The sequence below is a fragment of the Mucilaginibacter sp. genome, assembly GCF_028288205.1.
Taxonomy (GTDB): domain Bacteria; phylum Bacteroidota; class Bacteroidia; order Sphingobacteriales; family Sphingobacteriaceae; genus Mucilaginibacter.
In genome coordinates this window covers 1-80,927 of the sequence record NZ_JAQBOD010000006.1, presented here as the reverse complement: position 1 = coordinate 80,927, position 80,927 = coordinate 1, and the positions used below count along the sequence as shown (strand labels likewise).

Annotated in this window: 52 protein-coding genes and 1 pseudogene; 45 read left to right on the top strand and 8 right to left on the bottom strand. The window is 39.3% G+C overall.

What is annotated here, in order from left to right; all coding sequences use genetic code 11:
- The 7 genes from uxuA to JWR23_RS01040 all read left to right on the top strand — a co-directional run.
- Positions 1-558 (top strand): mannonate dehydratase (uxuA, locus tag JWR23_RS01070; protein ID WP_299511834.1); only part of this gene is annotated, 558 nt, incomplete at its 5' end.
- 55 nt (positions 559-613) lie between these two features.
- Positions 614-1,681 (top strand): substrate-binding domain-containing protein, encoded by a 1,068-nt coding sequence (locus JWR23_RS01065; RefSeq protein WP_299511832.1) that lies wholly within the window; start codon positions 614-616, stop codon positions 1,679-1,681.
- A 669-nt stretch (positions 1,682-2,350) separates the two neighbouring features.
- A complete protein-coding gene (locus JWR23_RS01060) occupies positions 2,351-3,694 on the top strand; it encodes a sugar MFS transporter (protein ID WP_299511830.1) in 1,344 nt (447 codons plus the stop codon).
- Between the two features lie 46 nt (positions 3,695-3,740).
- Entirely contained in the window at positions 3,741-5,288 is a 1,548-nt protein-coding gene (locus JWR23_RS01055; protein WP_299511828.1) for a beta-N-acetylhexosaminidase, read from the top strand.
- Positions 5,289-5,483: 195 nt separating this feature from the next.
- Positions 5,484-8,651 carry a TonB-dependent receptor gene (locus tag JWR23_RS01050; protein WP_299511826.1) on the top strand — a complete coding sequence of 1,056 codons (3,168 nt, stop codon included), beginning with the start codon at positions 5,484-5,486 and terminating at the stop codon, positions 8,649-8,651.
- A gap of 19 nt (positions 8,652-8,670) precedes the next feature.
- Complete coding sequence (locus tag JWR23_RS01045; RefSeq protein ID WP_299511824.1) at positions 8,671-10,245, top strand: RagB/SusD family nutrient uptake outer membrane protein; 1,575 nt, start codon at positions 8,671-8,673, stop codon at positions 10,243-10,245.
- A gap of 252 nt (positions 10,246-10,497) precedes the next feature.
- On the top strand, positions 10,498-11,145 hold the full coding sequence (locus JWR23_RS01040; RefSeq protein WP_299511822.1) for a carbohydrate-binding family 9-like protein: 648 nt from the start codon (positions 10,498-10,500) through the stop codon (positions 11,143-11,145).
- Between the two features lie 101 nt (positions 11,146-11,246).
- Here JWR23_RS01040 and JWR23_RS01035 read toward each other — a convergent pair whose 3' ends face one another.
- Positions 11,247-11,738 carry an SRPBCC domain-containing protein gene (locus JWR23_RS01035; protein ID WP_299511820.1) on the bottom strand — a complete coding sequence of 164 codons (492 nt, stop codon included), beginning with the start codon at positions 11,736-11,738 and terminating at the stop codon, positions 11,247-11,249.
- 121 nt (positions 11,739-11,859) lie between these two features.
- Between JWR23_RS01035 and JWR23_RS01030 the strand changes: the two are divergent.
- From JWR23_RS01030 to JWR23_RS00945, 18 genes and pseudogenes are all read left to right on the top strand, one after another.
- Positions 11,860-12,051, top strand: a pseudogene (locus JWR23_RS01030) (helix-turn-helix domain-containing protein); the annotation flags it as partial.
- 208 nt (positions 12,052-12,259) lie between these two features.
- Positions 12,260-13,912 (top strand): DUF6377 domain-containing protein, encoded by a 1,653-nt coding sequence (locus JWR23_RS01025; protein ID WP_299511818.1) that lies wholly within the window; start codon positions 12,260-12,262, stop codon positions 13,910-13,912.
- A 600-nt stretch (positions 13,913-14,512) separates the two neighbouring features.
- Entirely contained in the window at positions 14,513-17,503 is a 2,991-nt protein-coding gene (locus tag JWR23_RS01020) for a TonB-dependent receptor (RefSeq protein WP_299511816.1), read from the top strand.
- Positions 17,504-17,534: 31 nt separating this feature from the next.
- Positions 17,535-19,154 (top strand): RagB/SusD family nutrient uptake outer membrane protein, encoded by a 1,620-nt coding sequence (locus JWR23_RS01015; RefSeq protein ID WP_299511814.1) that lies wholly within the window; start codon positions 17,535-17,537, stop codon positions 19,152-19,154.
- A 17-nt stretch (positions 19,155-19,171) separates the two neighbouring features.
- The gene (locus JWR23_RS01010) at positions 19,172-20,236 is read left to right on the top strand and encodes a SusE domain-containing protein (RefSeq protein WP_299511812.1); all 1,065 of its coding nucleotides are present in this window, start codon (positions 19,172-19,174) and stop codon (positions 20,234-20,236) included.
- A gap of 152 nt (positions 20,237-20,388) precedes the next feature.
- Complete coding sequence (locus JWR23_RS01005) at positions 20,389-22,845, top strand: TIM-barrel domain-containing protein (protein WP_299511809.1); 2,457 nt, start codon at positions 20,389-20,391, stop codon at positions 22,843-22,845.
- 7 nt (positions 22,846-22,852) lie between these two features.
- Complete coding sequence (locus JWR23_RS01000; protein ID WP_299511806.1) at positions 22,853-24,706, top strand: glycoside hydrolase family 13 protein; 1,854 nt, start codon at positions 22,853-22,855, stop codon at positions 24,704-24,706.
- Between the two features lie 10 nt (positions 24,707-24,716).
- The gene (locus tag JWR23_RS00995; RefSeq protein WP_299511803.1) at positions 24,717-26,627 is read left to right on the top strand and encodes an alpha-amylase family glycosyl hydrolase; all 1,911 of its coding nucleotides are present in this window, start codon (positions 24,717-24,719) and stop codon (positions 26,625-26,627) included.
- 341 nt (positions 26,628-26,968) lie between these two features.
- Positions 26,969-29,815: a hypothetical protein gene (locus JWR23_RS00990; protein ID WP_299511801.1), complete on the top strand. Its 2,847-nt coding sequence runs from the start codon at positions 26,969-26,971 to the stop codon at positions 29,813-29,815.
- A gap of 41 nt (positions 29,816-29,856) precedes the next feature.
- On the top strand, positions 29,857-30,744 hold the full coding sequence (locus JWR23_RS00985; RefSeq protein WP_299511799.1) for an AraC family transcriptional regulator: 888 nt from the start codon (positions 29,857-29,859) through the stop codon (positions 30,742-30,744).
- Positions 30,745-30,968: 224 nt separating this feature from the next.
- Complete coding sequence (locus tag JWR23_RS00980; protein ID WP_299511796.1) at positions 30,969-32,765, top strand: acyl-CoA dehydrogenase family protein; 1,797 nt, start codon at positions 30,969-30,971, stop codon at positions 32,763-32,765.
- Positions 32,766-32,781: 16 nt separating this feature from the next.
- Positions 32,782-33,267 (top strand): thioesterase family protein, encoded by a 486-nt coding sequence (locus JWR23_RS00975; protein WP_299511794.1) that lies wholly within the window; start codon positions 32,782-32,784, stop codon positions 33,265-33,267.
- 111 nt (positions 33,268-33,378) lie between these two features.
- Positions 33,379-35,760 carry a 3-hydroxyacyl-CoA dehydrogenase/enoyl-CoA hydratase family protein gene (locus tag JWR23_RS00970; protein ID WP_299511792.1) on the top strand — a complete coding sequence of 794 codons (2,382 nt, stop codon included), beginning with the start codon at positions 33,379-33,381 and terminating at the stop codon, positions 35,758-35,760.
- 27 nt (positions 35,761-35,787) lie between these two features.
- Entirely contained in the window at positions 35,788-36,966 is a 1,179-nt protein-coding gene (locus tag JWR23_RS00965; protein ID WP_299511789.1) for an acetyl-CoA C-acyltransferase, read from the top strand.
- A gap of 86 nt (positions 36,967-37,052) precedes the next feature.
- Complete coding sequence (locus JWR23_RS00960; protein ID WP_299511787.1) at positions 37,053-38,861, top strand: long-chain fatty acid--CoA ligase; 1,809 nt, start codon at positions 37,053-37,055, stop codon at positions 38,859-38,861.
- Positions 38,862-39,005: 144 nt separating this feature from the next.
- Entirely contained in the window at positions 39,006-39,917 is a 912-nt protein-coding gene (locus tag JWR23_RS00955) for an SDR family oxidoreductase (RefSeq protein ID WP_299511785.1), read from the top strand.
- A gap of 187 nt (positions 39,918-40,104) precedes the next feature.
- A complete protein-coding gene (locus JWR23_RS00950; RefSeq protein ID WP_299511783.1) occupies positions 40,105-40,947 on the top strand; it encodes a c-type cytochrome in 843 nt (280 codons plus the stop codon).
- A 37-nt stretch (positions 40,948-40,984) separates the two neighbouring features.
- On the top strand, positions 40,985-41,440 hold the full coding sequence (locus tag JWR23_RS00945) for a DsrE family protein (protein ID WP_299511781.1): 456 nt from the start codon (positions 40,985-40,987) through the stop codon (positions 41,438-41,440).
- A gap of 54 nt (positions 41,441-41,494) precedes the next feature.
- Here the strand turns inward: JWR23_RS00945 and JWR23_RS00940 are convergent, their stop codons facing one another.
- Complete coding sequence (locus JWR23_RS00940; protein ID WP_299511779.1) at positions 41,495-43,045, bottom strand: MFS transporter; 1,551 nt, start codon at positions 43,043-43,045, stop codon at positions 41,495-41,497.
- 134 nt (positions 43,046-43,179) lie between these two features.
- Between JWR23_RS00940 and JWR23_RS00935 the strand changes: the two genes are divergently transcribed.
- Positions 43,180-44,052, top strand: a complete 873-nt coding sequence (locus JWR23_RS00935) for a DUF1080 domain-containing protein (protein WP_299511777.1) — start codon at positions 43,180-43,182, stop codon at positions 44,050-44,052.
- 16 nt (positions 44,053-44,068) lie between these two features.
- Positions 44,069-44,428 carry a cupin domain-containing protein gene (locus tag JWR23_RS00930; RefSeq protein ID WP_299511775.1) on the top strand — a complete coding sequence of 120 codons (360 nt, stop codon included), beginning with the start codon at positions 44,069-44,071 and terminating at the stop codon, positions 44,426-44,428.
- Here JWR23_RS00930 and JWR23_RS00925 read toward each other — a convergent pair.
- Positions 44,425-44,745, bottom strand: a complete 321-nt coding sequence (locus tag JWR23_RS00925; protein ID WP_299511773.1) for a phosphoribosylpyrophosphate synthetase — start codon at positions 44,743-44,745, stop codon at positions 44,425-44,427. The genes JWR23_RS00930 and JWR23_RS00925 overlap by 4 nt on opposite strands.
- A gap of 264 nt (positions 44,746-45,009) precedes the next feature.
- Between JWR23_RS00925 and fucP the strand changes: the two genes are divergently transcribed.
- The 10 genes from fucP to JWR23_RS00875 all read left to right on the top strand — a co-directional run bounded on the left by fucP (position 45,010) and on the right by JWR23_RS00875 (position 63,325).
- On the top strand, positions 45,010-46,260 hold the full coding sequence (gene fucP / locus JWR23_RS00920) for an L-fucose:H+ symporter permease (protein ID WP_299511771.1): 1,251 nt from the start codon (positions 45,010-45,012) through the stop codon (positions 46,258-46,260).
- An 85-nt stretch (positions 46,261-46,345) separates the two neighbouring features.
- Positions 46,346-47,221 (top strand): YitT family protein, encoded by an 876-nt coding sequence (locus tag JWR23_RS00915; protein ID WP_299511768.1) that lies wholly within the window; start codon positions 46,346-46,348, stop codon positions 47,219-47,221.
- 1,019 nt (positions 47,222-48,240) lie between these two features.
- Positions 48,241-48,837, top strand: coding sequence for a sigma-70 family RNA polymerase sigma factor (locus tag JWR23_RS00910; RefSeq protein WP_299511765.1), 597 nt, complete (start codon positions 48,241-48,243; stop codon positions 48,835-48,837).
- Positions 48,838-48,971: 134 nt separating this feature from the next.
- The gene (locus JWR23_RS00905) at positions 48,972-50,144 is read left to right on the top strand and encodes a FecR family protein (RefSeq protein WP_299511762.1); all 1,173 of its coding nucleotides are present in this window, start codon (positions 48,972-48,974) and stop codon (positions 50,142-50,144) included.
- Between the two features lie 249 nt (positions 50,145-50,393).
- Positions 50,394-52,634: a GH92 family glycosyl hydrolase gene (locus JWR23_RS00900; protein ID WP_299511760.1), complete on the top strand. Its 2,241-nt coding sequence runs from the start codon at positions 50,394-50,396 to the stop codon at positions 52,632-52,634.
- Between the two features lie 39 nt (positions 52,635-52,673).
- Positions 52,674-54,941 (top strand): GH92 family glycosyl hydrolase, encoded by a 2,268-nt coding sequence (locus JWR23_RS00895; protein WP_299511758.1) that lies wholly within the window; start codon positions 52,674-52,676, stop codon positions 54,939-54,941.
- 9 nt (positions 54,942-54,950) lie between these two features.
- Positions 54,951-57,875 (top strand): glycoside hydrolase family 2 protein, encoded by a 2,925-nt coding sequence (locus tag JWR23_RS00890; protein ID WP_299511756.1) that lies wholly within the window; start codon positions 54,951-54,953, stop codon positions 57,873-57,875.
- Between the two features lie 148 nt (positions 57,876-58,023).
- Positions 58,024-59,313 (top strand): alpha/beta fold hydrolase, encoded by a 1,290-nt coding sequence (locus tag JWR23_RS00885; protein WP_299511754.1) that lies wholly within the window; start codon positions 58,024-58,026, stop codon positions 59,311-59,313.
- A gap of 11 nt (positions 59,314-59,324) precedes the next feature.
- On the top strand, positions 59,325-60,767 hold the full coding sequence (locus JWR23_RS00880) for a GDSL-type esterase/lipase family protein (RefSeq protein ID WP_299511752.1): 1,443 nt from the start codon (positions 59,325-59,327) through the stop codon (positions 60,765-60,767).
- A 35-nt stretch (positions 60,768-60,802) separates the two neighbouring features.
- Complete coding sequence (locus JWR23_RS00875; protein ID WP_299511750.1) at positions 60,803-63,325, top strand: glycoside hydrolase family 95 protein; 2,523 nt, start codon at positions 60,803-60,805, stop codon at positions 63,323-63,325.
- Between the two features lie 100 nt (positions 63,326-63,425).
- On the opposite strand, the gene JWR23_RS00870 is transcribed toward JWR23_RS00875, so the two are convergent.
- From JWR23_RS00870 to JWR23_RS00860, 3 genes are all read right to left on the bottom strand, one after another.
- The gene (locus JWR23_RS00870; protein WP_299511748.1) at positions 63,426-66,038 is read right to left on the bottom strand and encodes a hypothetical protein; all 2,613 of its coding nucleotides are present in this window, start codon (positions 66,036-66,038) and stop codon (positions 63,426-63,428) included.
- Between the two features lies 1 nt (position 66,039).
- The gene (locus tag JWR23_RS00865) at positions 66,040-68,181 is read right to left on the bottom strand and encodes a hypothetical protein (RefSeq protein ID WP_299511746.1); all 2,142 of its coding nucleotides are present in this window, start codon (positions 68,179-68,181) and stop codon (positions 66,040-66,042) included.
- A 79-nt stretch (positions 68,182-68,260) separates the two neighbouring features.
- A complete protein-coding gene (locus JWR23_RS00860) occupies positions 68,261-69,496 on the bottom strand; it encodes a hypothetical protein (protein ID WP_299511744.1) in 1,236 nt (411 codons plus the stop codon).
- 656 nt (positions 69,497-70,152) lie between these two features.
- Here JWR23_RS00860 and JWR23_RS00855 point away from each other — a divergent pair.
- From JWR23_RS00855 to uxaC, 8 genes are all read left to right on the top strand, one after another.
- On the top strand, positions 70,153-70,554 hold the full coding sequence (locus JWR23_RS00855) for a c-type cytochrome (RefSeq protein ID WP_299511742.1): 402 nt from the start codon (positions 70,153-70,155) through the stop codon (positions 70,552-70,554).
- Between the two features lie 168 nt (positions 70,555-70,722).
- Positions 70,723-71,514 carry a ThuA domain-containing protein gene (locus JWR23_RS00850; RefSeq protein WP_299511740.1) on the top strand — a complete coding sequence of 264 codons (792 nt, stop codon included), beginning with the start codon at positions 70,723-70,725 and terminating at the stop codon, positions 71,512-71,514.
- A gap of 55 nt (positions 71,515-71,569) precedes the next feature.
- Complete coding sequence (locus JWR23_RS00845) at positions 71,570-73,828, top strand: c-type cytochrome (protein ID WP_299511738.1); 2,259 nt, start codon at positions 71,570-71,572, stop codon at positions 73,826-73,828.
- A 180-nt stretch (positions 73,829-74,008) separates the two neighbouring features.
- The gene (locus JWR23_RS00840) at positions 74,009-75,040 is read left to right on the top strand and encodes a class I fructose-bisphosphate aldolase (protein ID WP_299511736.1); all 1,032 of its coding nucleotides are present in this window, start codon (positions 74,009-74,011) and stop codon (positions 75,038-75,040) included.
- A 23-nt stretch (positions 75,041-75,063) separates the two neighbouring features.
- Positions 75,064-75,834, top strand: coding sequence for an HAD-IIB family hydrolase (locus tag JWR23_RS00835; RefSeq protein WP_299511734.1), 771 nt, complete (start codon positions 75,064-75,066; stop codon positions 75,832-75,834).
- Positions 75,835-75,991: 157 nt separating this feature from the next.
- Positions 75,992-76,207: a hypothetical protein gene (locus JWR23_RS00830; protein ID WP_299511732.1), complete on the top strand. Its 216-nt coding sequence runs from the start codon at positions 75,992-75,994 to the stop codon at positions 76,205-76,207.
- 18 nt (positions 76,208-76,225) lie between these two features.
- On the top strand, positions 76,226-77,245 hold the full coding sequence (locus JWR23_RS00825; protein ID WP_299511731.1) for a hypothetical protein: 1,020 nt from the start codon (positions 76,226-76,228) through the stop codon (positions 77,243-77,245).
- A 75-nt stretch (positions 77,246-77,320) separates the two neighbouring features.
- A complete protein-coding gene (uxaC, locus tag JWR23_RS00820; protein ID WP_299511729.1) occupies positions 77,321-78,727 on the top strand; it encodes a glucuronate isomerase in 1,407 nt (468 codons plus the stop codon).
- 349 nt (positions 78,728-79,076) lie between these two features.
- On the opposite strand, the gene JWR23_RS00815 is transcribed toward uxaC, so the two are convergent.
- Both JWR23_RS00815 and JWR23_RS00810 read right to left on the bottom strand, forming a co-directional pair.
- Complete coding sequence (locus JWR23_RS00815) at positions 79,077-79,526, bottom strand: YhcH/YjgK/YiaL family protein (protein ID WP_299511727.1); 450 nt, start codon at positions 79,524-79,526, stop codon at positions 79,077-79,079.
- Positions 79,527-79,617: 91 nt separating this feature from the next.
- Positions 79,618-80,643 (bottom strand): sugar kinase, encoded by a 1,026-nt coding sequence (locus JWR23_RS00810; protein WP_299511725.1) that lies wholly within the window; start codon positions 80,641-80,643, stop codon positions 79,618-79,620.
- Between the last annotated feature and the right edge of the window lie 284 nt (positions 80,644-80,927).

Genomic DNA, 80,927 nt, shown 5'->3' with positions numbered 1-80,927 from the left:
ATAGATGAAGCAATGTTAAGATGGCATTTAATAGATTTTATACAAGAAGTAATACAGGTGGCCGACGAGTGTGGGGTTAAACTGGTTATTCACCCGGATGATCAACCTTACAGCATATTAGGCTTGCCCAGGGTTGTAAGTACAGCTGCTGACCTGGAACGTTTGTTTACAGTAATTCCATCCCTAAACAACGGCTTATGTTTTTGCACCGGATCTTTTGGTGTAAGACCAGACAATGATTTGCCCAAAATGGTGAGCCAGTTTGCTGACCGCATAAATTTTATACATTTAAGAAGCACCAAAAGAAATGAATTTGGTGATTTTTATGAGGACAATCACCTGGAAGGTGATGTAGATATGTATGCTGTTATCAGTGAAATTTTTAAAGCAATGCAACAAAGGGAAATAAACATTCCGATGCGGCCGGATCATGGTCATCAAATGCTGGATGACCTTAACAAGAAAACAAACCCCGGTTACTCGGCAATTGGGCGTTTACGCGGCTTGGCAGAACTTAGGGGTTTAGAAGTGGGTATTATGAGGTCTGCTAATATTTAAGTTTATGCTAATTTCTGGTTTTAACATTGTTACATAAAATTTCAGGTAAGAATAAATGAAAAAGGACAACGATATAGAATTATCAGGCGTAAAAGAAATAGCCAGAAGAGCAAATGTTTCAATTGCTACTGTTGACAGGGTTATTCATAACAGGTCGGGTGTTTCTAAAAAAACAAAAGATAATATCCTGGCTATAATTCAAGAACTGGATTATAAACCTAATATTCTGGCCAGAAGACTTGCTTCAAAAAAAATATTGCATTTTGCTGTTTTGATACCGGCAATTTCGCAGGAAACCGAATTTTGGCAAGCACCGCTAAACGGTATTGAACAAGCTGAATCAGAATTAAAACAATACGGAATTATTATAGAAAAATATTTTTTTGACCAGAATGATAGAAGCTCATTTGTAGATCAGGCAAGTAAAATACTAAAAAATAAGGTTGATGGAATTCTGGTGGCGCCTTCTTTTATTGAAGAATCATTAGAATTTACCAAATCATGCCAGGAGCTTAAAATCCCTTATGTTTTTATTAACTCTGATATTCCCAATCAAGACAGCCTTTGTTACATTGGTCCTGATTTATTTCACAGTGGTTATTTAAGTGCACATCTGGCTAATTATACAGTCGAGAAAAACGGAAAAATACTAATTATTAATATTTCTAAAGAAATAGACAATTATCACCACCTTTTAAGAAAAGAAGAAGGTTTCAGAGCTTACTTTCATGATAATAATAGCAGTAATGGAATTATAAAAGCAGATATCAGGCAAACTGATTATAATTCAGTAGCAGCCGAGCTTAATGAGGTATTAATGGTTCATCCGGATGTTAAAGCTATTTTTGTGACTAATTCCAGGGTGTTTTCAGTAGCTCAATTTTTAGAAGGCTCTTCTATGAATAACATTTTATTGATTGGTTATGATTTTTTAAAGGAAAATATTCAGTATCTGCAAAATGGAAATATTGATTTTCTTATATGCCAAAAGCCACAGGAGCAGGGTTATAAAGGAATAATGGCACTTTACCAAAATTTGGTATTAAATGTCGCTGTTGATAAAACATATTATATGCCAATAGATATTATCACTAAAGAGAATCATAAATTTTATAGGAATTAAATAAACTATACTATTGAAATAGATATACTAACCAAATAATTTCTAATATATCATAGTGTAATTCAAATTCTCTGCTGGGTTTTTTGAAAATCAATTCTAAAATAAAAATATGCTCATAATTTTATTTTAGTACCTCTATAGGCTATTAATTGCGAAATTCTGTTCTTTTTATCGTTATTATGTTTATTCCAGCCCTTTTGTCCGATGATTTTATTGTAAATAAAGTATAAACTAATTTTTATATCAAATAGATAAGAAATTAGTTTACCTATAAAAAACAAAATAGTTTTTTTAAAAAAAAAGATGGTTTTTTATAGTAATTACCTATTTTTTTTAGTTGAATTTGTTTATTTATAACGTTTCTATAAAAAAATTGCTATTATTTTAATAAAAATTTCAAAAAGATATGAAATATTGAAAAAAATATGAGATTTATTTTGGTTTTTAGAAAATTACCCTTACCTTAGGGTACGTAAACGGAAGTTATTTTAATATCAATAAGATATACTTCAAAAAAATATAATATAAGGTGGATAATATTGCATTTAACACAAACGAAAATTTAGTTCAGTTCAATAAATTGAGCGTATTGGGAAATGCTTTTTTTTTAACCTAATTACGGGTACGTACACGTAATTAGATAAATTGTTTGATTTAAGTAATATTTAAATGGCTATAAGAATAAAAAAAGAAACTGCATTAGAAGTTAGCTCTTTAACTGAAAGAGAGACTTTTATTTCGATGCTTATTATAGGCATGCTATTTTTCATATTCGGATTTGTTACCTGGGTAAATTCTATATTAATTCCTTATTTCAAGATAGCCTGCGAATTATCAAATTTTCAATCCTACCTGGTAGCTTTTGCATTTTATATTTCCTATTTTATCATGTCGGTTCCGTCTTCTTTTTTACTTAAAACAGTTGGTTTTAAAAAAGGGATAATGCTTGGCCTTTGGGTAATGGCTATAGGAGCTTTTATTTTTATACCCGCGGCTCTGAGCAGAACATATGGGGCCTTTTTGCTGGGACTTTTTACCATTGGAACAGGACTGGCCGTCTTACAATCAGCCGCTAATCCGTATGTCACTATTCTTGGTTCAAAAGATAAAGCGGCTAAACGCATTAGTATAATGGGTATATGCAACAAAGCGGCGGGCATATTGGCGCCTTTATTATTTGCCAGTATGGTTCTTAAAGTTACAGATAGCGATCTGTTTAAGCAGTTGCCATTAATGGATGTTATACATAAAAATGCGGCCCTTAATGAGTTAATCAGAAGAGTAATTGTTCCTTATGCCTTTGTAGGAGTGGTATTGTTTGCCTTTGGTGTTTTTATACGATATTCTCCGCTGCCTGAAATTGATACAGAGAGTGAAAGCTCTGCGCTTGCTAATGCTAATTCAGGCAAAACAAATATATTTCAGTTTCCTCATCTTATACTCGGTGCATTTGCTATTTTTTTACACGTAGGTACGCAGGTTGTAGCAATTGACACAATTATAGGATATGCAGACTCGATGCATATCCCATTAATGGAAGCTAAAGTTTTTCCATCTTATACTTTATTTGCAACCATCAGTGGTTATATAATAGGCATTGCTACTATTCCTAAATATATCAGTCAGGTGAATGCCCTGAGATGCTGTACTATACTGGGTATCATATTCACCTTGCTCATTATTTTTGCACACGGCCAAATCAGCTTGCTGGGCCACGTTACAGATATATCTATATGGTTTGTAGTGTTATTGGGTTTAGCAAATTCAATGGTATGGGCTGGTATATGGCCATTAGCGCTAAGTGACTTGGGGCGTTTTACCAAGTTGGGGGCCTCAATAATGGTTATGGGGTTGTGTGGCAGTGCTATACTGCCGCTTTTATATGGACATTTTGCAGATTTATTTAACGTTAGAAAGGCATATTGGGTACTATTTCCATGCTATATGTACCTGGTATTTTATGCTTTTTATGGTTTTAAATTAAGGAACTGGGCTATAGACGGATCACAATAATGTTGCAAGGTATAATCACTAATATTTTATGTTAAATTTTAAATCAATGAAAAAACTGTTATCAACTTTACTAATGCTAATTGCATTAAACACGGCATTTGCCCAATCTAACAACCCTGATGGAAACAGATTTCCGGTAAGGGGTTTTCACCTGGACTTAAGAAACCAGGTAATGACGATGGATGCCCTTAAAAAATTTGCAGTAAAATTAAAGGAATCAGGTATGAATACCCTTGTTATGGAATGGGAAGGCACCTATCCCTATGAAAAACACCCCATGATACCCAATAGGTATGCCTATACTAAAGCAGAGGTAGTATCATTTATAAAATACTGTAACGACTTAGGTATCGATGTTATTCCGTTACAACAGAGCTTTGGGCATGTTGAGTATATTTTACGTAATGAAAGATATAAAGAGATCCGCGAGGATCAAAAAGACTTTTCGCAGGTATGCCCTCTTGAAACTAAGGGAGATAGCGCCTTATTTACTGATTTATATAAAGAATTAGGTACAACGCACACCTCAAAATATATCCATATAGGGGGTGATGAAACCTATTTGCTTGGTCATGACGAAAAATGCAGGCTTAAAGCCGAAAAGGAAGGGAAATCAAAATTGTATATTGACTATATTAGAATGCTGTGTAATATTGTTATTAAATTAGGGAAACGCCCTGTTCTTTGGGCCGATATAGCATTGAAATATCCTGAAGCGATTAAAACATTGCCTAAAGGGACTGTATTTGTTGATTGGAATTATGGCTGGGACATGAGCCGGTTTGGAGACCATCAAAAACTAATGGAAAGTGGCTACGAAATTTGGGGCTCGCCCGCCGTAAGGTCAAGCCCTGATAACTACAATTTAACCACTTGGGAAAAACACTTTAAAAATATCAGGGACTTTATTCCGGTATCAGAAAAATTGGGCTATAAAGGTATGATCATGACCTCGTGGTCAACCTCCGGCATTTATTCTACAGTGTTTGAATCGTCAACTGATATTGCTGATCTGTATCCTATCCGTCATGTGTATCCTCTTTCAGGCTTTAACATCTTGTTTGATGCCTATAAGGAGGGATTAAATTCTAAGCAACCATTAAACATAGATGATTTTATACAGAAATACTGCAAAGAGCATTTTGGTTTTAACAAAGCGCAATCAAAATCTTTTTGGACTGCACTAACGATGACGCCTTATGAGATTAAACAAGGTGAAGTAGCTTCTCCAACCCCTATGAGTGTACAGCAATTGTTAGACAGTAACCACGTTGCGGTAAAAACACTTTATTCACTTAAGCCGGTAAAAGATCTGGAAGAATATGAACATTTTAAATTAATGGCTGATATCCGTGATTATTACCTGCAATACCAGGTCATCGAGAAGCAACTTAACGATTCTGCTTTTAAAGTTGCAGCAACTCCGGTAGTTATTGAAAAACTAAAAACATTATTAGCAGCTTCAAAAGGGCTAAATGATAGGTTCAGCCTGTTAAATAAAGGCTATTTAAATCCGGCAGATATTGAATATGAAAATGAAGTAAGGAATATCAAAATAATTAATTTATACAACCGCTTATCCAGAAAAAAGTAGCGGAGTAATTGAGAAAGAATAATAAACCCCTAATTAAAATTAAAAAACTATGGCGTAATTCAAAAAAAACAAACATTAATGGAAACAAGAGGAAGATGCTTCCAACATCTTCCTCACCAGGTTTCCAACCTTTTAATCAGGCGATTAAGGACGCCTGTATAATCACAGAATGCTCACTTTATTAACCCCAAAGCTATGAAAAAACAACGAAATCATAGTATACCATCATTTATTGATGTTACCGGCACATTGAAACTAAAGCAATGTTGCGTTTTGGCGCTTGCCTTGTTAAGCAGTTTCCATTTAATGGCAAACAACAGAATAAATACCAGTTCAATTTTAAGAAATACCGCAATAGAAAATGCGGCAAATGTAAACAAGCACCCGAATGATCCACTTTATACGCTAGATAATAAATCCGCTATCCAAAATATTACTGTCAAGGGAAAGGTAGTGGACGAAAAAGGTGAAAGCCTGCCTGGTGCAAATGTTGTTATTGAAGGCACAAATAAAGGTATTGCAACCGACATTAATGGCGAATACCAACTAAGTGTGCCGGAGGGCAGCACGCTTGTATTTACTTTTGTTGGATATGCTACGCAAAAAATAGTTGTTACCAATCAAACCAGGGTTGATGTAACCATGCAACCCGACCAGGTTGGCAAAAAGCTAAATGAAATAGTTATAGTTGGATACGGAACGCAAAAACGTTCGGATATTACAGGTTCTGTAACTTCTGTACCTAAAGAAAGATTGTCAGAATTACCCGTTACTAATGTAATGCAAGCTATTGAAGGAACAACTGCAGGATTAAATATAGCCGAAAATTCATCTACTCCGGGAAGCTCACCAAAAGTTCAGGTTAGAGGTGCTAATTCTATTAATGCCAGTACATCGCCATTAATTGTAGTTGACGGCGTGCCTTTTAGTAATCTTGGAGGTTCAATGAATGATATTAACCCTAATGACATCGCTTCAATTGAAGTTTTGAAAGACGCCTCGGCCGTAGCCATTTATGGTACCAGGGGCTCAAGTGGTGTAATTCTGATCACAACCAAACGAGGTAAAACAGGTAAACCAACTATCAGGTACAGTGCTTTTGGTGGCCCCGAGTTTCAACACCAAACCCTTACCCCTTTAAACGGACAGCAGTATGTACAAAAATATGTGGATTATAGTCAGCAAATGAACCTGATTCCAAATAATCCGCCTGTGCCTAATTTAAATGAAATTTCAAACTATAAATCCGGAAAAACAACAAATTGGCTTAATGAAATATCGCAGCAGGGATTTATTCAGGATCATAATTTAAGCATCTCTGGCGGAACAGATAACATCAAATATTTTATTTCTGGAGAATATCAGAATGAGAAAGGCGTATTAAAAGGTTACCAGCATCATCGTGCCGCTATCCGGTCAAATTTTGATGCCAATATTACTGATTGGCTTACCGTTGGTACCTCATTGTTTTTTGCCAAAAATAATAATGACGGCGGAACTGCCAATTATAGTCTCGCAATGCAGCAGAGTCCTTACGGACAAGTATATGACGCGAAGGGGAATTATACAATTTATCCGATGTTTCCGGAAACCTTGTATACCAATCCTTTACTGGGCTTGAATACCAATGTGGTTAACCGGTATAATGACCTGAATGGAACATTTTATCTTGAGGTTAAACCGAAATTTATTAATGGTTTAAAATTCAGGGTAAACGCTAATTATACTAACCTTCCAACAATGAATGATACTTACAGTGGCCTTAGTGCCGGAAATACTGTTGGAGGTACTGCAATGATAAACAATACAGGAACAGATAGCTGGTTGGTTGAAAACATTCTTTCGTATAATAAGGACTGGAAAAAGCATCATTTGGATATTACAACATTGTACAGCGCCCAGGAAAAAATATATACTTCATCTACTATTACCGGCAGCACATTTGTGAATGATAATCTATCTTTCAACAATATGGGATCTGCAGGGGTGGTTACCGGCGCTTCTTTTTACAGTCGTGATGCTTTACTTTCACAAATGGGCCGTATCAACTATTCATATGACAGCAAATATCTGTTTACCGCTACCGCAAGGCGCGATGGTTATTCGGCCTTTGGTTCGGCAACCAGTAAATATGGCTTTTTTCCTTCAGTTGCATTAGGATGGAACATATCCAATGAGAATTTCTTAAAAAAAGTAGATCAAATTGATAATATAAAACTACGTCTATCCTACGGAACAAGTGGTAACCAGGCGGTAGGTGCCTATCAAACCATTACTACTCAGGGCATAACTAAATATATTTATAACGGAACACCCACAACCGGGTTAGTATCAAGTGCCTTAAACGTTAACGGTGTACTTGGAAATGTTGACCTAAACTGGGAAAGCACTACAGGGTTAAATTTAGGTCTTGATTATTCCTTATTTAAAAGCCGTATCAGTGGAAGCATTGAAGTTTATTCAACTAAAACTAAAAACTTGTTGTTAAACAGGTTGCTGCCTGCAATTGGCGGCTATCCAAGTTTACTTGATAATTTAGGAAGTATAGCCAATAAGGGTATAGAAGCCACTTTGACCACGGTTAATGTCAAGAGCAATAATTTTACATGGTCAACCAATTTTAACTTTGCTGCAAATCGTAATAAAATCATTTCACTTTATGGAGATAACAAGGACGACCTTGTTAACAAGTGGTTTATTGGTAAACCTCTGGGCGCTATATATGATTATAAATTGGCAGGCGTTTGGCAGGTAGGTCAGGATGCGTCAAAAATTGATCCCGGAGCAAAACCTGGTGATCTGAAATTTGTAGATGAAAACGGCGACGGAAAAATAACATCTGCGGATAAAGTTTACCAGGGCAGCAGTTTGCCTAAATGGACCGGTGGGATGATTAATAACTTTGGGTATAAAAATTATCACTTAAGTATATTTGTTCAAACATCACAAGGATCAATTATCAACAATCCCACTTTAGATCTTCAAAATTATGGTGGGCGTGTAAATATTCCGGTTCAATTAGATAATTATTGGACCGCGGCAAACCAAAGCAACACCCGTCCTTCATTAAGTTATATCAATCCACGGTTGTATGCTTACCCGGTACCTCAAAATTTTACCAGGTTGAAAGATATCACCTTTAGTTATACTTTGCCGCAAGCAATGGCCGACAAGTTAAAGCTTGGAAGTTTAACTGCTTATATCAGCGGACGTAACATTTACACATTTACCAAATGGATTGGTCTTGATCCTGAATTAAGTGTAAATGCCAATCAATCTGGCTCGGCCAACGCTAATTTAAGTTACGGACTATATCCATTAGTAGCATCTTATGTTTTAGGTGTAAATATTAGTTTACGCTAAACCTTTAAATTATAAAACAATGAAAAAGCTTAATATTTTATTAATCGTTATATTGACTTCACTCGGTTTAGCATCTTGTAAAAAGAGTTTTCTGAATGAAAAGTCAGACTCGGCTTATACGCCGACAGTTACACTTAAAGATTCGCTTGGGTTGGATGCCGCAATTGCCGGCCTCCAGGAATCCGTGCGCGAACAGTATACCATGCAATCAACCCAATCCTTATTGTGTATTTTTCAGGTTGGAACCGATGTATGTATAGATGGCAACGGTAATGGTGAAGAATACCCTTATCATAATTATGTTACACTGAATTCGCAGGATCCGGCGGCATTATATTATTGGACCTGGGCATACAGGGTAATTACCAATGCTAATCAGATTATTAAAGGAGCATCTGATAGTTCAACACCACTTAGCACTGTTGGCCGTAATTCATTTTTAGCACAGGCCAAATTTTTCAGGGCCTACGCCTATAATTTCCTGGTTACATTATGGGGAAGCGTTCCGTTGGTATCTCAACCCATAACAGCAGCAAAAACAGACTTTGTAAGGGCTCCTGTAGATACTTTGAATAACTTTATTAATAATGACCTTGTGTTTGCCGGTACTTATCTACCCAATATTGACGCTGTTAAATTGCCGGGGCGAATTAGCGTTGAAGCCGCGCAACAATTACTTGGTGAGGTTTACCTGCGTGAAGGAAAGCCGGACCTTGCCCAAGTTCAACTTTTAAAAGTAATTAACAGTGGTAAATTCTCTATCACAACAGCAAGATACGGAGTTAAAGCAAGCTTACCAGGAGATCCATTTTCGGATATGTTTATTTATGGTAACCAACGCCGAAGAGAAGGCAACAAAGAAGCCATTTGGGTTGAAGAACAGCAATATAATGTTCCGGGAGGATCTTCAAGTTTTGACCAACACAGGCGGGTTTGGGTGCCATCCTCTTACCAGCTTAGCGGAATACTTATTTGCGATTCGCTTGGTGGCCGTGGCCTGGGCCGGTTACGCCTAAGCCCATGGCTTATTAATGGCTTATATACAGGTAATGATATGCGAAATTCGCCATATAGCCTTCGTCGTAATTTTTATTATAACGATCCAACCAACCCTAAATTTGGTCAAAAAGTTATCCCAACCCCTGCTGATACCTTATTTCGTATTGTTCCATACACTACCAAATGGAATTTCTTTATTCCAAGTGACATAAATGGCACCGGCGATTATAAAGATTTAATAATGATGCGTTTGGGCGAAACATATCTTTTACTTGCCGAGGCACAATTTAAACTTGGCCAGCTTGGTCAGGCAGCAACAAGCATCAATGTTTTACGCAGTAGGGCACAAGCTTCTTTGGTAACGGCATCAGACATCACGATGGATTTTATTTTGGATGAACGTGCCAGAGAATTAATTGGTGAAGAAAACCGCAGAATGACTTTGGTAAGAACCGGTACATTGCTGGAGCGTGTTAAAAGATTAAATATTAAAGAAAACACAACTATTCAGCCATATAATACGCTATTACCGATCCCTCAAACAGAAATCAATCTAAATAAAGATGCAGTTCTAACACAAAATACAGGGTATTAATTTTTTATTCGGGAGATAAGTGCCGGCTGGTTTAAGCATGGCACTTATCTCCCGAATTAATATAATGAATATATACAGGTAAAAAGCTACAACATGGAAACTATTAAACTATAACAAGCTATTTACTTATTTAAAAACCCGATCGTTGCATCGGCTATATTCCTTTACTTAATTTCTAAAAATTAAAGTGCTTTATTGGTTATTCAATAATTCAATTTCAAAAGGGGAAATAAACTCTCTACATCATATTTAATGAAAACTATACATATACCATTAATAAATTCGGTAAACCCAAACATTATTATTGAAAACGTATCCCAATTAATGGACTCATTGCCATCGCATCAAATTGATAATGATCCGTGGACCAAACTTAAAATTAATTGTCAAACAAGCTTTTCTATTGCTCATTGTGGCGATGCCATTTTTCTAAAATTTTATGTTAATGAGGATGTTATTAAAACCAATATGCATAAAACAAACGATCCGGTATATAAAGATAACTGCGTTGAATTTTTTGTTTCTTTCGGTTTTGAAAACGAATACTATAATATAGAGGCCAATTGCTTTGGTATTTGCCTTATGGGATATGGGTTAGACAGGACGAATAGAAAGCTTCTGCCTGAAAATATAATTGACAAAATTAAAAGAACTATATTAATTAAATCGGCCGATGAATTAGCTACTACAAATTTTGAGTGGCAAATAACATTGGCTATACCAATTGAAGTATTTACATATACCAATTTAAGCTCGTTTGATAAAAAGCAGGGCCGAGGCAATTTTTTTAAATGTGGCGATGATTTACCCGAGCCACATTTCTTTACCTGGAATATTATTCAAAGTCAGAATCCGGATTTTCATTTGCCTGAATTTTTTGGTGAGTTGCAGTTTGGTTGATATAATTGGTAAACCTTTAACAAAAACACTTACAAATTAATGTAAGTGTTTTTTTGTTAATCGCCCATATGGATCGTTTGGGGTTAATATGTTTACAATAATTAATTACCGTCAGACAGAAATTTCTCTTCGTCTGCAGTTCTTGGAGTGCCAGCCCCATTGGGCAGCCCTTTACCTGTACTGATCAAGTTGCGCAAACTATCCTGTATATAATTGCTCCATGCGTTTCTGCAAATGTCGTAACATTCATATTCGGGAACTAAACCATGGTGAGTAAAACGGATCTGCGTTTTATGGTCCTTTTCAGAAATCTCAAAACTAATTTTTGTACCTATCCATTCGCTTTTATCTTTCGTGAACTTAAAATAGTTATCCATAACAAACCAAACGACTTTTTTGTCAGGAATAACTTCTATTAATTTCATTTTGCAGTTATGGACGTCTTCGAAATGATACGTAAACTCATCATTGAGTTTGTCTGTACTGCCTTCAATTTCTTCTGACCACCATCCACGAACATTATTGATGGCATCGAATACCGCTTTCGGAGTTTGGTCCACCAGCAGCGTAGTGGTAAAGCCTGATGTAGTCATTTTGTTGATGATTTTGGTTATTGATTTATATTTAATATAAAATTACTATCTTATTTTGATAGTTGTTGGGTGTGAAATAGACATTTTAGTGGGTTGATTTGGACAAAGTAAGTATACTCCCGTAGAATATTTGCAGCGTGTAAAAGTGGAAGTTGCAAAAAGAACTTTAGAAAAGGGCAGGAAAAGTATTTTTGAGGTAATGAATGAAGTGGGCTATTCGGATGATAAAGCGTTCAAAGAAGTTTTTAAAAAAATAACAGGCGTGTCTCCGTTGGATTACAGAGCGAAGTTTAAGGAGGTTGTTTTGAGTTAGCGTTAGTTATGGATTTATCAGTCGCATGTAAAGTAATACATATTAATTTATAGTTGGTAGACAATATTTTAACTTGTATTTTTCAAATTTTAATATGTAGTTTTATTATGTTTACTGATAGCCTTGTAAAACATCATTGTTTTTTTTGGGATAAATCAGAAAATAAACCTTACCGTAATTGCTATTACGGATAATTAAATTAGTATAAATGATATACAACTATTGCTTTAGCCCCAAGCTAATTAGATACCTGTTAATTTTATTTTTTATATCTATTGCATACGCTGCTTTTTCAGACTCAAAAACAAATGATCTGTTTGACGATTTAAAACTTGAACTAAATAAAAAGAAAGTTTACGATCATCAAAAAGAGGTGCGTATTCAAAATCTTAAACACACACTTACCAACATACCGCTTTATAATTTTAAGGACCAGTTTAATTTATGCAGCAAGCTGTATGACGAGTATAAGTCATATCAGTATGATTCGGCCTATGTATATTCCGCCAAACTGCAGGAACTGAGCCTCGCAATGCATGATAAACCAAAAGAAGACTTTAGTAAAATACAAATCGGCTTCATACTGCTGTCATCAGGTATGTTTAAAGAAACATTTGACAGCATGCACGGAATCAACGTGCGTAATTTGAACGATAGTATTAAAATGGAATATTTCTCCATTCTTACACGCGCGTATTACGATTTGGCGAGCTATGATAATGACCGGCATTATGCGGTAAATTATAAGGAGCAGGCAAATAAATATATTGATTCGGCTATTGCGCTAAGCAGGCCCGGATCATATGATAATGTGTATTTAATTGGTTTTAAAAAATTCAGGAACGGTAATTATGACGCAGCCATTGTTGATTTTAACAATCTTTTAAATCAGCACAAACTTACTGCGCATCAATATGCAATTGTAACTTCAACTCTGGCCAATGTTTACCTTAATACTCCGCAAAAAGATAAATGTATCGAGTTATTGATAAAAGCTACCATCAGCGACATTAAATCATCTACCAAAGAAACGGTTGCGCTTTTTTGGCTTGCCGAACTATTATATAAAGAAGGTGATATTAAAAATGCTTATACAGCCCTGCAAAATGCGCTTGCCGATGCTGATTTTTATGGCGCAAGACAGAGAAAAGTTCAAATAGGTACATTATTGCCTATAGTGGCATCAGAGAAATTAGCGTTTATAGAAAGGGAAGAAAACCGATTTATTATTTTTTTAAGCCTAATAACATTACTCGCTATATTGGTTATAGTGACATTAGTTATACTTTTTAAACAACTAAGGAAGTTAAAAGCCAAAGAAAAGATAATTGATGATAAGAATATCCAACTGGAAAAAATTAACGAAAAATTACTGGAAGGAACAAAAATAAAAGAAGATTACATTGGCTATTTCTTCAATGTTATATCCGGCTATATTTTGCAATTAGAACGTATAAAAAGATCTGTTGACACCAAACTGGCTATCAAAAAATATGATGACATCCAGATAATGGCCGATAAGATCAATATTAAAAAGGAGCGTGATACCTTGTTTTATACTTTTGATCATGTATTTATAAAGATATTCCCCAATTTTATTGAAGAATTTAATTCCCTGTTTAATAAGGATGACCAAATATGGCCCAAAGAGCATGAGGTTCTAACCACAGATCTGCGGATATTTGCTTTAATGCGTATGGGCATTAGCGATAATGAGACTGTAGCCAATATATTAGAGTATTCTGAAAAAACAATTTACGTATATAAAATGCGTATCAAGGCCAGGGCGCTGGTTCACGGCGATAGTTTTGATCATCGTATTATGGCTATTAAAGCTGTTGATATTACCGGCAAACCTTAATTCTATTCTTATTTGTGAATTTTCGCCAATATTGGGTAGCTTTTCTTATGCTAAAAACGATATGATTCGTTAAATAAAGTAAAATTTAAATTAAATTTTTTCCAAAAGATATTTTTTCAAATAGCTTATTATTAGTATTTTAAAAAAAATAAAGGGCATTTTTTTATAAATTTTTTGTAAATAAATAGGTTGCCGAAGATATCCCACCTTATTTTGTATTGTCATAAAAAATTATCAAGCGCAATAGGCCATGATATAATTGTGACACCATAAACCAAGTATAAAAAATTTCCTGGGGCATAAATTAAAATGATTTTATGACACCGCCTGTTAATGCAGCATTATGGTGCAATACACGCGGATTAAGATTTAAATAGTTTTTGTCGCCAGAAAAAAAATAAACTAATACAAAATTAACTGATTATGATAAAACAACACTACTCCACTTAAGGCGAAGAGTTTATAACAATGGCTTGATTGTTTACCAATTGCATTCCGCCATTCTGTTTAAATTATAAACCAGCAACAGCTTACCAACTAAAAATAAATTAAATGAGAAAAATATATATAAAACAGTATTTGCTATTATGTGCATTTTTAATGCTAACATCGATTGCATTTGCGCAAACAGCGATTATTTCAGGTACAGTGATTGATGAAAACAATCAGCCGCTTCCTGGAGCATCCGTAGTAGTAAAAGGAAGCCAAAACGGTATAGCTACAGATGTAAATGGAAATTACAAGTTATCAGTAACTAATGGTTCTGTTACTATTGTAGCAAGCTTTATAGGCTACCAGCCAATTGAAAGAACGTTAACTGTTACAGGTAATGTTACTTCGGATTTTAAATTAGCTCCTGACGCGAAAAGCCTTGGCGAAGTAGTGGTAATTGGTTATGGTACGGCAAAAAAATCAGACCTTACCGGTGCAATAGCTACAGTTACTGCCAAAGATTTTAACCAGGGCGCGGTTACTACGCCCGAGCAATTGATTCAGGGTAAAGTAGCAGGTGTATCTATCATTTCAAACAGTGGGGCTCCTGGTTCAGGCAGCACAATCCGTATCAGAGGCGGCGCATCAGTAAATGGCAGCAATAACCCATTGATAGTTATTGATGGTGTTCCACTGGATAACCCCCGTAATACTGATGGTACTTCGAGAATTTCGGGTGTTGCTGATCCGTTAAGTTTGATTAACCCAAATGATATAGAATCGTTTAATATATTGAAAGATGCATCAGCCGCTGCTATTTATGGTAACAGGGCATCAAACGGAGTTATATTGATCACCACTAAAAAAGGCAGGGCAGGAAAACCTGTAATAAACTTTAGTACACAATTTTCGGTAGCAACTTTACCTAAGGAGGCCCCGGTACTAAGCCCGGATCAGTTTCGCACGTATGTAAGGGCGAACGACACTACTTCAAGCAAAAAATACATCAGCTTATTAGGAAGTGCAAATACCGACTGGCAAAAACAGATATATCAAACATCATACAGTACAGATAATAATTTAAGCTTATCAGGTACTACAGCTAAAGATAAGTTACCTTACCGGGTTTCTGTTGGATATACAGACCAGAATGGTATATTAAAAACAAGTTCATTAGAACGTTATACAGGTGCCATAAACTTAAGTCCAAGCTTATTTACCGATCATTTAAAAATCAATTTTAACTTTAAAGGCGCGCAGGTAAAACAACGTTTTGCTAAAGAAACCGCCATAGGCAACGCGGTTAGTTTTAACCCTACGTTACCTGTTTACTCCGGGAATAACAATTATGGTGGTTACACGCAAATATTAGATGCTACTAATACGCCAAGCGGCCTTAAATCACTGGCGCCATTAAACCCGCTTGGTTTATTAGAACAGGACAATAACAGGAGCACGGTTTACAGGGCTATAATTAGTTTAGCTATCGACTACAAACTTCATTTCTTTCCAGACCTGCATGCAAATGTGAATGTATCATATGATGCATCAAAAGGTTCAGGTTCTGACGTAATTCCGGCTGATGCGGCTTCAAATATAGATGTGCTGCAAAACGGAAAATACTATAACGGTAATTACAGCCAGTATAACCAAACCAACGGTAACAAACTTTTTGAAGGATTTTTGAGCTACTCCAAAGATATACATGCTATAAAAAGTCATGTTGATGTAGTTGCGGGTTATTCGTTCCAGGATATTAAAGCAACAACCTATAATTTCCTTTCTTATTTTTCTGATGGAACTGTGAAAGCAAGTTCGGCATTTAACTATCCGTATAGTATACAGGAAAGCCAGCTTACTTCCGGGTATGCAAGGTTAAATTATGTATATGATGAAAAATATTTATTAACCGGCACAATCAGGAGTGATGTTTCTACACGTTTTGCCCCCGGTATCAGAACCGGAAATTTCCCATCGGTTGCTTTTGCATGGCGAATTAACAGGGAAGATTTTCTTAAAGACAATCAAACCCTGTCAAACCTTAAACTGCGTTTGGAATACGGCGTTACCGGTAACCAGGACGGAATTGGCAATTATGATTACTTATCGCCTTACAGCTTAAGTAATACTACAGCACAATACCAGTTTGGTAGTAACTATTATCAAATGTACCGCCCGGCTGCTTATTATTATGGCAGAACCTGGGAACAAACATCCACAGCAAATGTGGCTTTTGACTATGGTTTCCTGAATGATCGTATAACAGGTAGCTTGGATTACTACTACAGAAAAACTAAGAATTTACTTGCCACCATTGGTCAGCCGGCCGGAAGCAATTTTGGTAACCAAATTACAGGTAACGTAGGTAATATGGTTGACCAGGGCTTAGAGTTTAGTATTAATGCCCGTATTATTGATACTAAAGATATATCATGGAGCGCAAACCTGAATGCGACTTATGATAAAAACAAGATCACCAATTTAACATTGGTAACAACCCCTGATTTTCCCGGATTGCAGGTAGGCGGTATATCAGGTGGTACAGGCCAAACTATTCAAATTGACCAGGTAGGCTATCCGAAAAATTCTTTTTATGTGTACCAGCAAGTATATGCTGCAAACGGGCAACCACTTGATGCCGTATTTGTTGACAAGAATAAAGATGGTTTATTGAATAACAAAGATCTGTACATCAATCATAGTCCTGATCCAAAAGAATACTTTGGTTTCAGCTCTGATTTTAGGTATAAGCTGTGGAGCATAGGTTTTGTTACCCGCGCCAGTCTTGGAAACTATGTATATAATAATGTAGCTTCAAATACAGGTATACAGCGTAATATTACTAATCCGCTCGGTTTTATTAACAATGGGTCATCAGATGTTCTTAAAAGTGGTTTAACAGGTAATGGCAGTAATGACCTGTTATCAGACTATTACATACAAAATGCCTCATTCTTCAGAATGGATAATGCGCATATAGGATATAATTTTGGAAAAATATTCAAAAATACCGGCGATCTGAGGATAAGTGCAAATGTTCAAAACGTATTTGTTATTACCCAATACAAAGGCGTTGATCCTGAACTTAGTAACGGTATTGATAATAATCTTTACCCAAGGCCCAGAACTTATGTATTGGGTGTAAATCTTAGCTTATAAACTTTTGCTTAATTGCTTAAAAAGAAATAAAATGAAAAGAAATTTAATCATAATATTATTAGGTACTGGCTTATTAGGGGTCAGCTTAATGTCCTGTAATAAGAATAAAATTATCACACCAAATGACGCGGTAACTTCAGCCCAGGTATATAGCACGGCAGCAGGTTATAAACAAGCTTTGGCTAAAGTATATGGCAGCTTTGCGCTTACCGGCAACACCGGCCCTTCAGGCAGCGGTGACGTACAGGGAATAGATGAGGGTACTTCTGATTTTTTCCGTCTGTTCTGGTGCGCGCAGGAATTACCTACTGATGAAGCGGTTATTGCATGGGGCGACCCTGGCGTACCCGATTTTCATGTAATGAATTGGTCATCGTCAAACCCTATTTTAACTGGGTTGTATTACAGAAGTTTATACCAAATTACTTTATGTAATGATTTTATCAGGCAGGCATCAGATGCTAATTTAAGCAGTCATGGCATATCAGGCGCTGATGTTACAAATATCCATTATTATGTGGCCGAAGCGCGTTTTTTACGCGCTTATCAATACTGGGTTTTGATGGATCTGTTTGGTAACCCGCCTTTTGTTACTGATGCAACTGTGGTGGGTTCTACAATACCTGCACAAACCACACGTGCCGTACTTTTTACTTATGTTGAAAGTGAATTGAAAACTATTGGCGGTTCATTGGCTGCACCGCTTACAAATGAATATGGCCGCGCCGACCAGGCTGCTGCATGGGCACTGTTGGCACGTTTGTACTTAAACGCAGGTGTATATACCGGAACACCCAGGTATACAGATGCTATAACGTACGCTCAAAAAGTAATAGCTGCAGGTTATACATTAATACCAAAATATGATAACCTGATGCTGGCAGATAATAATGTAGGTAACACTGAAGCCATTATGACCATTAATTATGATGGTGCAAAAACACAGGGATATGGAGGTACAACATTTTTAAAGAATGCTCAATTAGGTGGCAGCATGCCAACACCATTATATGGAACTAATCAGAAATGGGCGGGTATAAGAGTAACAAAAAATATAGTTAACCTTTTTCCGGCTCCGCAGGATACCTCATTAACCTATTTTCCAAACAATAAAAATATAGACACCCGTGCTGAGTTTTGGACACGCGGCCAAAGTTTGGATATAAATGATGTTACCTCATTTACTGATGGCTACGCGGTTAATAAATTCAGAAATGTTACTGCCACCGGTGCTACCGGAACAGACTTGACTTACTCTGACATAGACATGCCATTATTCCGTTTATCCGAAATGTATCTTATATACGCTGAAGCCGTACTACGCGGCGGTACAGGGGGCGATAATGTGACAGCTTTAAATTATATTAACAAAATTCGCACCCGGGCATACGGAAGTATTGCCGGTAATATAACATCAGCACAATTAACCACCAGCTTTATCCTGGATGAAAGAGCCCGCGAATTGTATTGGGAAGGTTTAAGGCGTACTGACCTGATTCGTTATGACCAATTTACCACCGCTACTTATGTGTGGCCATTTAAAGGTGGTGTAAAAGCAGGCACAGGGGTAGCTTCGTATCGTAACCTTTATCCAATACCTGATCAGGATAGAGCAGTTAACCCAAATCTTAAACAAAACACAGGATATTAATTATAAACGAAATTATAATGAAAAAATCTTTAGTAAAATTTTTAGCTTTTGGCAGTATAGTGCTGGTCTCATTAGCTTCCTGTAAAAAAAGTGACACCCTTGTAGTAACAAATGGCGGTACAGCCGGTACATTAAGTACTTCGGTAACAACTATGGTTTTGGATAAAGCTAAGCTCAATGATACAACCAAAGTGATCTCCTTTAACTTTACCAACGCCAATTATGGTTACACCAGCGCTACAACCAATACGCTGCAAATTGACCTGGCAAGCGATAACTGGGCAAAGCCACAATCAGTTACCATAAGTAATAAGCTGCTTTCGCAAGGTTTTTCAACAATGGATTTTAATTCCCTGTTGTTAAAACTTGGTTTAACTGCTGGTGCGTCTTCACAAGTATCAGCACGTATTGCATATTCGGTTGGTACCAGTGTGAAACCCGTTTATTCAAATGTGGTAACCCTTACATTAACTCCGTTTAATTTAACTTCATTTCTTTATGTACCGGGTGCTTACCAGGGATGGAACCCTGCAACTGCAGATAGCATATTATCAGCTACAAGCAATGGTATTTATACAGGTATTATTAATTTCACCGCCGGTAATCTTGGTTTTAAAATTACTCCGGCTAAAACCTGGACAAACTCTTACGGGGCAAACGGTGCAACTGTAGTTTATAATGGTGGTAGTGATATTACTGCTCCGGCTGCAGGGTTAACCTGGGTAACGTTAAATTTAAATACTAATACAATCACTTTTGCACCGGTTGCTTACTATTATAGCATAATTGGCGATGCTACACCAGGTGGTTGGGGAAGTGACACCGATATGAAATATGATAACGGCAACCAGTTTTGGACAATAACATCGCCATTTACTGCCGCTGCTGGTCAGGCATTTAAAGTTAGAAGAAATCATGACTGGGGAACCAGCTATGGCACAATCGCTACACCTAATGGGGTTGATCTGACATCGTCCAACGGTGGCAATATTTCGGTTACAGTTGCCGGTACTTATAAATTTAACTTTAGTGTTAATGCTACAGATGGAACCAAGGCAACTTACACCATGATTAAACAATAAAATATATATTAACTGATCTCATCCTATACTGGTCCGCTGTTAGCAGCGGACCAGTATTTAACTGATTGCAGCATTTTTTTAACTGTGTTTTGCAATGATAATATGTTATGCCATAACGGATAATGATCAATTATCCATTAAATATATAAATAATGAAGCTTAAATATCGCCACCTGGCTACCGTATTATTATTACTAACAATACACTTTTCAATATCTGCCCAAAATAACCCGGTGAAAAGCCCCGGCAATGTTAAAAATGTAACAATTGAAGACCAACAACTAAACATAGTTACAGATAACGCTTTTGCACAGGTTACCGTTTACAGTGCTAATGTGATCCGTATCAGATTAAACAAGCAACAGCTTGCTGCCGATTTTTCATACGCGGTAATTTCCCGTCCGCAAAAAACTAAAGTTAAAATATCACAGGATACACACCAGATTAGCATCATAACAGATTCGTTAAAAGCTATTATCAGCAAAACACCCTTCGCGGTTAGTTTTTATACAGCAGATGGTAAGGTTATTAATGAAGATGAAACCGGTCTGAATACTTCATGGGTGAACGAATCGGTGACAACTTATAAAAAAATGCAGGAAGGCGAACGCTTTATAGGTTTAGGTGAAAAAACCGGGAACCTTGATCGCCACGGAAGCGGGTATACTAACATAAATACAGATGTATATGGATATTCTGCAGAGCAAGATCCTATTTATTCAACCATACCATTTTATATCGGGATACATCATGATTTAAACTATGGTATTTTTTTGGACAACACCTATCAAAGCGATTTTAATTTTGGCGCAAGCAATAACCGTTTCTCATCATTTGGCGCACGTGGCGGCGAAATGAATTATTATTTTATTTACCATAAACATGTTGCCGATATAATTACATCATACACCGCTTTAACAGGCCGTATGAAAATGCCGCCGCTATGGAGCCTGGGTTATCAGCAAAATCGTTACAGCTATTATCCTGAAACGGAGGTTTACCGTATTGCGCAAACTTTGCGCGAGAAAAAACTACCCGCTGATGGTATTACTTTAGATATTCATTACATGGATAAATACAAAGTATTTACGTGGGATAAAAACCGTTTTCCTGATCCTAAAAAAATGACAGATAAACTAAAAGATATGGGCTTTAAGGTTACGCTGATAGTTGATCCGGGTGTGAAGGTTGAAAAAGGCTACGGTACTTATGAGCGCGGATTAAAAGAAGATATTTTTGCCAAATACCCCGATAGCACTAATTATACCGGCGAAGTATGGCCCGGCTGGTGCTATTTTCCTGATTTTACCAATCCTAAAGGACGTACCTGGTGGGGAAACGAAATTAAGAAGTATGGTGATGACGGCATTAGCGGGATATGGAATGACATGAACGAAATTTCTACCTGGGGACAGAAAATGCCTGATAATATCATATTTGATTATGAGGGTCGCAAGGCTTCGCATTTACAGGCCCGCAATGTATACGCTTTGCAAATGGCGCGCGCAAGCTATGAGGGAGCCCGCGCGGCATTCGGCAAGCGTCCGTTTGTGTTAACACGATCAGGTTATGCCGGTTTCCAACGCTATTCTGCTATGTGGACAGGGGATAACCGCGCCGAAGATAGCCATATGCTGGCAGGCGTGCGTTTATTAAATAGCCTGGGCCTTAGTGGTATACCTTTTACAGGGATGGATATAGGTGGTTTTACCGGTAATGGTTCAACATCATTATTTGCACGTTGGATACAGATAGGTGCGTTTAACCCTTATTTCCGTAATCACACCGGGGTTAATACCAAAGCAGCAGAGCCATGGACATTTGGCGAAGAAGTGCTGGAAATTTCAAGGAATTACATTAACCTGCGCTACAAGCTGTTACCATACCTGTACAGCACTTTTTATGAGGCCACGCAGAATGGGCACCCGGTAATGCGTTCATTGGCTATTGATTATACACACGACAATGATATTTACGATACACAGTTCCAAAATCAATATCTTTTTGGGCACGCGTTTTTAGTAATGCCGTTTGAAGGGTCTGCAACTTTCGGTAAGGTTTATTTTCCGGCAGGTAAATGGTATGACCTTTATACCGGAGAGGTACAAAATGGTAATCAACAAAAAGTATTGCAGTTAAGTACACATAAGCTGCCTGTTTATGTAAAAGAGAGCAGTATTATCCCGATGCAGTCATTGGTGCAAACTACAGCGCAACAACCCACTGATACACTTATTATAAACATTTACCAGGGAACTCAAAACAACAGTTTTACCTATTATGAAGATGATGGCGAAAGTTTTGCTAATGAAACCGGTGCTTATTATAAACGCCTTATCAGTTATAATGCTGCCAAAAAAACAATCACTTTTGATAAGGCCGATGGTTCGTTAAAGTCTAAGTTCCATAACATTAAATTGATCTTTCATGGATTTGAAGGGCCGTTAAAACTTAACGGAAAACTGGTTAGCTTTAATGACGATTTTGTATCTATGTTAACACCACTTACAAAATTTGATCCGCAAGGCAATGCTAACCCGGTTGAAGGCGAAAAGGTTAAGAGTATGATTATCAAAAATACAAGCGATTTATTTTCAATAAGTTATTAATAGCACAATGAAATTAAGATTAGTAATTACAAGTGGTTTAATTCTAATCACAAGAAGTATTTGGGCTCAAATACCTGCTTTAGAGCGGGTAGAGCCTGCTTCATGGTGGGTTGGGATGAAAAACCCAAAAGTACAGCTTATTGTTCATGGCAATAATATTGCAAGCAGCACAGTAAGTCTTACTTATACAGGAGTTAAACTAACTGCCGTACATAAAGTAGAAAACAACAATTATTTGTTTCTTGACCTGGATATCACTGCATCTGCAAAACCCGGTCAATTTAAAATACTATTTAAAAAGCCGGCAGGGCAGGTGCTGAGTTTTAATTACAAACTAAATCAGCGTGACCGTTCACCTAACCGTACGCAGGGTGTAACCAATAAGGACCTGATTTACCTGATCATGCCGGATCGTTTCTCGAACGGTGACCCCGCAAACGATTCAAAAACGGGTATGCGGGAAATGAAGGTAAATCGCGACTCTATGTATGCCCGGCATGGCGGCGATATACAGGGTATTATTAACCATTTAGGCTATTTAAAAGATCTGGGTGTAACAGCCGTATGGCTTACCCCCGAAATTGAAAACGATGAGCCACGGGCCTCTTATCATGGTTACTCAGTTACCGATCATTACAAGATCGACCCTCGTTATGGTACCAATGAGCTTTATAAAACATTTGTTGAGAAATGTCATGCTTTGGGCCTTAAAGTGGTTAAGGACCTGGTGCATAACCATGTTGGCACCGAACATTGGTTCATAAAGGATATGCCCATGAAAAGCTGGGTGCATCAATGGCCAAAATACACGCAATCAAATTTCAGGGATGCTGCCGTAATGGACCCGCATGCCTCGCCAATGGATAAAAAGATTATGCTTGATGGCTGGTTTGACCATCACATGGCCGATTTGAATGAAAACAACCCTTATGTACAAAATTATTTAACCCAAAACCATATCTGGTGGATAGAATATGCCGGGGTTGATGGCTTTCGTTTAGATACTTATCCTTACAATGATGCGGCCTATATGGCTGATTGGGCAAGGAAAGTAAAAGCAGAATATCCTCACTTTTCCATTTTTGGCGAAACGTTAGTGTGGTCAGTTGCTAACCAGGCTTATTTTACACAGGGTAATACGGTAAACCGGGGCTTTGATACACAATTACCCGGCGTTACAGATTCGCAAATAAAAGATGCTATTGCCGAAGCATTGAATGGCAAAGATGGCTGGACCGATGGTGTTCATCGGCTCTATTCCGTACTGGCGCAGGATTTTATGTACCAGGACCCAACCAGGAATGTGGTTTTTTTGGACAATCATGACATGAGCCGTTTCTACTCGATAGTAAAAGAAGATTTTACCAAATTCAAATCAGGTATGGCGCTGTTATTAACTATGCGTGGTATCCCGCAAATGTATTATGGGGATGAAATATTAATGAAGAATTTATCCAATCCTGATGGTTTGGTGCGGCTTGATTTTCCCGGCGGATGGTCTGATGATAAAGAAAACAAATTTACCGCCAAGGGCAGAAGCGACAAGGAAAATGAGGCTTTTGATTATATCCGAACGTTGGCTAACTATCGTAAAAACACAACTGCCCTGCAAACGGGTAAGTTAATGCAGTATATACCTCAAGATGGTGTTTATGTATATTTTAGGTATGATACTGAAAAAACAGTTATGATAATTTACAATGGTAATGATAAGCCTGCAAACCTCCATACCGATAGATTTAGTGAACGTATGGCCGGATTTAATACCGCCATCAACGTTATAACCAATGAGCATATATCAGATATTAAAGAGTTCATCATTCCTGCAAAAGCAACTTTTGTTTTCGAACTAAAAAAATAAAATAGCTTTTATGAATATTAATAACGCACGGATAGCATTTTTTTTGGTTGCAATTTTCGGGGTGATGGGTATGGGTTGCAGCAAAAAAAATCCGGCTATTACTCCTGTTAGTTCAACCACTACTACCATAATAGCTAACAGCAAAGCATTGCCAACAGGCGCCATTGATGGGGTGACTTTTATTAACGCTGGTACTTCGGTTATTTTTAATATTTACGCTCCGGGCAAAAAATCAATTGCTGTTATTGGCGATTTTAATAACTGGGTTGGTACTGCTATGAATGAAACGCCCGACGGCAACCGTTGGTGGATACAGATAGACAATATCGACCCAAATAAAGAATATGCCTATCAGTATTTGGTTGATGGTACGTTAAAAGTTGCAGATCCGTATACCGAGAAAGTATTAGATCCATCAAACGATAGTTATATACCTGCCAGTGTATACCCTAATTTAAAAGCATATCCTGCCGGGCAAACCGGCATTGTAAGTATTTTCCAGGCAAACCAGCCAGCCTATAGCTGGAAAGTAACCTCATTTACCCGGCCGGCACAAAAAAACCTGGTGATATATGAATTATTTGTGCGCGATTTTGTAGCAACCCACAGCTATCAAACATTAACAGATACCTTAAGCTATTTGGCAAACCTGGGTGTAAATGCAATTGAATTAATGCCTGTAAATGAATTTGAAGGCAATTCATCATGGGGATATAATACAAACTTTGGTTTCGCGCTTGATAAATATTACGGAACTAAAAATGCTTATAAAGCATTTATTGATGCTTGCCACGCAAAAGGTATTGCCGTTATACAGGATATTGTGTTGGAAGATCAGTTTGGTTCTTCGCCAATGGTACAGTTATATGCAACCTCAACGGGCTCGCCATCAGCCAATAACCCCTGGTTTTCTACCACAATTACGCACCCTGATGGAGTGGGTTATCAGCTTAATCATCAAAATGCCGCTACACAGTATTACGCCAAAAATGTAATGAAGTATTGGATGCAGGAATATCATATTGATGGTTTTAGGTTTGATCAATCTAAAGGCTACACACAAAATGTTACAACTACTGAAGCTGCCTGGGCTAACTATGATGCAAGCAGGGTAGCCCTTTGGGAAAATTATAACAATTACATGAAAAGCATTGATCCGGGCTTTTATGTGATTTTAGAACATTTTGCTGATAATAGTGAACAAAAGATACTGGCAGATCAGGGGATGATGATGTGGACAAATTTAAGCTCTCCCGCTGATCAGGCTACTATGGGTTATCCAACCGGTCCGGTGTGGGATCTTTCCGGGTTGTTTTATGATGGTTATGGATTTACCACGCCTTATAACCTGGTAGCTTATTTTGAAAGCCATGACGAAGAACGCAGTATGTTTAAAAATGAAACCTATGGCAATATTTCTGGCAACTATAGTACTAAAGATATCCCAACAGCATTAAAGCGCGAGGAGATGTTAGCTGCCTTTTTATTTTCATCTCCCGGTCCTAAAATGCTGTGGCAGTTTGAAGAATTAGGGTATGATATCAGCATAAATCAAAATGGCAGGCTGGGCGAGAAGCCAATTTTATGGAACTATAATTCTGACATAAACAGGAGGCACCTGTATAGTATCTACGCTAAGCTGATTAAAATGAAGATTAATAATGTTGTATTTGCTACAACAAACTTTAAGTATAACCTTACCGGCGCGGTTAAAACCGTGCAACTGCTTGATAACGCTGTAAATGTTGAAATTGCAGGTAATTTTGATGTAGTAAACCAAACAGCCAATATAAATTTTCCATCCACAGGTACATGGTATGATAATATGACGGGTGCAAGCATTAATGTAACTTCTCTGCCCTATACAATGACACTTAGCCCCGGCGAATACCATGTTTACAGCTCTAAACTATTAAATTAAATTTAAGCGTTTAGTGATTAAATTCGATATAGAAATCGGTTCCCCTGTGAAGTAAGTAAATGCAGCAATAAACCTATACCCGTTAAATGTTATTACTGTACTGTACCATGTACACGTTGATACACCCTGGTACACCAAAAATTGCAATGAACTAAAAATCAACATATTAAATAGTTGCCAAATAAACTAACTATTAAATTAACGTGTTTACCGATTTAAAATTAAGCAGCAAGCTCCTGTTTAATATGGTTACCATTTAAATGGTAAATATATTGCAGGATGGTCACATTATTTAGAGGATTTTCAGTAGATTTAATACGTTAAATCTTATTCATTGGATTATGTTACGACGTTTACAGAACCGGGTCAACATTTACTTCCAACCCATTTTTTTATTGCTGCTTATCGGGTTTCTGGTTACAGGCAGTATGATACAGAAAGATAATTACCTTATCACCACCAAATACACTCCTTCAGGCCTCATTGACTGGGAAATCAATATGAATAATGCCCGGAGAGATTCCATTTTGAAGGAATGGCAGGAGAGTTTTAAAAAAAATCAGATTTATACCAGTAATGCTAATTATCCAAAAACAGTAACAGGTATTGAGACAGTTATTTTGCGTAACAATGCTGATTATGGTTTTATCGTGTTTTATGTTGGGCTCCTGCTCATTTTAATTACACGGATAGGTAGTCAAAGGGCTAATCCCCGTAAAATTGTCATCCCTCAGCGTATGGTTTTTGCTCTGGTGGTTTTGACTTTACTGACAGGGCTGATGGATGTTTTCATAAATATAGGGACCGGCCGCGCGCTGCTGCATTTCCGGCTTAAAGAACCATTGCCCGATGCATGGACCATTGGCATCTTTGCATGGATAAAGTATCTGCTGCTAACCATCCTTATTGTTAAGCTATTAATTGAGGCCTTTAAGCTTGACAAACCCCGGTTTTGGCTCGAATTCGTATCCAGATGGCTGGGGCAATTACGCTTCTATGCATGGCGGTTCCGTATTGTGCTACTTACTCTTTTGGTCTTTTTCCTGGGGCTTTTTAGTAACCAGGTGCAGGATCTGTTGCTTTCAATCAATACATCGCGCATGGCCAGCTTTTATTTCTTGTTATCAACTACCCTGGTAGCCCTGATGTGCTGGCATTTACCAAAACCAATTGATAATGCACGTGATATTACCTACAGGAGTTTTTTCATGGGGCCAGTGGACTTTAAGAGAGTCCGCGTGTCAGTAAGCCGCAGGCCCTCAGGAAAAGTGGGTATCGGGCGGTTACTGGGAGCTGCCGGGTTTCTTATACCCGCTACAGGTATCCTGCAAACGATGAATTCTTACCATATTGATTATCGGCTAAATGGTATATATCCAATAGTTATCCTGGTGGCAATGCTGTCGTTTTATGCAATTGTATTGCAGTATCGCTGGATTGACCGCCTTTATAAAAGCGGTGGCCGGGTAATTAAATGGCGCTACTTGCTAAGTATGGCTATCTTGCTGTTCCCTTTGATAATCTGGGGATGGGGTTATGGCAAACAGAACCGCGAACCTTATTTTCTTGCTTATTTATCACTCGACCTGGTCTTTTTATCGGCGATATTTATGATCACCGCCACCTTGCGTACCAGCGTACCGGCTATTGCCAAATGGCATGTAGCACCCTGGATTACTTTTAGTGGGCTGGCCGCTTTCATTTTTTTTGTCTCATGCAATTTTCCCTCTTTTTTAAATGATGTTACCCGTTATAACCGTTTTTATACTACACCGGTGGTATTATGCGCTATGGCAGGTTATTTACTGTTTTTCTCGTTTTTGCTCTTTACCGGCAAAAAAATCGGGATCGGCCTGATTACTATCTTGCTCTTGTTTACCCTTTACCGATCAGTAAATACAATTACACCTTATCATGAAACTTATATTCAAAAGCAAAAGAATTACCATAAATCACTGGATTCTTTAGACAATTATACAGAACAATGGTTAAACAGTCGTAAGCAGGAAATTAAAACCTTTATTCTCCTGCATCCAAATCAGCCTTATCCTGTGTTTTTTGTAAATGCTTACGGCGGTGGCATCCGGGCCACAGTTTGGGCTACTATGGTTATAGGTACATTGGATAGTTTGTTAAAGAGCGGGCATAAAGACGATGCCAATGCAGCCGATTTTCAGCATTATGTTTTTTCTTATTCAGGGGCATCCGGCGGTACCGTCGGTTTATCATTACTTTGCGGCGCCCGTTATCAATATAGGCAAAACACAAGTAATGATACAGTTTTTTACCCGGTAAGTTCGCTCTCCATTTATCGGAATGATTATTTTACCTCTACTATGGTTGGATTGCTGGGAAGAGATATGCTGGCGTCTTCACTGGGAATAGCACCCTGGCCAGACAGGGCAAGATTAATGGAACAGGACTGGGAAAGACATACCAATGGCCATCACATAAATCTTGGGGTTACCATGGGTGAACTTTGTAAGGGTAACTACTACGAGGTGCCATTGCTTTTTGCCAATATTTTTGATGTGGATAGTGGAAAAAAGGGTATAGTAGCGCCGGTATTACTTGACAGCCTTGATTTTCCGGCAACTATTATGTTGGAACAGGAAATTAAAGACCCGGGCGACCTGCGCCTGAGCACGGCGGCCTTTCTAAGTGCCAGGTTCCCTTACATAAGCCCCACGGCTAAGTTAAACGGACAGCATCACTTTACTGATGGAGGTACCTGGGACAATTCGGGTGCAGAAACTTCACTTCAAGTGTTGAACGTGTTTGAAAGGGTACGCAAAAAGTTGATAAAGCAAGATCCCATATTTAATCATATCCAGCCTCAATTCCTATCGCTTCCTAATTCTGTACTGGCGACAGACCCAATTGGTAAGCCGGGTAATTTATTTGAGCCCCTGGCGCCACCTGCCGGGATATTGAACAGCAGAATAGGCTATATGAAAAAAGCCGATGGCTGGAACTATTCTCTTTCCCGAATAAATCATTATGGCTTTTATCAATTCAGGCCCACAGCCGAGAATTTACCTAATACCCGTATATGGCCGGTATTACCGCTTGGCTGGCAGATGTCGGAGTATGCAATGACCAAGATGCGGATCAGTGTATTAAGAGATAGCTCGGCAATTGACAAGGTATTGGCACGTTTTGGAATGGTAAGAAAAAAGAAGAATTAGTAATTTTGATAATGAGCAATTAAACTAAATATTTCCAACAAATGAGTAAAAGAATTGCACAACTAAGCTTATCAAAGTTTGCTGACCTGTATGCGGATAAACTGATTGGCCCTGATTTTTTTATAACTAACGAAAAACAACTATTGGGGTTGAGCGAATACCCCTATCGTTCTGATGGCTACATCATTGGTATTTGTACAAGGGGGAAAGCAGAAGTAGAGGTAAACCTGCAGGTTTACCAGGCCAGGGCAGGTGCTATGCTTTTGGCAACGCCCTTTCATATTTTAAGGATTTATAACAGTAGTGATGATTTTTTATGCAGATTTATTGTTTTTTCTAAGGCTTTTTTAACGGAGAATAATGTTAACAGCCATTTCCTGGAGTCATTTAGCTATTTCAAGAGCGAGTCCCTCCCGGTTATTTATCCTGATCATCAGGACGCGAAGATGCTGCTTGAGGTCTATCTGTTAATACAGCAAAAATTAGAACGCGAAGAGCATCCGTATCGCCAGGAAATATCCCGAAGTATTTTAACTACGTTGCTTTATGAAGTAGAATTTATTTACGAAAAACAACATGTAATTTTAAAGAGTAAGCAGAACCGTAAACAGGAATTAAATTTACTTTTTCAGAACCTGATTTTTCGTCATTATAAAGAACACAGGAATGTCCAATTTTATGCCGATGCACTTTTTGTGTCGTCTAAACATTTAACAGAAACCATTAAAGAAGTAACCGGCAGAACATCTGGTGAATGGATAGAAGATGCTGTAATTTTGGAGGCGAAAGTATTATTAAGAAACCACGAGATCAGTATCGCACAGGTAGCCGAAAATATTCATTTCCCTGATCAATCTTCATTTGGGAAATATTTTAAAAAACATACAGGTCTGTCGCCCTCTGATTACCGGATGATATCTACCCATTAAAATTCTTAGTTAAATGTTGATTGGGTTAACCTTAATCAACAAGCCCCGCTTCTTTCCGACTTTTTGACTAATATCCCCGCATTGCAGGCCTTTTATTCATCTAAAAAGGATTCTAATTTTACTTCATATCAATATAAAAACTAAAAAAGACTATTACCGGGCTTTATAGTATAAAATATAGTTCGGCGAATTAAAAATCTTATTAATTATCAGCGCTTATAGTTATGAATGATATTGAATCTGTAAAAGCCATAAAGGGAGGAGAGTTCCTGATAAGGGAAACCCCGGCAGATAGTATTTTTATTCCGGAAGAATGGAATGAAGAGCAATTAATGATTGCCGAAACCTGTACAAACTTTCTTGCCCAGAATGTAATACCCAATTTAAACCGTATTGATGAACAGGAAAAGGGTTTAATGCCTCATTTAATAGAACAGGCCGGGGCCCTGGGCTTACTAAGCATATCCATCCCTGAAGTGTATGGTGGTTTCGGAAAAGATTTTAAAACATCTATGCTGGTTACCGAAAAATTAGGCGCAGGCAATTCGTTTTCTGTTGCGTTCTCGGCACACTCCGGAATAGGTATTTTGCCTATACTATATTATGGTAATGAGGCACAAAAACAAAAATATATTCCAAAACTGGCCAGTGGGGAATGGAAAGGTGCTTATTGTCTTACTGAACCGGGTGCAGGTTCTGACGCCAACTCCGGTAAAGCGCGGGCCCGCCTTTCAGAAGATGGTAAATATTACCTCATCACCGGCCAGAAGATGTGGATAACCAATGCCGGCTTTGCCGATATATTTACCGTGTTCGCCAAAATTGATAATGATGAAAATCTAAGTGCCTTTATAGTAGAAAAAGGCTTTGAAGGTATTTCTCTGAATCCTGAAGAACACAAAATGGGCATTAAAGGAAGTTCAACCCGGCAGGTATTTTTCAATGATTGTAAGGTTCCGGTAGAAAATCTGCTTTCCGACCGTCAGAATGGATTTAAAATAGCTGTGAATATATTAAATATTGGCCGGATAAAATTAGGCGGGGCAACTGTTGGCGCAGCTAAGCAAATTATTACATCTGCTGTACATTATGCAAATGAACGGGAGCAATTTGGGCGGCCTATTTCAAAGTATGGCGCTATTCGTTATAAACTGGCACAGCAGGTCATACTCACTTATGCTTCAGAATCTGCAATTTACCGTGCCAGCCAGAATATGGAAGAAGCTACGGAGATGTTTATGGCATCGGGGCTTGATGAAACAAAAGCCAAGCTTAAAGGAACGGAGCAGTTTGCTATAGAGGCGGCAATTATTAAAGTGCATGCTTCCGAAATGCTCGATTATGTTGCCGATGAAGGCGTTCAGATTTATGGCGGCATGGGTTATAGTGCAGAAGGACCAATGGATAGAGCTTATCGGGACTCCAGGATCAACCGGATTTTTGAAGGTACCAACGAAATTAACCGGATGCTAATGGTTGATATGATGTTGAAACGTGCCCTAAAAGGTGAACTTGACCTGATGGGGCCCGCCCAAAAAGTTGCCGGCGAGTTGACAAGCATCCCTGACTTTGGAGCAGCTGAAGAGGAAAGTTTGTTTTCAAAAGAGAAAAAATATATTGCCAATTTTAAAAAAGCAACATTAATGGTAGCAGGCGCAGCTGTTCAAAAACTGATGACGCAATTGGGTAAAGAGCAGGAAGTACTGATGTGTTTGGCTGATATGCTGATAGAACTTTATGTGAGCGAATCATTACAGCTGCGTGTTGAGAAACTGGTAGGTTTAAAAGGTGAAGATGCCTGCAAGGAACAGATAGATATGATGCGGGTGTATATAAATGATGCCGCCGAGCATATTGCCAAATCAGGAAGAGAAGCGCTGAATTCATTTACTGATGGTGATGAAAGGAAAATGATGATGATAGGACTAAAGCGCTATACTAAAACCGAAGATATTAATACCACACAAGCACGAAGAAATATTGCTGCGAAGATGATCACTGAAAATAAATATTGTTTTTAAGCTATCCTTTAAAATTATGAGCCTAACTGAAGCTGTCAAAAATTCGGGTAATAATTCAAATGATCATGCCATGAATGTTTTTTATGAAGGGCAGGTATTATGGTCGCAAATAGATTCAAACCAGCATATGAGGCACTCTGCATATGCCGACTTTGCAGCGCAGGCAAGGTTAACCATGCTTGAAAGTATCGGTTTAAAACTATCTACTCTTTATAAGTTTAAAATCGGCCCGGTATTATTCAGGGAAGAACTAATTTATCTGCGTGAAATAGGCATGAATGAACATATCAGGATAACATGCGAACTCACAAAATCACGCCCTGATGGTTCGCGCTGGTCTATCAGGCATGAACTATTCCGGAGTGATGGCGTTAAAGCTTCTGTAATTACAGCAGATGGTGCATGGATTGATACTACAAAACGCAAACTTGCTATTTTACCCGCAGAGTTGAGCCAATTGTTCATGAAGGCACCTAAAAGTAATGATTACACTGAGGAATAAATAATGCCTGATTAGATTAATTAAATTGATAATACTGTAGAAATGAGTAAATTACTTAATAATTATATCCTAAGGCAAATTTCAAACTCTTCAATATAATATGTGTGTTTTATGGATGCCAAAAGAATTATAAAAAAAGTAGCAGTATTGGGTTCAGGTGTGATGGGTAGCCGTATTGCCTGTCATTTTGCAAACATCGGCGTACAGGTATTACTACTTGATATAGTGCCTGAAAATGCACCCCCAGAGGATCAGAAAGCCAGGAATAAAATAGTTAACGATGCCCTCGACTTCGCTTTGAAATCAAACCCCTCACCTATTTATTTAAAGTCTTTCGCCAGGCGAATAGTAACCGGGAACTTTGAAGATGATATGCCAAAAATTGTAGAATGCGATTGGGTGATAGAAGTGGTGATTGAGCGTTTGGATATCAAGCAAAAAGTATTTGAAAAAGTAGAAAAATATAGAAAGCCGGGAACCCTGATCACTTCCAATACTTCAGGCATTCCCATACATTTAATGACCGAAGGCCGCAGTGAAGATTTTAAGCACCACTTTTGCGGTACCCATTTTTTTAACCCGCCGCGATACTTGAAGTTGTTAGAAATTATTCCGACCAGGGATACATTAACCGGAGTTGTGGATTTTTTAATGGAGTATGGCGAGAAGTATTTGGGTAAAACTACGGTGCTGGCCAAAGACACACCTGCATTTATAGGCAACCGTATAGGCGTTTTCAGCATCATGACTGTACTGCATTATGTTGACAAAACCGGTATGACGATAGATGAGGTGGACAAACTTACGGGCCCTGTTATTGGCCATCCCAAATCGGCAACATTCCGCACCAATGATGTAGTTGGATTAGATACGATGGTGCATGTTGCAAACGGACTAAGCAAAAACGTGCCGGATGATGAAGCAAAAGAACTATTCAGGATACCTGATTTTGTCAACAACATGCTTAAAAACAATTGGTTGGGAAGTAAAACAGGGCAGGGTTTTTATAAAAAGGAAAAGGTTGACGGCACTAATCAGTTTTATGCACTGGATCTTAAAACTCTGGAATATAAACCCTCGCAAAAGGTAAAGTTTGCCTCGTTAGAAACTACCAAAACGGTTGATAGCTTGAAGGATAGGCTTAAAATTTTGTTTGCTGCAAAGGATAAAGCCGGAGATTTTTATCGCACTACCTTTTACCAGCTTTTTGCATATTCCAGTAACCGTATCCCCGAAATATCAAACGAATTCTATAAAATAGATGCTGCCATGAATGCAGGTTTTGGCTGGGAGATGGGCCCTTTTGAAAAATGGGACGCATTGGGTGTAGATAATACGTTAAAAGAAATGGAAACTGCAGGCAATAAACCCGCGCAATGGGTGTATGATATGCTTGCTTCCGGGGCAAAAAGTTTCTACAAAACAGAAAATGGTACGCGATGGTATTATGACATCCCGACTAAAAGCTACAAAGTAATCCCGGGTACAGAGAACTTCATATTGCTGGATAATATCCGTACGACAAATACTGTATGGAAAAATAGCGGCTCAACTATTACTGATATTGGTGATGGAATACTCAACCTTGAGTTTCATACAAAAATGAATACAATAGGAAGCGAAGTGATAGAAGGCATTAATAAGGCCATTACGCTGGCCGAAACAAGTTACAAAGGCTTGGTTATCTCAAATGAGGGAACCAATTTTAGTGCCGGAGCCAATGTGGGGTTGATATTTATGATGGCTGTTGAACAGGAATTTGATGAGTTGAATATGGTTGTGAAAACGTTTCAAAATACGATGATGCGCATACGTTATTCTTCTGTTCCTGTAGTAGTTGCCCCGCACCAGATGGCATTAGGGGGGGGGTGCGAAATGTGTATGCATGCCGATAAAGTAGTAGCTCATGCCGAATTGTACATAGGATTGGTGGAGTTTGGCGTAGGTCTGATCCCGGGCGGTGGGGGCACCAAAGAATTTGCCTTGCGCCTCTCGGATGAACTTCAGGAGGGCGATATTGAATTAAATAACTTCAGGGAAAGGTTTTTAACCATCGGCCAGGCCAAGGTTTCCACATCGGCTTATGAAGCCTTTGAATTAGGCTACCTTAAAAAAGGCCGCGATGTAGTGGTTGTATCCCAAAACAGGGTATTAGCAGAAGCAAAGCAGCATTGCCTGATGATGGCAGAAGAAGGGTATGTACAACCCATCCCGCGCGCTGATATCAGGGTATTGGGTAAACAGGCTCTGGGTTTGGGTTATGTTGGCGCCAACACCATGTATAGCGGCAATTACATTAGTGAGCATGATGTAAAGATATCTCAAAAACTGGCTTATATTCTTTCCGGCGGAGACTTGTCCCAGCCATCATTAGTGAGCGAAGAATATTTACTGGGCCTGGAAAGGGAAGCTTTTGTCTCGCTTTGTGCTGAAAGAAAAACGTTGGAGCGTATTCAATCCATTTTAACAGGTGGAAAAGTTTTAAGAAATTAATTTTAATAGCTATAAATTCTAAGTAAAATGAATGCTTATATAGTGGCGGCCTGCCGCAGTGCAATTGGAAAAGCTAACAGGGGTGGTTTTAGATTTACCCGCCCGGATACCCTTGCTGCAGATGTTATTAAACAGCTTCTGGCATCGATACCCAATGTAGATAAAGAGCAAATAGATGATGTGATAGTGGGTAATGCGACACCCGAGGCAGAGCAGGGCCTGAATGTAGGGAGATTGATCTCCTTAATGGCACTGGATACGGATAAGATACCAGGCATGACAGTAAATCGGTATTGCGCGTCAGGTTTGGAAACTATAGCTATCGCATCGGCAAAAATACACAGTGGAATAGCAGATTGCATAATTGCAGGTGGCGTTGAAAGTATGAGCCTTATACCAATGGGTGGCTGGCGTATAATACCTAATGCAGATGTAGCTCTTGCTCATCCTGATTATTACTGGGGGATGGGTTTAACAGCCGAAGCCGTTGCGAAAGAATATAACATAGGCCGTGAAGAACAAGATCAGTTTGCTTACAATTCTCATCAAAAAGCAATCAACGCAATTAAAAATGGAAAATTTAAAGATGAAATAATACCTGTAAGTATTGTGGAAACTTATGTGAATGAGAGTGGAAGAAAAACGAAAAGAGAATTTAAAGTGGATACCGATGAAGGGCCGCGTGCAGATACATCATTAGACGCGCTGGCGAAACTTAAGCCGGTATTTGATGCCAGGGGAGTAGTTACCGCCGGAAACTCATCTCAAACAAGTGATGGGGCAGCTTTTGTAATGGTAGTTAGTGAGCGTTTTTTGAAAGAAAACAAACTTGAACCCATTGCGCGGCTGGTTAATTATGCAGTGGTGGGTGTGCCTCCCCGTATTATGGGGATTGGGCCGCTATTAGCTATCCCGAAGGTGTTAAAAATGGCAGGAATTAAACAGCAGGATATAGATCTGATAGAACTGAATGAGGCTTTTGCTTCGCAATCATTAGCTGTTATTAAAGGGTTGGATCTTGATCCTGAAATTATCAATGTAAACGGCGGGGCCATTGCCCTGGGTCATCCGCTTGGTTGCACCGGTGCAAAACTTTCTGTTCAGCTTTTTAATGAACTGAAAAGAAGAGATAAAAAATATGGTATGGTTACCATGTGTGTAGGTACCGGACAGGGCGCCGCAGGAATATTTGAATTATTACAATAATACGCCCGGTTAGCATTTTTAGCCTAACTGAACAAAATGAAAAAGTAAAGATGATATACTAACATTTATAATAATACTGCCCACACATGGAAAAAGCGACAAGATTATTTGATTGCATGGCAGTTCAGGCCAAAGCGCCTCTGGACGATTTGTTAAATGCTAAAGTTAATGGCGCCTGGAAATCATACAGCACGCAGGAAGTGCATGATATGATTTATCAATTATCCATAGCTCTTTTGGATATGGGCGTTTCCGGGGGAGACGGTACAACCGAGGGTCGGGATAAAATAGGCCTTATAAGCCCGGGCCGCCCGGAATGGTTAATAACCGACCTTGCTGTACAACAAATTGGGGCTGTGTTAGTGCCATTATATCCTAATACCAATCCCAAAGAACTTGAACAGATACTAAACGAGGCAGAAGTAAAATATGTATTTGTTAGCAATAAGGAATTGTATGATAAGGTAAATGAGGTACACTCCAAAGTTCCATCATTAAAAGCAATTTTTACGTTTGATCTTATAGAAGGCTGCACTAACTGGACCGAATTATTTAAACCATTACAGAAGAAGGACCGTCAAAATTTAATAGCGGTCAGCAATGCTATTAGTGAAAATGATGTAACAACTATAATTTATACTTCAGGCACAACGGGCCGGCCAAAAGGAGTGATGCTGACCCATAAAAATATTTTGAGTAATGTAATGGCTTCGGGTTTGGTGCTTAATCAAATACCTATAGCGCGAAAACGTGCTTTAAGTTTTTTGCCGATGAACCATATCTTCGAAAAAATGGTAACCTATATTTATTTCTTTTTTGGTTATTCTATTTACTATGCCGAAAGTATAGATACCATTGGTGTTAATTTGAGAGAGGTAAAGCCTTATCTTTTTACTGCAGTACCAAGAGTGCTTGAAAAGGTATTTGAGAAAATAATAATTGAAGGCAAGAAATTAAAAGGCATAAAAAGTAAGATATTTTTATGGTCAATAAAAATAGCCGACCAATTTGAAATTGACAACAAAAGTATATGGTATAAAATAAAATTAGCTATAGCCGATAAGTTGGTTTATAGTAAATGGCGTAAGGCGATAGGTGGAAATGTAAGCGCTATAATAGTTGGAAGTTCTGCTTGCCCGGTTAGGCTTGAAAAAATTTTTACGGCTGCCGGTATTGTTATTTTAGAAGGTTATGGGCTTACTGAAACTTCGCCGGTAATTTCGGTTAACCACTATCAGAAAAGCAGCAGAAAGTTTGGAACGGTAGGCCCACTATTGAGTGGTGTACAGGTGATGATTGCAGATGATGGAGAAATACTTTGTAAAGGACCTGGTGTTATGAAAGGGTATTACAAAAATCCGGGACTAACGGCAGAAGTAATGGAGAACGGATGGTTCCATACCGGGGATATCGGGGTATTAGATCAGGATTCGTTTTTAAAAATTACCGACCGCAAAAAGGAAATATTTAAAACATCCGGAGGGAAATATGTGGCCCCAACACCTATCGAAAATAAAATGAAGGAAAATTATTTTATTGCACAAATGATAGTTATAGGATCAGAAAAGAAATTTGTGACGGCGCTAATTGTACCTTCCTATGCCAATTTAAAACCATGGTGCATGCAAAATAATATACCTTTTTCATCCAACGAACAAATTATTAAAGATAGTAGAGTAATTGACTTGTACTATTCTATAGTAGATGCCTTCAATCTTGAATTTAATCATGTAGAGCAAGTTAAAAAAATAACGTTGCTTACTGATGAGTGGTCAACCGACAGCGGAGAGCTTACACCAACCGGAAAAATGAAAAGGAAAGTGATCACAGAAAAATATCATGCTGAAATTGAAAAGATGTATCTGGATGAATTGACTGAAGTTCCAATATTGTAGCTAATAATCTTATGAGCGCGCTTCAAATAACAGTGAACGATAAGTTGGCGATAATTACACTCGACAGAGGGCGTTCAAATCCTATTAATCATGAAATGGTTAAGGAGCTAAGCAAAACCATCTGAACCGTAATTTTAACTAAATATGAGTACTACTACAACTATTGATGAGCCCGCAGATACAAAACCAGCGAACAGTAAGGGTATGTTAAAGGATGATGCTTTAAAGGGAAAAACCGTTATTATAACAGGTGGTGGAACCGGGCTCGGGAAGGCCATGGGTACCTACTTTTTAAAATTAGGAGCTAATTTGGTAATCACCAGCCGTAAGTTTGATGTACTAAAGCAAACGGCTGCCGAAATGGAAGCCGAAACAGGCGGCAAGGTTTTAGCGGTTGCCTGCGATGTAAGAAAATATGATGAAGTTGAAAAAATGCTTCAGGAGGCTGTTAAAGCTTTTGGCCGGATAGATATATTAATAAATAACGCGGCGGGTAATTTTATTTCGCCTACAGAACGCCTGTCGGCCAATGCATTCTCAACAATTATAGATATTGTATTAAAAGGCTCTGTTAATTGTTCCCTGGCTTTAGGCAAGTATTGGATTAGAGAAAAAATACCCGGTAACATACTAAATATAGTAACAACCTATGCTTTTACAGGCTCTGCTTATGTAGTGCCATCGGCCTGCGCAAAAGGTGGGGTGCTTGCCATGACCAGGTCATTAGCGGTAGAGTGGGGGAAGTATGGAATAAGAACCAACGCCATTGCTCCCGGGCCTTTCCCAACTAAAGGTGCATGGAAACAGTTATTACCCGGAGAAATAGCTCAAAAACTCGATTTTAAGAGTAAAGTACCTCTAAAGCGCCTTGGCGAACACCAGGAGTTAGCCAACCTGGCCGCTTTTCTGGTATCGGATTTTTCAGGCTACGTTAACGGGGAAGTAATTACCATTGATGGAGGTGAATGGTTGCAGGGTGCAGGTCAATTTAACGCACTTGAAATCATACCTGATAAAATGTGGGACAGTATGGAGAAAGCGAGGGCGGGCCTTTAAGTCAATTGCCCTGACAATTTAAGCACAAATCTGTTCGGCCTGGGAATTTTATTGTTTTTATCGCCAATTATAAATTATCATTTAATTAGATAGCCAACTTGATTATTCGCTTTTTTTGTTACTTTGCTTTAAAGAATATCTCATAATGCGCTTTTTATTTTTAATTGCAACTTGTATCAGTATCTGTATGATATTCAATTCGAATATAGAAATCTCGCCAGGCAATCCGGAAAAAGAAATATTGTATGGTAAAGATCTGATAGCGCGTACTGCTTATTATTTAGGTCCAAAAGGTAAAATTGCGGCACTGGCAAACGGAATGAATTGCCAGAACTGCCATAATAATGCAGGCACTAAACCTTACGGACTTAGCCTAACCGCTGTTGCTGCAACCTACCCGCAATTTATGGCACGAACCAGCAGCGTATTATCAATAGCAGGCCGCATTAATGGCTGCTTTCAAAGGAGCCTTAATGGCAAGGCGCTTGATACCACATCAAAAGAAATGAAGGCTATGGTGGTCTATATTAAATGGTTAGGCCAAGATGTAGTAAAATGGCAAAAACCGGCGGGTAGTGGTATTATTAAGCTGGCTTATATGGATCATGAGGCCGATACATTAAAGGGTAGGGCAGTGTTCATGCTTAAATGCCTGGTTTGCCATGGCGCCAATGGCGGCGGGGTGCTTGCTGCCAATAAAACTGTATATATTTATCCGCCCTTATGGGGCAGGCATAGCTATAATGACGGTGCCGGACTGTATAGAATAAGCAGCTTTGCAGGTTTTGTGAAAAATAATATGCCTTACGGAACCACATACAAAAAACCACAATTAACTGATGAGGAAGCATGGAACGTAGCGGCTTTTGTTAACTCACAACCCCGGCCGCATTTCGATCAGCATAATGATTGGAAGGATATAAAAAAGAAACCTATCGACTTTCCATTTGGCCCTTATGCAGACGGGTTTAGCGAAAGTCAGCATAAATATGGTCCTTTTAAACCAATTGCGGATGCTCAAAAAAATTAACTTTTAAACATCAATATGAACCATATAAACCGTTAATATGAAAAACTTAATTAAATACTTTATTATCATTGTTGGTGTTACATCGTTAAAACCTGCTCTGGCACAAACAACCAATGCTGATTACCAGGGAGCGCTTGCTACCAAAGATCATTACAAAGCCTTGTATTTTATTGACGAGGCTGACCCGGCGAAAATAAAAATGACTTTACGCAATATTGATAATGCCCTGGAGGACCCACGCCTTAAAGGTAAACTGGAAGTTGAATTGGTTGCATTTGCTGGTGGATATACCATGTTTTTAAAAGAAAACCCTTATGAGGCATCATTGTTGGCTTTGCAAAAAAAGGGAGTAATATTGGCAGAATGCAGCAATACAGTAAGAGAAAGAAATATTGATAAAAACACCCTGTTCCCTTTTATAGGCTATGTGCCAAGTGGTAATGGCGAGATCATTATTCGTGGAAATGATGGCTGGACGATTGTGCATCCATAAGTTTGCCTTAACTAAACAATAAATTAATTCCTGCTATAAAATTCAGTAGCCTTGTTAAGGCTTGTTGTTTTTTATAAGCGTACTATTCCTGATAAAGATCAAGGCCATCAACGCGCCAAAAAAACCAAGCGCTGCCGAAATGCGCATAATATTGGCATAAGCTGTTATAAAGCTGGTATGATAAGCTTTTTCAATAACCTGCTTATTAGTACCGGTAATACTGGTTGGTGGTTTGGCATTACCTAAATTAGAGGCTTGTTGAATTATTTCCTGCTTATCTTTTGCGTTAATAGAGATCGTCTTGATTTCCTGCTGTAAAGCTCCCGAGAAAAACAGGACCGCCAAAGCGCCAAATATCGCGTTAGCAAAAACACCGGATATACGCGTCATGGCATTGTTAATACCCGAAGCTGTTCCCGAAAAATGATCGCTCACGGCACCCATAACTGCCGCGGTAAGTGGCGCTACGGTGAAAGACATACCCAGGCCCAAAACTAATATGCCGGGGAAGAAGGTGATCCAGTAGTCTGAAGGCCCATTGGTTTGTTTGATGAATGAAAGGATGAGCAATCCCGCTCCTGCTATTGCCGGGCCACCAATCAGAAATAACCGCGGCCCTAATTTATCTGCTAAACTACCTGCGTAACGGGCAATAGTTATCATTAACACCGTAAACGGTAAAAATGTTAACCCCGATTGTAGTTGGCTATAACCTTGCACCTGTACCAGGTTTAACGACAGGAATAACATTCCGGCGCCAAGCCCGGCATATAAAAAGAAAGTAAGCAAATTAGCGCCGCTAAAGGTGGAGCTGGCAAATAACTTTAGTGGCATCATAGGGTTATCGCTTTTTATTTCGATGATAATAAATACTATCAAAAACAAAACTCCTGCTGCCAGCGAACCGTAAGCCTGTATGTTGTATAAACCTATAGTGGGTATCCGCAAAAAACCAAAGGTAATGAACGCTAATCCCAATGCGATGGTAATGGCTCCGGGGAAATCAAGACCTTTAGTATTATCCTCGTCTTTAATTTCTTTTACCTTCCATGTTAACATTAATAATGCTGCAATACCAATTGGCACGTTAATAAAAAAAATATATCGCCATAATCCGGCATCAGCCAAAGCACCGCCCAATATGGGGCCGCCCATAGTTACTACTGTTGTAAATGCAGACCATGTGCCAATCGCTTTCCCCCGCTCTTTAGCGTTTATTGAGGAAGAGATAAGAGATAAGCTTCCCGGTATCATTAAAGCGCCGCCTATACCTTGTAATATTCTAAAAACAACCAATAGCAATACACTGCCGGCCAATCCACAAGCGGCAGATCCGCATATGAATATGAGTATCCCCAGCATGAATATCTTTTTCCGGCCCAGTTTATCGCCCATGGCACCGCCAATTAGTATGAGCGAAGCCAGCATTAATAAGTAAGCATTTAGTATCCAGAATAAATCGGCACCGCTTGCATTTAAACTTTTTTGCAGAGATGGTAATACAACATTTAATGCTGTGGCGTCAATAAATGCCATAGCAGAGGCCAGTATGGTTGATACCATGATCCATTTACCTGCCGGACTGCGAAGCGCTACTGTTGCCATTAAGGTTTTAGATTTAATACAATACTAACTATATTTTGCATTATCTGTTTTATATCACTTGTGCATAATTATAAAGCTAAGCCTGTCTGTATAATACTTAGTATTATTGTATTTATAAATTTATGATTATAACCATGAAGAAGATTATTTCTGTTGTTTTATTAAGCATTTTTCTGCTATCTGCCTCATTTATAAATGATGGCGGCTGGGAGAAATTATTGGATAAAGATTTAAGTAAATGGCGCATTTATCAGAGTTTCCGCCACAAAGATGACTATCACGGCAAAGCCCCGGTAAATGAAAAGGGCGAATTAATACAACCCATAGGATATGATAAAAATGAAGCCGGATTGGTATCTGTAACAATGGTTAACAATGAACCTGTGGTAAGAATAAGCGGCGAAACCTATGGCTGCATGTTTACCAAACAGGAGTTTCAAAACTATCATTTAAAGCTAATGGTAAAATTTGGCGATAAAAAATGGACACCCCGCTTAAATGAGCCGAAAGATTCAGGACTGTTGTATCATTCGCAAGGCGAATTGGGGGTAGATTATTGGCGATCATGGATGCAGGCCGAAGAGTTTCAAATAATGGAGGGTGGCTTTGGCGATTATTGGTGCGTAGCGGCAGTAGGCGCCCATATTAAAATGCATGATCCCGCGGCGCGAAAGGATATGGCTGTTTATGATCCGAAAGGTATTGATACGCAGATGGGTGTAGGTGGGCATCGATCAGGCTTTGTACAACACAGCCACGACTACGAAAAACCAGGCGACTGGAACAGTGTTGAACTGATTTGTTACGGCGATAAGAGTCTGCAAATAATAAACGGCCATGTAGTGATGGCGCTTACCCAATTGGTATATAAAGATGGTGACATTATTAAGCCATTGGTTAAAGGAAAAATACAATTACAAAGTGAAGCCGCCGAGGTTTTTTATAAGGACGTACAGATAAAGAGTATTAATGGTATCCCGTCGGAATACGCTTCTTATTTTGAATAATATAATAGCTGATAAAATGGAAAATTCAACGCAAAGTGCAATATTTCAAACTGGTACAGAAATAGCATACCAGAATGCAGGGCCGGGTATGAAAAGATTAATATACGGTTACAATAGTCGGCTAATGCTGGTTAAAATAATGTTCGAAACAGGGGCTATTGGTGCTTTGCACCATCATTCGCATGTACAGGCCAGCTATGTAGAAAACGGTGTATTTGAACTAACTATTGGTGATGAAAAAAAGATATTAAAGCAACACGATGGCTATTTTGTACCATCAAATATTGTTCATGGCTTACTATGTATTGAAGCAGGAACGCTTGTTGAAGCTTTTACACCTTGCCGTGAAGATATGCTGATTACTGCAACAAGTTAACTATCTGTCTGCTGATATTTATAATGTAGCTTATTAAGGGTTTCGGTTGCAATTGGATCTGACGACGCGCCATAGCCGGTTACCAAAATCCCTTTAACTCCGGCAGGAGAGGCCAGTGCATAAACTGTAGCCTCATCACCCGGGTCAGATGCGCCTTCGTAGCGGTACAGGTCTACAATCTCAAACTCGTCTGCCGGGTAAGCTTGTTCGCCAATTAGCAACTGGTTTTCTTTCAAATTAAAGTCAAGCGTAAAGCCTTGTTTGCGCAATTGCTCAATGGCTTCGGTAACGGTGGCATAGTGGAATTTCTGTTTCATGGCAGTAGGGTATGATGAACAATAAAATTAAGGAATAAATAATGTAAAAATGAAAATGATATTAATGCATTAAAGCTATAACAAAACAGAAACACCTGACCCCACCCGGTCTACCCTGACCCACCTGACCCCACCTGACCCCACCTGACCAACCATAATTTCAGGCAATTTAATCAAGGCACCTTCGCAACAAATCACTTTTTTTCCTTAAACTCGTGCCCTATAAAACAACACCAATTTTTAACAATTCTAAAAAGAATCTAAGTGTCAAATAATACCAAGCACGCTTTTACCGAGCGCAAATATGTGGTAACGTTAATATGTGTAGTTAGCCTGTTTATGATGTGGGGTATTTCCATGACCATGGGCGATGTGCTTAATAAACATTTTAAGGAAGTATTGCATATATCCAAATCAAGATCAACGCTTATACAATTTTCCATTTTTGGGGCGTATGCAGTAATGGGTATACCGGCCGGTTTATTTATGAAAAGGTTTGGCTATAAGTATGGCGTATTATTGGGCCTGCTGTTGTTTGCTACCGGAGCATTTTTATTTATACCTGCAGCCGATGCTGCCTCATTTACATTTTTCAGAGTGTCATTATTTATACTGGCCTGTGGTATGGCAACGCTTGAAACTGTCGCGCATCCGTTTGCGGCAAGCCTGGGCAGCCAGGAAACCAGCGCGCAGCGTTTAAATTTTGCCCAGGGATTTAATGGTATTGGCGGTATAACAGGACCGGTTATTGGCGGTTATTTTATTTTAAGGGCCGTGCAGCTGCATTCTCATGATCTTTATTCGGTTAAAGTGGTATATACTATTATTGGTTGTGCCATATTGCTTATTGCCTGCGGGTTTTTCTTTCTAAAAATACCTGATATAAGAGAAGATGTATCAAATAAAGCTAACGTGTTAAGTGCTGCCCCAACCGAAGAAGCTAAACCGCAAAGCTTAAAGGGATTATTTAAACACCGGCATTTTGCGTGGGCTATTTTAGCCCAATTTTGTAATGTAGCCGCACAAGGTGGTACATGGGCATTCTTTATTATATATGGGGTAGAGGTGATGAAACTCCCCGCCGACAAGGCTGCATATTGGTTTGCTTTTAGTATGGTATTAAAAACTATTGGCCGTTTTTCGGGCGCGTTTTTATTGCGATATATTCAACCTAATAAATTCCTGGCTACGTTTGCTACAGGTAGTATTATCATGTGTTTGATTATTGCGCAGTCTTTTGGATGGGTATCATTTATCGCTTTAATGATGCTTAACTTCTTTTTAAGTGTAATGTATCCTACAATTTACAGCCTCGGTTTAAAGGACCTGGGGCCGTATAAGCAACAGGCTTCATCGTTTATTGTTATGGGTGTTGCGGGTGGCGCTGTATTTCCATACCTGATGGGATTAATTGCCGATCATAATGTTGCCACAGCTTATTACCTGCCTATAATTTGTTATGCATTTATTGTATTGTTTGCTGTTAAATTATCCAGGGTTAGTATAGCTCATTAAATCTGCAAGAAATAAAAAAGAACAGCAGGGCTATTAGTTTCGTATAGATTTACTTATATTTCATATAACATTTAATATGAAGTATATGAACAGGAAGCAAGCATACCGGCGCATAGAAATTACCAGAATTATAATGATTGCCATTGGCATAGTTAGTGCCGCGTTTGGGTTAAAAGGATTTTTAATACCAAATGAGTTTATTGATGGCGGTGTTACGGGTATATCCTTGTTAATAAGCTCCATTACCGGGTGGCCAATATCTATATTGATCCTGATTATTAATATTCCGTTTATTTGGTTGGGTTATAAGCGGATTGATAAACTCTTTGCTATTAAAACGTTGACGGCAATTGTAGTTTTAGCCCTGGTATTATATTTTGTAAGCTTCCCGTTAATAACTAAGGATAAATTACTGACAGCCGTTTTTGGCGGATTCTTTTTAGGCACCGGAATAGGCCTGGCTATGCGGGGCGGCAGCGTAATAGACGGAACCGAATTGTTAGCAGTTTATATTAATCCGCACTCTGTTTTATCTATAGGGCAAATCATCCTGGTTATTAATATTTTTATATTTGGTATAGCAGCCTTTTTTTTAGGGATAGAATCGGCTTTATATTCTATACTTACTTACCTGGCGGCAACACAAACTATAAATTATATAGTTCAGGGTTTTGATGAATATACTTCAGTAACTATTGTATCACCAAAAAGCGAGTTGATAAAAAATGTTATAATGCGGCATTTGCATCGTGGTGTAACTGTATATAAAGGCGAACGGGGTTTTGGCAAAACTGAAATTGAAGAAAAGCAAGTTGATATAATAGTTACAGTTATAACCCGGCTTGATGTGCAGAGGCTGGTTGCCCGCGTACAGCAAATAGATCCTAACGCTTTTATCATTACCAACTCGGTAACAGAAGTAAGAGGCGGACTAATTAAACGACAACCATTGGCTCACTAACCTAAAACCGTATAGTAGCTGTACGGGTTTTTGGCATACCTAATTTTTAAGCTATTTACACAAAGCTGAGCCTTTCCTGTTGGGTTAAACAACTGTTTGGCAGTATTTTTGCTGATTTATTGTCAGTAAAACCAGGTTGTGTCATGTTGATGACAAAATGTCTGTTAATTTTTTTAAAAATGTTAAGGGATTGGTAATTGAATTTTTTTTCATGGAAAAATTCAGGAAAATGCGTCAGACGCCATTTTTTTTCGGTTAAAATCTACTTTCGACACGTTTTATTGTGTTATATCACCTAAAAAAACCTAATATTTATAATTGTCAGTGATTTTTTCGTGTATTTCTGGCTTTTTTCAAAAAAATATTTTTTTGTCTTTAATAACGCTGTATTTTTTATTTGACGATTTTAAAACACAACTAAATTTTTATTAAAGTTGTTGGTTTGTAAATGATTTTTTTAAATACTTAATTTCAAAATTTGCGTTTTTTCACCATATATGCCTCCAAAATTTTATGGCATATTTTGTGACGATAACTGTTCAAAAGAATGCAATTTGTTCTCGCTCCTAAACCTTAAATTGAAAGATGAAGGTATATCAGAAAGAAATAATTGTTTTCTGAGAAACTATAAATCATTGAATAAATAATTAAATTAAAATCAAAACATTATGTTAGTAGTATTAGAAGTTGTTGCATTATTAGGCGCCATTATCATTCCATTGGCTTACCAGGCTAACAAAGCTGAGTCTAGAAGAGCAGCAAAATAATTTGAGTAGTCATACTCATTAACAAAAGGGATTGTCTTAGGCAGTCCCTTTTTTGTTTTAAGGTGTTGCGTTGCGCAATACATGCAACACTTTGCAATAGGGTGCAACACTTACAAAATAGTATCACCCAAAAAGTCGAATTTTTATATTAATCAGAACTTGTTTTTGTAATTGTTGATTTTATTAAATAGGTTTACGTATTACCCCAATTGCAACCTTATAGCCAAATCAATTACCTGCTGAATTTATATTATGGGTGTAGAGAATTATAGTGATTCTGAACTTATCATTCGGTTGCAAAACGATGAGATAAAAGCCTATAACAGTATCTATTTTAAATATCATCCGGCTATTTATAAAAACATTTTTAAACTGCTGAAGGATGCCGAAGGGTCTGAAAATATTTTACAGGAAGTATTTATAGCATTATGGTTAAACAGGGCAAAGTTAGATCCCCAAAAACCTGTTGCTAACTGGTTGTTTGTAGTAAGCTATAACAAATCATTAACCCATTTAAAAAAGGCTTTAAAGCAGGCTTTAACTTTTACACTGATAGAAGGCGATTTTGCCTATGATGATAATACAGACGCATTTTTAAAAGAGGCCCGGCTGCAGCTAATTAATAAGGCTTGTTTAAACCTGTCGCCCCAAAAGCAAAAGGTTTTTGACTTGTGCAAACTGCAAGGTAAAAGCTATGAGGAAACAGCGCGCGAACTCAATATATCTAAACACACCGTAAAAGAGTATTTATCAATTGCTGTTAAAAGCGTTAAAGAATATGTGGATAAACATCCTAATGATCATTTAGTGGGTATTTACCTGTTGGTTATTGCCAAAATGATGTTATGATAATGTACCTAATAGATTTGACAACTTTTTAAAAGTTGTCAAATCTTCCCTATAGTAAATAATATTTTTAATCATCCCCCCCTTTTTTATGAAAGAAGTATTTAGAGGATAAAGGCAGCGTTCCATTGCGTAAAATGAATAACGAAAGAGAACAATTAAAGCAACTACTTAATAAAGCAGAATTATCGCTTACAGAAAAGGACTGGCTTTTAAATTATATAGAAAGTACCAACGGGCACGAGTTAAAGGAGATTTTAAAGGCCGAGTTTGAAGATAGTCTTAACCATCCTCAACCATTAGATCTATGCTTCTCTAACAAAATACTCGCGCAGCTGCATCAGCAAATTGATGTGAAAAAAGCGCCACTCCACGGCATAAAGCAAATGTGGGTTAAAATAGCTGTAGCGGCATCTGTTATTGGTTTGCTTGCAATTGGCGGCTGGTTCCTTAATAATAATAACAACAAGGCTGATAATGTAGCCAATACCCCGCGCGATCTAAAAAATGATATTGGTCCGGTTACCGAAAGTGCCATACTTGCGCTTGCCGACGGCTCAACACTACAATTAGATAAGGTTAAAGACAATACAGTTATTAGTCAAAGTAATGCAAGTATCATTAAAACAAAAGGAAAACTGGCCTACAACCCGGGCGCTCTTACAAATACAATAGCCTATAACAGCGTTACCACACCACGCGGCGGTAAATACCGTGTGGCTTTGCCTGATGGCACGCAAGTATGGTTAAATACGGCCTCATCTATTCGTTACCCTACTGCTTTTGCCGGTAATAAGCGGCTGGTTGAAATTACCGGGGAGGCCTATTTTGAGGTAACCAAAAATAAAAGGATGCCGTTTGTAGTGAAAGTTAATAATTCTGAAGTGCGGGTTTATGGTACTCATTTTAATGTGATGGCTTATAGTGATGAAGCGATAGTTAAAACCACGTTGCTGCAGGGATCGGTAAAATGTGTAAATGACAAATCAAGCGTTATGCTTAAACCTGGTGATGAATCAGTACTGCAAAAGGATGGGCAATACAAAGTTTCTACCCATGTTAACGTAAATGATGCCGTAGCCTGGAAAAACGGGATGTTCCATTTTGATAGTGCAGATATAGCGTCAATTATGCGCCAGGTATCAAGAGCCTATAATGTGGGTATAGTTTATAATAAAAAAGTAAGCGACCATCATTTTGTTGCAGATATATCCTTAAATTCACCGTTATCAGAGGTGCTGAAAATACTGGAGCTAACCGGTGAGGTGCATTTTGAGATCAAAGGAAGACAAGTAGTTGTAAATCCTTAATTTTATTGATGTACAGGGCAAAAAACATTTCATGAGGGTTACTTCGGGTACCTATTAAAAATGCCTTTCGGCAGTAATATTTACGCCTTTGATTGGTAACAATTTTATCACCTAAGTGAAATTGGAGCTTAATTAACATTTTGTTATTCAATATTAATTAATTATCGCTTAATTCGTACCTGCAATCGATGTCATAAGATACGATGTGCCCGCAAACCTATTATAAAGTATAAACCCTATTAATTAAACATGAAAGTAAGAAACCTGCTTTTTTTATTCACCTGTATATTATTCGCAACGGTGGGTAACGCTCAAACAAAACAAAGCTTTTTAAAATATGTTGATCCGTATATTGGTACAGGTGGCCACGGGCATACCTTTATGGGCGCAAGTGTTCCTTATGGTGCCGTACAGGTGGGGCCAAACAATATTAATAAAGGCTGGGACTGGTGTTCGGGCTATTATTATGCCGACAGCGTTTGTGTAGGTTTTGCACAAACCCATTTAAGCGGTACCGGTATTGGCGACTTGGGCGATGTTTTAATTATGCCTTTTACAGGTGCCCCGCGTACAGACAGGGGTACACAAACTGTTTTAGGCTATTCATCAAAATACAAGCATAAAAACGAAACTGTTAGCCCTGAATATTATAGCTTAAAGCTGGATAATGGCGTTAAAGTTGAGCTGACCGCTACCGAGCGTGTTGCTTTCCATAAATATACTTTCCCGGCAAATGAGCAGGAAAATATCATTATAGACCTAAGCGAAGGTAACCAGGACAGATCAACTGATACTTATTTAAAACTGGTTGATGACCATACCATTCTGGGTTATCGTTTTTCGAGCGGATGGGCAAAAAACCAACAATTATGGTTTGCTATAAAGAGCTCTGTATCACTTAAAGACCTTAAACTATTTAATGCCAATGAGGCCAGACCGGGTACCGAATTAAAAGATAAAAAAGTTAAAGGATTAATCAGCTTTGCTAAACCCCAGGGCACAGTATCGTTTAAAGTAGGTATTTCGCCTGTTAGCAGCGAGAACGCATTGGCAAATATCAATGCCGAAATACCAGCCTGGGATTTTGCTGCCGTTGTTAACCAGGCAAAAGCCAAATGGGAAAAAGAGTTATCAAAAGTTGCTGTTGAAACCAGTGACCTTGCCCATAAAAGAACTTTCTATACCGCGCTTTATCATACTATGATAGATCCGGCATTGTTTAATGACCATGATGGCTCATATCGCGGTACAGATAAAAAAGTTTATCCAAACCCGGGCTTTAACAATTACTCTGAATTTTCTTTGTGGGACATCTATCGCTCAACAGCTCCTTTAAGTACTATCATTCATCAGGATAGAGTTAAAGATTTTATTAATTCATTATTAGTAGCATACCAGCAGCAGGGCAAATTGCCTATATGGCCGTTAATGGGTAACGAAACTGATTGTATGGTGGGTTATAGCGCCGTGCCGGTAATTGTTGACGCTTATTTAAAAGGCTACAAAGGCTTTGATGTAAATTTAGCTTACGAAGCGCTTATCAAATCATCAACCCGTGATGATTATGGGATGAAATACATTAAAGAGAAAGGTTATATTCCTGCTGATAAAGAATACGAATCAGTATCAAAAGCGATGGAATATGCTATTGACGATTGGTGCATTGCCCAGATGGCGAAAAAATTAGGTAAAACTGCCGATTATCAAGAGTATACCAAACGTGCGGGCTACTATAAAAACTATTTTGATGAGTCCATCAAATTTGTTCGCCCAAAAATGAGCGATGGCTCATGGAAAACACCTTACGATCCATTAAAATCTATCCACGGTAAAGGCGACTTTACAGAAGGCAACGGCTGGCAATATACCTGGCTGGTACCACAGGATGTAGAGGGTTTAATTGCTTTAATGGGCGGCGATAAAGGCTTTATAGATAAATTTGATGAGTTTTTTAAAGTAACAGGCGATATGGGCGCTGAAGCATCTTCCGATATTTCGGGGCTGATAGGCATGTATGCGCATGGTAATGAGCCAAGTCATCCCATGACCTATATGTATGCTTTTGCCGGTGTACAATGGAAAACCGCCGAGAAAGTGAGGCAGGTAATGCGCGAGTTTTATACGGATAAAATTGACGGATTGGCCGGTAACGAAGATTGCGGCGCCATGTCATCATGGTATATTATGTCGTCGATGGGATTTTATCCTTGTAACCCCGCAAGCGGAATTTATGTAATGGGCAGCCCGTTATTTGATAAGGTGAAGATTGATGTGGGCGGCGGTAAATTCTTTACAACAACTGTAATTAATAACAGCAGCAAAAATATCTACATCCAAAGCATGGAGCTAAATGGTGTAAAATATGATAAAAGCTTTATCAAACACAATGACGTTATGAAAGGCGGCAACCTTAAAATAACCATGGGCGACAAGCCGAATTATAATTTTGGTAAGCTGGCTGTTAACAGGCCAAAATCACAAATAGAATAAATAACTTTAAACTAATATTCCTTTATAAAAACGCTAACAATGAATAAAAGTATTTCACGCTTATTTACAACAGCTTCTTTATCAATAGCAGCTTTGTTTTATTGCACCGCACCCGTTGTTGCCCAGAAAAAAAGCAGCAGCGCCAAAGAAGACAATCTACAATATGTGGACCCACGGATAGGTAACGTTGGCGCTTTATTGCAGCCTACACGCCCAACGGTTCAATTACCTAACCAGGTAATGCGGATGTATCCAATTAGGGCAGATTATATTGACGACCAGATTTCCAGCTTTCCGTTATGTATAGTTTCGCATCGTTTAGGCGAGGTGTTTTCTTTAAAACCATCGGTAAAAGTATTGTCGCTTACAGACTGGCGCGCAAAACAAACCTGGGATCATGAATTGGAAGTAACACGCCCCTGGTATTACTCCACTTATTTAATTGACGATGAAATAACGGTTGAGTTTACAGCAGGTAAAAAAACAGGTTTATACCGTTTTGAGTTCCCGGCCAATGCAGCGCATAAAACATTGCTTTTCGGGCTTTTAAATCCAGGTGTTGGTTCATTTAACTTTAACGGCAAAGAAGTAACCGGTACAGAAACCTATCATGATAACATTAAAGTTTACCTGTACGGTACATTTAGCGCCGAAGGTAAGGCCGGTGTTGTTAAAGATGGAAAGATAGCCGATGAAACCAGTGTAGAAGGCAAAGGCGTACGTTCATTTATTAGTTTTGCACAAAGCGCGTCAAACAAAATTGAGTTCAGGTATGCTATATCATACATAAGCCCCGAGCAAGCTAAAAAGAATTATACCAAAGAGCTAACCGGCAAACAATTTGCCGATATTAAAAATGCAGGCGAAAAAGCATGGGCCGATGTAATAGGTAAAATTAATGTTGAGGGTGGTACCGAGGCTCAGAAACGTTCATTCTATACAGCATTTTATCGCTGCAACGAACGTATGGTTAATATAACCGAAGATGGTCAGTACTACAGCGGCTTTGATAATAAAATACATACAATTACTAATAACAGGCCGTTTTATGTAGATGACTGGACATGGGATACTTACCTTGCCCTGCATCCGTTACGTACCATATTGAACCCTAAGCTGGAAGGCGATATGGCAAACTCTTATGTGTTACAATACCAGCAATCTGGCTGGTTACCAACCTTCCCGGTATTATTTGGCGACCATGCTTGTATGAATGGCTTCCACTCTACAACAATGCTGTTGGATGATTATCGTAAAGGCATCCGTGATTTTGATGTACCTGCCGCTTATGATGCTATGGTAAAGAATGCTACACAGGCTACCATGCTGCCATGGCGCAACGGGCCAAAAGGCACATTAGAAGATTTTTATTATGCTAAAGGTTATTATCCTGCTTTAAAAGTTGGCGAGAAGGAAACCATACCTGAAGTAAACTCTTTTGAAAAAAGACAAGCTGTCGCGGTAACCTTAGGAACCTCTTTTGATGATTGGTCGCTTGGGCAAATGGCTAAAGAATTAGGTAAGAATGATGATTATACAAAATTCAATGCTCGGTCTAAAAACTATAAAAACCTGTGGAAGGACGATATAAAAATGTTTATGCCTAAAGATGCAGATGGCAACTGGATAAACATCGATCCTAAATTTGATGGTGGTGTTGGTGGTCGTGATTATTTTGATGAGAATAACGGATGGACCTATTTATGGCAGGTACAGCATGATATTCCGGGTTTAACAACCCTTATGGGCGGCAAAGCTGCAATGCAGGCTAAATTGGATCAGTTGTTCCGCGAGCCGCTTGGCCGCAGTAAGTATGAATTTTGGAGCAAGTTCCCTGATGCTACAGGCCTGGTAGGCGAATTCTCTATGGGTAATGAGCCAAGCTTCCATATCCCGTACTTATACAATTATGCAGGCGCTCCGTGGAAAACACAGGCACATATTCGCCTGTTATTAGATCTATGGTATAAAGACAACGTATTTGGTATTCCGGGTGATGAAGACGGTGGCGGTATGACAGCTTTCGTGGTATTTTCTTCAATGGGATTTTACCCTATTACGCCGGGTAGTCCAATTTATACCATAGGCAGCCCGGTATTTAAAAAGGTTACTATTAATCTGCAAAATGGCAAACAATTTACTATGATAGCAAACAATTGCTCTGTAGTAAATAAATACATTCAGAGCGCGAAATTCAATGGCAAAACCATTAATACACCGCAATTTACACATGCCGAATTAGTGGCTGGTGGTAAATTGGAGTTAGAGATGGGTCCAAAACCAAACAAAAGCTGGGGATTAGATTAATTCAGTCAAATGAAATATATTAATATGATTAAAAGAGCAGGTTTTATACCTGCTCTTTTTTTGTTTATGATCATCGCTTGCCATAACATTGCTAAAGCGCAAGGCATAAAGTTTAACCGCGATATATCACCAGCCGAAGGGATAATCACCCCACAGGAAAAACCATACCGCGAAGAAATATGCCTTAATGGGCGTTGGGATTTTCAGCCGGTAGCTATACCACAAGGCTGGATAGCTAACAAAGGTGTAGCACCTGAATTGACCGCACCTGAAGCTGGTAAATGGGAAGAAACTAAGATCAAGATACCATCACCGTGGAACGTGAACAATTGGGGTGGAGGAAGCAATGTAGGTAAGGGTACAAATCAGCCTTACGCGCCGTCGTCTGTTTATTATCCAAGCTATCCCAAGAGTTGGGAGAGTGTTAGGATGGGCTGGTTAAAACGCCGGTTCAGCGTGCCTGCAAAATGGGTGGGCAAACGCATTATTGTACATTTCGAAGCCATAATGGGTGATTTTGTGGTGATGATAAACGGCAAAAAAGCAGCCCAACATTTCGGCGACTATTTACCTTTTGATGTTGATGTAACCGACTTTGTAAAAAGCAATCAAAGCAACGAATTGCTGGTAGGGGTAAGGAACCGCAATCTATTTAACAAAACAGATGCTAAGTACCGCTATTTCCGTTCCACCTACCCGCCGGGATCAAACACCGATGGTTTGGTTGGTATATGGCAGGATGTATTTTTAGTTGCTGTACCACCGGTGCGGATAACTAATGTATTTGTAAAACCATGGGTTGATAAAGATCTGTTGGAGTTTGATCTGCAACTGATCAATCAAACTAAAAAAGCGCAGAAAATATCGCTTGCCGGCAATATTAAACAATGGATAAACCTTGCCGGTAAAGATGTGTTAACTGCTCCCGAAATTAAATGGCAGCTGGGAAAAATCGCCTTAATAAATATAGCCACATCGTCAATAACGCTGCAACCAGGCGAATTAAAAAAGATAACGCTTAGTACCAAAGTTAAGGGCCGTTTAAAGTATTGGAGTCCGGCTACGCCTAATTTATACACGGTAGTATTAAATGTAAATAATCAAAAGCAGGTTATTGATACTAAAAGCGAACGTTTTGGCTGGCGCCAGTTTAAAATTAATGGTAAAGACTTTTACCTGAATGGTAGCAAAATTCAGTGCTTTGCAGATATACAACACCCGTTTGGGGCCTATGTAGAATCGCGCAGGTTTGCCTATGCCTGGTTTAAAATGATTAAGGATTTTGGCGGTAACGCCGTGCGCTTGCACGCGCAGCCATGGCCGGCAACCTATTTAAGTTTAGCCGATGAAATGGGCCTGATGGTATTGGATGAAGCCGCGCTTTTCGGCAGCTCGCTTTCATTGAATTTTGGCGAAGAGATTAGCTGGGAGCGCACCGCCAAGCATGTTGACGATTTGGTTATGCGCGACCGTAACCACCCGGCAGTTATTGGCTGGAGCGCGGGTAATGAGTTGTTTGCTATATCGGCCTATAATAAACCTACTCCCGATATTGCTGCTATTTGGGAAGAAAAAAGTGTTGCATTGGCACGTCGCCCCGCGCTGCTTGATCCTACCCGCGATTTTATAACCGATGATGGTGATGAAGATATGCACGGAAAACTGGCTGTTTGGAGCAAGCACTTCTCGCATGGTATTACCCTGGAGCGTTTGCCTAAAGTGGTAGGCAAGCCGTTGGTTGTAGGCGAATCGGGGGCTACTTATTATGGTAAGCCAAATCAATTGGTGCAGTTTGCAGGCGATAAACCTTACGAATCTTACTACGGGCGTAACGAAGCATTGGCGGTTGATGTTTATCAAAATGTAATTAAAATGGCCAAGCCGTTGCTGGCTTATTATTCACCGTCCGAAGTTAGCTGGTTCGGTATAGAACATATGAATTTGGGATACAGTGATTATTCGCGCCTGCCCGATCTGAACGACGGTATTTTCGCCGGCAAACCTTATGAGGAAGGCAAACCGGGTTACCAGATAGAACGTATTCCGCCTTATGTAACAACGTTTAATCCGGGATTAGATCCTTCATTGCCATTGTATAAACCTTTGCCAATGTTTGAAGCATTAAAGGCAGCCATGGCAGGTAAACCGGGTAAGTGGGATCATATTCTGGATACTGCCCGGCAACAAAAATTTATCCCAACAGAAGCCAAATTTAGCCGAGCCATATTTATAGGTAAAATGGATGGCGCATTAGCTAAATTCTTTAATAACATTGGTTTAAGTTTGGATGGGAATAAAGAAACCGCCTCATTAATAATTATTGATGGCGATAATGTTGCCGCAAGTGAGTTGGAACAAAATAAAGCTATAATTGACCGTGTTAAAAAAAATGGCGGCTTTGTATGGGTATTGGTATCGGGCAATAACCAGCCATCAAAAGCGGTGAATGATCTGCTGCCATTTGCATTGCAATTAGGCGAATTTAAAACCACCGATCTGCAAAGCAATAAGGCTGATGCCGTGGGTAAATTATTCAGCATCCGCGATCTGTATTTCTCTGAAATGAATGGCGATAAATACATTCTGAAACAGGCTATTGAAGGTGATATTTTAAATCATGGTTCGATAGTGTTGGAAGCCGGAGAAATTGACTGGAACCTGTTACTTGGCTTTCCTGAAAATAAAAAATGCGCGCAAGTTGTATTATATGAGCATTTGATCAAACCCAAAAATGCGGCCATGCTTAACCTGCCGTTTGGTAAAGCTAATTTGGGTGTAAGTTCTATTGATTATAATATTCTAAACCAAACAACAAGCGTGTTCTGGCAAAAGTTATGTAACGCAATGGCTATACGGTTAACGGACAAGGCTGCTGCCACAGACAGTGGTGCTAAAAAACAACATGATCTGTTAATGGATGGGCCTATAAATTAGGCCATCCATTAATTCATTTTCTGTTTGTTTAGTAACGTATCTGTTATTAAGCTTTGTTAGTTAGGTATTAATTAAGGTTTATATTAAGTTTGTGTCAGCTGTGCGGTAATTGCATACTATCAAACCAATTAATTATATCATCCTTGATATGAACTTTACTGTTAAAAAACTTTTTGTTAAAGCAATACTTTTTGCTTTTGTCATGTTAACGCTTAAAGTAAGCGCCAAATCATACACCGATCCATTTATTCCATTTTTAAACAGCATACCAACTGTGAAGCAGGTTATCAGCGAGGGAAACTCGGGCAATGGTGCAACGGCAATAACTACACGGAAATTTATATTCAACTCGCGTAATAATATAAACAGCGTTTATGCAATTATGGCCTTCCCGCAAAAAGAAGGAGTATACCCGGCCGTGCTTGTTTTACATGGCGGCGGCGGTAATGCAGAGGGCCTGACTAATTTAGTACAGGAGCATGCAGCACGTGGCTATGTGGCTATTTGTTTTGATATGCCGGGCATATGTAATAACGGCACAACACCAAACTCATCTGGTCCATGGAAATTAAAGAAAGGACCTTTAGAGCCGTCTCGTTTTGATATTGCAAAGGGTTTGGAAAATGCCACTTTGTTTGATGCCGGTGTTGCCGGGATTGAAGTGTTTAACTACATAAAAACTCAAAAAAACGTTGATGCTAAAAATATAGGGATAACCGGTTTTTCATGGGGTGGTTATGCTACTACGTTTTTATCGGGCATATTAGGGAAGCAAGTAAAAGCGGCCTATTCTGTTTTTGGCAGTGGTTATTATGAAAAGGCAACTTTTTGGGTAAAGATAATTGCTGGTCTGCCTGATTCTGTCAGAACCCCATGGCTAAAATATTTTGATGCCGGCCGTCGTGCACCTGGTATTAAAGCGCCTTACTTTTTAGAGGCCACATCAAACGATACTTATTACTGGCCCGAATCTGTAGTGGCTACGCTGCATGCTATACATGGCACAAAGAACCATGTTTGGGACCCTAACTTTAACCACAAACAACAACCTGCCGGGCCAACCATGCAGAAGCTTTATTTTGATTATTATTTAAAAGGAATAGGGCAGCCGTTTGCTTCAGCTAAGATTGCAAAGGAAAAGTTAGAAGCCGATAGCAGCAAGCAGATCACCATTAAACTGGATATACCTAAAGGTGTAACTGCCGCGTCGGTTGTATTGTACTATAGCGAACCAACGGCTACATGGCAAACAAGGGTGTGGGTGCCAATAACAGCCACATCAACAGCTGCTAACAGCTATACCGCGACTATCCCGGCAATCATGGTAAAAAAAAGTGTAAATTATTACGCCTATTTAACCGATAACCGCACAGTAAGTGTGTCCAGCGATATGTACAACGCGTTTTATGAGCTGAAACATCAACCCATTACTCAATAATTATTAAAACTATGAGATCAATTTTTACCCTGTTTTTGGTCCTTGCATTTAGTACCAGCGTTTTTGCGCAGGATAAGCCAATTAAGATAGCCTGTGTGGGCGCCAGTATTACTTACGGCGTGTCTATACCAGACCGTGAACATAATTGTTACCCGGCGCAGCTGCAAAAAATGCTGGGCGATAAGTACCAGGTAACTAATTATGGCGTAAACGGCACCACCATGCTGCGCAAAGGCGATTCGCCGTACTGGAAAACCAGGCAATACAAAGCCGCGTTAGCCAGCGAACCCGATGTGGTTTATATTGACCTGGGTGGAAATGATGCCAAGCTGCAAAACCGCCCGTTCTACGGCGAGTTTGAGCAGGATTGTCATGACCTGGTACAATCATTTGCGCAATTGCCATCACATCCCCGCGTGGTGTTGATGGAGGCCATGCCATCATGGGTTAAGGATACTACAGGTATTTGGGATCCGATGATTGTTAAAAAGATCAACCCGCATATTCAACATGCCGCTTATACAGATAATTTGGAACTGATTGATATGCATGCGCCCTTTGCTAATCAGGAAGCTAATACCCCCGATAAGATACATCCCAACAAAGAAGGCGCACGCCGCATGGCCGAGCTGATCTATGAGAATGTTGTAAGGATAAAAGATTTTGGCTTTGACATATTAAGCAAGATCAATTTCGAGAAAAAAATAAGCTCTTTTTATGGCTACAAATGTGCCACCTTTAAAATGAATGGCCGCGAATGTAAAGTCGTTGCACCCAAATGGACAGCTAATGGCCACCCATGGATGTGGCGCGCGAGGTTTTGGGGGCATGAGCCGCAAACGGATATAGCCTTATTACAGCGCGGTTTTCATTTAGTTTATTTTGATGCGGCAGAGTTGTTAGGTAATGAAGAAGCAATAAAAGACTGGAACGATTTTTATAAACTGGTAACCAAAGCAGGTTTAGGCAAAAAAGCGGTTATGGAAGGTATGAGCCGCGGTGGCGTTTATGTATTTAACTGGGCGGCTGCTAATCCATCAAAAGTAGCTGCGGTATATGTGGATAACCCGCTTTTAAATATGCCATCATGGGCATTGGGCTTAATGAAAACACCACCTGTTAAAGATGATATGTTTGATGCGTTTAAAAAAGATTATAATTTGACAGACGATAAAATAAAAGACTTTAAAGGCAGCCCGGTTGACAAGGTAAAGCAAATTGCAAAAGGAAAATATCCTATATTGATATTATGTGCCGATGAAGACGAAGCCGTTTACCCGCCGGATAACACCTTGCTTTTTGAAAAGAAAATAAAAGACCTTAAAGGTGATATAACCGTACTGCATAAGCCCGGCTTTAAACACCATCCGCATAGCTTGCCAAACCCAACGCCAATAGTAGATTTTTTACTAAAAGGATCGGGGCAAGAGATACAGTTTCCTGAAAAATTATAGTATAACAAACGCAATAATTAAGTAAAATAAAATTGATGATCCCTCAAGAAAACGTTAAAAAAAGTGTACTGACCCTTGTGCTGTTAAGCGCAACTCTTACAGTATTTGCGCAACGGAATGATTTAAAGCTATGGTATGATAAGCCATCAGGCAAAGTTTGGGAAAAGGCTATGCCAATAGGTAACGGTCGCCTGGCCGGGATGGTATACGGCAATCCTGAGCGGGAAACTATACAGCTAAATGAAGCAACACTTTGGAGCGGTGGCCCAAGCCGTAATGATAGTAAGACCGCTTTGGCCGCGTTACCACAGGTTAGAAAACTAATCTTTGAAAATAACCGCGCAGAAGCCGCTAAGATAGCAAGTAAGGAAATAAAATCAGAGAAAGATAATGGCATGTGCTACCAACCCGTTGGTAACCTGTACCTGAATTTTCCGGGGCATGATCATTATGAAAATTATTATCGTGAGCTGGATATTTCAAAAGCTGTGACTACTACAACCTACACAGTTAACGGTGTAACCTACAAACGCGAAGTTTTTGCATCCAATACCGACCAGGTTATTGTTGTACACTTATCTGCAAGTCAACCAGGAAGTTTGACGTTTTCTGCGGCTATGTTTAGTCCGCAAAAATCAACCATCATAACAAAAGGTAAAGATGAGTTAGTTTTATCGGGTATTTCCGGTGATCGTGATGGGATAAAAGGGCAGGATAAGTTCCAGGCGCTGGTAAAGGTTAAGCTGGATGGCGGCGAGGTTGCTGCGTCTGATACATCGGTAAACGTTACTAAAGCTAACGCGGTAACCCTGTTTATCTCCATTGCCACCAACTTTGTAAAATATGATGATATAAGCGCTGATGAATCGCTGCGGGCAAATAATTATTTAAATAAAGCATGGACTAAACCATACGCGCAATTATTGAGCAACCATGTTACCGCTTATCAAAAATTCTTTAACCGGGTTAAACTTGATTTGGGTACATCTGATTCGGTTAAAAATACTACCGATAGGCGTATTGACGGTTTTGCCAGTGGTAATGACCCGCAACTGGTTGAGTTATATTTTCAATTCGGCAGGTATTTGCTGATATCCTCATCACAACCGGGCGGGCAACCGGCAAACTTGCAGGGTATATGGAACAAAGAGATGAGCCCGCCATGGGGTAGTAAATATACCATCAACATTAATACAGAAATGAACTACTGGCCATCAGAAGAAACAAACCTGGCCGAAATGCATGAACCATTGGTACAAATGGTTAAGGACCTGTCTGAAACCGGGCAGGGTACCGCTAAAACCATGTATGGTGTTGGCGGCTGGCTGGCACACCACAATACCGACCTTTGGCGCATTACAGGCCCGGTAGATGCTATTTACTCCGGTTTATGGCCATCCGGGGGTGCCTGGTTAAGCACGCAATTGTGGGACAGGTATATGTACAATGGCGACAAAGCTTATTTAAAATCAGTTTATAGCGCATTAAGGGGCGCGGCACAATTTTATTTAGAATTTTTGGTAGAGGAGCCGGAGCATAAATGGTTAGTGATAACCCCATCGGGATCGCCTGAAAATAGCCCCGGCGCTTATTTTGAAGAATATAAAGATAAAAATGGGAAAACTCAGCACCGCGGTTTAGCTATCGATTATGGTGTTACCATGGATAATCAGTTGGTGTTTGATATTTTTAGCGAAGTGATTAATGCAGCAAAGATTTTAAATATCGATAAGGAATTTGCGGATAAATTAGCGGCTGCGCGCAAGCGTTTACCACCCATGCAAATTGGTCAGTACAGCCAGTTGCAGGAATGGCTACATGATTTAGATAGCCCTACAGACCATAACAGGCACGTATCGCATTTATATGGTTTGTATCCAAGCAACCAAATATCACCTTACCGCACACCAGAGTTGTTTGACGCGGCACGTACCTCATTAATTTACAGGAGCGATATTTCTACCGGCTGGTCTATGGGTTGGAAAGTAAACTTATGGGCAAGGTTGCTGGATGGCAATCATGCTTTTAAACTCATTCAAAATCAATTAACCCCGACAGGTAAAAACAAGGGCAGCGCCAATAGCGGCGGTGGTACTTATCCAAATTTGTTTGACGCGCACCCGCCGTTCCAGATAGACGGAAATTTTGGCTGTGCCGCGGGTATTACCGAAATGCTGATGCAAAGTGCCGATGGTGCCTTAAACTTATTACCTGCAATGCCTGATGCCTGGCAAGACGGCGCTATAAGCGGATTAAGGGCCCGTGGTGGTTTTGAAATTGTAAGCATGAAATGGAAAGGCGGCAAGTTAAGCGAGGTGAAAATTAAATCGACAGTTGGGGGCAATTGCCGTTTACGTGTGTCTAATAGCATAAAGCTACAAGGCGGTGTATTGAAAACAGCAGAAGGAGCTAATCCAAATTTCTTTTATAAAAATGAAACAACCGCCAAGCCTATCATATCAGAAAAAGCACAGTTAAAGGCACCAGGCGAGAAGCCAACTTTATTGTATGATTTTGCTACACAAGCGGGTAAAATATATACATTGGTTAGTATGTAAGATTAAGAGAGACTTGCGAAGTTTTAAAAACTTCGCAAGTCTTTAAAACGTCATTTCACTTTCAGGGTTTCGCGAATTTTACAACTCGAAATGACGTAATTTATTGAACAATAACCGCTCCCTCCGGCACCTCATTAACCAAACTAATGGCCCGGGTCTCAACCAACGCGTATCCAACCGGGTTAGCCATCTGTAACCCCAATCCTTTTACATCTTTTAAAAACGCTGCCGTGTTTCCTGCCGGATATTTAGTCGCAAGTTGGGCTTTATATCGACTAAGCGGTATTGCTATTTTGGTCCATTTATCAGGTATAGGTTGAATGCCTTTTATTGACAAGCTATCCCGTTCTGTATTTACCAGGAAATTAAATTTTTGCGCGGTAGTGGCATACACATCCAGTACAACATATTTATTCTGCGACCAATCAACCGTGATTCCCAGATTTGCCAGGTGCCAGAAATAATAATTGGAATTTTTAAAGAATACCACTTCCAATTGCTGTAAAGGTTTTGGTACTGGTGGCGCTGCCTCTAATGGCGCGTTTTTTAGTTGAGAGATCTCTTTGTCAACATCCGTTTGGAGTGCTTTAAAGTCAATCAGCATATGCAACCGCGCTAAAAACTGCGGGATGTATGTTGCACTTACCTGGTTGGCATAAGCCGCCCATTTTAAGCTCGCAGCCTGTAAGTTATCTAATGCAATGGCTTTGTATTTGATTTTTGTCGCTTCATCAGTCGCTTTGTCAGACAGGTATTTATTAGTAGCCACTAATATCTTCTTTGAAAAATATTGTCCCAAATAGGCCATCGCTTTAATATCATTAATAGTTTGGTTCAGCTCGTTGTCTTTTGTATTGGTCATTCCTTTTACTAAAGCTAAAGCCTCGTCGCTTAAATTTTGCAGGTTCTCTGCAACCTGTGGTGGGGTAGTGTCGGTAATAGATTGACCATTTAACAAAGCATTCCCATAAGCCGGAATACCTATCATTCCCTCGCCGTTTTGCGGGCCGCGGTTAATAAATTTATCAATGGTCATAAAACCATAAAAGCTGGTACAGGCCTCGGGGTACCATTCATAATCGTTCTGCGATTTTTGATTATGGAACCTGTTGATGACCGGCATAATTTGCGATGCCTTTGCCCACGCAGTTTGTAACCTCTGCACGTTAGCTTCAGGAAAATGAGCTTTAATTTCTTTTGCAAAATACGAGTCGGGTAAGGTAGGGTCATAAGCTAATTTACCCATTAGTTGGAAACTATACCAGCGCTTTTTAATAATGAGTTGGCGCGGAGTAGCAGGTGTTTTACTGATATATTCCCGTCCCCAGGTATAGCCATCAGGGCCCATGTAAAAGCCTTCTAAATGATCGCGGTATTTGGGCATATTTTTGATGTAGTCGCGAGTAAATGCCGGGTCACTGCCACCACGCATATTATACCATGAATCCTCACGCACGGTGAAAAAATATCGCGAATCGCCAATGCCATCCAGAAACTTCTGCTCGTAAATATATTTAGGTGCGGTTGCCGAATACATGTGCGCCACCGAATATTTAAAGCTAAACTCCAGCGGGCAACGCGAATTTAAACCTGTGAAATTATTCTTAATAATGTTTACATCGGTTTGGTGCGTGCGGTGTATCAGTTTAAAAGTGCGGGTAGGCTCGTTAGCTAATGCATCATTTATTCCTTGCCCATAAGTTTCATACAAATACTTTTCTTTAGCATCCTCGGTTTGCTTGTGCATATTTTCGCCCGATGTTAGCCCAATGCCTTTAAGCAATGGATAAGTTTTTATCAGCGTAGCTGTGGCTTTGCGGATATAATCCTTCGTTTTTTCATCGCTCATTTTATCAGTAAAACCATAGCCCGAATTTTCCAGGCCGTTAATAAATACGTTCCAGGTAAACAGGTAAAAATCAATACCACGATCGTGCGCATATTGCATCACATCCTGCCAGAATTTTATTTTTTGGGCGATGGTCATTTTCTTTAAGGTAACCAAATGAGCGTTACTCGCCGGTGTAAACATATCTTCCCCATCCGACGTAGGATGCAAACGGACCGTGGTTTTCTTAATATCGCTCAAAGAAGCGTTTGGATATTCGGGCACTTTAACCAGCGAGGGGAACGGCTGCAAGCTCCATATAGAAATGATATTGTACCTATCGCGGGCCATCTCATCCAAAAACTCATGCCAAAATCCCATATCCCACATATTGGCTATATTATGCTGCCCTGCATCGCCATTATCAGTATAGCTTGGTGTGCGTGCATCCAGCGGAATATTAAATTTAATACCCCGGTTTTGCAGGAAAGGTTTTTTATCAGTATCGGTTATAGAAGCCAACCCGTTAAGCTTTATATTTTCGGCTACATCAAGGCCACCGCTAATTAATCCGCTATTATCAAAGCCTATAATGTACCAGTCGTTGCCTTTTTTACGGACGGAATATCCCTGCGATTCAGACTCCGGCAACGTAAAGCCGCTGGTTTCTTTGGTGCCCCGTAGTGTTAAGATCAGGTAGGTTTTTGCTGATGAGCTTATGGTATAGCCTGCACTTTGCAGATACTTAGCCATTTCGGCCGCAGTAAATACAGCGCCGTTATTTTGATGATCGTAAATTATAGCAATTGTTCCCTTTATTGCAACAGCATAAGTGCTGAGGGTTATAACAGTAAGCATTAATAGCAGGCAAAATCTCTTTTTCATCTTATTTAGCTTTTGAAATATAGGTAGCATTCTTAGCAGTTTCAACATCTTTAGCAACATCGGGCCTTAACAGCGCCCAATGGAAACGGCTGGTATTATTAATAACCGAATTATTGCCGTCGGCAGGGTAAGTATAGCCGGTATAAGGCATGTCATTATAAATTGGGCGGGTAATTTTAACTACCTCATCCCAATAGATTAATGCGTTTTGTAAGTGAGTTATAGCATGCTGTTTATTCTCTTCACGACCTATTGTGCGATAGGTTTGCAGGGCAACGCCACCCCGCAGCTTCTCAGCAAAATATAAGCCCAGGTTTGCCCACGTTTTTACATCGGCAACTTCATACATTAAGGTATTGTTATTAGCTGTTTTAATGTCTTTAACTAATGCCAGCGCCTTTTTACAATCGGCCTCTAATTGGTCTGCCAAAATTGGCGGAGTGATCTGATCACCTTTAAAATCGCCTTTAGCAAGTATGTTTTTTACATAGTCTTTTATCGAAACATAATCCGGATCAAATGTTGCCTGGTTTATCTGTTGGTCTACCGATATATAGCTCATCTTCTTTTTATTCATCGCCATAAAACCCTCGCTGTATAACGAAAAATCCCAGGTAAAATCAAATGAGCAAGCTAAACGCAACGGTGTTTTTGATGCAAGCGAATAGGCTTCTAAAAGCGGAGTGGCTTGTTTGCCGTAGCGGTGTATAAATTCCTCTCTGAAAACAACATCAGGCGTAGCCGGGTTATACAGCAATCTGCCCCATAACTTATAAAACAACCATTGCCGCTCAAAGGCGTACTTCCAGTTAACCGGCCCTTTAATTTTAGTAAAGTAATCCTTAGCCGGAATATATCCTTCCGAGCCAATAATATACCCGCCGGCATAGCTTGGCGTATTAGCAGCGATATGCGCGCGTATAAAATCGGCATTGCCCCAACGCAGGCAAAAGAAGTCTTCGTTGCGCGTTGTCCACACGGTTTTATAGTTGATGGGCTCGGGTTTGAAATAGGTATCGCTCAGTTTGCCGCCATGTACTTTTAACAATTTGGTTGTAGAGTGTCCATGCGACCAGTTAAATTTAAATTCGGTCCATATTGGGCCGTCAAAGTCTGTTTCAGCTTCGATAGTTTTACGGGTTAGTTTCTCCACATTCACGCTGGTCGAGCCTCCATCACTCACCCCCGCCGAAAGTGGTACACGGAAAATGAGCTTGGTTTTGCGTTTAGCCAGTTTCATGCCTGTTATTATCACATCCTTTACCCATTGGTTACGTGCTTCGGGTGTCATGCCGTTCATGGCCTCACCTTCGGTAAAGCCCATGCCGGTAAGGTCGGGATACTCATCCAACATCTGGGTTACGCACTCGCGATTATACTTTTTTACAATTTCTGATGTATCCGCATCGCCATAATGTATGCGGTTCTTGATGTTGCTTGTAGCCACCTGGTGCGCCTTTGCAAATTGGGTAGTTACAAATATGTTCCAGTTTACTATGTAGGTATCAATGCCGCGTTCTTTAGCCATCCGGAATATAGCATGGTACAGGTTTTGCCACGCTTTCAACTCCGCATCAGTAAACGGGCTCGCCTCCGGGAAATTTTTTGGCTTTATCATGTACGGGAACGGGTGCAGGTTCCATAAGGTTAATGTGTTAAAGCGGTTTTGGGCCATCATATCCAAAAACGCGCGCCAATAGTTTACATCCTTACAAGTCTCCATATGCAGGTCGACAGCATGACCCGTGCGGTAAGGGTCCCACGGTAAATTAAATTTTATAGCGCGGAAGGGTAGGTTAGGACTTTCTGCACTTGCTTTTATATTTTGCAATGTTGTGCCATTGCGGACGTTTTCGGCAACAGAAAGGCATCCGTACAAAATCCCTTTACCATCACCACCGGTTATGGTTATTTTTTTTCCTGCCGGATTGATGGAATAAGCTTCTTTACTAAGTTGAGTACTATCTATAACAAGAGCTATTTGATAGTCTGTCTTTTGTTGTAATAACGCTTTCTTTAAAACAGAAACCGCATACAAAGTTTGCGCCGATTTATCGGCGCGTACAATTTTAATGCTTTGTGCAAATGAGGTTTGAACAATTAAGTAAAAACATACCGTCAGGTAACAAAGCGCTTTTTTCATTTTTGATGGAGATAATAAAACCCTCAAACTTGTTAAGAATGAAGGCTTAGTTGTTGTTGATTGTTTAATTGTGAAGTTGTTATTTTACACCAAAGGTTGCGTTATATAAATTCTCATCCTTATCAACGCAGGCAACTGCCTGTACCTGCGCCATCGGGTTTTGAATGGTAAATGGCTGGGCCGACTCATAGTTACGCATACGGCTGCCAACTACTGATACGGTTGCTCTTTTATCGCCTTTAATCAGCATAAAATCTGCAGATTTACCCATGTTGGTCAACGCGCCATTACCGCCAGAAAATGCCTCTACATTGGTTAAAGCAGTATGGCCCTGGCCCTCAATAACTATCGGGTGTATTTCGCTTAGCTCAGTACCTGCATTGGCTATTATCGAGCCTTGTGCTATTTGCCAGTTACGGTTTTTGGTATTATTACCTTCTTTATATAAGCCAACGGTAACACAATCTAAATTGAAGTTGGTTAACTGGCCATAGCTCTCGCCACCCAAATGGATACCGCCATAAGTTGCAAAAGTAAACAGGTCCATTAATTGGGCGTTATCTGTATGGTTGATGGAATAGCAATAAGTTTTATTTTTTATTACCGCGTCAATAATAGCTTTTGAAAAACGGAAACCCATTTTACGCATGATAGCCGGGTTTACGTGGCAATGTAAAAACCGCGGAATATCATAGCAGTAATCTATCTTAATAAACTCGCCGCTTAACGGATAGCCGTAACAATTTTCTATCAGTATCAATTCGCATATCAAGGCACGTGTTGCGTTAAAATCCATGGCAACATACTCGCCATAAAAAGTAAGGTCTGTTAAGGTAACGGCCTGTGTGCTTGATGTGTGGCTGGTTTGTATAGTTGGCGGGTATTTAATGATCTTTGCCGGATCGGTTAGCTCCTGGTTAGCATACCAAAACTGGATACCTTTTATTTGAGTGGATGATTCAACAGTAATGAATGGATGATCGGCATCAACAATTTTAAACACACTGCCTACCGGAGCGTTTTTGGTAGCGTTTTTTGTTCCCCTTGCCTCCGGCGGATTCGCGCCAATTAAAGAAACATTGGGTTTTAATATAATGCCGCTGCTTACCGCGTAAGGCTCGTCAGACGGGTCGACAAATAAAGCAGCACCTGTTGTTGATGCCCAGTCTATAGCTTTTTGAAGGTTTACCGCGTTTACCTGTGGAGAGTTTTTAGGCAAAACCTTAAAATCCCTTATGCTTTTATAAGGTCCGTCTGCGGCAAAGCTACATAGGGCACCGACTAAAAATAATAGTGTAAATATTCCTCTTTTCATATTGGTTGGTTATATGGTTAATTAATTGGTTTCTATTTTTTTGTGCGAACAGCCAGTCCCAACATCGGAGCTTAAATAAGGTTTTCGCGCAATCGCACATTGCTATAAACCGCCGCTTATAGCCTTATATGTTTTCATTTATGTTACTTGAAAAGCAGGGTTTATGCTGCCGTTAATAATTGGTATAAGCAAAACTAATAAATTACAAATAGTAACAAGCGTGTTTATTATAACAAGTATGTGACTATTTATTTTATCACCGCTAATATCTTTCAATTTCACCAAACAATCGATTGTTTTGGCATTAAAAGCAATATTTTAAGTAACAATTGTACTACAAAAACGTTAGAAAATTTATATTTTTGGTGCGATGAAATGAGGTTGCGAGAGCAAAAAAAGTGGTCATTAAAGTATAAAAACGCACTTTGCGGCTATTTTAACCCGGCGCATATTATTAACTGGTAAATACTTTGCAGAAAGGTTTATTTTAACAACAAAGCGCAGCTATTGATTTTGAGACCATATTAATTAACTTTGTTTCATCGCTATTATAAAAGAGACTAAAGCCAGGCATATTGGTGCTGTTAAACCTCTTTCAAAATAATAAGTCGTACAATCAATAAACCGAATAAATTAATAAATATATAATATACATCATGAAAAGGACTATCATCTTAACAGGCTTAATTATCGCAATTGCTTCGGTAAGTTCATTTGCGCAAATCGTTGTTAAAAAATCAACTAAAACTACTGTTGTTAAAAAAACTACTGTAGCCCCTGCTAAAAAAGTAAGCGCTGTAGATATAGAAGAAGGAAAGCAATTATTGGCAAAAAATGATTGTCTTAGCTGCCATAAGGTAGATGTAAAAGTAGTGGGCCCAGCATATATTGATGTTGCTAAAAAATATCCTGCTACTGAAGCAAATTATGATGCCCTTACTAAAAAGGTTATTGCCGGTGGTAGTGGTGTATGGGGAACAGTGCCAATGTCGCCGCACCCGGCCATTAACCCTGCCGACATTAAAAAAATGATAGAGTACATTTTGTCTCTTAAGTAATAATACCCCTGCTAAGTGATTAGCAGGATTGAACAAATTTATTAGCACATGGGGTGTTAATAAATTTGTTGTTTTATTGAATAGTGAGGATGATTATCTATGATGCTCTTTTAACCAATTGGCGCGTCCGGATTTTTTGAATTGAACCAAAATTAACCTAATAAATACATGAGAAATCAATTACAAATTAATCGCTTAATTAGCTATTTAGCATTGTGTGCTGTAGCTATTTTAATTAGTTCATGCAGCGCTTCGCATGGGGCTTCAAAAAAGAAAGATTATAAAGTGTTAATATACTGCAAAACGGCAGGCTTTCATCACGGATCTATTAAGGCAGGTATAGCAGCCATTCAAAAAATGGGTGCCGAAAATGGTTTTTCTGTTGACTCTACTGTTAACGAAAGCAAATTCACTGACGACAATTTAAAACAATATTCGGCCATTATATTTTTAAGCACCACCGGTGATTTCTTTAAAAAGGATGAGTCGAAAGCTGCTTTAAAAAATTATATTGAGCATGGTGGCGGCTATGTTGGTATACATGCGGCTACTGATGCAGAGTATAACTGGCAATGGTATGGTGATCTGTCTGGCGCTTATTTTAAAGGACATCCCGATCAAAAAATGTCTACATTAAACATAGTTGATCCCAATACTATCGCCACCAAGATGTTACCGGCAGTATGGCAAAGAAAAGACGAATGGTATCACTTTAAATACCTGGCAAAAGATATTCATGTATTGATCACAATCGATGAATCAACTATAACTTATAATGCCAAAAACGAAAACCTAAAAATGGGCGCTTATCACCCTATGGCCTGGTACCATGATTTTGATGGAGGAAGGGCTTTCTACACAGAACTTGGGCATACAGATGAGTCATTTGTTGAACCTCTTTACCTTCAGCACCTGTTAGGTGGTATTGAGTATGCTATGGGCAGAAAAAAAATGAAATAAAATAGGTATACAACACAACCAATAAAACTAAACTATCAAACCTCAAATAAACTAAATGAAACATAATCATAAATGGCTTTTAGGTATCACATGCGCATCAGCGGTATTGTTTTATACCTGTAAGGTAACACAAAAGTATGTTACACAATATCCTGTGCAAAGAGATGCGTCAGGCAGAATATTGGTTGACATGCACCCTGATCCAACCCCTAAATCTCCTGAAGAGGAAATGAAGCATATTTATATGCCTGCAGGATATCATTTGCAATTAGTGGCAAGCGAGCCTATGGTTAGCCAGCCGGTTGCTATTGCCTGGGATGGTGATGCAAGAATGTATGTTGCAGAATTAAATACCTACATGCTTGATGTTAACGGTACCGGCGAACATAATGCCGACTGTAAGATCAAATTATTGGAAGATACCAATGGTGATGGTGTAATGGACAAAATGACCGTATTTGCCGATCATCTTATGCTACCCAGAACTTTACAGCCACTTGATCATGGCCGTTTATTGGTAAGCCAAACCTGGACAAACAGCGTATTTTGTTTCCAGGATACAAATGGCGATGGTGTAGCTGATAAAAATTGGCTGGCTTACGAAAATCATGGCACTAACACTAACAATTTAGAGCACCAAAAAAGTGGTTTGCTATGGAATTTGGATAACAGGATGTACTTAACCTACGACCCTGTTAGGTATACCTTAAAAGGTGATAAAGTTGTCCCTGATACCCTTGTTGATGGCAGCGATGGGCAATGGGGCTTGGCTAATGATGACTATGGCCGTATATTCTACTCATCAGCAGGTGGCGAAGTCCCTGCTTTATTTTACGAGCAAAACCTGCACTATGGGAAATTTGATGTAAATGACAAGTTTGACCAGAAAGAGTTTCAGCCGGTATGGCCAATTGTAACCACTCCCGACGTTCAGGGTGGCTTAAACAGGCTGCGCCTTAAAGATAGCACGCTTAACCACTTTACCGCCAGTAACGGCCAATCAATTTTCAGGGGTGATAAACTGCCAACCGATATGCGCGGCGACCTGTTTATTTGCGAGCCTGTGGGCCGTTTAATACGCCGTGCTAAAGTAACCAATAATGATGCCAAGATCACTTTGAAAAATGCTTATGACCAATCAGAGTTCTTGGCTTCTACCGACCTTAACTTTAGGCCGGTAAATACCATTACAGGCCCTGATGGCTGTATGTACATTGTTGATATGTACCACGGTATAATACAAGAAAGCGAATGGACAAAAGCTGATAGCTACCTGCGCCCTAAAATTCAACAAAAAGGACTTCAGACGAATATTGGCCGTGGCCGTATTTACCGTTTGGTAAATGACAACTATAAGCCAGACTTTAAACGCCCGCATATGCTGGAAGAAACCAGCGCGCAACTGGTTCAGCACTTAAATAGCATGAATGGCTGGTGGAGGGATAATGCCCAAAAACTGTTGGTGATAAGGAATGACAAATCTGTAGTGCCAGCTTTAAAAACGCTTGCTGCCGGCGGTGGACAATTGGCCAAACTGCATGCTTTATGGACATTGAATGGCATGGACGAAATGGATGCCGAAACATTTGGCAAAGCGCTGAAAGACCCTGACGCAGAAATACGTAAAACTGCCGTTTGGATAGGCGAAGATTTTATGAAGAAAGACAGCCATGCTATTGATATGCTGGATGCCCTGAAAGCCGACCCAAGCGCCGATGTGCGCCTGCAGTTATTGTTGAGCATGCGTTTTGTAAATTCAGATAAATCAAAAGCTATTATTGCAAGCCTTCTAAAAAATTACCCTAACGACGCATTGCTTACTTTATCGCAAACAACTTTCGAAAACAAAGCAAAGGCAAGGGCAGAACAAATTGCAAGGCAAAAAATGCTGAATGCAGTTGGTGGCAAGCTGGTTGCACAAGGCTCGGTAATATTTAAACAATTGTGCTTTACCTGCCATGGCGCTGATGCTAAGGGGATTGCAAGCGGATCAGGCCCGGCATTAGCACCTGCATTAGCTGGTAACCCTGATGTGAATGGCCAAAACCCTGAAAGGCTGGTAAGAATATTGCTGAATGGCCTGAGCGGCCCTATAAGGGGTACTACTTATTCCGATGTAATGCCTGCACTGGGTGCCAATACCGACGAGTATATTGCATCGGTAATAAGCTATATCCGCAGTGACTTTGGAAACAAGGGAAGCGTAGTTTTACCTGAAGATGTGAAAAAGATAAGGGAAGCTACTGCCACCCGCACAAACAGCTATACAATGGAAGAATTGAACGCTATCAGGCCTACAGGCAGAAGGAACTAAATTCTTAAATATATTAAATCCTGAAAAAGGGGCTGACCAAAAATGGTTGGCCCCTTTTTTATTTAGCTATAAAGGTATGTGTGCTACGGTTATTTTTTCGATAGTCAAAACTCTTGGTTAACGCCTTTTTTATTGCAAAGTAATCAAACACAATTAACGTTAATAGTTGTTGATGTTTTAATGAATATTCAAGACCTTAAACAAATAGCATCGGCATTAATGGCAGGCGATAAAGGCCTGTTGGCAATGGACGAAAGCTTACCAACCTGCAATAAACGTTTTGCAGAGGTTGGCATACCGCAAACGGTAGAATACCGCCGGGCTTACCGTGAGTTAATAGTTACTACACCAAACCTTGGCGAGTGTATTAGCGGCGCCATATTGTTTGACGAAACTATCTACCAGGCAACAACAGACGGCGTTTTGTTTGTTGATATACTGAAACAAGCGGGTATTATCCCCGGAATTAAAGTGGATGCAGGAACAGTGAATTTGGCCGGATTTCCGGGTGAAAAAATTACTGAGGGTTTAGATGGCCTGCGCGACCGGTTAAATAAATACTATAGCTTAGGCGCACGTTTTGCTAAATGGCGCGCGGTTATTACTATAGGCGAAGGCATCCCTACCAATGGTTGTATAGAAGCAAATACACACGCGCTTGCCCGTTACGCGGCCCTTTGCCAGGAGGCAGGGTTAGTACCTATTGTTGAGCCTGAAGTATTAATGGATGGCGACCATACAATTGAGCAGTGCTATGAAGTAACCGCGAAAACTATAAAGAAACTTTTTGAACAACTGGATACACAAAGGGTAAACCTGCAAGGATTGATATTAAAGCCAAATATGGTTATAGCAGGAAAAGACTGTCCTAAACAAAACTGGGTGGATGAAGTTGCAACCGCTACGGTTAATTGCCTGTTAGAATCAGTTCCTGCCGAAGTAGCCGGTGTTGCATTTTTGTCTGGGGGCCAGTCTGCAGAGGATGCAAGCGCGCATTTACAAGCTATGAATATTAAATTTGCTGGTAAGTTGCCATGGCCGCTTACCTTCTCTTTCGCCAGGGCCATACAACAACCCGCTTTAGTAATTTGGAAAGGTAACCCCGAAAATGTAAAAGCAGCACAGCAAATGCTTTACTTTAGGGCAAGCATGAATAATGCCGCACGGCGTGGAGAATACAGCGTTGATATAGAAAGCGCTGCAAGAAAATGAATGCGCCCTGATGAACTAATTATATGAAAAAACTTATTGTATTTGATCTGGATGGGACGCTTGCCGAAAGCAAATCGGCAATTGATGATGAAATGGTAAAGATATTGAACGCTTTAATAAACGTTACCCGGGTTGCTATCATATCAGGAGGCGACTGGCCCCAGTTTGAAAAGCAGGTATTGTCTTATTTAGCAAAAGATAAGCAGCTTAAAAACTTGTCAATACTGCCTACCTGTGGTACTAAGTTTTATGAATATAATGGAGATTGGAAGAAATTATACGCTGAAGATTTTACTGTCAATGAAAAAAAGAAGATCATCAGCTCACTAAATGCCGCTGTTGAAGAGCAAGGCTTTAAGCCTGAAAAAACATGGGGTGAGCAGATCGAGGATAGGGGTAGCCAGATCACCTATTCGGCATTAGGGCAGGAAGCGCCTTTGGCTGCAAAAAGAGAATGGGATCCGGGCTTTACTAAACGAAAAAAGATACAAAAGGCTCTAAGCATTACTATTCCCCAATTTTCTGTGAATTTAGGTGGTACCACTTCTGTTGATATTACAAAACCCGGCATTGATAAAGCATACGGAATTAAAAAATTAAGAGATATATTAAACATCAAAAAAAAGGAAATGATATTTATTGGTGATGCCATATTTCCGGGGGGTAATGATTACCCTGCAAAAGAAACGGGAATTACTTCTATCTCTGTAAAAGACCCAAACGAAACCAAACGTGTTATTGAAGGTATTATAGCCTGTTTAGATAAAAAAGGCAGGTATGATAATGGTTTTTAAACTTTTAAAAGGTACATGTATTCTTAAACACAGAAAGAATCATAAAAGTATCTGTCCCACACTGTCCCGGGTGTATTCAGGTGTCCCTGGGACAGTGCATCTATATCAATCAAACAATTTACCTCAATTTGGTATTATTAATATCAAATAAATTATCATGAACAAGCTAATTGGAATTGTATTAATTGTAGTAGGTGCCATAATGATAATATGGACCGGGTTTACTTATACCAAAAAGGAAAAAGTAGTTGATGCCGGCCCCATACAAATATCAGCAGACCGCCAGAAAACCGTTAACTGGCCGCCTTACCTGGGTGGCATATTATTGATTGGTGGCATTGTAATTGTTGCCACTTCAAAAAAAACAATATAAGCCAGCCTTTCAATATAAATGATAACGGTTAAAAAAGAAGGTATAATTCTTACTACCACCGATCTTGATTTTGAAAATGATGGGGTTTTAAATCCGGCTGTTGTTAAGGAGGGCGATATTGTTCATCTTTTTTATAGGGCAGTTCGTATGGGCAATTACTCTACTATTGGCCATTGTAAACTTGATGGGCCGGTAAACTTAGCCGAACGTATGGTTACTCCCTTTTTGTTGCCCCAATTTGATTATGAAAACCATGGGATGGAAGACCCCAGGATAGCAAAAATAGGCGATACCTATTACCTGTCATACATAGCGTTTGATGGTAAAGATGCGCTGGGAGCCGTAGCTACTTCAACAGATCTGCAGCATTTTGATAAGCATGGTATAATTGTCCCGCAAATTACCTATGCTGAATTTGATGAGCTGATTAAAGGAAATTCTAATATAATCAAACGATACAGAAGTGATTATAGTGGCGCTGACACTATTGTGATGGATAAAGACCTGGTTTTCTTTCCCCGCAGGATAAACGGAAAACTCACTTTTCTGCATCGTATAAAACCGGATATACAAATTACCGCTGTTAATAGCCTTGGCGAATTGACCCCTGAGTTTTGGACAAATTATCTAACGCATTTAGCGGATAACATATTTCTTACGCCTAAATATGATCATGAAATACAATATGTAGGTGGTGGGTGCCCTCCGGTTGAAACAGCACACGGATGGTTGATAATTTATCATGGCGTACAATGTGTTGCAAAAGGATATGAATATTCGGCATGTGCAGCTTTGTTTGACCTGAATGATCCCCAAAAAGAAATAGCAAGGCTGCCTTATCCGCTTTTTAAACCCGATCAGGAATTTGAATTAGCGGGTGATGTAGATAATGTTTGCTTCCCCACAGGTACCGCTTTGTTTGATGATGAGCTGTACATTTATTATGGTGCCGGTGATGATATTATTGCTTGCGCGTCGGTAAGTTTATCTGCCCTGCTTGCCGAGCTATTGCTGCATTCTTTATCGCAAACGTTATAGTATTTCGGTGCCTTTAAACTTGGTAAACTATTATATATAAAGTATAATTGTCGTCTGCAATTTATATATGAACCGATGAAGAATTTTCTTGACGACGACTTTTTATTAGAAACCAAAACCGCGCAAAAGCTATATCATGACTATGCCGTATCGATGCCTATAATCGATTATCACTGCCATTTGCCGCCTGATGAAATTGCCGCCGATCTGAATTTTAAAAACATTACCCAAATGTGGTTAAACGGCGATCATTATAAATGGCGGGCCATGCGGGCCAACGGCGTAAATGAAGCCTATGTAACCGGTAATAAAAGCGATTGGGAAAAGTTTGAGAAATGGGCAGCCACCGTTCCGTATACACTGCGTAACCCCTTATATCACTGGACACATTTAGAACTGCAGCGCTATTTTGGAATAAAAGAGGTATTATCTCCCGCGACAGCGAAAAAAATATACGATGAATGTACAGAAAAACTGCAATCGCCGGAGTTTAGCATACGCAGCCTTATCACAAAGTTTAAGGTAGAGGTTATAGGTACTACCGATGATCCGCTGGATAATTTAGCACATCACCAAAAAATAAAACACGATAGCTTTGGTACAAAGGTACTACCATCATTCAGGCCGGATAAGGCGATGAATGCTGATAATATTGATGTGCTGAATACCTACATTGATAGATTAGAGAAAGTAGAAAATACTACTATAACCGATCTGGATGGTTATTTAGCAGCGTTAAAAAGCCGCCATGACTATTTTGCTGCGAATGGCTGTAAAGTATCAGATCATGGATTGGATCACATCTATGCCGCCGACTATACAGATGAGGAGATAAAATCCATCTTCAATAAAATTAGAAGCAAGCAAGCTATAACGCAGGATGAGAATTTGAAATTTAAATTAGCATTATTGTTCCGGTTTGCTTTATGGGATCATGAAAAAGGCTGGGTACAGCAATACCATTTAGGCGCTTTACGTAATAATAATACACGCGCGCTGGCAACTTTGGGGCCTGATACCGGGTGGGATTCTATAGGTGATTTTACACAAGGCAAAAGCCTTTCCAAGTTCCTGGATAAATTGGATAAGGAAAATAAGCTGGCTAAAACCATATTATATAATAATAACCCGGTTAATAATGACCTGTTTGCCGCAATGGCCGGTAACTTTAATGATGGTTCAGTTGCGGGTAAAATGCAATTTGGTTCGGCGTGGTGGTTTATGGATCAGAAGGATGGAATGACCGCGCAATTAAATTCCTTGTCAAACATTGGGCTGTTGAGCCGTTTGGTAGGTATGCTTACAGATTCGCGCAGCTTTATGTCGTTCCCGAGGCATGAGTATTTCAGGCGGATATTGTGTAATCTTTTAGGTAACGATATTGAAAATGGCGAACTGCCAAATGATTTAGCGTGGACAGGCAAGATAGTGCAGGATATATGCTACAATAACGCGAGGGAGTATTTCGGGTTTTATGAGTAACATTTTGATCCCGTCATCCCTGTGTTTTGTTACACGCGAATGTGAAACAAAATGTAACAAGTGAAACAAGATTTCGACTTAACCTATTGATAATAAACAAACTACTAAAAAGTGATGTAACAAAATGTAACAACTTATTCGTCTGTATTTTTATAGCTGATTTTAATGTATTAATTTGATAATCAAATAATTGTATATTGACTGATTTTGAGGTGATGTAACAAGATGAAACAAAATCACTTGACATCCCAATAGCTACCGGGATAGCCCGCCATTACGTAATGACACTTTATAAAAAAGGGCGCCGACCATTGATCAGCGCCCTTTTTTTGTTTTGCGTAGTGTTTGACTATATCTTCACCTTCACCACCAATTTCTTGATCAGGCCTTCGCCGATCATTGGGGCGTGTACATCTTCGGGAAAGAAAATAACAAACTGGCCGCCTTTTAACGCGAAGTGCATATCGGGTGCATCAGCATAAAATAGTACATCTTTTTCGTCATTGTATTCGCCTTTAGGGTTAGTACAATCTATGCGGGGTTTCCAGCCAATTGTTTCGTTGCCACGGATGCAAACCTGTATATCGATATTCTTATTATGGCACTCAAACTTTTCGGCAGCAACTTCAGCAGTTTTGCCTTCATTGTCTGATACGATGGCTTTAACGCCATCAGCTATCTCGAATTTACCAACTTCTAAAGCCGCGAGGTCATGCGAAGCCAGGTATTCAAAAGCAACCTTGAAATTTTTATGCAGGCCGTAATATTTTTCGGCACTTGCCAGGGTATCTATTATCATGATTATTATAAATAATGTCCATAGTCGATGGTCCATAGTCCATAGCGATTATTTACTATGGTCTATCGGCCATGGACTATTGACTAAAAAACTATCTCTGTACACGGCCAGAACCGTCGCCTTTAACCAGCTCCTGAACTTCGCCTAAAGTAGCGTGGTTCAAGTCGCCCGGAATAGTATGTTTAATTGCAGAAGCAGCAACGCCAAATTCTGCTGCGTCGCTCAATTTCATACCGGTAACTAAACCATAAATAAAACCACTTGCAAACGAATCGCCGCTACCAACACGGTCAACTATACGCACTTCGTATTGTTTGGTGTGGTAAAACTCGGTGCCATCATATACCAAAGCGCTCCATCCGTTATCAGATGCGCTATGGCTCTCTCTTAGGGTTGAAGCAATATATTTAAACCCAAATTTCTCTTTCATTTGTTTGAAAACGCTTTTGTAACCGTCAAGGTTCAATTCGCCTTTGGTTACATCAGTACCTTCGCTGGTAAAGCCTAAAGTAGTATCAGCATCTTCTTCGTTACCAATACAAACATCAACATATTGGCAAAGCTCGGTCATTACCTGGCGGGCTTTTTCTTTGCTCCAAAGTTTTTTACGGTAGTTAAGGTCAATACTGGTGGTAATACCTTTTGCTTTCGCGGCTTTTAAAGCGGCTAAAGTAAGCGCGGCAGCTTTGTCGCTAAGGGCAGGGGTAATACCGGTAGTGTGAAACCAATCGGCACCTTCAAATATCTTGTCGAAATCAAATTCGCTGGCATCAACTTCTGATATGGAAGCATCCGCACGGTCATAAACCACTTGTGATGCACGCATAGAAGCGCCTGTTTCCAAAAAGTAAATACCTAAACGCTTGCCGCCACGTGCAACAAATTGTGTATCAACGCCATAACGGCGCAAGTGGTTTATAGCTGCCTGGCCAATTGGGTTTGCAGGTACTTTTGATACGAAGGTTCCGTTTAATCCGTAGTTGCAAAGCGCTGCTGCAACGTTTGCTTCACCGCCACCATAGGTAACATCAAAGCTATCGCTTTGTACAAATCTTTTGAAATCAGGAGTTGATAATCTCAACATTATTTCTCCCAGTGTTACGACTTTTTTAGACATCGTTAGTGTTCTATTTAAATTGAAAAATTAGTTTATAAAATATTGTATGATTGTTTTATCGAAGTCACCAAAAGTACGTTAAACCTAAGTAATTACGAAAGCTTTTACATAAAAATAAAGGAAAACGTTTGCGTAACAATTGTAACTATTTGGCGACTCAAATTCCCCGTATTTTAATATTTCTTTCTACATTTACCCATCAATTAATTTACTAAAATGGATAAGAAAGAAACCATATTAAAGCTTATACCTGAGCAGGGTATTTTGCCATTATATTTTAACAA

Bases quoted from the DNA above. Each gene is read 5' to 3' on its own strand.
- JWR23_RS01065 (WP_299511832.1), top strand. From the start codon at position 614: ATGAAAAAGGACAACGATATAGAATTATCAGGCGTAAAAGAAATAGCC.
- JWR23_RS01060 (WP_299511830.1), top strand. From the start codon at position 2,351: ATGGCTATAAGAATAAAAAAAGAAACTGCATTAGAAGTTAGCTCTTTA.
- JWR23_RS01055 (WP_299511828.1), top strand. From the start codon at position 3,741: ATGAAAAAACTGTTATCAACTTTACTAATGCTAATTGCATTAAACACG.
- JWR23_RS01050 (WP_299511826.1), top strand. From the start codon at position 5,484: ATGAAAAAACAACGAAATCATAGTATACCATCATTTATTGATGTTACC.
- JWR23_RS01045 (WP_299511824.1), top strand. From the start codon at position 8,671: ATGAAAAAGCTTAATATTTTATTAATCGTTATATTGACTTCACTCGGT.
- JWR23_RS01040 (WP_299511822.1), top strand. From the start codon at position 10,498: ATGAAAACTATACATATACCATTAATAAATTCGGTAAACCCAAACATT.
- JWR23_RS01035 (WP_299511820.1), bottom strand. From the start codon at position 11,738: ATGACTACATCAGGCTTTACCACTACGCTGCTGGTGGACCAAACTCCG.
- JWR23_RS01025 (WP_299511818.1), top strand. From the start codon at position 12,260: ATGATATACAACTATTGCTTTAGCCCCAAGCTAATTAGATACCTGTTA.
- JWR23_RS01020 (WP_299511816.1), top strand. From the start codon at position 14,513: ATGCTAACATCGATTGCATTTGCGCAAACAGCGATTATTTCAGGTACA.
- JWR23_RS01015 (WP_299511814.1), top strand. From the start codon at position 17,535: ATGAAAAGAAATTTAATCATAATATTATTAGGTACTGGCTTATTAGGG.
- JWR23_RS01010 (WP_299511812.1), top strand. From the start codon at position 19,172: ATGAAAAAATCTTTAGTAAAATTTTTAGCTTTTGGCAGTATAGTGCTG.
- JWR23_RS01005 (WP_299511809.1), top strand. From the start codon at position 20,389: ATGAAGCTTAAATATCGCCACCTGGCTACCGTATTATTATTACTAACA.
- JWR23_RS01000 (WP_299511806.1), top strand. From the start codon at position 22,853: ATGAAATTAAGATTAGTAATTACAAGTGGTTTAATTCTAATCACAAGA.
- JWR23_RS00995 (WP_299511803.1), top strand. From the start codon at position 24,717: ATGAATATTAATAACGCACGGATAGCATTTTTTTTGGTTGCAATTTTC.
- JWR23_RS00990 (WP_299511801.1), top strand. From the start codon at position 26,969: ATGTTACGACGTTTACAGAACCGGGTCAACATTTACTTCCAACCCATT.
- JWR23_RS00985 (WP_299511799.1), top strand. From the start codon at position 29,857: ATGAGTAAAAGAATTGCACAACTAAGCTTATCAAAGTTTGCTGACCTG.
- JWR23_RS00980 (WP_299511796.1), top strand. From the start codon at position 30,969: ATGAATGATATTGAATCTGTAAAAGCCATAAAGGGAGGAGAGTTCCTG.
- JWR23_RS00975 (WP_299511794.1), top strand. From the start codon at position 32,782: ATGAGCCTAACTGAAGCTGTCAAAAATTCGGGTAATAATTCAAATGAT.
- JWR23_RS00970 (WP_299511792.1), top strand. From the start codon at position 33,379: ATGGATGCCAAAAGAATTATAAAAAAAGTAGCAGTATTGGGTTCAGGT.
- JWR23_RS00965 (WP_299511789.1), top strand. From the start codon at position 35,788: ATGAATGCTTATATAGTGGCGGCCTGCCGCAGTGCAATTGGAAAAGCT.
- JWR23_RS00960 (WP_299511787.1), top strand. From the start codon at position 37,053: ATGGAAAAAGCGACAAGATTATTTGATTGCATGGCAGTTCAGGCCAAA.
- JWR23_RS00955 (WP_299511785.1), top strand. From the start codon at position 39,006: ATGAGTACTACTACAACTATTGATGAGCCCGCAGATACAAAACCAGCG.
- JWR23_RS00950 (WP_299511783.1), top strand. From the start codon at position 40,105: ATGATATTCAATTCGAATATAGAAATCTCGCCAGGCAATCCGGAAAAA.
- JWR23_RS00945 (WP_299511781.1), top strand. From the start codon at position 40,985: ATGAAAAACTTAATTAAATACTTTATTATCATTGTTGGTGTTACATCG.
- JWR23_RS00940 (WP_299511779.1), bottom strand. From the start codon at position 43,045: ATGGCAACAGTAGCGCTTCGCAGTCCGGCAGGTAAATGGATCATGGTA.
- JWR23_RS00935 (WP_299511777.1), top strand. From the start codon at position 43,180: ATGAAGAAGATTATTTCTGTTGTTTTATTAAGCATTTTTCTGCTATCT.
- JWR23_RS00930 (WP_299511775.1), top strand. From the start codon at position 44,069: ATGGAAAATTCAACGCAAAGTGCAATATTTCAAACTGGTACAGAAATA.
- JWR23_RS00925 (WP_299511773.1), bottom strand. From the start codon at position 44,745: ATGAAACAGAAATTCCACTATGCCACCGTTACCGAAGCCATTGAGCAA.
- JWR23_RS00915 (WP_299511768.1), top strand. From the start codon at position 46,346: ATGAACAGGAAGCAAGCATACCGGCGCATAGAAATTACCAGAATTATA.
- JWR23_RS00910 (WP_299511765.1), top strand. From the start codon at position 48,241: ATGGGTGTAGAGAATTATAGTGATTCTGAACTTATCATTCGGTTGCAA.
- JWR23_RS00905 (WP_299511762.1), top strand. From the start codon at position 48,972: ATGAATAACGAAAGAGAACAATTAAAGCAACTACTTAATAAAGCAGAA.
- JWR23_RS00900 (WP_299511760.1), top strand. From the start codon at position 50,394: ATGAAAGTAAGAAACCTGCTTTTTTTATTCACCTGTATATTATTCGCA.
- JWR23_RS00895 (WP_299511758.1), top strand. From the start codon at position 52,674: ATGAATAAAAGTATTTCACGCTTATTTACAACAGCTTCTTTATCAATA.
- JWR23_RS00890 (WP_299511756.1), top strand. From the start codon at position 54,951: ATGAAATATATTAATATGATTAAAAGAGCAGGTTTTATACCTGCTCTT.
- JWR23_RS00885 (WP_299511754.1), top strand. From the start codon at position 58,024: ATGAACTTTACTGTTAAAAAACTTTTTGTTAAAGCAATACTTTTTGCT.
- JWR23_RS00880 (WP_299511752.1), top strand. From the start codon at position 59,325: ATGAGATCAATTTTTACCCTGTTTTTGGTCCTTGCATTTAGTACCAGC.
- JWR23_RS00875 (WP_299511750.1), top strand. From the start codon at position 60,803: ATGATCCCTCAAGAAAACGTTAAAAAAAGTGTACTGACCCTTGTGCTG.
- JWR23_RS00870 (WP_299511748.1), bottom strand. From the start codon at position 66,038: ATGAAAAAGAGATTTTGCCTGCTATTAATGCTTACTGTTATAACCCTC.
- JWR23_RS00865 (WP_299511746.1), bottom strand. From the start codon at position 68,181: ATGAAAAAAGCGCTTTGTTACCTGACGGTATGTTTTTACTTAATTGTT.
- JWR23_RS00860 (WP_299511744.1), bottom strand. From the start codon at position 69,496: ATGAAAAGAGGAATATTTACACTATTATTTTTAGTCGGTGCCCTATGT.
- JWR23_RS00855 (WP_299511742.1), top strand. From the start codon at position 70,153: ATGAAAAGGACTATCATCTTAACAGGCTTAATTATCGCAATTGCTTCG.
- JWR23_RS00850 (WP_299511740.1), top strand. From the start codon at position 70,723: ATGAGAAATCAATTACAAATTAATCGCTTAATTAGCTATTTAGCATTG.
- JWR23_RS00845 (WP_299511738.1), top strand. From the start codon at position 71,570: ATGAAACATAATCATAAATGGCTTTTAGGTATCACATGCGCATCAGCG.
- JWR23_RS00840 (WP_299511736.1), top strand. From the start codon at position 74,009: ATGAATATTCAAGACCTTAAACAAATAGCATCGGCATTAATGGCAGGC.
- JWR23_RS00835 (WP_299511734.1), top strand. From the start codon at position 75,064: ATGAAAAAACTTATTGTATTTGATCTGGATGGGACGCTTGCCGAAAGC.
- JWR23_RS00830 (WP_299511732.1), top strand. From the start codon at position 75,992: ATGAACAAGCTAATTGGAATTGTATTAATTGTAGTAGGTGCCATAATG.
- JWR23_RS00825 (WP_299511731.1), top strand. From the start codon at position 76,226: ATGATAACGGTTAAAAAAGAAGGTATAATTCTTACTACCACCGATCTT.
- uxaC (WP_299511729.1), top strand. From the start codon at position 77,321: ATGAAGAATTTTCTTGACGACGACTTTTTATTAGAAACCAAAACCGCG.
- JWR23_RS00815 (WP_299511727.1), bottom strand. From the start codon at position 79,526: ATGATAATAGATACCCTGGCAAGTGCCGAAAAATATTACGGCCTGCAT.
- JWR23_RS00810 (WP_299511725.1), bottom strand. From the start codon at position 80,643: ATGTCTAAAAAAGTCGTAACACTGGGAGAAATAATGTTGAGATTATCA.